This window comes from Vibrio neptunius (genome assembly GCA_019339365.1).
Classification (GTDB): Bacteria; Pseudomonadota; Gammaproteobacteria; order Enterobacterales; family Vibrionaceae; genus Vibrio; species Vibrio neptunius.
This window is the reverse complement of sequence record CP079859.1, coordinates 3,229,600-3,344,942: the sequence shown is the minus strand read 5'-3', so window position 1 is coordinate 3,344,942 and position 115,343 is coordinate 3,229,600. Positions and strand designations below refer to the sequence as shown.

General features: G+C 45.5%; 84 protein-coding genes, 4 tRNA genes, 3 rRNA genes and 11 pseudogenes (2 of these 102 only partly in view). 74 read left to right on the top strand and 28 right to left on the bottom strand.

Annotated elements, in window-relative coordinates; genetic code table 11:
- The 8 genes from clpB to KW548_15495 form a co-directional block, all read left to right on the top strand.
- Positions 1–1,655: the 3' portion of an ATP-dependent chaperone ClpB gene (gene clpB / locus KW548_15530; GenBank protein ID QXX06449.1), read on the top strand. It extends 919 nt beyond the left edge of the window; the window shows 1,655 of its 2,574 coding nt (coding positions 920–2,574); its start codon lies off the left edge, out of view; its stop codon occupies positions 1,653–1,655.
- 532 nt (positions 1,656–2,187) lie between these two features.
- A 16S ribosomal RNA gene (locus tag KW548_15525) occupies positions 2,188–3,738 on the top strand.
- 58 nt (positions 3,739–3,796) lie between these two features.
- A tRNA-Ala gene (locus KW548_15520) sits at positions 3,797–3,872 on the top strand.
- A gap of 25 nt (positions 3,873–3,897) precedes the next feature.
- Positions 3,898–3,973: transfer RNA gene (locus KW548_15515), tRNA-Glu, on the top strand.
- A 314-nt stretch (positions 3,974–4,287) separates the two neighbouring features.
- Positions 4,288–7,177: ribosomal RNA gene (locus KW548_15510) — 23S ribosomal RNA — on the top strand.
- Between the two features lie 105 nt (positions 7,178–7,282).
- Positions 7,283–7,398: ribosomal RNA gene (rrf, locus tag KW548_15505) — 5S ribosomal RNA — on the top strand.
- Together the 16S, 23S and 5S rRNA genes with 4 tRNA genes alongside form the textbook arrangement of a ribosomal RNA operon.
- Before the next feature lie 32 nt (positions 7,399–7,430).
- Positions 7,431–7,507, top strand: a tRNA-Asp gene (locus KW548_15500).
- Positions 7,508–7,542: 35 nt separating this feature from the next.
- Positions 7,543–7,619, top strand: a tRNA-Trp gene (locus KW548_15495).
- 555 nt (positions 7,620–8,174) lie between these two features.
- Here the strand turns inward: KW548_15495 and suhB are convergent.
- Positions 8,175–8,978 carry an inositol-1-monophosphatase gene (gene suhB / locus KW548_15490; protein ID QXX06448.1) on the bottom strand — a complete coding sequence of 268 codons (804 nt, stop codon included), beginning with the start codon at positions 8,976–8,978 and terminating at the stop codon, positions 8,175–8,177.
- A gap of 178 nt (positions 8,979–9,156) precedes the next feature.
- Here suhB and trmJ point away from each other — a divergent pair, with 178 nt between their 5' ends.
- From trmJ to fusA, 12 genes are all read left to right on the top strand, one after another.
- Entirely contained in the window at positions 9,157–9,882 is a 726-nt protein-coding gene (gene trmJ / locus KW548_15485; protein QXX06447.1) for a tRNA (cytosine(32)/uridine(32)-2'-O)-methyltransferase TrmJ, read from the top strand.
- A gap of 118 nt (positions 9,883–10,000) precedes the next feature.
- Positions 10,001–10,507, top strand: a complete 507-nt coding sequence (gene iscR / locus KW548_15480) for a Fe-S cluster assembly transcriptional regulator IscR (protein QXX06446.1) — start codon at positions 10,001–10,003, stop codon at positions 10,505–10,507.
- Between the two features lie 29 nt (positions 10,508–10,536).
- Positions 10,537–11,751 (top strand): IscS subfamily cysteine desulfurase, encoded by a 1,215-nt coding sequence (locus tag KW548_15475; GenBank protein ID QXX06445.1) that lies wholly within the window; start codon positions 10,537–10,539, stop codon positions 11,749–11,751.
- A gap of 50 nt (positions 11,752–11,801) precedes the next feature.
- Positions 11,802–12,185 (top strand): Fe-S cluster assembly scaffold IscU, encoded by a 384-nt coding sequence (gene iscU / locus KW548_15470; GenBank protein QXX06444.1) that lies wholly within the window; start codon positions 11,802–11,804, stop codon positions 12,183–12,185.
- A 68-nt stretch (positions 12,186–12,253) separates the two neighbouring features.
- Positions 12,254–12,577 carry an iron-sulfur cluster assembly protein IscA gene (gene iscA, locus KW548_15465; protein QXX06443.1) on the top strand — a complete coding sequence of 108 codons (324 nt, stop codon included), beginning with the start codon at positions 12,254–12,256 and terminating at the stop codon, positions 12,575–12,577.
- A gap of 55 nt (positions 12,578–12,632) precedes the next feature.
- Positions 12,633–13,148, top strand: coding sequence for a co-chaperone HscB (gene hscB, locus KW548_15460; protein QXX06442.1), 516 nt, complete (start codon positions 12,633–12,635; stop codon positions 13,146–13,148).
- A gap of 19 nt (positions 13,149–13,167) precedes the next feature.
- Positions 13,168–15,021, top strand: a complete 1,854-nt coding sequence (hscA, locus tag KW548_15455; GenBank protein QXX06441.1) for a Fe-S protein assembly chaperone HscA — start codon at positions 13,168–13,170, stop codon at positions 15,019–15,021.
- 12 nt (positions 15,022–15,033) lie between these two features.
- Positions 15,034–15,372 carry an ISC system 2Fe-2S type ferredoxin gene (gene fdx, locus KW548_15450; protein QXX06440.1) on the top strand — a complete coding sequence of 113 codons (339 nt, stop codon included), beginning with the start codon at positions 15,034–15,036 and terminating at the stop codon, positions 15,370–15,372.
- Between the two features lie 172 nt (positions 15,373–15,544).
- The gene (iscX, locus tag KW548_15445) at positions 15,545–15,739 is read left to right on the top strand and encodes a Fe-S cluster assembly protein IscX (protein QXX06439.1); all 195 of its coding nucleotides are present in this window, start codon (positions 15,545–15,547) and stop codon (positions 15,737–15,739) included.
- Between the two features lie 161 nt (positions 15,740–15,900).
- Positions 15,901–17,199: an aminopeptidase PepB gene (gene pepB, locus KW548_15440; protein ID QXX06438.1), complete on the top strand. Its 1,299-nt coding sequence runs from the start codon at positions 15,901–15,903 to the stop codon at positions 17,197–17,199.
- A gap of 52 nt (positions 17,200–17,251) precedes the next feature.
- Positions 17,252–17,680, top strand: a complete 429-nt coding sequence (gene ndk, locus KW548_15435; protein QXX06437.1) for a nucleoside-diphosphate kinase — start codon at positions 17,252–17,254, stop codon at positions 17,678–17,680.
- A gap of 227 nt (positions 17,681–17,907) precedes the next feature.
- Complete coding sequence (fusA, locus tag KW548_15430) at positions 17,908–19,995, top strand: elongation factor G (GenBank protein ID QXX06436.1); 2,088 nt, start codon at positions 17,908–17,910, stop codon at positions 19,993–19,995.
- Between the two features lie 348 nt (positions 19,996–20,343).
- On the opposite strand, the gene KW548_15425 is transcribed toward fusA, so the two are convergent.
- Positions 20,344–21,276: a LysR family transcriptional regulator gene (locus KW548_15425; protein QXX06435.1), complete on the bottom strand. Its 933-nt coding sequence runs from the start codon at positions 21,274–21,276 to the stop codon at positions 20,344–20,346.
- Between the two features lie 98 nt (positions 21,277–21,374).
- On the opposite strand from KW548_15425, the gene KW548_15420 reads away from it, so the two are divergent.
- On the top strand, positions 21,375–21,581 hold the full coding sequence (locus KW548_15420) for a DUF1127 domain-containing protein (GenBank protein ID QXX06434.1): 207 nt from the start codon (positions 21,375–21,377) through the stop codon (positions 21,579–21,581).
- Here the strand turns inward: KW548_15420 and KW548_15415 are convergent.
- The 3 genes from KW548_15415 to KW548_15405 all read right to left on the bottom strand — a co-directional run bounded on the left by KW548_15415 (position 21,578) and on the right by KW548_15405 (position 25,137).
- Positions 21,578–22,486 (bottom strand): LysR family transcriptional regulator, encoded by a 909-nt coding sequence (locus KW548_15415; protein QXX06433.1) that lies wholly within the window; start codon positions 22,484–22,486, stop codon positions 21,578–21,580. The genes KW548_15420 and KW548_15415 overlap by 4 nt on opposite strands.
- A gap of 94 nt (positions 22,487–22,580) precedes the next feature.
- On the bottom strand, positions 22,581–24,266 hold the full coding sequence (locus KW548_15410; protein ID QXX06432.1) for an AMP-binding protein: 1,686 nt from the start codon (positions 24,264–24,266) through the stop codon (positions 22,581–22,583).
- Between the two features lie 133 nt (positions 24,267–24,399).
- Positions 24,400–25,137: an AraC family transcriptional regulator gene (locus KW548_15405; GenBank protein QXX06431.1), complete on the bottom strand. Its 738-nt coding sequence runs from the start codon at positions 25,135–25,137 to the stop codon at positions 24,400–24,402.
- A gap of 94 nt (positions 25,138–25,231) precedes the next feature.
- Between KW548_15405 and KW548_15400 the strand changes: the two are divergent.
- Positions 25,232–25,438, top strand: a pseudogene (locus KW548_15400) (hypothetical protein).
- A gap of 46 nt (positions 25,439–25,484) precedes the next feature.
- On the opposite strand, the gene chrA reads toward KW548_15400, so the two are convergent.
- A complete protein-coding gene (gene chrA, locus KW548_15395; protein QXX06430.1) occupies positions 25,485–26,630 on the bottom strand; it encodes a chromate efflux transporter in 1,146 nt (381 codons plus the stop codon).
- 104 nt (positions 26,631–26,734) lie between these two features.
- On the opposite strand from chrA, the gene KW548_15390 reads away from it, so the two are divergent.
- Entirely contained in the window at positions 26,735–27,643 is a 909-nt protein-coding gene (locus KW548_15390) for a LysR family transcriptional regulator (protein QXX06429.1), read from the top strand.
- A gap of 311 nt (positions 27,644–27,954) precedes the next feature.
- Positions 27,955–28,557, top strand: coding sequence for a porin family protein (locus KW548_15385; GenBank protein ID QXX06428.1), 603 nt, complete (start codon positions 27,955–27,957; stop codon positions 28,555–28,557).
- 31 nt (positions 28,558–28,588) lie between these two features.
- On the opposite strand, the gene KW548_15380 is transcribed toward KW548_15385, so the two are convergent.
- Entirely contained in the window at positions 28,589–29,143 is a 555-nt protein-coding gene (locus tag KW548_15380) for a gamma-glutamylcyclotransferase (protein QXX06427.1), read from the bottom strand.
- A 121-nt stretch (positions 29,144–29,264) separates the two neighbouring features.
- Positions 29,265–31,160 (bottom strand): fructose-specific PTS transporter subunit EIIC, encoded by a 1,896-nt coding sequence (locus KW548_15375; GenBank protein QXX06426.1) that lies wholly within the window; start codon positions 31,158–31,160, stop codon positions 29,265–29,267.
- A gap of 342 nt (positions 31,161–31,502) precedes the next feature.
- Between KW548_15375 and KW548_15370 the strand changes: the two genes are divergently transcribed.
- The gene (locus KW548_15370; GenBank protein ID QXX06425.1) at positions 31,503–32,345 is read left to right on the top strand and encodes an AraC family transcriptional regulator; all 843 of its coding nucleotides are present in this window, start codon (positions 31,503–31,505) and stop codon (positions 32,343–32,345) included.
- Here the strand turns inward: KW548_15370 and KW548_15365 are convergent.
- Positions 32,342–33,118 carry a PTS sugar transporter subunit IIA gene (locus KW548_15365; protein QXX06424.1) on the bottom strand — a complete coding sequence of 259 codons (777 nt, stop codon included), beginning with the start codon at positions 33,116–33,118 and terminating at the stop codon, positions 32,342–32,344. The two genes, KW548_15370 and KW548_15365, sit on opposite strands and share 4 nt — an antisense overlap.
- Entirely contained in the window at positions 33,115–33,417 is a 303-nt protein-coding gene (locus KW548_15360) for a PTS fructose transporter subunit IIB (protein QXX06423.1), read from the bottom strand. The genes KW548_15365 and KW548_15360 overlap by 4 nt, the downstream gene beginning before the upstream one ends.
- Positions 33,418–33,642: 225 nt before the next feature.
- Between KW548_15360 and KW548_15355 the strand changes: the two genes are divergently transcribed.
- Complete coding sequence (locus tag KW548_15355) at positions 33,643–34,827, top strand: NnrS family protein (protein QXX06422.1); 1,185 nt, start codon at positions 33,643–33,645, stop codon at positions 34,825–34,827.
- Positions 34,828–34,927: 100 nt separating this feature from the next.
- Here the strand turns inward: KW548_15355 and dapD are convergent, their stop codons facing one another.
- Positions 34,928–35,959: a 2,3,4,5-tetrahydropyridine-2,6-dicarboxylate N-succinyltransferase gene (dapD, locus tag KW548_15350; GenBank protein QXX06421.1), complete on the bottom strand. Its 1,032-nt coding sequence runs from the start codon at positions 35,957–35,959 to the stop codon at positions 34,928–34,930.
- 342 nt (positions 35,960–36,301) lie between these two features.
- Positions 36,302–36,910: a peroxiredoxin C gene (locus tag KW548_15345; GenBank protein QXX06420.1), complete on the bottom strand. Its 609-nt coding sequence runs from the start codon at positions 36,908–36,910 to the stop codon at positions 36,302–36,304.
- A 198-nt stretch (positions 36,911–37,108) separates the two neighbouring features.
- On the opposite strand from KW548_15345, the gene KW548_15340 reads away from it, so the two are divergent.
- The 3 genes and pseudogenes from KW548_15340 to aceA all read left to right on the top strand — a co-directional run bounded on the left by KW548_15340 (position 37,109) and on the right by aceA (position 41,834).
- Positions 37,109–38,014 (top strand): hydrogen peroxide-inducible genes activator, encoded by a 906-nt coding sequence (locus KW548_15340; GenBank protein QXX06419.1) that lies wholly within the window; start codon positions 37,109–37,111, stop codon positions 38,012–38,014.
- Between the two features lie 641 nt (positions 38,015–38,655).
- A pseudogene (gene aceB / locus KW548_15335) lies at positions 38,656–40,301 on the top strand (malate synthase A).
- Between the two features lie 221 nt (positions 40,302–40,522).
- Positions 40,523–41,834, top strand: a pseudogene (gene aceA, locus KW548_15330) (isocitrate lyase).
- Between the two features lie 61 nt (positions 41,835–41,895).
- On the opposite strand, the gene KW548_15325 reads toward aceA, so the two are convergent.
- Entirely contained in the window at positions 41,896–43,890 is a 1,995-nt protein-coding gene (locus tag KW548_15325; protein ID QXX06418.1) for a methyl-accepting chemotaxis protein, read from the bottom strand.
- Between the two features lie 342 nt (positions 43,891–44,232).
- Between KW548_15325 and KW548_15320 the strand changes: the two are divergent.
- From KW548_15320 to KW548_15280, 9 genes and pseudogenes are all read left to right on the top strand, one after another.
- Positions 44,233–45,194: pseudogene (locus KW548_15320) on the top strand (ISAs1 family transposase).
- Positions 45,195–45,824: 630 nt separating this feature from the next.
- Positions 45,825–46,904 carry a phosphoribosyltransferase family protein gene (locus KW548_15315; GenBank protein QXX06417.1) on the top strand — a complete coding sequence of 360 codons (1,080 nt, stop codon included), beginning with the start codon at positions 45,825–45,827 and terminating at the stop codon, positions 46,902–46,904.
- Positions 46,905–46,943: 39 nt separating this feature from the next.
- Positions 46,944–47,654: a hypothetical protein gene (locus KW548_15310; GenBank protein ID QXX06416.1), complete on the top strand. Its 711-nt coding sequence runs from the start codon at positions 46,944–46,946 to the stop codon at positions 47,652–47,654.
- 5 nt (positions 47,655–47,659) lie between these two features.
- The gene (locus KW548_15305) at positions 47,660–48,760 is read left to right on the top strand and encodes a cysteine protease StiP family protein (GenBank protein QXX06415.1); all 1,101 of its coding nucleotides are present in this window, start codon (positions 47,660–47,662) and stop codon (positions 48,758–48,760) included.
- Complete coding sequence (locus tag KW548_15300) at positions 48,757–49,641, top strand: HpcH/HpaI aldolase/citrate lyase family protein (protein ID QXX06414.1); 885 nt, start codon at positions 48,757–48,759, stop codon at positions 49,639–49,641. Before KW548_15305 ends, KW548_15300 begins: the two co-directional genes overlap by 4 nt.
- A 120-nt stretch (positions 49,642–49,761) precedes the next feature.
- The gene (locus KW548_15295) at positions 49,762–50,907 is read left to right on the top strand and encodes a hypothetical protein (GenBank protein QXX06413.1); all 1,146 of its coding nucleotides are present in this window, start codon (positions 49,762–49,764) and stop codon (positions 50,905–50,907) included.
- Positions 50,908–52,107 carry a toxic anion resistance protein gene (locus KW548_15290; protein ID QXX06412.1) on the top strand — a complete coding sequence of 400 codons (1,200 nt, stop codon included), beginning with the start codon at positions 50,908–50,910 and terminating at the stop codon, positions 52,105–52,107.
- Positions 52,107–52,673 (top strand): TerD family protein, encoded by a 567-nt coding sequence (locus tag KW548_15285; GenBank protein QXX06411.1) that lies wholly within the window; start codon positions 52,107–52,109, stop codon positions 52,671–52,673. Before KW548_15290 ends, KW548_15285 begins: the two co-directional genes overlap by 1 nt.
- Before the next feature lie 11 nt (positions 52,674–52,684).
- A complete protein-coding gene (locus KW548_15280; protein QXX06410.1) occupies positions 52,685–53,260 on the top strand; it encodes a TerD family protein in 576 nt (191 codons plus the stop codon).
- 66 nt (positions 53,261–53,326) lie between these two features.
- On the opposite strand, the gene KW548_15275 is transcribed toward KW548_15280, so the two are convergent.
- Complete coding sequence (locus KW548_15275) at positions 53,327–53,770, bottom strand: CBS domain-containing protein (GenBank protein QXX06409.1); 444 nt, start codon at positions 53,768–53,770, stop codon at positions 53,327–53,329.
- 339 nt (positions 53,771–54,109) lie between these two features.
- Here KW548_15275 and queA point away from each other — a divergent pair, with 339 nt between their 5' ends.
- The 5 genes from queA to secF all read left to right on the top strand — a co-directional run bounded on the left by queA (position 54,110) and on the right by secF (position 59,936).
- On the top strand, positions 54,110–55,162 hold the full coding sequence (gene queA / locus KW548_15270) for a tRNA preQ1(34) S-adenosylmethionine ribosyltransferase-isomerase QueA (protein ID QXX06408.1): 1,053 nt from the start codon (positions 54,110–54,112) through the stop codon (positions 55,160–55,162).
- 294 nt (positions 55,163–55,456) lie between these two features.
- Positions 55,457–56,593, top strand: coding sequence for a tRNA guanosine(34) transglycosylase Tgt (tgt, locus tag KW548_15265; protein ID QXX06407.1), 1,137 nt, complete (start codon positions 55,457–55,459; stop codon positions 56,591–56,593).
- Positions 56,594–56,769: 176 nt separating this feature from the next.
- Complete coding sequence (gene yajC / locus KW548_15260; GenBank protein ID QXX06406.1) at positions 56,770–57,096, top strand: preprotein translocase subunit YajC; 327 nt, start codon at positions 56,770–56,772, stop codon at positions 57,094–57,096.
- 21 nt (positions 57,097–57,117) lie between these two features.
- Positions 57,118–58,974, top strand: a complete 1,857-nt coding sequence (gene secD, locus KW548_15255; protein ID QXX06405.1) for a protein translocase subunit SecD — start codon at positions 57,118–57,120, stop codon at positions 58,972–58,974.
- A gap of 14 nt (positions 58,975–58,988) precedes the next feature.
- Positions 58,989–59,936, top strand: a complete 948-nt coding sequence (gene secF, locus KW548_15250; protein QXX06404.1) for a protein translocase subunit SecF — start codon at positions 58,989–58,991, stop codon at positions 59,934–59,936.
- Positions 59,937–60,016: 80 nt separating this feature from the next.
- Here secF and KW548_15245 read toward each other — a convergent pair whose 3' ends face one another.
- Positions 60,017–60,946: a substrate-binding domain-containing protein gene (locus KW548_15245; GenBank protein QXX08091.1), complete on the bottom strand. Its 930-nt coding sequence runs from the start codon at positions 60,944–60,946 to the stop codon at positions 60,017–60,019.
- Positions 60,947–61,116: 170 nt separating this feature from the next.
- Between KW548_15245 and KW548_15240 the strand changes: the two are divergent.
- The 4 genes and pseudogenes from KW548_15240 (at position 61,117) to KW548_15225 (ending at position 64,954) form a co-directional block, all read left to right on the top strand.
- A pseudogene (locus tag KW548_15240) lies at positions 61,117–61,447 on the top strand (DUF1904 domain-containing protein).
- A gap of 37 nt (positions 61,448–61,484) precedes the next feature.
- A pseudogene (gene mepA, locus KW548_15235) lies at positions 61,485–62,346 on the top strand (penicillin-insensitive murein endopeptidase).
- A 281-nt stretch (positions 62,347–62,627) separates the two neighbouring features.
- A complete protein-coding gene (locus KW548_15230) occupies positions 62,628–63,962 on the top strand; it encodes a cytochrome ubiquinol oxidase subunit I (protein ID QXX06403.1) in 1,335 nt (444 codons plus the stop codon).
- Entirely contained in the window at positions 63,962–64,954 is a 993-nt protein-coding gene (locus KW548_15225; protein QXX08090.1) for a cytochrome d ubiquinol oxidase subunit II, read from the top strand. Before KW548_15230 ends, KW548_15225 begins: the two co-directional genes overlap by 1 nt.
- A 54-nt stretch (positions 64,955–65,008) precedes the next feature.
- On the opposite strand, the gene KW548_15220 is transcribed toward KW548_15225, so the two are convergent.
- From KW548_15220 to rdgC, 3 genes and pseudogenes are all read right to left on the bottom strand, one after another.
- Positions 65,009–65,263 carry a YfhL family 4Fe-4S dicluster ferredoxin gene (locus KW548_15220; GenBank protein QXX06402.1) on the bottom strand — a complete coding sequence of 85 codons (255 nt, stop codon included), beginning with the start codon at positions 65,261–65,263 and terminating at the stop codon, positions 65,009–65,011.
- 2 nt (positions 65,264–65,265) lie between these two features.
- The gene (gene yegQ, locus KW548_15215) at positions 65,266–66,666 is read right to left on the bottom strand and encodes a tRNA 5-hydroxyuridine modification protein YegQ (protein ID QXX06401.1); all 1,401 of its coding nucleotides are present in this window, start codon (positions 66,664–66,666) and stop codon (positions 65,266–65,268) included.
- A gap of 164 nt (positions 66,667–66,830) precedes the next feature.
- Positions 66,831–67,746, bottom strand: a pseudogene (gene rdgC, locus KW548_15210) (recombination-associated protein RdgC).
- 207 nt (positions 67,747–67,953) lie between these two features.
- Here rdgC and phoB point away from each other — a divergent pair.
- The 3 genes from phoB to KW548_15195 are packed head-to-tail and all read left to right on the top strand — an operon-like array spanning position 67,954 to position 70,926.
- Complete coding sequence (phoB, locus tag KW548_15205; protein ID QXX06400.1) at positions 67,954–68,643, top strand: phosphate regulon transcriptional regulator PhoB; 690 nt, start codon at positions 67,954–67,956, stop codon at positions 68,641–68,643.
- Positions 68,644–68,701: 58 nt separating this feature from the next.
- Positions 68,702–69,967 (top strand): phosphate regulon sensor histidine kinase PhoR, encoded by a 1,266-nt coding sequence (gene phoR, locus KW548_15200; protein QXX08089.1) that lies wholly within the window; start codon positions 68,702–68,704, stop codon positions 69,965–69,967.
- The gene (locus tag KW548_15195) at positions 69,967–70,926 is read left to right on the top strand and encodes a phosphate ABC transporter substrate-binding protein PstS family protein (GenBank protein ID QXX06399.1); all 960 of its coding nucleotides are present in this window, start codon (positions 69,967–69,969) and stop codon (positions 70,924–70,926) included. The genes phoR and KW548_15195 overlap by 1 nt, the downstream gene beginning before the upstream one ends.
- A gap of 97 nt (positions 70,927–71,023) precedes the next feature.
- Here KW548_15195 and ppx read toward each other — a convergent pair whose 3' ends face one another.
- Both ppx and ppk1 read right to left on the bottom strand, forming a co-directional pair.
- On the bottom strand, positions 71,024–72,523 hold the full coding sequence (gene ppx / locus KW548_15190; GenBank protein ID QXX06398.1) for an exopolyphosphatase: 1,500 nt from the start codon (positions 72,521–72,523) through the stop codon (positions 71,024–71,026).
- Positions 72,498–74,609, bottom strand: coding sequence for a polyphosphate kinase 1 (gene ppk1 / locus KW548_15185; GenBank protein QXX06397.1), 2,112 nt, complete (start codon positions 74,607–74,609; stop codon positions 72,498–72,500). The genes ppx and ppk1 overlap by 26 nt, the downstream gene beginning before the upstream one ends.
- Positions 74,610–74,804: 195 nt before the next feature.
- Here ppk1 and KW548_15180 point away from each other — a divergent pair, with 195 nt between their 5' ends.
- Genes KW548_15180 through phoU form a run of 4 tightly spaced genes read left to right on the top strand, consistent with a single transcriptional unit; the run spans position 74,805 to position 80,209 of the window.
- The gene (locus KW548_15180; GenBank protein QXX06396.1) at positions 74,805–76,994 is read left to right on the top strand and encodes an ABC transporter permease subunit; all 2,190 of its coding nucleotides are present in this window, start codon (positions 74,805–74,807) and stop codon (positions 76,992–76,994) included.
- A gap of 26 nt (positions 76,995–77,020) precedes the next feature.
- Positions 77,021–78,667, top strand: a complete 1,647-nt coding sequence (gene pstA / locus KW548_15175; protein QXX06395.1) for a phosphate ABC transporter permease PstA — start codon at positions 77,021–77,023, stop codon at positions 78,665–78,667.
- 3 nt (positions 78,668–78,670) lie between these two features.
- Positions 78,671–79,489: a phosphate ABC transporter ATP-binding protein PstB gene (gene pstB / locus KW548_15170; protein ID QXX06394.1), complete on the top strand. Its 819-nt coding sequence runs from the start codon at positions 78,671–78,673 to the stop codon at positions 79,487–79,489.
- A gap of 21 nt (positions 79,490–79,510) precedes the next feature.
- The gene (gene phoU / locus KW548_15165; protein QXX06393.1) at positions 79,511–80,209 is read left to right on the top strand and encodes a phosphate signaling complex protein PhoU; all 699 of its coding nucleotides are present in this window, start codon (positions 79,511–79,513) and stop codon (positions 80,207–80,209) included.
- Positions 80,210–80,251: 42 nt separating this feature from the next.
- Here the strand turns inward: phoU and ppk2 are convergent.
- From ppk2 to KW548_15145, 4 genes and pseudogenes are all read right to left on the bottom strand, one after another.
- Positions 80,252–81,033, bottom strand: a pseudogene (gene ppk2, locus KW548_15160) (polyphosphate kinase 2).
- A gap of 58 nt (positions 81,034–81,091) precedes the next feature.
- Positions 81,092–81,841 (bottom strand): copper homeostasis protein CutC, encoded by a 750-nt coding sequence (locus KW548_15155; protein QXX06392.1) that lies wholly within the window; start codon positions 81,839–81,841, stop codon positions 81,092–81,094.
- 144 nt (positions 81,842–81,985) lie between these two features.
- The gene (locus tag KW548_15150; protein ID QXX06391.1) at positions 81,986–82,291 is read right to left on the bottom strand and encodes a YebG family protein; all 306 of its coding nucleotides are present in this window, start codon (positions 82,289–82,291) and stop codon (positions 81,986–81,988) included.
- A gap of 194 nt (positions 82,292–82,485) precedes the next feature.
- Positions 82,486–83,100 carry a TetR/AcrR family transcriptional regulator gene (locus KW548_15145; protein QXX08088.1) on the bottom strand — a complete coding sequence of 205 codons (615 nt, stop codon included), beginning with the start codon at positions 83,098–83,100 and terminating at the stop codon, positions 82,486–82,488.
- Between the two features lie 161 nt (positions 83,101–83,261).
- On the opposite strand from KW548_15145, the gene KW548_15140 reads away from it, so the two are divergent.
- Together KW548_15140 and KW548_15135 are read left to right on the top strand one after the other, a co-directional pair.
- Positions 83,262–84,485, top strand: coding sequence for an efflux RND transporter periplasmic adaptor subunit (locus tag KW548_15140; protein ID QXX06390.1), 1,224 nt, complete (start codon positions 83,262–83,264; stop codon positions 84,483–84,485).
- Between the two features lie 15 nt (positions 84,486–84,500).
- Positions 84,501–87,683 carry an efflux RND transporter permease subunit gene (locus tag KW548_15135; protein ID QXX06389.1) on the top strand — a complete coding sequence of 1,061 codons (3,183 nt, stop codon included), beginning with the start codon at positions 84,501–84,503 and terminating at the stop codon, positions 87,681–87,683.
- Between the two features lie 56 nt (positions 87,684–87,739).
- Here KW548_15135 and KW548_15130 read toward each other — a convergent pair whose 3' ends face one another.
- Positions 87,740–88,627 (bottom strand): LysR family transcriptional regulator, encoded by an 888-nt coding sequence (locus tag KW548_15130; protein ID QXX06388.1) that lies wholly within the window; start codon positions 88,625–88,627, stop codon positions 87,740–87,742.
- 107 nt (positions 88,628–88,734) lie between these two features.
- Here KW548_15130 and KW548_15125 point away from each other — a divergent pair.
- The 4 genes and pseudogenes from KW548_15125 to recD all read left to right on the top strand — a co-directional run bounded on the left by KW548_15125 (position 88,735) and on the right by recD (position 99,237).
- Positions 88,735–89,702: pseudogene (locus KW548_15125) on the top strand (TDT family transporter).
- Between the two features lie 94 nt (positions 89,703–89,796).
- Positions 89,797–93,259 (top strand): annotated as a pseudogene (gene recC / locus KW548_15120) (exodeoxyribonuclease V subunit gamma).
- A gap of 255 nt (positions 93,260–93,514) precedes the next feature.
- The gene (recB, locus tag KW548_15115; protein QXX06387.1) at positions 93,515–97,135 is read left to right on the top strand and encodes an exodeoxyribonuclease V subunit beta; all 3,621 of its coding nucleotides are present in this window, start codon (positions 93,515–93,517) and stop codon (positions 97,133–97,135) included.
- 2 nt (positions 97,136–97,137) lie between these two features.
- The gene (recD, locus tag KW548_15110) at positions 97,138–99,237 is read left to right on the top strand and encodes an exodeoxyribonuclease V subunit alpha (protein ID QXX06386.1); all 2,100 of its coding nucleotides are present in this window, start codon (positions 97,138–97,140) and stop codon (positions 99,235–99,237) included.
- A gap of 29 nt (positions 99,238–99,266) precedes the next feature.
- Here recD and KW548_15105 read toward each other — a convergent pair whose 3' ends face one another.
- Both KW548_15105 and argA read right to left on the bottom strand, forming a co-directional pair.
- Entirely contained in the window at positions 99,267–99,446 is a 180-nt protein-coding gene (locus KW548_15105; protein ID QXX06385.1) for a hypothetical protein, read from the bottom strand.
- Positions 99,447–99,699: 253 nt separating this feature from the next.
- Entirely contained in the window at positions 99,700–101,037 is a 1,338-nt protein-coding gene (gene argA / locus KW548_15100) for an amino-acid N-acetyltransferase (GenBank protein ID QXX06384.1), read from the bottom strand.
- A 245-nt stretch (positions 101,038–101,282) separates the two neighbouring features.
- Between argA and KW548_15095 the strand changes: the two genes are divergently transcribed.
- The 14 genes and pseudogenes from KW548_15095 (at position 101,283) to KW548_15030 (ending at position 115,292) form a co-directional block, all read left to right on the top strand.
- Positions 101,283–101,663, top strand: coding sequence for a DUF2850 domain-containing protein (locus tag KW548_15095; GenBank protein QXX06383.1), 381 nt, complete (start codon positions 101,283–101,285; stop codon positions 101,661–101,663).
- A 78-nt stretch (positions 101,664–101,741) separates the two neighbouring features.
- Positions 101,742–102,844, top strand: a pseudogene (mltA, locus tag KW548_15090) (murein transglycosylase A).
- Positions 102,845–102,931: 87 nt separating this feature from the next.
- The gene (tcdA, locus tag KW548_15085) at positions 102,932–103,741 is read left to right on the top strand and encodes a tRNA cyclic N6-threonylcarbamoyladenosine(37) synthase TcdA (protein ID QXX06382.1); all 810 of its coding nucleotides are present in this window, start codon (positions 102,932–102,934) and stop codon (positions 103,739–103,741) included.
- Between the two features lie 17 nt (positions 103,742–103,758).
- Positions 103,759–104,187: a cysteine desulfurase sulfur acceptor subunit CsdE gene (gene csdE, locus KW548_15080; GenBank protein QXX06381.1), complete on the top strand. Its 429-nt coding sequence runs from the start codon at positions 103,759–103,761 to the stop codon at positions 104,185–104,187.
- A gap of 162 nt (positions 104,188–104,349) precedes the next feature.
- Positions 104,350–105,474, top strand: coding sequence for a bifunctional tRNA (adenosine(37)-C2)-methyltransferase TrmG/ribosomal RNA large subunit methyltransferase RlmN (locus KW548_15075; GenBank protein QXX06380.1), 1,125 nt, complete (start codon positions 104,350–104,352; stop codon positions 105,472–105,474).
- A 322-nt stretch (positions 105,475–105,796) separates the two neighbouring features.
- Positions 105,797–106,813, top strand: a complete 1,017-nt coding sequence (gene rodZ / locus KW548_15070) for a cytoskeleton protein RodZ (protein QXX06379.1) — start codon at positions 105,797–105,799, stop codon at positions 106,811–106,813.
- Between the two features lie 9 nt (positions 106,814–106,822).
- Positions 106,823–107,941, top strand: a complete 1,119-nt coding sequence (gene ispG / locus KW548_15065; protein QXX06378.1) for a flavodoxin-dependent (E)-4-hydroxy-3-methylbut-2-enyl-diphosphate synthase — start codon at positions 106,823–106,825, stop codon at positions 107,939–107,941.
- 48 nt (positions 107,942–107,989) lie between these two features.
- On the top strand, positions 107,990–109,258 hold the full coding sequence (gene hisS / locus KW548_15060; GenBank protein QXX06377.1) for a histidine--tRNA ligase: 1,269 nt from the start codon (positions 107,990–107,992) through the stop codon (positions 109,256–109,258).
- A 61-nt stretch (positions 109,259–109,319) separates the two neighbouring features.
- Positions 109,320–109,934 (top strand): YfgM family protein, encoded by a 615-nt coding sequence (locus KW548_15055; protein QXX06376.1) that lies wholly within the window; start codon positions 109,320–109,322, stop codon positions 109,932–109,934.
- An 11-nt stretch (positions 109,935–109,945) separates the two neighbouring features.
- Complete coding sequence (gene bamB / locus KW548_15050; protein ID QXX06375.1) at positions 109,946–111,106, top strand: outer membrane protein assembly factor BamB; 1,161 nt, start codon at positions 109,946–109,948, stop codon at positions 111,104–111,106.
- Between the two features lie 167 nt (positions 111,107–111,273).
- The gene (gene der / locus KW548_15045) at positions 111,274–112,761 is read left to right on the top strand and encodes a ribosome biogenesis GTPase Der (GenBank protein ID QXX06374.1); all 1,488 of its coding nucleotides are present in this window, start codon (positions 111,274–111,276) and stop codon (positions 112,759–112,761) included.
- A 59-nt stretch (positions 112,762–112,820) separates the two neighbouring features.
- A complete protein-coding gene (locus KW548_15040; protein ID QXX06373.1) occupies positions 112,821–113,687 on the top strand; it encodes an alanyl-tRNA editing protein in 867 nt (288 codons plus the stop codon).
- A gap of 319 nt (positions 113,688–114,006) precedes the next feature.
- A complete protein-coding gene (locus KW548_15035; protein QXX06372.1) occupies positions 114,007–115,002 on the top strand; it encodes a sensor domain-containing diguanylate cyclase in 996 nt (331 codons plus the stop codon).
- 71 nt (positions 115,003–115,073) lie between these two features.
- Positions 115,074–115,292: a zinc ribbon domain-containing protein gene (locus KW548_15030; protein QXX06371.1), complete on the top strand. Its 219-nt coding sequence runs from the start codon at positions 115,074–115,076 to the stop codon at positions 115,290–115,292.
- Here KW548_15030 and xseA read toward each other — a convergent pair.
- Positions 115,289–115,343: the 3' end of an exodeoxyribonuclease VII large subunit gene (gene xseA / locus KW548_15025; protein ID QXX06370.1), read on the bottom strand. 1,277 nt of this gene lie beyond the right edge of the window; the window shows 55 of its 1,332 coding nt (coding positions 1,278–1,332); the start codon falls outside the window, past its right edge — the gene reads right to left on this strand; it ends in the stop codon at positions 115,289–115,291. The genes KW548_15030 and xseA overlap by 4 nt on opposite strands.

Sequence of the window (115,343 nt, the reverse complement as noted above, 5' to 3'; positions counted from 1 at the left end):
AGCTTCACTGCGTTGGTGCCACTACATTAGACGAATACCGCCAATATATTGAAAAAGATCCGGCGTTAGAGCGCCGTTTTCAAAAAGTGCTGGTGGATGAGCCCTCGGTTGAAGACACGGTGGCGATTTTACGTGGATTGAAAGAGCGCTACGAGCTGCATCACCATGTAGAAATTACCGATCCTGCAATTGTCGCTGCGGCGAGTTTATCACATCGTTACGTCTCCGATCGTCAATTGCCCGATAAAGCGATTGACTTGATTGATGAGGCCGCATCAAGCATCCGCATGCAGATCGACTCTAAACCTGAGTCGCTCGATAAGCTGGAGCGGAAAATTATCCAGCTTAAAATTGAACAGCAAGCGTTGACCAATGAACACGATGAAGCGAGTGAGAAACGTCTAAGCAACCTTAATGAAGAGCTGGAAGATAAAGAGCGAGCATTTGCCGAGCTTGAAGAAGTGTGGAACGCAGAAAAAGCGTCCTTATCGGGTACGCAGCACATTAAGAGTGAGTTAGAGCAGGCTCGAATGGATATGGAGTTTGCTCGTCGAGCTGGTGACCTTAATCGAATGTCTGAACTTCAGTATGGTCGTATTCCTGAGTTGGAAAAGCAACTTGATTTGGCCACTCAAGCTGAGATGCAGGAAATGACCTTGTTGCGTAACAAAGTTACAGACAATGAGATAGCTGACGTATTGTCTAAGCAGACTGGTATCCCAGTTTCCAAAATGCTAGAAGCGGAAAAAGAAAAGCTTCTCCGTATGGAAGAGGTGCTACATGATCGTGTTATTGGTCAAACTGAAGCTGTAGAAGTGGTTTCAAATGCAATTCGTCGTAGCAGAGCAGGGCTTTCGGATCCTAATAAACCGATAGGCTCCTTCTTATTCTTGGGCCCAACAGGTGTTGGTAAAACGGAATTATGCAAAACGCTGGCAAGCTTTATGTTTGACAGTGAAGACGCCATGGTTCGAATTGATATGTCCGAGTTTATGGAAAAACATTCAGTCGCTCGACTGGTAGGGGCTCCTCCGGGATATGTTGGCTATGAAGAAGGCGGCTACCTGACGGAAGCTGTACGCAGAAAACCTTACTCCGTGATCTTGTTAGACGAAGTTGAAAAAGCGCATCCAGATGTGTTCAACATTCTGTTGCAAGTGCTTGATGATGGCCGTTTAACTGATGGCCAAGGTCGCACTGTCGATTTCCGCAATACGGTTGTTATCATGACATCCAATTTAGGTTCGGCGAGAATTCAGGAAAACTTTGGTTCTTTGGATTATCACGGAATGAAAGAACAGGTGATGGAAGTCGTCAATAAACATTTCCGTCCGGAGTTTCTAAACCGTGTCGATGAGAGTGTAGTTTTCCATCCACTTGGTCAGGAGCACATTAAGTCGATAGCATCTATTCAGTTACAAAGGCTGTCCAAGCGTATGGAAGAAAGAGGTTATGCGCTGGAAGTGTCAGATAAGGCGCTGGATCTGATTGCGCAAGTTGGCTTCGATCCGGTATATGGCGCTCGACCTCTGAAAAGGGCAATCCAGCAAAGTGTCGAAAATCCACTGGCTAAAGCAATACTGGCAGGGAAAATCGTGCCAGATAAACCCGTTAAGTTATTGGTCAGTAAAGATCAAATTATTGCACATCAATAATAATATGGATAAAAGGGCTCTTGAGAGCCCTTTTTGCTTTCATTTACATCGTTTTGATTAAATTACGAGCGAACAAAGTAAAAAGTACAGATTTTTTCCATTTACCCCTTGTACTGTCGAATGAACTCCCTATAATGCGCCCTCGTTGTCACGGGATGCTAAGCAAATCTCGTCGATAAAAAGACGGAGTAAAGTTAATCATTTAACTTTAAGAGAAATAACAAAAAAAGTGTTTGACACTATGAGTTATATCGCTAAAATGGCCGTCCGTTTCGAGTGAGGCTCGAAGCAAAGTTCTTTAACAATATAAACCTATCAATCTGTGTGGGCACTCGTTGATGATAATCCAATTAGAAGCTTCGGCTTCAAATTAGGTTTCAATGAAACGAAGTGACCTATCGAGATTAGCTTTCTTTGTAAAAGGAAACTTAGTCTTGGCACAGTCAATTCATTATCGTTCTGTTGGAACGATAATAGCTTTAAAATTACACAGTAGTTTTGAAGTCAGTATTCATTGAGCCGACAAAATCTTAAATTGAAGAGTTTGATCATGGCTCAGATTGAACGCTGGCGGCAGGCCTAACACATGCAAGTCGAGCGGAAACGAGTTATCAAAGCCTTCGGGTGGAGATAACGGCGTCGAGCGGCGGACGGGTGAGTAATGCCTGGGAAATTGCCCTGATGTGGGGGATAACCATTGGAAACGATGGCTAATACCGCATAATAGCTTCGGCTCAAAGAGGGGGACCTTCGGGCCTCTCGCGTCAGGATATGCCCAGGTGGGATTAGCTAGTTGGTGAGGTAATGGCTCACCAAGGCGACGATCCCTAGCTGGTCTGAGAGGATGATCAGCCACACTGGAACTGAGACACGGTCCAGACTCCTACGGGAGGCAGCAGTGGGGAATATTGCACAATGGGCGCAAGCCTGATGCAGCCATGCCGCGTGTATGAAGAAGGCCTTCGGGTTGTAAAGTACTTTCAGCAGTGAGGAAGGTGGTGTCGTTAATAGCGGCATCATTTGACGTTAGCTGCAGAAGAAGCACCGGCTAACTCCGTGCCAGCAGCCGCGGTAATACGGAGGGTGCGAGCGTTAATCGGAATTACTGGGCGTAAAGCGCATGCAGGTGGTTTGTTAAGTCAGATGTGAAAGCCCGGGGCTCAACCTCGGAATTGCATTTGAAACTGGCAGACTAGAGTACTGTAGAGGGGGTAGAATTTCAGGTGTAGCGGTGAAATGCGTAGAGATCTGAAGGAATACCGGTGGCGAAGGCGGCCCCCTGGACAGATACTGACACTCAGATGCGAAAGCGTGGGGAGCAAACAGGATTAGATACCCTGGTAGTCCACGCCGTAAACGATGTCTACTTGGAGGTTGTGGCCTTGAGCCGTGGCTTTCGGAGCTAACGCGTTAAGTAGACCGCCTGGGGAGTACGGTCGCAAGATTAAAACTCAAATGAATTGACGGGGGCCCGCACAAGCGGTGGAGCATGTGGTTTAATTCGATGCAACGCGAAGAACCTTACCTACTCTTGACATCCTCAGAAGAGACTGGAGACAGTCTTGTGCCTTCGGGAACTGAGAGACAGGTGCTGCATGGCTGTCGTCAGCTCGTGTTGTGAAATGTTGGGTTAAGTCCCGCAACGAGCGCAACCCTTATCCTTGTTTGCCAGCGAGTAATGTCGGGAACTCCAGGGAGACTGCCGGTGATAAACCGGAGGAAGGTGGGGACGACGTCAAGTCATCATGGCCCTTACGAGTAGGGCTACACACGTGCTACAATGGCGCATACAGAGGGCAGCCAACTTGCGAAAGTGAGCGAATCCCAAAAAGTGCGTCGTAGTCCGGATTGGAGTCTGCAACTCGACTCCATGAAGTCGGAATCGCTAGTAATCGTGGATCAGAATGCCACGGTGAATACGTTCCCGGGCCTTGTACACACCGCCCGTCACACCATGGGAGTGGGCTGCAAAAGAAGTGGGTAGTTTAACCTTCGGGGGACGCTCACCACTTTGTGGTTCATGACTGGGGTGAAGTCGTAACAAGGTAGCGCTAGGGGAACCTGGCGCTGGATCACCTCCTTATACGATGATTACTCATGATGAGTGTCCACACAGATTGATGGTTTATAAAAATTAAAGAGGGGCTATAGCTCAGCTGGGAGAGCGCTTCGCTGGCAGCGAAGAGGTCATCGGTTCGATCCCGATTAGCTCCACCAATATTTCTATTAAGAAATATTCAGTGTCCCGTTCGTCTAGAGGCCTAGGACACCGCCCTTTCACGGCGGTAACAGGGGTTCGACTCCCCTACGGGATACCATCTTTAAGTGCATTTATTTAAGTGCTTTTAAAAATGGTTACTTCATGAGAAGTGATTAGCTCTTTAACAATTTGGAAAGCTGACGAATAACAACAATCCCCATCTCTATGAGATGCGTTGTTATTCATTTAAAAGTTCTCAAATCCTAACTTTCGCTAAATAAAGAGAGATTTAGGTACCAACACACATTCAAGTGTTCTTGGAAACATCCTTGTGATGTTTATATTTGAGTCCGGCAAAATCGAGTCTGCATCATGTTTAAATAATTGCAGACAACTTTGGTTGTTTGACTGTAAGACCCTTTGGGGTTGTATGGTTAAGTGACTAAGCGTACACGGTGGATGCCTTGGCAGTCAGAGGCGATGAAGGACGTATTAACTTGCGATAAGCCCAGATTAGGCAGTAAAAGCCACTTGAGTCTGGGATTTCCGAATGGGGAAACCCACCTGCATAAGCAGGTATCATTATTTGAATACATAGGGTAATGAGGCGAACCGGGGGAACTGAAACATCTAAGTACCCCGAGGAAAAGAAATCAACCGAGATTCCGAAAGTAGCGGCGAGCGAAATTGGATTAGCCCTTAAGCCTTTAATGCGTCAGGTGAAAGTTCTGGAAAGGTCTGCGATACAGGGTGATAGCCCCGTAACCGGCAGCGCATTTTAGGTGAAATCGAGTAGGGCGGGACACGTGATATCCTGTCTGAATATGGGGGGACCATCCTCCAAGGCTAAATACTACTGACTGACCGATAGTGAACCAGTACCGTGAGGGAAAGGCGAAAAGAACCCCTGTGAGGGGAGTGAAATAGAACCTGAAACCGTGTACGTACAAGCAGTAGGAGCACCTTCGTGGTGTGACTGCGTACCTTTTGTATAATGGGTCAGCGACTTATATTCAGTAGCAAGGTTAACCATCTAGGGGAGCCGTAGAGAAATCGAGTCTTAACTGGGCGTCGAGTTGCTGGATATAGACCCGAAACCAGGTGATCCAGCCATGGGCAGGTTGAAGGTTGAGTAACATCAACTGGAGGACCGAACCGACTAATGTTGAAAAATTAGCGGATGACTTGTGGCTAGGGGTGAAAGGCCAATCAAACCTGGAGATAGCTGGTTCTCCCCGAAATCTATTTAGGTAGAGCCTCGGACGAATACTACTGGGGGTAGAGCACTGTTAAGGCTAGGGGGTCATCCCGACTTACCAACCCTTTGCAAACTCCGAATACCAGTAAGTACTATCCGGGAGACACACGGCGGGTGCTAACGTCCGTCGTGGAGAGGGAAACAACCCAGACCGCCAGCTAAGGTCCCAAATTACAGCTAAGTGGGAAACGATGTGGGAAGGCTTAGACAGCTAGGATGTTGGCTTAGAAGCAGCCATCATTTAAAGAAAGCGTAATAGCTCACTAGTCGAGTCGGCCTGCGCGGAAGATGTAACGGGGCTAAGCTGTAAACCGAAGCTGCGGCAATGCCATTTATGGTATTGGGTAGGGGAGCGTTCTGTAAGCCGTTGAAGGTGAGTTGTAAAGCTTGCTGGAGGTATCAGAAGTGCGAATGCTGACATGAGTAACGATAAAGGGGGTGAAAAACCTCCTCGCCGGAAGACCAAGGGTTCCTGTCCAACGTTAATCGGGGCAGGGTAAGTCGACCCCTAAGGCGAGGCCGAAAGGCGTAGTCGATGGGAAACGGGTTAATATTCCCGTACTTCTTACAATTGCGATGGGGGGACGGAGAAGGCTAGGTGGGCCTGGCGACGGTTGTCCAGGTTCAAGTGCGTAGGCTTGAGAGTTAGGTAAATCCGGCTCTCTCTAAGGCTGAGACACGATGTCGAGCATCTACGGATGTGAAGTCATTGATGCCATGCTTCCAGGAAAAGCCTCTAAGCTTCAGATTGTAAGGAATCGTACCCCAAACCGACACAGGTGGTCGGGTAGAGAATACCAAGGCGCTTGAGAGAACTCGGGTGAAGGAACTAGGCAAAATGGTACCGTAACTTCGGGAGAAGGTACGCTCTTGACGGTGAAGTCCCTCGCGGATGGAGCTATTGAGAGTCGCAGATACCAGGTGGCTGCAACTGTTTATTAAAAACACAGCACTGTGCAAAATCGTAAGATGACGTATACGGTGTGACGCCTGCCCGGTGCCGGAAGGTTAATTGATGGGGTTAGACGTAAGTCGAAGCTCTTGATCGAAGCCCCGGTAAACGGCGGCCGTAACTATAACGGTCCTAAGGTAGCGAAATTCCTTGTCGGGTAAGTTCCGACCTGCACGAATGGCGTAATGATGGCCACGCTGTCTCCACCCGAGACTCAGTGAAATTGAAATCGCTGTGAAGATGCAGTGTACCCGCGGCTAGACGGAAAGACCCCGTGAACCTTTACTACAGCTTGGCACTGAACATTGACCCTACATGTGTAGGATAGGTGGGAGGCTTTGAACCCGGTACGCCAGTATCGGTGGAGCCGTCCTTGAAATACCACCCTTGTAGTGTTGATGTTCTAACTTAGACCCGTTATCCGGGTTGAGGACAGTGCCTGGTGGGTAGTTTGACTGGGGCGGTCTCCTCCCAAAGAGTAACGGAGGAGCACGAAGGTGGGCTAATCACGGTTGGACATCGTGAGGTTAGTGCAATGGCATAAGCCCGCTTGACTGCGAGAATGACAATTCGAGCAGGTGCGAAAGCAGGTCATAGTGATCCGGTGGTTCTGAATGGAAGGGCCATCGCTCAACGGATAAAAGGTACTCCGGGGATAACAGGCTGATACCGCCCAAGAGTTCATATCGACGGCGGTGTTTGGCACCTCGATGTCGGCTCATCACATCCTGGGGCTGAAGTCGGTCCCAAGGGTATGGCTGTTCGCCATTTAAAGTGGTACGCGAGCTGGGTTTAGAACGTCGTGAGACAGTTCGGTCCCTATCTGCCGTGGGCGTTGGAAGATTGAAGGGGGCTGCTCCTAGTACGAGAGGACCGGAGTGGACGAACCTCTGGTGTTCGGGTTGTCATGCCAATGGCATTGCCCGGTAGCTAAGTTCGGAATCGATAACCGCTGAAAGCATCTAAGCGGGAAGCGAGCCCTGAGATGAGTCTTCCCTGACCCCTTGAGGGTCCTAAAGGGTTGTTCGAGACTAGAACGTTGATAGGCAGGGTGTGTAAGCGTTGTGAGGCGTTGAGCTAACCTGTACTAATTGCCCGTGAGGCTTAACCATACAACACCCAAAGGGTTTTGATGGACTCAAAGCAAGAACAGATTGAATGTGTAGAGAACACGCTTTTAGTATAAGAGAAAACAGCTTTCCGAATTAAAGAATTTGCTTGGCGACCATAGCGTTGTGGACCCACCTGATTCCATGCCGAACTCAGAAGTGAAACGCAATAGCGCCGATGGTAGTGTGGGGCTTCCCCATGTGAGAGTAGGACATCGCCAGGCTTTAAATTTAGACTCAAGAGTCTAACCAGTGCGGAGCGGTAGTTCAGTTGGTTAGAATACCGGCCTGTCACGCCGGGGGTCGCGGGTTCGAGTCCCGTCCGCTCCGCCATTTATTCGAGAGTCGTCTCTTTAAACACGAACCACAGGGGTGTAGCTCCAATTGGCAGAGCAGCGGATTCCAAATCCGCGTGTTGGGAGTTCGAATCTCTCCACCCCTGCCACATTCAAGGCTCTAGTCGAAAGACTAGAGCCTTTTTCTTTGTGGCAAGAAAAGATCAGCGGATTCCGCTAATACCAAAACATGCGCGTGTTGGGAGTTCGAATCTCTCCACCCCTGCCATCTTCAAGGCTCTAGTCGAAAGACTAGAGCCTTTTTCTTTGTGGCAAGAAAAGATCAGCGGATTCCGCTAATACCAAAACATGCGCGTGTGGGAGTTCGAATCTCTCCACCTCTTTCATATTCTAGAGGCTCTACTTGATGCTGTTGGATTGAATCACAATGTTCTATTTCAGAAAGTGGCACAATGTCTGCACCTGAGCCACAGCCAACTAAAAGTAGGGGAAGAGAGTAGAAAAGAGGTTTTATCTCCATGCGTTAGTATCGATACATCCGTAGTTTTTAAAAATAGGCATCACTTTCTTATCACATATTGCCTTAGTTATGTGTCTATAGCGACTTAATAGCAGAGTTAGCTCCCAATTATAGATACTGTAGATACAAAAAAGCCCACTCTAATGAGTGGGCTAAAAATTTCAGCTGTGACGGAGCTTTGAGATTATTTTAGTAGTGCTTCATTACCGTTTTCACGGATGTGCTTAAGCATGCCTTTAACGCCGCGAGCGCTTGAAGCTACAACATTACCTGATTTTACATAGTCAGTGCCGCCAGCAAAATCAGTAACAATAGCACCTGCTTCACGAGCAATAAGCTCACCAGCAGCGATATCCCACGGTTTAAGACCAAGCTCAAAGAAACCATCTACACGGTTTGCTGCAAGGTAACATAGGTCTAGAGCGGCCGAACCTGTGCGACGGAAATCAGAACAGTCAACGAATAGTGCTGACATAATCTTAAAGTAAGACTCTGAGTGCTGTTTCTGTTTGAATGGGAAGCCCGTTGCTAAAACAGTACCCTGAAGGTCTTTTACTTGCTTGACGCGGATACGAGCATTATTAAGTTGCGCGCCAGAACCTCGTTGAGCGGTGAAAAGCTCATTCAGCATTGGGTCGTAAACACAAGCGACTTCTGTTTTGCCTTTGATGCGTACAGCAATAGAAACAGAGAAGTGAGGTAAACCTTTTACAAAGTTTGTAGTGCCATCCAGTGGGTCGATGATCCATTGCACTTCGTCATCTTTACCTTGAAGAAGGCCTGACTCTTCACCAATTACAGTGTGATCAGGGTAAGAGGCTTTGATCGTATCGATAATGATAGCTTCTGCTTCTTTGTCTACGTTAGTGACGAAGTCATTGACGCCTTTTTGAGTCGATTCAATCTTCTCAGCATTTTCTAAAGATTTAGCAATATGGTTGCCTGCTTTTCGTGCAGCACGAATAGCAATATTAAGCATTGGATGCATACTAATTTCCCAACGGATGTTAAAGAACAGAAAAACGGGCGGCAGTATATCAGATAAACACCGAAATGGAAGTGGTTATTTTTTGAACTTTTGGTTTTATTACAGTAAAGGGTCTGACCATTTTACTCAGGTGTATGTTAATATCGCGCAGTTCAAAATTACGTCTTGGAAAACACTGATGCTAAACAATGTCAAAGTTGTACTTGTTGGAACCTCTCACTCTGGAAACATTGGCTCGGCTTCAAGAGCAATGAAAGTCATGGGGCTGAATAACTTAGTACTTGTTGATCCACAGTGTGAGATAGATGAGCAGGCAACAGCACTTGCTGCTGGCGCAGCAGATATCGTCCGATCGGCAGTGATAGTCAACACATTACATGAGGCTGTTGCTGATTGTAGCCTTGTTGTAGGTTCAAGTGCGCGTTCACGTACTTTAGAATGGCCAATGTTAGAGCCGCGTGAATGTGGTAAGAAATTTGTCGAACAAGGAGAAGCATCTCAGGTCGCATTAGTATTTGGTCGCGAGCGGACCGGATTAACAAACGAAGAGCTTCAGACGTGCCACTATCATGTTTGTATTCCTGCTAATCCTGAGTACAGCTCTCTGAATCTGGCAATGGCTGTTCAGACACTAAGCTACGAAGTTCGTATGGCTTATTTGGAAAAGCAACAGAGTCAATATGAGCCAAATCAAGTGGCGGAATATCCAAGACATAAAGAGTTAGAAATGTTCTTTTCGCATCTTGAAAAAGTGGCAACTATGACCCAATTTATTAGCGATGAGCAGCCTGGAAAAGTGATGAACAAGCTGCGTAGGCTATTTAATAGAGCCAGACCTGAAGCGCAAGAACTGAATATTCTGCGTGGTGTATTGACCTCAATTGAAAGAAAAATCAATAAGTAAATTAACCACAATAAAATCATAGTTAAATACCTGACTAAAACAGTCAAATATATACTTGACCAATTTAGTCAGGTATGTGAGAATCGCCATCACATAAACAGTGTGGATATGGTGTTATATGAGACTTACATCTAAAGGAAGATACGCAGTTACAGCCATGTTAGATGTGGCTCTGCATTCGCAACAAAACCCAGTGCCTTTGGCTGACATTTCAGAGCGACAAGGGATCTCGTTGTCTTACTTAGAGCAGCTATTTTCAAAGCTACGCAAAGCGGGCCTTGTGGCCAGTGTTCGTGGCCCAGGCGGTGGTTACCGTTTAGGTGAAGACGCTCACTCTATTGCTATTGGTACCGTGATTGCTGCCGTAGACGAGTCGGTTGATGCGACCAAATGCAACGGTAGAGCAGACTGTCAAGGTGGAACTCGTTGCCTTACTCACACTCTTTGGCGTGATTTAAGTTCACGCATCAGTGACTTCTTAAACAACATCACTCTTGGTGAGTTGATGACGGATAACGAAGTACTAGAAATTTCAGACCGACAAGATCTTGGTCTTACGGTTAACCATGGGTTTTCTAACAAGAATTCTAACACCGCGCCCATCGGTGTAAATGTCCGCTCTTAAGCGGTTTGCCTGTTACATTGGAGTAGAGAATGAAACTGCCTATTTACCTAGATTACTCAGCGACTTGTCCTGTAGACCCCCGTGTAGCTGAAAAAATGGTTCAGTACATGACAATGGATGGTACGTTTGGCAACCCTGCATCGCGTTCACATCGATATGGTTGGCAGGCAGAAGAAGCAGTAGATACTGCTCGTGAACAAATTGCTGATCTACTGAATGCCGACCCTCGCGAAATCGTCTTTACCTCTGGCGCGACAGAATCAGATAACCTAGCTATTAAAGGCGCAGCTCATTTCTATTCTAAGAAAGGTAAACACGTGATTACGTGTAAAACTGAGCACAAGGCGGTTCTTGACCCATGTCGCCAACTAGAGCGCGAAGGTTTTGAGGTAACTTACCTTGAACCTGAGTCTAACGGTTTGATTGATCTTAAGAAGCTTGAAGCCGCAATGCGTGAAGACACTGTATTGGTTTCAATCATGCATGTGAACAACGAAATTGGTGTGATTCAAGATATCTCTTCTATTGGTGAACTTTGTCGTGAACGTAAAGTGGTTTTCCACGTTGATGCAGCTCAGTCTGCGGGTAAGCTACCAATCGATGTCAAGGAAATGAAAGTAGACCTTATCTCATTGTCTGCTCATAAAGCTTATGGCCCTAAAGGTATCGGTGCACTATACGTTCGTCGTAAGCCACGTATTCGTCTTGAAGCACAAATGCACGGAGGTGGTCATGAGCGTGGTTTCCGTTCAGGCACACTGGCTACTCACCAAATTGTTGGTATGGGCGAAGCGTTCCGTATTGCTAAAGAAGATATGCAAAAAGATTTTGACCATGCACTTGCGCTTCGCAACCGACTATTTGACGGTGTTAAAGATTTAGAAGCTGTAACTGTTAACGGTGACTTTGAGCAACGTGTTCCTCACAACCTGAACGTTAGCTTTGCCTTTGTGGAAGGTGAATCTCTACTGATGTCACTTAAAGATCTAGCGGTCTCTTCAGGTAGTGCGTGTACATCGGCAAGTCTAGAGCCTTCATATGTGCTGCGTGCTCTTGGTCTAAACGATGAACTAGCACATAGCTCTGTACGTTTCTCTTTTGGTCGATTTACGACTGAAGAAGAAATTGATTATGCAATTGAACAAATTCGTACTGCAGTAACTAAACTGCGTGACATGTCTCCTCTATGGGATATGTACAAGGAAGGAATCGATCTAGATACAGTTGAGTGGGCTCACCACTAATTTCATCAGGTTGTTCCAAGTCAGTTAATAGAGGATTCGAGGTAAAAATCATGGCATATAGCGAAAAAGTAATTGATCACTACGAGAACCCACGCAACGTTGGTTCGTTTGATAAAGAAGACCCAGCAGTAGGCAGCGGCATGGTTGGTGCTCCAGCTTGTGGTGACGTAATGAAGCTTCAAATTAAGGTAACATCTGAGGGTATTATCGAAGATGCGAAGTTCAAAACATACGGTTGTGGTAGTGCAATCGCATCAAGCTCACTGGTTACCGAGTGGGTAAAAGGTAAGAGCATTGATGAAGCAGCAGCAATTAAGAATGCTGAGATTGCTGAAGAACTTGAGCTGCCACCAGTTAAAGTACACTGCTCTATTCTTGCTGAAGATGCAATCAAAGCAGCGGTTGCTGACTACAAGAAAAAACACCAAGAATAAGTAATCTGTATATAATGGGAGCCCAAAGCTCCCATTCCGTTCGCCAATCAATAAACTAAGGTGCAAGTATGGCCATCACAATGACAGAAACCGCGGCAAGTCGCGTTAGAACATTCCTAGAAAACCGAGGTAAAGGGATCGGTTTGCGTTTGGGTGTGAAAACGACAGGCTGTTCTGGAATGGCATATGTACTTGAATTCGTTGATGAGCTTAACGAAGAAGATTCAGTATTCGAGCATGAAGGCGTGAAAGTTATCATTGACCAAAAGAGCCTTGTATACTTAGACGGCACTGAATTGGATTATGTTAAAGAAGGCCTAAACGAAGGGTTTGAATTCAACAATCCGAATGCTAAAAGTGAATGTGGTTGCGGTGAAAGCTTCAACGTATAATTGATAGCGCTTGTAGGCATAGCTTGCAGGTAGATTACCAAGGACCGAATTCTCCATGAATTACTTTGAATTATTTGGGCTACCAAGTCAGTTTCAGCTGGATGGTAGCCTTCTTTCTTCACAATTCCGTGAACTTCAAAAACGCTTCCATCCAGATAACTTTGCCAGTGCTTCAGAGCGAGACCGTCTTATGGCGGTTCAGAAAGCATCGGAAATCAACGATGCCTATCAAGTATTAAAGAGCCCTCTGTCTCGTGCAGAGTATATGCTGGCAGAAAACGGTGTTGATATTCGTGGTGAGCAACAAACCATGAGTGATCCTATGTTCCTAATGGAACAGATGGAATTACGTGAAGAGCTTGAGGATATTCCATCTAGTTCAGAACCAGAAGAAGCACTATTCGATTTTGACAACAAGGTGAGCAAAATGTACAAGCAGCACCTGAAATCGGTAGAGCAGGAACTGAATGATGGCCTTTGGCAACAAGCCGCTGAGCGTGTACGTAAACTCAAATTTATCGCCAAATTAAAAAATGAAATCGAGCTAGTAGAAGAGAAACTCCTCGGCTAGTGAAAAACAAGGACCACTCATGGCACTACTTCAAATTGCAGAACCGGGTCAAAGCTCGGCACCTCATGAGCACAAACTTGCAGCAGGTATCGATTTAGGTACTACCAATTCATTGGTTGCGTCAGTGCGTAGTGGTGACGCTGCAACTCTTAAAGATGAACATGGTCATAGTATCTTACCTTCTGTAGTGAACTACTCTGGTGAAGAACTAACTGTTGGGGCCGAGGCAAAAGCCATGGCCGAGCAGGATCCTGCTAATACCATTATTTCAGTAAAGCGTTTACTGGGACGTTCTCTAGATGATATTCAACAGCGTTACCCAAGTCTGCCTTACCAATTTAAAGCGAGCGCTAACGGCTTACCTGTTCTTGAAACACAAGCGGGCGATAAGAATCCAATTGAGGTTTCAGCCGATATTTTAAGGACGCTAGGCCAGAGAGCGGAAGCAACATTAGGCGGAGAGTTAGCCGGTGTTGTCATTACCGTTCCTGCTTACTTTGATGACGCTCAGCGTGCAGGTACAAAAGACGCCGCTAAGTTAGCTGGTATGCACGTTTTACGTTTGCTAAATGAACCCACTGCAGCGGCTATTGCTTATGGCCTAGACTCCGGCCAAGAGGGCGTTATCGCCGTTTATGATCTGGGTGGTGGTACTTTTGATATTTCAATTCTGCGCCTCTCTAAAGGTGTGTTTGAAGTGTTAGCAACGGGTGGGGACTCTGCGTTAGGTGGTGATGATTTTGACCACTTACTTGCTGACTACTTAATGGAACAAGCAGGCTTAGAAACCCCATTATCACCGGAAAAAACACGAACGTTACTTAACATCGCGACTGAAACCAAAATTGCTTTCTCTGAAAAAGAGAGTGTTGATGTTGAAGTTTTCGGTTGGAAAGGCAGTGTTAGCCGTGAGCAATTTGAAGATCTTATTCGTCCTCTCGTTAAGAAAACGCTGATGTCATGCCGCCGCGCGCTAAAAGATGCAGAAGTTGATGCTGACGAAGTATTAGAAGTTGTGATGGTAGGTGGTTCAACTCGTACACATCTCGTCCGAGAAATGGTGGGAGACTTCTTTGGTCGTAAGCCGCTAACAAGTATTGACCCTGATGAGGTTGTTGCGATTGGTGCAGGTATTCAGGCTGATATTCTCGCGGGTAATAAGCCAGATTCTGAAATGTTGCTTCTTGATGTAATCCCACTATCTCTAGGTATTGAAACCATGGGTGGATTGGTGGAGAAAATTGTTCCACGTAATACCACGATTCCGGTTGCTCGTGCGCAAGAATTTACGACATTTAAAGATGGTCAGACTGCAATGAGTGTTCACATTGTACAAGGTGAGCGTGAACTGGTTGATGACTGCCGTTCGTTGGCACGTTTCTCATTAAAAGGCATTCCTCCAATGGCTGCTGGTGCTGCTCATATTCGTGTGACATACCAAGTTGATGCTGATGGTCTTCTTTCAGTTACTGCAATGGAAAAGAGCACTGGTGTTCAGTCCGAAATACAAGTTAAACCGTCTTATGGTTTGAGTGACGACGAAGTGGCAAACATGCTGCGTGACTCTATGACGTACGCGAAAGACGACATGATGGCACGTGCGCTGGCTGAACAGCGAGTAGAAGCTGATCGTGTCATTGAAGGGTTACTGGCTGCAATGCAAGCGGACGGTGATGACTTACTGTCCGAAGCGGAAAGAGAAGCACTGATTAAATCGATTGAATCATTGATTGAACTGCGTAATGGCGATAGTGCGGATGCTATTGAGCAGGGAATCAAAGATACTGATAAAGCGAGTCAGGATTTTGCTTCTCGCCGTATGGATAAATCGATTCGAGCTGCACTGTCAGGTCAATCAGTAGATGATATTTAAGAGATAAGAGTTATGCCTAAGATTATAGTATTACCACACGAAGATTTATGCCCGGAAGGTGCGGTACTAGAAGCAGATACTGGTGAAACTGTACTGGATGTGGCGTTGAAAAATGGTATCGGTATCGAGCATGCGTGTGAAAAGTCATGTGCGTGTACTACCTGTCACATTGTGGTTCGTGAAGGTTTTGACTCTTTGGAAGAGAGTGACGAGTTGGAAGACGACATGCTGGACAAAGCATGGGGCTTGGAGCCTGAATCACGATTGGGTTGTCAGGCTAAAGTTACGGACGAAGACTTGGTGGTTGAGATTCCTAAATACACTCTTAACCACGCTTCAGAAGATCACTAATACTCTTCATACTTGAAGTCGCAGCGTTGTTTACTAAGTGAGCTCATTCCAATTGCATAGAACACCTATGCTCATAGGGATGAGCTTACTTGTTGCCTAGCCGCAACTCCAATTATTTTGAGTATTCTGCATTTATAGATGTGAGCAAGAAGAATTACATAAGGAATTGGTTATGAAATGGACAGATTCACGCGATATCGCGATCGAATTGTGCGACAAGTTCCCTGAAATAGATCCTAAAACAGTACGTTTTACCGATCTTCATCAGTGGATTACTGAGTTGGATGAGTTTGATGATGAGCCTAACCGCTCTAACGAAAAGATTCTCGAAGCCGTGATTCTATGCTGGATGGATGAAATGGATTAGCGCTTGCTAAAAAGTCTTTCTAGTTAACAAATTTTACTAAAAGTAACGGGCCTTAGCGCCCGTTTTTTTATCGAATTGACATTTTAGCTCTACAAAATGCTAACATCCGAACGTAAAACAAGATGGCTTGGACAACGCCAATAAGAAGACAAGGAGAAACCATGTCTACACAGATGTCAGTATTTTTGAGTCAAGAGCCAGCGGCACCACATTGGGGAGAGAAAGCAATCCTTTCATTCACGGAAACGGATGCAACCATTCACCTTGGTGCGGGAGATGATCTTGGCACTGTACAACGCGCTGCACGTAAAATGGATTCGCAAGGTATCGCTTCTGTATCTCTTGAGGGAGCGGGCTGGGATCTTGAGAGTGTTTGGGCATTTCATCAAGGTTATCGAGGACCAAAGAAAAACAATGCATTAGCTCTACCTGAGTTAGTCGAAACGGCTCAAAGAGAGTTGGACGCACGAATCAAGGCAACCGAGTTCACTCGTGACATCATTAATAAACCAGCTGAAGAAGTAGCACCACGTCAGCTCGCAACTATGGCTGCTGAGTTTATTAAGTCGGTCGCTCCAGAAGGTACGGTTAAAGCTCGAATCGTAAAAGATAAAGACTTACTGGCCGAAGGCTGGGAAGGTATCTATGCGGTAGGACGCGGATCTGAGCGTACATCTGCCATGCTGCAACTCGATTACAACCCAACAGGCGATGAGAATGCACCCGTTTGGGCATGTCTTGTGGGTAAGGGCATCACTTTTGATTCTGGTGGTTATAGTATCAAACCTTCAGGCTTTATGGCGGCAATGAAAGCAGATATGGGCGGTTCGGGTACGATCACTGGTGGCTTAGGTCTGGCAATTATGCGTGGCCTGAACAAACGTGTAAAACTGATCCTTTGCTGTGCTGAAAACATGATCTCAGGCCGAGCGTTGAAGCTGGGTGATGTCATTACTTACAAGAATGGTAAAACGGTCGAGATCTTGAATACCGACGCGGAAGGTCGCCTAGTTCTCGCCGATGGCTTACTTTATGCGAGTGAGCAAAAACCGGCATTGATTGTAGATTGTGCCACGCTGACAGGTGCGGCTAAAAACGCGCTAGGTAATGATTACCATGCATTAATGAGTTTTGATGAAGAACTCTCTCAGCAGGCATTATCTGCAGCAAAAGAAGAGAAAGAAGGCCTATGGCCGTTGCCGTTAGCGGATTTCCACCGTGGTATGTTGCCATCGAATTTTGCTGATTTATCTAATATCAGCAGTGGTGATTATTCTCCAGGTGCCAGCACGGCTGCTGCTTTCTTGTCTTACTTTGTTGAGGACTACAAAAAGGGCTGGTTGCATTTCGACTGTTCTGCTACATATCGCAAATCAGCAACAGATAAATGGGCTGCTGGCGCAACCGGCGTTGGTGTGCGTACCCTAGCTGGTTTACTGATTCAGCAAGCAAACAAATAATTGTGAGAGGTCAATGACCTCCTGAAAAACAAAGAAAATAAAAGGATACCCTATGGCTCTAGAAAGAACTTTTTCTATCATCAAGCCTGATGCAGTAGAACGTAACCTGATTGGTGAGATTTATCATCGCATTGAAAAAGCGGGCCTTCAAATTATTGCAGCGAAAATGGTGCAGTTAACCGAAGAGCAAGCGAGTGGCTTCTATGCTGAACATGAAGGCAAACCTTTTTTCCCTGCTTTAAAAGAGTTCATGACCTCAGGCCCTATCATGGTCCAAGTTCTTGAAGGTGAAAATGCAATAGCTCGTTATCGCGAATTAATGGGCAAAACGAATCCAGAAGAAGCTGCATGTGGCACGATTCGTGCCGACTACGCGCTGAGTATGCGTCACAACTCTGTGCATGGTTCAGATAGTCCTGAATCGGCCGCTCGTGAGATTGAGTTCTTCTTCCCACAGGCAGAGATTTGCCCACGCACTTGATTGAAATCGAGTCCTAATCTGATGTGCTGTGCAACGTTACGTTAAGCAGCACTCTTGTTCTTAAGAAGGTTAGGGCTGCGGGTTGAATTGACCACGAAGGCTCACCATTTACTGCTAGTATTGGTGAGAAAAGTTTTTTTTATTCACATAGGCACGCAAAGCTATCAGTCTTGACAGATTGTGATATACTCTGCGCGCAATTTATACCTTATAAACAGAGTAAGACAATGGCAGATTTATCAAAGTACAGAAACATTGGTATTTTCGCGCACGTTGATGCGGGTAAAACTACCACCACTGAGCGTATACTAAAGCTTACTGGTAAAATCCACAAAACTGGTGAAGTACACGACGGTGAGTCTACAACTGACTTCATGGAGCAGGAAGCTGAGCGTGGTATCACAATCCAGTCTGCTGCCGTTACTTGTGAGTGGAATGGCCACCGCCTAAACGTTATCGATACTCCGGGACACGTTGACTTTACAGTAGAAGTATACCGTTCGCTTAAAGTTCTTGACGGTGGTATCGGTGTATTCTGTGGTTCTGGTGGTGTTGAGCCTCAGTCAGAAACGAACTGGCGCTACGCGAACGATTCAGAAGTTGCTCGTCTGATCTTCGTAAACAAACTAGACCGTATGGGTGCAGACTTCTTCAACGTTGTTGACCAGGTGAAAAACGTTCTTGGTGCAAACCCACTAGTAATGACTCTGCCAATCGGTCGTGAAGACGATTTCGTAGGTGTTGTAGACGTACTAAACCGTCAAGCTTACGTTTGGGACGAAACTGGCCTACCAGAGAACTACGAAATCAAAGACATCCCAGCTGACATGGTTGATGATGTAGAACAGTACCGTGAAGAGCTAGTTGAAACTGCTGTAGAGCAAGACGACGATCTAATGGAAGCTTACATGGAAGGCGAAGAGCCATCTATCGAGCAACTAAAAGCATGTATCCGTAAAGGTACTCGTGACCTAGCGTTCTTCCCAACGTTCTGTGGTTCTGCGTTCAAAAACAAAGGCATGCAACTTATCCTTGACGCTGTTGTCGATTACCTACCAGCGCCAGCAGAAGTTGACCCTCAGCCTCTAACCGATCCAGAAACAGGTGAGCCAACTGGCGAAGTAGCGACTGTATCTGCAGACGAGCCACTAAAAGCACTAGCATTCAAGATCATGGATGACCGCTTTGGTGCACTAACGTTCGTACGTATCTACTCTGGTCGTCTGAAGAAGGGTGATACTATCCTTAACTCAGCAACGGGTAAGACTGAGCGTATCGGTCGTATGTGTGAGATGCAAGCTGATGAGCGTAATGAACTTACTGAAGCGCAAGCAGGTGACATCATCGCTATCGTTGGTATGAAGAACGTTCAAACTGGTCACACTCTATGTGATCCTAAGCATGAATGTACTCTAGAAGCGATGATCTTCCCAGAACCAGTAATCTCGATCGCTGTTTCTCCGAAAGACAAAGGCTCTACAGAGAAAATGGGTATCGCGATCGGTAAGATGGTTGCAGAAGATCCATCATTCCAGGTTGAGACTGATGAAGACTCTGGCGAGACTATCCTGAAAGGTATGGGTGAACTTCACCTAGACATCAAGGTAGATATCCTTAAGCGTACTTACGGCGTAGAGCTAGAAGTAGGAGCTCCACAGGTAGCTTACCGTGAAACTATCACTCAAGCCGTTGAAGATAGCTACACGCACAAGAAGCAGTCTGGTGGTTCTGGTCAGTTCGGTAAGATCGACTACCGTATCCGCCCAGGTGAGCCAAACTCTGGTTTCACGTTCTCTTCAACTGTTGTTGGTGGTAACGTACCTAAAGAATTCTGGCCTGCAGTTGAGAAAGGTTTCGCATCTATGATGGAAACTGGTGTTCTAGCTGGCTTCCCTACTCTAGATGTAGAAGTTGAACTGTTCGACGGTGGCTTCCACGCAGTTGACTCTTCAGCAATCGCTTACGAAATCGCTGCTAAAGGCGCATTCCGTCAGTCTATGCCTAAAGCGGGTGCACAACTTCTTGAGCCAATCATGGCTGTTGACGTGTTCACTCCAGAAGACAATGTTGGTGACGTGATCGGTGACCTTAACCGTCGTCGTGGTATGATCAAAGACCAACAAGCTGGTACGACAGGCGTTCGTATTAAAGCAGACGTTCCTCTATCAGAAATGTTTGGCTACATCGGTCACCTACGTACTATCACTTCTGGTCGTGGTCAGTTCTCTATGGAGTTCGCACGCTACGCAGCTTGTCCAGCAAACGTTGCTGAGCAAGTGATTGCAGAAGTTAAAGAGCGTAACGAGAAGAAGTAATTCTTTACGTTAGTTAGATAGTTTTAAAGCCCCAGACGAAAGACTGGGGCTTTTTTTGGGAGGAGAACGGGAACGCGTTTAACGCTTGGCTACGAGAATCGAGATCAGGCTTCGCCCTTCGAGAATTATTCGGTCATTCCATAGAGTGACGAAGGAGCGAGTAGGGAATCTCATCAAGTCTCCAATTCGCTTCAAGAGATCCCCAACTCACTCGTTCCTCGCTATCGGGGATGAGAAAAACAAAGGGTTGACGCAAAAAAATTGTCAGCACCGAAAATCATCCTAATTCCTAATTCCTAATTCCTAATTCCTAATTCCTAATTCCTAATTCCTAATTGCCGCTCTAGCTCACCTAGGGCTGCGAGTATCAATGATCTCCATATCACTAGGATGCTCTTTCTGACATTCTTCGACTTGGCTGAAAATCCAATCACAGAACTGACGGATTTTCTCACGCTTAAAATAGGCGCTAGGGGCACAAAGGAAATAGTTATAGTCTGTTCTTTGAGCGAGACTGCCTATACGGACTAACTTACCTTCCTCAATGTATCTCTGAGCCAGGGTATGCTTGGCTAAAGCCACTCCTTGTACGGCCAGTGCTCCTTCCAGAACAAAATGCGAACCGTTGTATTTTAATGTTGGTTTCGAGGTACTATGACCTACGTTTTGTAGCCATATCCCCCAATCGAGATCTCGCCAATAATCTTCGATCAAATCAGCGCCCGTTAAGTCACTAAGATCATAAATGCCATGCCGCTCTTGGTAAATTGGATGGCATACAGGGTAGAGCAATTCCTCAAGCATGAGCTTTGACGTCAGATTCGGGTAGTTTCCTGGACCATAACGAATACACAGATCAAGGTTAGAGTGTTGAAAGTCCACTAGGTCGCTGGTGGGTTCGATCATCAGTTCTTGTTCAGGGTGCAACGCTCTGAAATGGCCAATTCTTGGCACCAGCCAATGTTGAGCAAAGGAAGGCAGTGTCGAAATAGACAATAAGTTTGGGTTAGGATCCGAATTGATTTGGCGAACGCCATCTTGAATGTGTTCAAAGCCTTTTCGAGCTTGCTTATAGAGGATATCCCCTTCCGCAGTAAGCTGCACTCTTCGGTGCTGGCGTACAAAGAGTTCTACCCCTAGAAAATCTTCTAGCTGGCGTATTTGTTGGCTGACTGCAGCGGCAGTGACAAACAGATGTTCAGCCGCTTTTTTAAAACTGCCTAACTGTGCCGCCGTGTAAAAGTAATACAGTCCTTGTAAAGGAGGGAGGCGATCTTTCACTTAAGTTTTCCTTAACTAAAGGTCAAATTCCATCGTTTGAGAGCGGTGCGATATTGTCCGATTATTAAGTCAAATCTTAATAAAGACAAGGTGAAGTTATGGAAACTACTGCGAAATCTCCAACGTGTTCGATTGATGGTCGTCTTTCTTTAAGCCAGAAGTTCTTAACTAAGTTCAAAAGGTGGCGACAAAATTACCGTACTCGACGCCAGCTGAATCAACTGTCTGAACACATGCTACGTGATATTGGTGTTGAGTATAAAGAAGCTGAACACGAATCCCGCCGAACATTTTGGGATGACTAGCTCTGTTGTTCATTGATTTCACTCTGGAGCCAGTTAACAAACGCTTGGATACGCTTTTTACGTGGAGAATCTTCACTATAGAAGAGGTTGAACTGGATGCCCGGTGTCATGCCAATATCAAAAGGTTTGACTAAAAGCCCGCGCTCAACGTAATCACTGGCGAGGGAATCAGAAGCAAGGCAGGCTCCATGACCAGACATCACGGCTTTCATTGCATGGTCAAAGGTGCTGACTTCCATCCAACGAACGGAGTTCTTGCTCATAGTGACACCCGCTTGGGCGAACCAAGACTCCCAAGGGTAGCCACCTGATTCATAATGAATCAACCAGCAAGCTTGGAGCTGAGCTGGTTTTTTTAAATTGATCGATTTAGCAAGATGAGGAGAACAAAATGGATAAATCGTTTCCTCAAATAAAAACTCTTTATGGAAGGATTTGTTACTCTCTATATCGAGTTGTTCACCTTGCCAGATAGCAAGATCAGCATCACCTTGTTTTAAATTTGGCGCATCACAGCTGGTCAGGATACGAATCGGAATGTTCGGATGCTGAGTGGAAAACTTCCACAGCCTAGGTAGTAACCATCTCGAAGCAAAAGAGGGCGTTGAGTTGACACAGAGTAGGCCTTCTATGGGTTCACTTTGGATCTGGTTTAACCCTGTGATGATGTTTTCAAAACCATGAGATACGTGCTTGAAGAGTATTTTACCTTGTTCAGTCAAGCGCATTTCTCGTCCATCTCGGACAAAAAGCTTACAGCCCAATCCGTCTTCAAGTTGACGTATCTTTTGGCTAACGGCCGCTTGGCTGATAAAGAGTTCTTCCGCTGCTCTGCTGTAACTGTTTAGTCTTGCGGCTATCTCAAAGTAACGTAGACCCGGCAGATGATGCAATCTTGCATCCATATTCATTCCTTTTTAATTTGCTCCCTTTTTGCTAAGCATCATAATGACAAATGATAAAAAAGCAAAAAAGGAGAGCTTTCGCTCTCCTTATGTTTTACTCTTCCCAGACAACGAGTTGTCCTTTGGGCCAGTTGTGACCTACATCATGATATTTCTGCTCTAGGACATGACGTTTGATCTTCAGTGTTGGCGTGAGAATACCATTCTCAATGCTCCAAGGATCTTTGATCATCAGAACCCCCTTGATCTGCTCGTGAGACTCCAATTCAGCATTCATCCTTTCGACGACTCTCTTCGTTGTTCTTTCGTAGCGAGCGCGATCAAAGTTAGGGAAATCGTGAGGTACCACTAAAAGGATAGGCGCGGGTAATCCAAGTCCGATGAGACACATCATCTCCACACGACTGTACTCAAAGAGTTTCTTCTCAATAGGTACAGGGGCAACAAACTTACCTTTGGCTGTTTTGAAGGTGTCCTTTTTACGCCCTTGGATGGTTAAGTAACCATCTGCGTCGATAAAGCCGATATCTCCAGTGTGTAGCCAGCCTTCTGAATCAAACGATTCTTGAGTTGCGATATCATTTTTGTAGTAACCAGAGAACAGACCCTTGCCGCGCACCATGATCTCTTCATCATCGGCGATCTTAAGCTCGATTCCTGGGCCTGCATTACCGACTGAGCCAATTTTGTCCGCTCTGAATGGATAATTGAGGGTACTGTAAGCAAAGGATTCGGTCATTCCCCAAGCTTCGGTGATATTGAGGCCTACGCTATGGTACCAACTCAGTAATGCTGGCGAGACGGGAGCTGAACCACAGCCCAAAACACGAGCCTGATCTAGACCAAGACCGTCTGCGAGTTTCTTTTTAATCAGTGAATTGACAAAAGGAATTTTGAGCAAAATATTGAGTTTTTTCTGCGGTAGTTTGTCCTGAATACGTTGCTGGAACAAAGTCCATAGACGCGGTACAGAGATAAACAGCGTTGGGCGCTGCATTTTTACGTCTTCGATGAAAGTATCAAGAGACTCTGGGAATGCAGTGGTAACCCCGCCCATAATAGAGGAACCAAAGATATATACTCGTTCAGTGATATGAGCAAGAGGTAAATAAGAGAACAGTCGGTCATTTTCCTGAATACCGATATGGTTTATCAATTGTTGTACTGACCAACTGAAAGCACCGTAGGTCAGCATGGCACCCTTAGGCAAGCCTGATGTACCTGATGTATAAACCAACGACATTAGCTTGTCATCATAATGTTCTGGTCGATCTTTACTCGGCTGAGATTGAGCGATTAAGTTATTAAAGTTGTGCTGACATTGAGGGGCAGTGTCATAAGGGAGTGAGATGCTGATAAGATTTGGCATTGCATCCAGCACTTGTTGAGTTGCGGTAGCATCATCAAGTTTACCGCCAATCAGTGCTTTACTTTCACTATGGGTGACGCAGTATTCAATGGTATCTGCACCGGCTGTTGGGAAGATGGGAACACTGACAAAGTCACCCAGCATCAACGCCAAATCACAAATAAACCATTCTGCGCAGTTTTTTGAGACTAAAGCAATCTTATCTCGTGGTTGCAGACCTAGCTCCTGCAATGCAGCAACCAATTTCAGTGCTTTGTCAGCGACTTCTGCATAGGTGAATTCGACAAATTGACGATCAATGATTTGTTTGAGATACACTTCATTCGGGCGTTCCTCTGCCCAGCGAAGGATCATTTCATTTGGTGGTGGGAGAGCACAAGTCGTTTTGCTTAACTCGTTAGGCTGAATCATTTTCTAACTCCATGTTATTGGCAAAGTTATGATATTTTTATTGTTAACAGCTTGTTAACTTTAGCATGCGGGAGTTAAGAGAGGGAAGCATTAGGCAAGAGTTGAACAGGAACTTGTGACCGTGGCGTTAAAACTAATGGAGCTGGCGGTAGATAGCTGGACTTAGACCTGTTTTTTTCTTGAAGATACGAGAGAAATACGACACGTCATTGTACCCACATTGGAAGGCAATAAAGGAGATTTTCTCTTTTCTTTTTTCACTAAGTAACTGTTTGGCAAGACTTATTCTTTTTATGGTGAGGTAATCTCTAAAGCTGACTCCTATCGATTTATGAAAAAATTTAGAGAAATAGGTAACAGAGTAATGACAGTATTCTGCAATATCTTCTTCACGAATAGTTCGTGAAAGGTTTTTGTCAATGTATCTAAGAATTTCGACTAGGTCTTTGCTGATATTCTTTTGCTCAGATATCGCCGGAAGTTTATGGATCTCTAAGATCTCTTTGTGTTGATTGAACTGGTAGTGGACTTGCTTGCTGAGCTCTTCTGCCCAAGGTTTTACCGATTTTCCATTAAGATCAAGCGTTGAAAACACGATTTCCAATTGCTCAACTTCTGGGTCCAGATGCTCTCTATAGAGCAAGACAAGATGCTTGTGTAAGTTCTGACAAAGCTTTGTAGTGGTTAGAAATAGAGAATCAAAATTTTCTTCGTAGAAAAAAAAACAGAAATCAATATCGGACTCACTCAATACGGAAACGTCATAGCCGTAGTCGAGGAGATGAAAATACCTCTCTAGATCCCTCACTGTATCTTTATCAACGTAACTTATTGATTGGCCCAGCCAATATCCTTTATGTAATACATCCACAGAAAGCGTATTCCCAAGTGATTGTTGCCGTGATCTACTAATAAGGTTAGGTGAGAGGTGGATAATCTCAACTCTCGTGAAGGGAATGTGTTCTAAGCATATGGATAAACCTGAAGCATTAAATAATGTCGGGTATTTTCTGATCTTGCAGGGTAAGCCCGATAAGGAGATTCCATACTTACAGCAAGCCATTGATAGCAAAACTTCTTATTACAAGGTAGCGAATGAAAACCTTGAAAAAGCATTGGCAATGGTAAGGGAAGAAAAAGCAGCAGAAGTTGCATCCGTGGCCGAGCAATAAAAGGAGAGCTAACGCTCTCCTTTTGGTTTATTGTATTTCCTCGTCTTTAAGTAAGATAGCCACCTGCAATGCCCGCTGCCATAAAGAAGATGACCATTGAGACAATGGGCAGTTTCAACTGTCTAAGCAGATAAAAGCCAACCAGAACCAATGAAATGTCGATTGAACTCATCACTGCGCTGCTGAAGACTGGTTGATAGAGAGCGGCAACCAATAGACCGACAACGGCTGCATTTACGCCGTTTACGGCGCCCGATACTTTGGGCATCTTGGCTAAGGATTGCCAGTTTTTTAGTACACCTAAAAGCAGTAAGAAGCCTGGTAAAAAGACACCCAGAGTGGCAATCAATGCGCCTGCAATAGGCGCTTGTGGTAACAACTCATAACCAATGTAAGTAGCAAAGGTGAACATTGGCCCCGGTACTGCTTGAGCCGCAGCATATCCTGTTAGGAAAGCATCCTGACTGAGCTGATCACCGACAATATTCTGTAGCAATGGTAGGACAACATGTCCCCCGCCGAATACCAAACTGCCTGCTTGGAAGAAATTGCTGAATAACTCCAGCGCAGGTAAGTTTTGAGAAACAAAAGGCAGGCCAATAATCAGTATGATAAATAGAACAAGAGGAAACACCGATGGTTCAAAATGTGCCTGAGGTTCTTGCTTTTGATTACTCAGGTACTTTATACCGACAGCTGCGGCGATAACCAGAACCAGTATTTGGGTAGCAATACTGGGGAAAACCAATAGTGATATGGCGGTCACTAAACAGAGAGTGACCGATAGCTTATCTTTACAGAAATTCTTGTACATTCCCCACGTGGCATCTGCTACAACGACAACCGCTAACAGCTTCAGACCATTAACAATATTCTGGAATATGGACATTTCCGTTAGCTCACTGCTGAGTACAGCGAGCGCTAGCATGATAAGGACTGATGGAAGGGTGAACCCTAAAAAAGCCATGCAGGCGCCGGGTAATCCGCCGCGTTTGTAACCGAGAGCAAAGCCAACCTGACTGGAGCCTGGTCCGGGCAGAAACTGACTCAGAGCGACAATTTGTGCGTACTCTTTATCGTCAAGCCATTTGAGCTTTTCAACAAAGGTATTACGAAAGTAGCCGATATGGGCTGCCGGACCGCCGAAGCTTATCCAGCCAAGCCAAAAAAAGGTTTTAAAAATAGACCACATTGTCTGGTTACTCATAGAACAAATACTGCACATACTGTAAGAAATGCACTAAAATGATTCAAATTAATAGTTTTAATACAGTATATGAACTATATGGGATTACTGTGAGAGAGTTTAGTTGGAAAGGTGTTGACCTCAATCTCTTGGTCGCTTTTCAGGCGTTATATGAGACAAAAAGCGTTAGTCTCGCCGCTCAGGAGTGCTATGTCAGCCAATCTGCGATGAGTCATACACTACAACGCATGCGTACTTTATTTGATGATCCTCTCTTTAAACGAGTGGGGGTGCGTATGGAACCGACGCAGCGCTCCCATGACATAGCTCCACTTGTGCATAATCTCTTGGCGAGCATTCAAAACGACTTATTGAGTAAGAAAGGCTTCGACCCTCAAAACTACAGTGGTGTGTGGAAAATTGGGTTGACCGATTATGCTGAGCAGCTCTTTGCTCCGATATTATTTGATGCCATTAAAAACGAATCGCCTCACTCACAAATTAGCTTTGTTAACGTTAACCGTAGCAACTACCAAGCGATAGCAGATAGTGAGCATATCGATGCAATCATTGGCAGTATTGATGGTCATAGTCGCCGTTTCACCTCGCAATATCTCTATTCTGAACAGCATTTGTGTTTGTTTGACCCTCTTACCGTTGAGCACCAGAATCCTATGACATTGGAACAATTTGTATCTGTCGAACATGCGTTGGTGAGCTCAGATGGTAGTTTAGAAACTCAGGTAGATAAAAAACTGGCTAAAATGGGCTTTGAGCGAAGAGTGGGGGTAGTGTCTCGAAATTTTTTGACCATTCGGAAGCTATTGATTGGTCGCAAGATGGTTTGCATCATCCCGAAAAGGTTTGCGCAACTGGAAATGTATAATCACAGCTTAACCGCGGTTGCAGCTCCCTTGGAAGTACCAGATTTCGACATTAAATTATTGTTTCTTAGTGCTAACCAGTATGAAGAAAAGAATATCTGGTTGCGCAATATTATTGCACGTGTTGTGAAATAGGGGGCTTGATAGATAGTGGGTTAGGGCGGTCCTCCGATAGCGGAATACAGTGCAACGTAGGCGGAGTTAAGCTGTATCGCTAACACATCGTATTCTATGTGGCGCGTAATTAGGTATATTGGCATTCTTGTCGGCATAATGTGTGCTTTTGTCCCCCCTTTCTACTGAGCTTGTACGACAATTGTTCGTATTTGTTTTATTAATGAGATTTTGATCAATATATTGTTTACTGATGGTTTTGTTTTTTATTGAGTTCCCTATAGTCGCGCGAGGAATTTTGTGATGTATATTCAAAATATATGGGAATAATAATGAAAAAGAAGTTACTCGCAGCTCTAGTCGCGGCAGTTTCATTTCAAGCAGTGGGTGCGGAAAACGTAGATGCACAGCAGGCAGAACGTAGTTACCTAAATGATGGCTGGTATCTAGGTGTAGACATCATTGATACAGATGTTAATGCGACAAACTGGGATGGAGCGAGCTCTGCAGGTGAGGTGTCATCTACCAGTGCAGCGCTAGCAATTGGCTATAACTTCCATATCGCTGACTCATTTGTGGTTGGTCTAGAAGCTGAGTACGCGCATTACGGGTCTTTTGATATTGCCCTGAAAGGTGATACTGCGGTGAATAACCTTGAGTTTTCAGCGTTCAACTTGAATGTGAAACCTCAGTACTACTTTGGCCATTCAGATTTCTATCTAGGTGGAATCTTTGGAATCGGTGGTGTTGGTGGTGAAAACAAGTCCAACGGTTCTGAGGCTTCTGGCTCTTCAGTGCTTTATGGTGTTGAAGCAGGCTACGCATTCAATAATAATTGGAGCATTAATGCTGGATATCGAACAACAACGGCTGAGTACGATAATGCAGACTTCGATATGGACACTTTGTTCCTAGGTATTGATTACAAGTTCTAACCGCTTGTATTACCGAACTGAAAAGGGAGCATTACGCTCCCTTTATTAGTTTATCAATCACCGGATAATGGTGTGCTTCTACACCCGCGAGGTTGCCATACTTAGGCGCATGTCGGTCATCTTCCCTCGGGAAATGCCAGCCGATGGTGTGCTCAATAAATTGTTTGGCAAACGGTTCGGAGATTTCCAGACACCCTGCTAATACAGTATCGACATAGGTTTGCATGATAGGGCTCAGGCTACATGGCGGCTCTGGGTTGTCTTTGATGTACACCCAAACCTGATCATTGGCACGAAACGGGTTACTACACTCAAGCTGTGAATGGGGCACTTCCACTCTATGGTAGCCTCGCTCGCGAACATCAAATTCACTCAGCTCATCTTCTCTGATTTCGAGTAGTACTCCATTGACTAATCCTTCGCCTTTGTTTACTACCAGTGGTGAAAGGATATAACTGTCATCCACTTTACCCCAGTAGCGTTTGAAACCATGAACAATGGCAGGCAACGCTTGCGCGGTTTTTCCTGTCAGTTGTCTCGATGCGGAGTTCATTAAACTGCCGTAGCCAAAGATGTAAATTGCCATGTATTCTCCCTCTGTGTTCAACAAACAACCTAAAGGTTTTTACCACAAAAGAAAAGACCCCGTAAAAGCGGGGTCTGAATAGCGCGCAAAATAGGGGAGCGCGCCTAAGGTGCTTAAATGATTAAGCGGTTGCTAGCTGTGCTTTCGCTTTACGCATCTTCTTAAGTGAAATACAGGTCAGGGCGGTCACGACTGTACCCGCAGCCATACAAGCGAGTGCCATCAGCGGTAGGTTCATTGCGCCAAGCAAGGCGACAACCGGACCACCGTGCGCGACGCTGTTGGTGACACCAAATGAGAAGGCCATTACCGCCGCCACCATAGAGCCAAGCACGTTAGCCGGAATCACAGACATTGGATCTTGCGCGGCAAATGGTATTGCGCCTTCTGAGATACCGACCAAGCCCATAGCACCGGCCGCTTTACCAGCTTCGATTTCTGATGCTTCAAATAGATTGAATTTACGACCAAGGAAAGTGGCGAGACCCATACCAAGAGGTGCTACAGGAATTGCACACGCCATAGCGCCCATAAATTGCGTCTGACCACTGGCTATCATGCCGACAGAGAACAAGAACGCGACTTTGTTAAACGGTCCGCCCATATCAAAACCAGCCATGCCACCTAAGACAATACCCAACAGAATCACACTGCCAGTACTCATGCTGACTAACATCGCATTTAGGCTATCCATCAAGCTTGCAATGGGTGCACCAATGACGAAGATAAACAGGCTAGAGATAAACAAAGAGCCGAGGATTGGTGCAATCATAATAGGCACCAATGGCTGAATAAATTTATGGTAGTTGATGCTCGTCAGCCATTTGACAAAATAGCCCACCAGCAGGCCAGCAACGATGGCGCCGATAAAACCTGTGCCAGCTTCCGCACCATAGAAAGAGCCATTGTTCGCAATCCAGCCCCCAATTAATCCCGGAGCAAGCCCCGGACGATCAGCAATTGCATAGGCTATGTAGCCCGCCAATATGGGGATCATCAAGGTAAACGACACCACACCGACATCCAGTACTTTTTGCCACATGCTGTCTTCAGGAATTGCCATTCCCGCAGACGTTGGCTCGCCACCAATGGCCAGCGCGAGTGCGATCAGCAGGCCACCTGTAACCACAAATGGAATCATGTGTGAAACGCCGTTCATCAGGTAGCGGTATAAATCGCTACGGGCATTCGAAGAAGCTGTTTCAGTCGTTTGGCTTTCTTCACTCGCTGTATAGAGTGGCGCTTGTAGCGCTTTTTCTATCAAACCTTTAGCATCGCTGATCGGTGCCTTGACACCTGTTGAGATGACCTTTTTTCCTGCGAAACGATTCATATCAACCTGTTTGTCACAGGCGACAATGATCGCGTCAGCTTTAGCTATCTCTTCTGAACTCGGCGTGTTTTTGACCCCGATAGAGCCATTGGTTTCGACTTTGATTTGATAGCCAAGTTCAGCGGCGCCTTTTTCTAAGGCTTCGGCGGCTAGGTAAGTGTGCGCAACGCCTGCTGGGCAACCAGTTACACCGATTAAAAAGCCTTGATCGGCTTCTGGGTTATCTTGCAGATCTTGTGGTTTGGCGAGCAGTAATTCTAATGCTTCTTCTGCGGAGCTGGCCTGCATAAAACGTTCGATAAAACCTTCTTCGATAAGTTTGGAAGAGAGCTCAGCCAGCACCTCGATATGGTGGTCGGCACCACCATCAGGAGAGGCAATCATAAAAAATAGTTTGCTCGGCTGACCGTCTTCTGCGCCGTATTCTATCCCTTGGCGGCTAATACCAATCGCGACAGCAGGCTGGGAAACCGCGGCACTTTTGGCATGAGGCAGCGCGACGCCATCTTCAAAGCCTGTGTTGCCAATCTCTTCGCGAGCCTGAATGTCATTGAGGAATTGTGCTTTGTCGCTGATGCGGTGGTTGTTGCTAAGCAGTTCGATCAGTTCTTCGAATACTTCTTGCTTGGTTGTTGCTTGGAGATCTAAGCAAATCAACTCTTGATTGATTAAGTCTGTGATCATCTCGTTTACCCCGATTGGTTCCTATTTATGCGGAACTTGTTTTTTTATCTGAGGGTAATTGTGGGTTATTCAGTCAAGGATTTTTAGTGTACCAGAAATGCATTTACTGGATTATTGTAACTATGGATTTGGAGTGTGATCGAAATCAATTATTGATTTAAGTGTAATTAGTTTGTTTAATTTTAAATTAACTATTAAATATCAAATGTTTATTGTTTTTTATTAAGTGTTTCTATCTTTGAAAGGAAAAATACAAATCGTAAAAACTAGAGTATAGTAACCTCGATTTTATGTGTTTTTTGTTGATGGAAGTCACGAAAAGTGATTACTTAAGAGGGGGCTATGAGTCATATATTCCATGATTTACTCGATAATGTTATTCATGAACGAGAGCATTTTAGTCGGATCTGGTTTGCTGCAGACAAACTCACACCCCCTGCTTTTAGCTATCAGGTGAACTTTCCGCGGCTTGAGCTCGTTTTAAGTGGCGAGTACCTCAATCAACTTGAAGATCCTGAACAAGGGATTGCGGACATTAGCGTATTGAGTGGAGACGCACTCTATATTCCTCCTAACTGTTGGAATAAACCGAACTGGGAAAACGAATGTTCGGTACTGAGTTTGCTGTTTGGTCGTCGCCAGTTAGGTTTCAGTTTGGTGAGCAAGCGTGCGGGGGAAAGCGGTTTCTATGACATCCAGAAATATTCTGTACCGACCCGAACTGGGCACGCGGTTGATCATATTTTGCAGGCATTGAACGCACTAGCTCAGGAACCTCAAAAAGCTCCGATGGATGAACATTTGCTGGTGGCTCTGCTCAGCTATTGCCAATCAATGTTACAAAAGCCTGATGGCCGTTCGAAAAGCCATAGTGAAGATCTTTACCAAGGAATTTGTATCTATATTCAAGAGAATTTTCATCGGGCAATTACCAGAGCGTCGATTGCTTCGCGGTTTAACATTTCCCCCAATCACTTGTCGCGCTTGTTTCGCCAACAAGGGCATATGACACTGGCCGACTACATCACCTGGGTTCGAATTGACCGCGCTAAGTTTATGCTCAAGCGCTATGACTTCCGTCTACAGGAAGTGGCGAACCGTTGTGGCTACGCTGATGCCAACTATTTTTTTCGGGTGTTTAAGAACAAAGTCGGTATGACGCCGAGCGAATATCGGGCGAGCTAGGCTTGTGCCAGTTTATGGGTAAGAAGTGCTTTTAACGCTTGTTGTTCGTGGCTGGTACGCAGCAACTGGCAATAGTCTGGATCCAGCAATGAACGAGTCAGGCGCGTAAAGGCTAGCAAGACATCACGTGACGCTTTATGTGGCAAAGCGATAGCGATGATCATACTGACACCACCCGGAACGGGAGAGTTCCAGTCTAACTCTTCTGTGAGCGATACAATGCTGACACTTGGGATATCAATCGCTTCACTCATGATGTGAGGAAGGGCGATCCCATGCCCAATAGCGGTTGAAGAGGTTTGCTCTCGCTGAGCAAACTGTTCACTTATTAGAGCTGGGTTTGAACTGGTAATGCATTTTGTCGCGAGGCTGAATGCCGCTGACTTATTTTCAACATCACTGTGGTGGTGTAAGTAGCTAAGTGGAAAATCGAGATGAAAAGTGGGCAGATTGCTGAGCAGTGCAATATTGGTTAATTGGTTACTCTTATGCGCAGTATTGACCAAGGTGAACTGATCGCTGATGAAATTAGTAAACACCATGCAGGCCAATTCTGCATCTGAGCCTTCAATGTGTATCTGACATAAATCGAACTCCTGACTGCCCAACGACATGATTTGCAAAGGGTGCTCGATATTGGCTCTTTCCCACTTGGTGACATTAAGTAACACGACCACCGAGCGAAACATCCCGCTCAAGGCCTTGAGTCGATTGATTTTCCAACTGGCAAATCCATCCTCGGGGAGAACGAACGTAATTCGACGTTCAATCACAGTGATTTGCACCTGTCGAGAACGGCATCAACATTGGTCAAGACTTCTTCAATGGTAACAACATGGATTTTACAACCAGTGAAGCGTGCACGCTGTTCTATCTCTATATCTGAAGCAATCAGAACCAAGTCTGCGCGCATAATATCTTGAGCGGAGAGAGGGTTTTCAATCCCCATTGCACCTTGGGTTTCGACCTTGATCTGCAAGCCTTTTTTAGGTGCAGCTTTACTCAGTGCATCGGCAGCCATGTAAGTATGAGCAATACCGGTAGGGCAGGCGGTTACAGCAACAATTTTCATCTAAACCTCACATTATCCAGATGGGTTATTGTCAACTTCTGACGACTTGGGTCAATGATTCAGACCTTCAAAATTTGTACTTTCATTACTCTTATGTGTCTTTATGACCTAATTTTATGGAGTCATAAAGACATGATTTCTTTTAACGTATTGAATTTTATTAGATTTAACACTGGAATAAATATTGCTGTTAGATAGTTAGATTCAATATTTGGAGTGACCATTGTGCTCAATATTACTGACAAAAAAGTCGAAGAAGCCATTCCGCCGATTTTACGTTTGGGGTTTCGGCCCTTCTTTTTGCTTGGGGCCGTTTACGCTGTTATTGCTGTCGCCTTGTGGGTATGGATGTTTCAAAACGGCCAACCTGCAGCGTTAAGAGTGCCTGCTTTGTGGTGGCATGTGCATGAGATGTTGTTTGGTTTCTCGATGGCGATTGTGGTGGGGTTTGTTTTGACCGCAGTCCAGAATTGGACGGAAATCAATGGCACCAGACACCATAGATTGGCGCTACTGGTTGGTTTGTGGCTACTTCCGCGTGTACTGTTTTGGACACCTGCACCTTTGTGGTTGATTTCATCGATAGAGGCTCTGTTTATCGCTTTTGCAGCGTATGAAGTTGGCAGTCGAGTGATCAAAGCTAAAGGGTGGAAAAATCTGTTCTTTGTGTCCTTGTTTGTTTTGGCGATTGCGGCGAACTTTGCCAGCTACGCGACCATTAAGGGGATGCCGCCGTTTCCTTCTTCAGCGGTCTGGCAGGCAATGTTGTGGTGGTTTACGATTTTACTGTCGGTAATGGGCGGGCGAGTGATTCCATTCTTCACTGCACGGCGATTTAATTTTGAGAAACCACAGCCGATGACTTGGTTAGAATGGACGGCAAACCTACCGCTGGTCAGTTTATTTATTCTGAGCTTTTTCCCTGTCACTTTTGCTCAGCTCGGGCCTTCTCTGATGGTCATTTCCGGTTTAGCACATTTAGTTCGTGTGATGAGATGGCAGCCGTGGCGCACCGTCAAAGAGCCGTTAGTGTGGTCACTGCACTTAGCTTACTTGTGTATTCCGGTCAGCCTATTATTGAGAGGGTTACTCGATAACCCATTTGCGGGCCACAATATGTTGCATCTGTTTGCGATCGGAGCGCTCGGCGGCTTGATACTGGCGATGATCGCTCGTGTAACCATGGGGCATACTGGGCGAGCAATTTATCAGGGCCCAAATATGGCGTTAGCATTCGCTATGCTGACGGCTGCTGCGTTAGTTCGTAGTGTTGGTGTGGTTCTGTGGCCAGCCCAAATGATGTTGATGATCGATATCAGCGGGCTGTTATGGATATTGGCTTTTACTCTGTATGTGATTAAGTTTGGCTCTATGTTGCTAAAAGCGAGAGTCGACGGTCATCCTGGTTAAGTAGCTAACGGCTGCCTTCGCGCGCTGATCGATTCACTTAGCAGAAAAATAAAAAGGGTTGATGCTTACACATCAACCCTTTTTCTGTTCGGCTACTAGCTTAGTTATTACTGTGTAGCTCAGAGTTCAGCTCTACTGCAGTTTTGTTCGCCAGACATTCAATCTGACCAGTCACTGAGTTGCGACGGAACAGTAAATCAGACACGCCAGCTAGGTCGCGTGCTTTCACCACTTCCACTTCGTTGCCTTCTGAATCCAGCATGCGAACTTTAGCACCCGCAGTGACATACAGACCAGACTCAACAGTACAACGATCGCCCAGTGGGAAACCAAGGCCTGCGTTTGCGCCTAGCAGTGAACTTTCACCGATAGAAACGACAACTGAACCACCACCAGACAGTGTACCCATGATTGAAGCACCGCCACCAATATCAGAGCCGTTACCAACCACAACGCCAGCAGAGATACGGCCTTCAACCATGCTCACACCCGTTGTACCCGCATTGAAGTTGATGAAACCTTCATGCATAACGGTTGTGCCTTCACCAACGTGAGCGCCAAGGCGAACGCGTGAAGTATCAGCGATACGAACACCAGCAGGCACCACGTAATCGACCATTTTAGGGAATTTGTCGACACAATCGACAGATAGGTTGCGGCCTGCTAGGCGTGCTTCAATTTGGCGATCAGCCAGTTCTGGCAGATCGATAGGGCCTTCGTTGGTCCACGCAATGTTATGCAGTAGGCCAAAGATACCGTCAAGCACAGTGCCGTGAGGTTGAACTAGACGGTTAGAGATCAGTTGAAGCTTCAGGAAGCCTTCAGCAACAGAAGCTGGCTTCTCATCTGCTGCAAGAACAACAAGTACTAGCGGTTGTGAAGACTCCGCTGCTTTAGCTGCGAATGAGGCGTTTGCAGCATCACCGTTTGCTTCGAATGCGCTAGCAAGTTCTGCACTTTGTGCCGCAGAGATTTCGATCGCTTGGTTGCCTTGCTCGTAACCTGCTACTTTTGCGACTGCGTCTACCAGTGCATCAGACGGGTTAAGAACTGGGTTCGGGAAAAATGCTTCAATGATTTTTCCATCGCGGTTTTTGGTTGCCGTACCGAAGGCTAGAGAAAAGTAAGCCATGTTGAATCTCCGTGTAGTAATCGTCAGTCTGGAAGAGTGATCTCTTCCTCCAAATCAGTTGAGTTCATCATAAAGAGAGCTTTTTCGACTTTAAAGAGCAGAAACAGATAAAGTCTGTAGGTCGATACGTTTTGTCTCTTTAGCGATATCTTGTCTTTTTATCTATATAGGGAAGTGGTGAGGGCGATAATGGTTATTGAGTGTGAAAGAAAAATAAAAAGAGCCCGAAACTGAGTTTCGGGCTCCTTAAATAAAGACTTTACTTTAAACTGATTGGCGTTTGCTTTTTAGCTTTATATTGTCCAACCAAGACACCCGTTGAGCTTGGGTGCGAAAGCAAAATTACTTGCTTAGGTCTTCTGCGTGCTCAGATAGGAACGCTGCAACACCTTTTGGAGATGCGTCCATACCTGCTTTACCTTCTTCCCACTGTGCAGGACATACTTCACCGTTCTTCTGGTGGAAGTTTAGCGCGTCAACCATGCGTAGCATTTCGTCGATGTTACGGCCTAGTGGTAGGTCGTTAACAACTTGGTGACGTACAACGCCTTCTTCGTCGATTAGGAAAGAACCACGGAAAGCAACGCCTGCTTCTGGGTGCTCAACGTCGTATGCTTTACAGATTTCGTGCTTAACGTCAGCAACTAGTGGGTACTTAACTTGACCGATACCGCCATCTTCGATAGCAGTGTTACGCCATGCGTTGTGAGAGAACTGAGAATCGATAGAAACACCGATTACTTCAACACCTTTAGCTTGGAAATCAGCTAGACGGTTGTCGAAAGCGATTAGCTCAGATGGGCAAACGAAAGTGAAATCTAGTGGGTAGAAGAAAACAACCGCTTTCTTACCTTTAGTGAACTCTGCAAAGTTGAAGTTATCAACGATCTCACCGTTACCTAGAACAGCTGCAGCAGTAAAATCTGGGGCTTGACGACCTACTAGTACCATTTTTTTGCTCCTAAAATATATGGTTAGTTCCAAACCAATTGATTCGTTTTTGGTTTGGTCCGTGTTTGTACGCGACAAACTATAGTACAGATTGTAGTATGGAAAAAAGCGAAATAAATAGATTGAGTTAATCGAAAAAAGCGATAATGCTAAACCATTATCTTGATCACTGGATGAGCAGTAGTTACATATAGAATTATGAATAAGTGGCCTAGCCTCAAGCAATTACATTATTTGGTAACCCTTCACGAAACACGCCACTTTAGTGAGGCGGCGGAACGGTGCTTCGTGAGTCAGTCAACGCTCAGTAAAGGTATTCAAAACCTTGAAGAGCTGATTGGTTGCCCTCTTTATGAGAAGAAAGATAAGAAAAGCCCGTTAGTGTTTACACTGGCAGGAGAGCAAGTTGTCCAACAAGGGCGTGAACTTCTGGCAAAAGGACAAGATCTGGTGGAGCTTGGTCGTCTTTGTCAGGGAGATGAAATGGAAGGGCAATTGCGTGTGGGTTGTATTCCAACCATTGCGCCTTTTTTACTCTGTGATTTGGTGCAGGAAGTGAACCAGCGCTTCCCTTTACTGAATTTACTGCTAAGAGAAGACACCACAACCAATTTACTGGCGGCGCTGCGCCACGGTGAATTAGATGTACTTATCTTAGCTTTGCCAGTTGATATAGATGGCATGGAAAGCAAAATCGTCGGTAATGATCCATTTCGGATGATCATCAGCCGTAATCAGGCCGATGCGATTCAGACCCCGATTAAGTACGATGACCTGCCTGATGAGTTTGTGTTCTTACTGGAAAAAGAACACTGCCTAACAGAACATGCCGTTTCTGCTTGCCAGCTGACTAAGAAAGAGAAGATTAACCCATTCTCGGCAACCAGTTTACATACCTTGGTTCAGATGGTTGCCAATGGGTTAGGAACCACCTTTATCCCCCAGATGGCAATCGATCACGGGTTGATTGATAACCAAAACTTAGTGGTTGTTGATGCTCCTGGGCAGCAAGCACACCGCCATATTGGGCTAGTTTGGCGCCCTAGTTCTTCAAGAGTGAATACTTTTAATCAACTGGCACAAGTCGTATCAGAGCTGCTTTAGCGATAAGTATTAGACCAAATCTCGATGATACCTTCCAAAAGCACACTAGTTTTAGTGTGCTTTTTAGCATTTTATTCTGTCGGTGAACTTTAACTTGTAAAATTTTACAAAGAAATCTTGATGAAGCTTTCATTAAATTGTGAAATTTCACAGTGTCAATTTTACAGCTCACTAAAAACACTCTGTTTGACCCGCCTCCGTAATAGCCACGAAATCCCCTGTCTGATAAAGCGATGCCTGATTTACTCGCAAGTTAAACACATGTTTGAAACGGTTTTACAGCTCTAATTTTACTGTAATTAAATTACGTAACTGGTTACATTTTGGTGATCAAAATCAACAACTTATAGGCAGCGGAATAAAACTTTGAATTTAGTCATTAGGCTACATTAGTCCTTTTGCTCTACCGTATGTTGGTGTAGTTTAAATGAAGGCTCTGTAAGACTTATGTCTAGATTGAAAAGGCAAACCAAGTTAGCCAAGTTAGAGCTCACAAGACAAAATAAACGAAGAAGATAGTGATCAATTAGGATGTTTGATTGTTGTTTTATAGTTACAAATGTAACTCTTCAAAAATTAGAGTAACCACTGATACAACCCATAACAGTTGTCGTTGTATCGGAGCGTTAAAGGAAGAGAATATGCTTGCCAACACACCAGATAGAGAAAAAACAACAGCCGAAGCCCAAGAAACCTTACACCAAGAAGGCATGCTTGAAGTGACTGGTACCCTTTCACCAGAACATCAGGCGATTTTCCCTGTTGAAGCCCAAACCTTTTTATCTCTTCTGTGTGCTCAGTTTGCCAGCGAGACCGATACACTGCTTGCTCAGCGTGAAGAAAAGCAAGCACGTATTGATGCTGGGGAACTGCCAGACTTTCTCGAAGATACACAAGATATCAGAGAAGGTAGCTGGAAAATTCTTGGTATCCCTCAAGATCTGCAAGACCGTCGCGTAGAAATCACGGGTCCTACTGACCGCAAAATGGTGATTAATGCGCTGAATGCGAACGTGAAAGTGTTTATGGCGGATTTTGAAGACTCGATGTCCCCCGCCTGGGATAAGGTGTTAGATGGTCAAATCAACCTGCGTGACGCAGTAGATGGCGAGATCAGCTACACCAACCCTGTTAATGGTAAGCAATATGAGTTGAAGGATGATCCAGCGGTTTTGATCTGCCGAGTACGTGGTTTACACCTAAAAGAAAAACACGTGACGTTTAATGGTGAGATCATTCCGGGAGCTTTATTCGACTTTGCGCTTTATTTTTACAATAACTACAAAGCGCTAATGAAAAAGGGCAGCGGCCCATACTTCTACCTACCAAAACTGCAATCGCATAAAGAAGCGCAGTGGTGGAGCAAAGTGTTCCATTTTACTGAGGATTACTTTGGCCTAGACACAGGTACTATCAAAGCCACCGTGCTGATTGAAACACTGCCAGCCGTGTTTGAAATGGATGAAATCCTATTTTCGCTTAAAGAACATATTGTTGGTCTTAATTGCGGTCGCTGGGATTACATCTTTAGCTACATCAAAACACTGAAAAAGCACCCAGATCGTGTCCTTCCGGATCGTCAGGTTGTGACCATGGATAAGCCGTTCCTAAATGCTTATTCGCGTTTACTTATCCGTACCTGTCATCGTCGTGGCGCTTTTGCAATGGGGGAATGGCAGCATTCATTCCAGCAAAAGATCCACAGGAGAATCAAAAGGTTCTCGACAAAATTCAAAACGATAAATCACTGGAAGCAAATAACGGCCATGACGGTACTTGGGTGGCTCACCCTGGTTTAGCCAACACGGCAATGGAAGTGTTTGGCAGTGTGCTGGGCGAGAGAACTAATCAACTTGATGTTTATCGTTCGGATGACGCGCCAATTACTGCCAATGATCTGCTCGCGCCTTGCCAAGGAGAACGAACAGAGCAGGGCATGCGTCACAACATTCGAGTGGCACTCCAATACATTGAAGCTTGGATTTCTGGTAATGGCTGTGTCCCTATCTACGGCTTGATGGAAGACGCCGCAACGGCAGAGATTTCTCGGGCTTCGATCTGGCAATGGATTCAGCATGGAAAAGCGCTCGACAATGGCCAGGTGGTAACCAAAGCCTTGTTCGAACAATACCTCAGTGAAGAAATTGACGTCGTGAAAACAGAAGTTGGAGATGAACGTTATCAGGCGGGGCGTTTTGAAGAAGCGGCTGAACTGATGGCCAGATTGACCACCAGCGACGAACTAACGAACTTTTTAACCATTCCAGGTTACGACTACTTGGATTAAAGAACTCTGTCATCCTCGAGAGGGAGGGACGACCGAGTTGGGGATCTCCAACAGTGTATAGAGATTTCCTACTCCGCTCGTACCTCATTATAGGGAATGACGAAATATTCAAACAATAACGTGAATCGTCTGCGGCAGAGCAGGAAGTACTGCCAAGGAACAAGGAAACATAGCGCCCGTTACATAACATAAGAAGCGCTCATCAAAAGAGGGATAGACCGATGACTAATTTAACTCGCCGCCAACAAATCGAAGCTCTTGAAAAAGACTGGGCAACTAACCCACGCTGGAAAAATGTAAAGCGTCCATATACAGCAGAAGAAGTCGTAGAACTGCGCGGTTCGATGGTGCCAGCCAACACAATTGCGCAGCGCGGTGCAGACAAACTGTGGTCTTTGGTCAACGGTGATGCTAAGAAAGGTTACGTAAACTGTTTGGGTGCATTGACAGGTGGTCAAGCAGTACAGCAAGCGAAAGCGGGTATTGAAGCGATTTACCTATCAGGTTGGCAAGTAGCGGCAGATAACAATACTGCATCGACTATGTACCCTGACCAATCGCTTTACCCGGTTGACTCAGTGCCTTCAGTGGTTAAGCGCATTAACAACTCATTCCGTCGTGCGGACCAAATCCAATGGTCTGGCGGTAAATCACCGGCGGATGAAGGCGGTATCGATTACTTTCTACCAATCGTTGCAGACGCAGAAGCCGGTTTTGGAGGCGTACTCAATGCTTATGAGCTAATGAAGTCGATGATTGACGCTGGCGCAGCAGGTGTTCACTTTGAAGATCAGCTTGCATCAGTGAAAAAGTGTGGTCACATGGGGGAAAGTTCTCGTACCTACTCAAGAAGCGGTTCAGAAGTTGGTAGCAGCTCGTCTCGCTGCTGACGTAGCAGGCACAACGACGCTGGTTATCGCTCGTACGGATGCAAACGCGGCAGACCTACTGACGTCGGATTGCGACCCATACGATAAAGACTTCATTCAAGGCGACCGTACTCAAGAAGGTTTCTACCGTGTACGTGCAGGCATTGATCAAGCGATTTCCCGCGGCCTAGCTTACGCACCATACGCTGACCTCATCTGGTGTGAAACGGCAACCCCGTGTTTAGAAGAAGCGCGTAAGTTTGCAGAAGCGATTCACGCTGAATACCCAGAGCAGCTGCTTGCGTACAACTGTTCTCCTTCGTTCAACTGGGAGAAGAACTTGGATGCAGAAACCATTGCCAAATTCCAGCAAGAGCTCTCTGACATGGGCTACAAGTACCAGTTCATCACACTAGCAGGTATTCACAATATGTGGTTCAACATGTTCGAACTTGCGCATGACTACGCACAAGGTGAGGGTATGCGCCACTACGTTGAAAAAGTACAGCGTCCAGAATTCCAAGCAGCAGAGAAAGGCTACACCTTCGTTGCGCATCAGCAAGAAGTGGGTACAGGTTACTTCGATAAGATGACCAACACCATCCAAGGTGGCAACTCATCAGTCACGGCTCTGACTGGTTCAACGGAAGAGGACCAGTTCTAAAGTATCCCTGTCATGATGACCAAGGCTCTCACTTGCTAGCCTTCGGTCATCGATATTCTGTTTAGGCACAAACTTTGACATGCTTTGAGCGGCTCAGGCCGTTCTTTTTTTGTCTTAAAGTTTGAAAAAGCGTAACAGGTCTTTTTTGTTTTACAGCCAAAGAAGCGAGCTCTTCACTGGCGCTCTTACTTTGCTGAATACCTGAGACGTTTTGGTTGACTAGGTCGAAGGTGAGGGAGACGCTTTGCGAAATGTCTTGTGTCACGCCAGACTGCTCTTCAGAGGCAGCGGCAACCTGAGTGTTCATATCCGAAATTAAGCCAACCGATTCAGTAATAGAGGCAAATGCTGAACTGAGCTCTTCACTGTATTTACGTGACTCTTCAGCCAGCGCTAAGTTAGATTGCATAAACTGATTGGCCTCTTGTGCTTGAATCTGTAAGCGCGAGATAATTTCTTGAATATATACGGTCGATTGCTGAGTTTTCGCTGCGAGAGAGCGTACTTCATCGGCAACAACAGCAAATCCGCGGCCTTGTTCCCCTGCGCGAGCTGCCTCGATCGCGGCGTTCAATGCAAGTAAGTTAGTTTGCTCTGAAATAGAGTTAATTACTTCCACCACCGTGCCAATCTCATCAGAGTTCTCTTGTAGTTGGTTAACGAGCTTCGAGGTTTCGCCAATCGAACTGTTAATTTTACTCGCGATTTGATCAGAGGAATCAAGAGAGTTACCGCCATTATGTACATTGGTGGACGCTTGAGATGCCGAATTTTCAGCGTTAGCTGCGTTTTGGCTAACTTCACTTGCGGTACTTGAAAGCTCATTGATCGCCGTTGCAATTTGCTCCATTTGGCTCAGTTCCTGACGAGCATTGTTTTCGGTTTCCTCCATTACAGCCGACAGCTCAACTGAAGCCGAAGACACGTTGTCTGAGATCTGATGAAAGCCATCAATGATTCGGCGAAGCTCAGTACGCATTTGCAAGATGTTGGCGTAAATCCCGGTTTCGTTGCCCGTTGTCTGGATATGCTTGGACAAGTTACCCTTAGATACGTCAGCGACCATTTTTTCAATATCGCTTGGTTCGCCACCAACTACTTTTAGTACGTTGCGATAAATTGCGCTGGCGATGCCCAATGCAATAATAATGACGAGTGCAGAAAGAACGAAAATAGTCCACTGAGCATTAGAAAAGCGCTCGACCATTTCAGGGCCAAGACTGTTCTGGCTTTCTTGCGTTGTCAATTTTATCTCTTCAATGTTTTTCGCCGCAGAGGCGCCTATGACATCCAGTGTGCCAGAGATGATTTGGTTGCGAGAGTTGATAGTTGTAACTACGTTTGCCAGTGCCTCGCGGTACTGTTTGAGTGATGCTTGAAACACACTGAGATGTGATATTTGCTCAGACGTTATCAACTGCGACTCAACTTGTGCTGTGATTTGCGCGACTTTGACTAATTCTTCGATAGCAATATCCGCATCGCTTTGCGCATTGCTAGTAAGGAACTTCAAAGCATAAAGGTTTGACAACAATACATATTGCTTAAGGGACCTCGTACTGACTGCCACATCTGAATCATCCTCAATCACAGCTTGATTCATGATATTTGTTAATGACGTTATCATATTGAGACTGGCAGGATCCAACTGCTCTTTTACCAACTGATTGCGTTGATTAACCAGTTGGATGACTTGATTAAAGCCTTGCTCATATTGTTCGAGCTGATTTTTGATAGAGACGAATTCGGACTTGTGGCTGTCATAAATATGAGAGTCGAGAACTTCCGCTATTAAAGTGATAGATGTGTTGAGACGCTCATTTAGCGTAGCGATGTTTGCTGGATTGTGGTTCTGAATGTACTTCAAGGCGGCTAGACGAGCCTCAAGAATGTTCGCTTGAATACGACCTGTATAGACACTGGTTAATGACAGTTCACGATATGTCTTGAACCCAACATTGGATTGATAGAATCGAAATGAAGCGAAAACGGAGATAACCAATATAAGGGCCAAAGTTACCCCAAACCCCCAGGTTAATAGTTTTTTAAGGCTCATGCTAATTTCCCTGTAAATATAAATTTTTAATTTCCTTGTTTATACTGACGCGGATATGTGTTTTATTTTTATAAATTATTAAATAATTTATGGTGGAAGTTTGGTGGTTTCTTAGACAAAGGTCGTAGGGGGGCTTTGAGTCAAAGATATTTTTAACTAATTTTTTTGTAAATTAAATAGAAATGATATGAGGGCTCTTGGGGAATGATATTCAGGGCATTTAGCAGCGCTTTACTGATCTAATTTTAGATTACCGATTTATTGGATACTAGGATAGGGCGGGATCGCACTTTGTGAGCAACGATGATCTAATAGGCTCAAACCCACAAATCGGTACCAACTTTGAGCCTCATAGAACACCTTTCGGTTGTCGAAGATACGCGGTTATCCATCAATCAAAAGCATGATTTAGTCGACATTATTTTCCTTGTCATTAGCGCCATAACTGCTGGTAGCGAGGGCTGGCAAGATATTGAAACCTATGGCGAACATAAACTGGAATGGCTTAGAAAATATCGACCATTTGCTCACGGTATCCCTCGTCGGCACACCATCGCAAGAATATTGCATTCCGTTGTCGCCGAATCTTTACTCGAAGCTCTCGCATTGTGGATTAATGAGCAAAGAGAAAATCAGAGTAAACCGGTTATCGCTTTCGATGGAAAAGTACTTTGCGGTTCTTCTCGCTCTCACCCCAAAACGGCACTACAACTGGTTACTGCCTACGATACAGAGCGTGGTCTTGTTCTCAGCTAGAAACCGACAGAAACAAAGAATGGCGAAATTAATGTTGTACGGCAGATGCTTGATATTATTAACGTTAAGGGCAGTATTATCACCGTTGATGCATTACATTGTCAGCGTAAGACATTAGAAAAATGGCGGCGAAAAACGCTCATGTTGTTGTCCAAGTAAAGAAGAGCGTACTGTGTTTCAACTGAAAGCAAAGCTATCTCAGGAACTCGCAGAAAAGTGGCCAATAATACGCAGTATTATTGCCGTAGAGCGTCACCGTACCATCAACGAGAAAGGTACTGTAGATCCCCCGTATTATGTCAGCTTTCATTCACCCACCCACCCACCCAACCACAAGCTACTTGGTCATTATATCCGTCAACACTGGTGCATCGAAAACAGTCAACACTATGTTTTAGATGTTGTTTTTAAAGAAGACAGTTCACGAATCTGTTTAGACGCTTTGTGATGAACATGCTCAAATAATGTGAGTGCGGCGCTCCGAGCCAAAGACAAAAACTAAAAAAGCGGGTTGGTGTGACGATAACAGAGCACAAGTATTCTTTGGTTTATACATTTGCTCGCGCTCTAGTCATAGAGTGGCTGATGATCGTCAGTCACTCTTTTATTTCTTACCGCCATTGCCTAAGAACATGCCAGTCGCTTTTTTTGCGACGGATAGATGTTTTTATGGCGTTACTCCTCTGTAAACAAAAAAAATGTTATAAGCCTTCCAATATTGAGTTGAATTTTTATTTCTTGTTTTCATCTGTTTGACTTTTAATCTCAATCTTATAGGTAAAGAGTAAGTGTATTTACTATGTTATTTGGTCATTTTGACTGAATTGATAGTTAAAATAACTATATTGCATTACTCGAATACCGTTCAGCTATTGACATCGCTAAAATTGCTCAGCAGGGTCAAAAACTATCACTTCTTATAAGTTTGAGACTTTTAAATATAAATCTATTAATAGTATCAAGATGGCAAGTAACCTAGACGTTGGATAGGGCTTCTTAGCGTCAGTGAGTAGAGAGCATGCTGACGTAAAAATTTAGTGTGAAAAGTGCGCTGACTCTGCATTTCATAGAATGACCATTATCAGAAACTGAATGTCTTTAACAATGGAAATTCGACGGTAATGACTTTTACCTTGCATCATCATAAACCTGTCAGAATTGAAATGTAGTGAATCGCGATGAAATTTAAAATAAGAAATGGGACGTTAAATGTATCAGTGAAACAGCAAACGGTTCCACTCGATGAACTTTTATCCTTTGCATCTAGAGAAAATCCCAAAAGAGGCTTCCTGTTTGTTTCCAAAGTCCTAGGAAAGCATTCACCCGTTAAGCCGAAAGACATGAGAGCCAGCTACGACATGCTGATTGAACCACTCGATGAAGATTGCCCAACATTTGTGGTTGGTATGGCTGAAACGGCGACAGGGCTAGGTGCAGGTGTTGCTGATAGTTTGTCTAAAAAGCAGTCAGCTTCTGTGTTTTACCAACACACGACAAGAACGGATACACCGGAGCCGATATGGTTTACGTTAGATGAAGCACATAGTCACGCAGTAGATCATATCTTTTATCAGCCGAAGGCGGAGTTGCTTCCTCAGATTATTTCTTGTCAGAGGTTGATACTCGTTGATGATGAAATTTCTACAGGTCGAACTCTCAAACTTTTGGGAGACAAATTACTTGATAAGCTTCCCAATCTTAAACAAGTCGTGATTGTCTCACTCGTTAATTGGCTTGATGAAACGAGTAAACAGCAATTCGAGGATTGGTTTACCTCTGTAAAATTCACATCACTTTTGGAGGGGAGTTTTGAATTTGATGCTGACTCAAACCTTGCACTTAAATTACCAGACAACGTCGATAAGGCGCTCTCGAAAGCCAATTCGAGAAAGGATTTAGGACGCTTCGCAATTGAGATGCCTTTTCAAGGTGACATACCTAGGATTGATATTTCTAAACCTATTACTGTGGTTGGTGATGGAGAACATTTGTATCTGCCATTTCTCATTGCAGAGCGGGCAGAACAACAAGGTGGAGATGTTGTGTTTCAGTCGACATCCCGTTCTCCAATAATGCTAGGGGATGCGATTGAAACTAAGCGCGCTTTTCGGATAGATGAACGTAGTGTTGAACATTACATTTACAATTTTGATGATCAAGATCGAGCGGCTGTGCATTTAATAGAAGATGAATCGCAGAGAGAAATCCATCAGTTTGCCAAGTTATATCCACTGAAAAATTTACTGGTTACACATTGATGAAAACGATACTGTTTACAGATATTGATGACTGTTTGATTGCCACGGAAAAAAAAACATCCTCCGGGTACCACACTTGCTGTTGCCGCATTGGATATTGATGGAAATCCGCGTTCATTTATATCGCCAAAGCAGAAGGCGCTACTAGATATTTTTTCCCGTTCAAACAGCAATATTATTCCTGTTACAGGGCGAAGCCTCGAAACTTTAAATAGAGTAAATCTAGCAGAGTTATTCAACTCCTGGAAAATTGTATCTCATGGTGCACTGATCGTTGATGCCGACGGAAATATTGATAAAGAATGGATGAAGTATCAGTGTGATGAATTTTCTCTATCTTGTTGGTCAACATCATTACATGATTTGAGTAGATGCATTAATGAATTGATCGAAAGCGCTGAATTTTCAGCGGCTAGTTATGTAGTATCTGAAGGTGAATTAGATTGTTATATCTGTATCAAATGTCAGGAAGGTACGGATTATGACTTAGTGTTTGATCAAGTTTCCAGCCTATTAGAGAGCATTGAACTACAACTCAAAATCCATGTTAATGGTCGCAATATGGCATTACTACCACCTTATACGAGAAAGACTCGCGCTGTTGAGTATTTAATTAAATCACATTCCCTAGACAATAATACTCTTTTGGTCAGTTTAGGTGATAGCTTGTCAGATTTGCCGTTTATGAAAAAAGCGGACTTCGCATTGATGCCGACCAATAGTCAGATCTCCAACAGTGTATCATGGTAATGAAAATGTATAACTTAAATGAACCCATTACCGGGAGCTATACCAGAGAAGATTGTGAATTTTTGCTGGATATCATCGATCCCGTTTACTGTGACATAGAAGATAAAGAAACGCTTATTCAATCAGGAAAGCGACATTACTCTGAAATGCTCAGTAAAGAAGTAAAGCCAACAGATAAATACAATGAACTTTTCTTTACTTTTACGAAAAAGTACAAGAGAAAGCTAGCCCAACATATCTTAACGCTGGCTAAAATTATTGATAGAAATAGGCCAGGAGAGATAGTTCTTGTATCTTTGGCTAGAGCTGGCACGCCAATTGGAGTATTGCTTAAAAAGGCATTGGAATTGCACTTTAACCGTGAGGTTCGTCATTACAGTATCAGTATTATTCGAGATCGAGGTATTGATACCAACGCCTTAGATTACTTGATTAAAGAGAAAAATATTGCATCACATTCGATCACCTTTATTGACGGTTGGACGGCGAAAGGGGTGATAACTCGAGAGTTAAAGTCATCCATTGAGCGATATAATTTAGACAACAATACCATGATTCCAGACGATTTGTATGTTATTTCAGACAGTGGTGGTTGTGCTGACTTTTGTGCTACTGATGAAGATTACCCCATTCCTTCATCCATGCTCAATTCCACCGTCTCAGGGTTGATATCGCGAAGCGTTTGGCAATCTAAAAACACTGGTAGATTTCATGGCTGTGTAGTTAATCATCATCTAGCTGATGATGATCACTCTCAATGGTTTATTGACCAGATTGTCTTTGAATTTAATAAAGAATCAGAGCATAGCGCTGATGTATTAGAAAACAATACTGTGCGTCAAGAGAAAATGAAGGCCTTTATAGACAATATGAAGCGAATTCATGCTATATCAGATATTAACTATATGAAACCAGGGATTGCGGAGTCAACTCGAGTAATGCTCCGACGAGTCCCTTCACTATTAATATTACGCTCTCTAGATAGCCCTAAGGTACAACACTTGATTCTATTAGCCAAAGAAAAAAATGTTACAGTTGTTGAACAGAAAAAACTTTTATTTGAAGCCTGCGCAATCATTAAAACCATGAATAAAGGTGCTGCATGATGCAAGAACATATGTACTTTTCACTCGGAGCTACTTTATATACACCTTGTACTCATGACAAGTTAAGTCAGATAATGTCAAACGGTTTAGGCTCTAAGAGTATGGTGTTTTGTACTGAAGATGCAGTATCGGATGATCAACTAAAGCTGAGTTTAGATAACCTAAAAAATGCACTATTAGTGTTAGAAGATAACTCTAAGTTTAAGCGTTTTATTCGGCCAAGAAATGCTGTGGTACTAAAAGAAATATTAGGTTTCGATGGAATTGAAAAGATTGATGGCTTTGTATTACCCAAGTATGATTTAACAACCTTAAATGAATATCATGATGTCTTAATCTCCTCTTCTCATCCATTTAAAGTCATGCCGACACTTGAATCTTCTGAAGTGATGTGTCCGAAAAATTTGGTACTAATTCGAGAGCAACTCAACTCAATCAAAGACCGTATTATATGCCTAAGAATAGGTGGGAACGACTTATTCAATATTCTTGGGATTAAACGAATGCCTGGACAGACTATCTATGACACGCCTTTGCGAATCATCATAGAGCAATTGATTATTACGTTTAGACCTCATGGATATGAACTTTCTGCGCCTGTCTTTGATTTTTTAGAAGATAGAGTGACACTTGAAAAGGAGCTTCGCATGGATCTGAATTTTGGTTTTTTTGGTAAGACGGCAATACATCCAGAACAAGTCACTGTGATTGAGAATTTTTTTCATGACTACTCGAGTGGTTACATAAAACAAGCTGAGTCAATCTTAGATCAAAGCTCTCCAGCAATTTATCAAATGAGTGGACAAATGATGGAAACGGCCTGCCACCGAAACTGGGCCCAAAGAACGAAACATTTAGCGAATTCTTTTAATTATTACTGAAGCAGCTTTTAGGAGCCAATGATTAAATTCAGTTACAATATAAAATTTAATCATTATTTATAAATAATAAACAATCAATTGAACTATTTTGTTGATTGTTACTGAAGAAGAATATTTTATATGATAAAGACTTTTCATCACAAAGTGGCAAGTAAATCGGATAAAAGCCAGAACCTTGAAGATGACGCCTCCTCGTCACTTCAATCTTCTTCGGGTAGCCCAAAGGTAAAGCAGTTTTTTGGCGTTGCCTCTTCGAGAAATAAACACGATGAGTCTCCTGCAAGCGAAGAGTCATTGAAAGAATCGATCAAATCAGAAAACGGTTCCTCTAACCAAGGTGTTGATAGAAAACCATCAGTCTTGTTTAGTAATAAAATTAAATCGATTCAGAGTGATGTTGTCGATATTGATGAATCTCTGATACAAAGAATTGAGTTACTCTGTGAAAAAGAGTTTAACGGATTAGTGCTTTCTAAAGGAGAGCATTTGATCATAAGTAATATTAAGTCTGCAATAAATTTCGATGACCCTTCGTGTCAAATTGAGTTTGGTAGCCAGCTTTCAAAACGATTCCAAGATGTACAAGGATTTTTGTCCGATTACGCAAAGATAGGTAAAGTTGACCGAATCCTTGAATTGGGTAAGGTTATCATTGAATTAGCGAAAAGCATTGATATAAACATATTTAATCCAAATAAAATATCAACAAAAATATCTAGTTTTTTAGGCAGTAAGAAACAAAAGATACGTAAGCTTAAGTTTGAATTCGATAGTGTTAGTGACCGTATTGACCTTAGGATAAATAGAATATTTGATAATTTAAATGAAACGCATACAACTTTGGATGAATTTAGAAAATGGTCTCAGGAACTATCGAAATTACAGAGTGAAGTAAGGCTAAATATTATTGCGCTCACATTAATTATCGAAAGCCGCTCCGGAATAGATAGCCAAATAAACAGGGATTTACCTGAGCTATTTAGGGATGGAAATAAAGAAGCGTTGAAGCGTTGGGATAGAAAGTTAAATAACCTTAAAGCGCTTGGTCAGTCTATAGAATTAACATTCCCACAAATGGAATTATATACCAGTAATCTAGTGACTAGTTTCGAAAGACTTGAAGAGATTAAAGTGAATATTATTCAAGTATGGAAACAACAGTTTCTGAGCGTTATTGCTGTAGATGAATCTAATGATGCTACTATGTATTACGAACTCAATGATATTCAGCAAACCCTAATTAAAAATATAGAGGATCTTCAATAAATGACTTTTAAACCTGCGAGCTTTAGTCCAAGTAGAGCTATGTCAAATACAGTGGTTGAAACCACACCAATAACAGGTGAGTTATTACCTCAAATTGATCTTAATAAACTTGATTCACAACTCAATGTTGCCATTGAAATGTATCAGAAGGAACTAACAGAAGCCGGATTGGACTCCCGAGAGGTTTATTCACAAGTTTATACGCAGTTAAAAGATAGCGATATATTTTCTTCTCATGGAATATCAACACTCGGTCAATCTTCTGCCGAGAGAATTGGAGAATATTCTGATTCTATGTTGAAGCATGTGCGTACTAAAGATCTTGAGGAAATGGGCGATAACTTAAATTCAGTTATTGGACTCGCGAAAGGAGTGGATATTTCCAGCCTCGTTGGTAAGGAAAGCTTTTTTGGAAAGATTGTTCAGAAATTCCGTAACACTAAAGAAGCTATCCTCGCTCAATTTAATTCAGTTAGTACACAGTTAGATCGTGTAGTTAAAGAAGTCGATTCACAACAAAATCGTTTACAAGAAAGATCAGTACAACTTGATGTTGTATTTAACCAGAACATTCTTCAATATAAATCGTTATCTCAATCAATAGTATATGGTGAAGCTAGAGGATTATTGGTTAAAGATAAAATTGATGAACTGTCAGCTGATCCTGAAATGCACAGCTCTCCTCTTAAAGCTCAAATGGTGAGCGATTTGAAATCCAATTATGATCGTATTCAAAAGCGTACACATGATTTAAAGAGTTTGCAGCTATTAGCGTTGCAGACAGCGCCTATGATTCGAATGGTTCAAACTAATAATATTACTTTAATTGAAAAATTTAATAATATAAAAACACTAACCATTCCATCATGGAAAAAGCAATTTACGTTGGCTATTTCCATGCTCGAACAGAAAAAGTCACTGGAGCTTGCTTCAAAAATTGATGATGCCACCAATGACTTAATTCGCAAAAATGCAGATCTCTTAAGACAAAATACTTTGCAAACAGCCCAAGCAAATCAGCGTTCAGCAATAGATATTGAAACGCTCGAGCATGTTCAACAAACACTTATCTCTACACTTGAAGATGTCGTCGCTATCGAACAAGAAGGTGCGCGTAACCGCAAGGTAGCTGATGAGAAAATGGTTAGCATGAGACAAGAGCTTTCAAACTTGATGACAAATAAAAAAGGAAATGAATAATGGCTATTAATTTGGAAAAAGGCAGCTCAATTAACCTTAATAAAGTGGAACCGGCACTAACTAAATTGAAGTTGGGTCTAGGTTGGGATCTATTGGCAAACGAGCCGCCATTGGATCTCGATTGCAGTATATTTATTTGCAGCAATGATGCCCAACAACAACCTAAGCTCATTTCCGACAGTCACTTTGTTTTCTATAACAACCTTAAGTGCCCTCAAAATGCGGTAGTTCATGAGGGTGACAATCGAACTGGTGAGGGTGATGGCGATGACGAAGTCATCCATATCGATCTTCCGAATGTTGATCCAAAAGCGACTGAGTTATCGATATTTGTGACTATTCATAATGACCAAGGCAGTTTTTCAAAGGTAAATACGAGTTACATTCGTCTTTATAACGAACTCAGCGGCAATTTAATCGCTGAATACCGCTTGGGCCAAGAGTTTGCCAATGAATCTGCAGTTCAATTCGGTTCTTTGGTAAGAAACGGTAGTGAATGGTCGTTCCATGCTGTTGGAGCAGGCTATCAATTGGGGCTAGGCGACATTGTTGCTGGCTATCAATAAGGAAGACCATAATGGCGATTAATTTATCAAAAAATTCTTCTATCTCTTTGACAAAAGAGGTTGAAAAACTCTCCAAAGTCACGGTTGGGCTTGGATGGGATGTGGCAAAATCCAAAGGTTTCTTTTCGTCTCTATTTACTCCTGCTTCGATTGACCTCGATGCGTCGTGTATTTTGTTTGACGAAGACCTGAAAGAAGTAGATACCGTTTGGTTTGGGCAACTTAAGTCAAATTGCGGTGCAATCAAGCATAAAGGCGATAATCGTACCGGTGATGGTGATGGCGACGACGAACAGATTAGTATTACGTTGCCGAAACTTCCAAAGTCGGTGAAGCACCTTGCAATTACAGTCAACAGCTTTACTGGTCAGTCTTTCCAGAAAGTGGATAATGCATTTTGTCGTGTAATGGATCGCTCTGCCAAGGAAATATGCCGTTTTACTCTGTCAGAACAAGGCCCGCATACAGGTGTGTTTATTGGTTTGCTTAGCCTTAAGCAGGGAGAATGGACATTCAGCTCTAAGGGTATCCCAATGTCTGGTCGAACAGTAGATGATGTGAAAACACAGGTTGCAGCCCACATCTAACTCAGACTGAACGATAAACCAGCGTTTCTTTCTCCAGAACGCTGGTTATCCTCTGCACACAACTTATCAGAACTCTTGTTCTTGCGGTTCATTCTCTATCTGTAGTTCAAGCAAGTTGATCGCGATCGCGACAAAGTCACTGTCGGTGATAATTCCAACTAACTGGCCTTTTTCAACGACAGGTAGACAGCCTACTTTGTGTTTCTGCATGTAGATGGCACTTTCTTTTAATCCAGCCTGAGGAGAAACTGTCATGACACCTGTCTTCATGACTTCATATAATGGAGTATTCAAGGTGTAGGACTGATTTTCTGGAATTTGCTGTAAGCTTGATTCTTGTGCGGCCAGCACGTCACGTTGGGAAACTACGCCGAGTAGCTGCTTATTTGCATCAACGATTGGAACGTGGCGAATATCCAGTGCTTCCATGGTATGTTTTGCATCTGCAAGCAGGTGCGAACGCAGCAAGGTATGGGGGGTGCGCGTCATCATATCTTCGACTTTTATCATGGCTGCCTCCTGAGTGATAGAGTTATTGTTGTGGTCTCTTTTAATATAGTAATTTTTGACTCGCGAGTATGAGAGCTGGGTGGGTTTTCACCCCGATAACCTTGGAAAAGGTGTGGCGAATTATGTACAAAGTATCCATTCAACTTTACAGCCTTCCTCATTGCCTTTCTCAATACCCTTGTTAATTCCACATTGATTACAATATTTCACACCTCAATCCTTGCTATTGCGTTTGTGCGGCATATACTAGTCGGCTGCGAAAAACTCGTCGTCTGCTTGTGACAGAATCAGTTCGACTTCCATCACGACAAGATAAACCACGACAAAAGATTTAGTAACATGCAAGTATCTGATTTCCACTTTGACTTACCTGATGAGCTGATTGCTCGTTATCCTCAGCCTGAACGTACTGCTAGCCGTTTACTTCAACTGGATGGCAACAGTGGTGAACTAAGCGATGGCACGTTCATTGATGTACTTGAGCAAGTGCAGCCGGGCGATCTCGTGGTTTTCAATAATACTCGTGTGATTCCTGCGCGTATGTTTGGCCGTAAAGAATCAGGCGGTAAGTTGGAAGTATTGGTTGAACGTGTGTTGGATGAAAAAAGCATTCTGGCTCATGTGCGCTGTTCTAAATCGCCTAAACCAGGTTCAACCATCTTCATTGGTGAGAACGACGAGTATTCTGCACAAATGGTTGCCCGCCATGACGCCTTGTTTGAATTGAAATTCAATGCTGAGAAGAACGTGTTGGCGGTTTTGGAAGAGATCGGCCACATGCCACTTCCACCTTATATTGACCGCCCTGACGAAGATTCAGACAAAGAGCGTTACCAAACGGTTTACAATGAAAAACCGGGTGCTGTTGCGGCGCCAACCGCTGGTCTGCATTTTGATGAAGCGCTGCTTGAGAAGATCAAAGCGAAAGGTGCTGAGTTCGCTTATGTGACGCTTCACGTAGGCGCTGGTACATTCCAACCGGTTAAGGTCGAGAATATCAACGACCATCACATGCACGCAGAGTATGTGGAAGTACCGCAAGACGTGGTGGATGCGATTAACGCTGCCAAAGCGCGTAATGGTCGAATCATCGCAGTGGGTACAACTTCGGTACGCTCACTAGAAAGTGCAGCGCAGGATGCATTGAAGAAAGGCACAGCGCTTGCGCCATTCTTTGGTGATACTGAAATCTTTATCTACCCAGGTTACGAATATCAGTTAGTGGATTGTTTAATCACTAACTTCCACCTGCCAGAATCGACACTGATCATGTTGGTCAGTGCATTTGCAGGTTATGAAAATACGATGAACGCATACAAGCATGCAGTCGAAAACAAGTACCGTTTCTTCTCGTATGGCGACTCAATGTTCATTAAAAAGAAAACGGTATAGATTACTTTGAGAGATTCCTGATATCTCGTGCCTCGATTCAGGAATGACGGTTTTGTCATTCCATAGAGTGAGGAACGAGCGAGTAGGGAATCTCTTATGTTCAGCATTGAACTGAACGCAAACAATTTACGAGTGCTAGCAGTAGGCTAGGACGCAAATCAGAAGTTTGATTTGTCTCTCGCATGGAAGGCGACCGCTCCTCATATACCCTAACTAGTTAGGGTAGACAGCAAGATGATTACTATTTTGCTCTGAACTTAATGTCAGACTGTTTCTCTGACAATTGGAGGCTTCGTGAAGTTAAAATTTGATCTTAAGAAGAAAGATGGTGTTGCACGTCGTGGTCAACTGACCTTTGAGCGTGGTACGGTTCAGACACCTGCGTTTATGCCAGTTGGTACTTACGGTACTGTTAAAGGTATGACGCCTGAAGAAGTAAAAGGCACAGGTGCAGAGATTCTGCTTGGCAACACTTTCCACCTTTGGTTACGCCCAGGTCAGGAAATTATGAAAATGCATGGCGACTTGCACGATTTCATGAACTGGCACGGTCCTATCCTGACAGACTCAGGTGGTTTTCAGGTATTTAGTCTAGGTGACATCCGCAAAATCACTGAAGAGGGCGTACACTTCCGTAACCCTGTAAACGGCGACAAGATTTTCATGGACGCAGAAAAGTCGATGGAAATCCAAAAAGATCTCGGGTCTGACATTGTGATGATCTTTGACGAATGTACGCCATACCCAGCGACACACGCAGAAGCGAAAAAGTCAATGGAAATGTCGCTGCGTTGGGCACAGCGCTCACGTGATCATTTCGACAAGCTTGAAAACGAGAACAACCTATTTGGTATTGTTCAGGGTGGCGTTTACGAAGACCTACGTGATGTATCGGTGAAAGGCTTGACAGAAATTGGCTTCGACGGCTACGCAGTCGGTGGTTTGGCCGTTGGTGAACCAAAAGAAGACATGCACCGTATTCTTGAGCACACCTGCCCACAGCTTCCGGAAGACAAACCTCGTTACTTAATGGGTGTTGGCAAACCAGAAGATTTAGTAGAAGGTGTACGTCGCGGTATTGATATGTTTGACTGTGTAATGCCAACACGTAATGCTCGTAATGGTCACCTATTTGTGACTGGTGGTGTGATCAAGATCCGTAATGCGAAACATAAAACGGATACAACACCATTGGATCCTGAATGTGACTGTTACACTTGTCAAAATTACTCTAAGTCATACCTCCATCACTTAGATCGCTGTAATGAAATTTTAGGTGCTCGCCTGAATACCATTCACAACTTGCGCTACTACCAACGTGTGATGGAAAGTATCCGTAAGGCGATTGATGAAGATCGTTTTGATGAGTTCGTCAAAGAGTTCTATGAGCGTCGTGGCCGTGAAGTGCCGCCACTGGCGAAGGAACAGTAATTGACCAGATAAAAGAATTAAAGCCTTTGGCATTTTGCCAAAGGCTTTTGCTAATAAAGTAGGCAAACGCAGTGAATTTTTGAGAGAGTGATCGCTAATAGTCATTCTTTCTCTTGAAACTCAAAAGCGTAGGCCCAACTTGGAATATTAATAAAAAATAATAGAGGATTGTTTTAATGATTAATCAAGCTCACGCAGCAGCAGAAGGCGCACCAGCAGGTGGTGGTTTCGAAATGCTAATCATGCTTGGCATGTTCGCGGTCATTTTCTACTTTATGATTTACCGTCCACAAGCTAAGCGCGTGAAAGAACACAAGAGCCTAATGTCTTCCATGAGTAAAGGTGATGAAGTTCTAACTAGCGGTGGCCTAGTAGGTAAAATCACTAAGATTGCAGAAGACAACGACTACATCTCAATCGAGCTAAACACGAATAACGAAGTTGTTATCAAGAAAGATTTCGTTACTGCAGTGCTACCAAAGGGTACGCTGAAGTCTCTATAAAACAGCTAAAGGATCCTCGCTGTGCTTAACCGCTATCCGTTATGGAAGTATTTGATGGTGGTGTTTACCATCGCTATCGCAGCATTGTATGCACTTCCAAATATCTACGGTGAAGATCCGGCAATTCAAGTTACAGGGGCGCGTGGCGCCTCTGTAGATATGTCAACGCTGGATTCTGTCACTGAAGCTCTTGATGAAAAGGGCTTATCTCATAAATCCATTGCTCTCGAAAATGGATCCATTCTTGTACGCTTCAACGATACCGACACTCAGATAAGTGCTCGCGATGTGATCAATGAAGCACTAGGTAAAGACAAAATTGTTGCTCTTAATCTAGCCCCTGCAACACCTGACTGGTTAGAAGCGGTTGGCGCAGCGCCAATGAAGCTCGGCCTTGACCTTCGCGGTGGTGTTCACTTCCTGATGGAAGTGGATATGGACGCAGCGATGGAAAAGCTGGTCAGCCAGCAGGAAGAAGCGTTCCGTAGTGAACTGCGTGAAGAAAAGATTCGCTATCGTGCGATTCGTCCTTCAGGTCAAGAATCTGTTGAAGTCTTACTGCGTAATGAAGAGCAGCTTGCGGATGCCAAACGCTTACTGCAGCAAAACCATCCTGATATGATATTTGTCGATGCAGAGACTGATGGTCGTTTTACTCTGACGGCTACCTTTACTGAGCAACGCCTGACCGAAATTCGCAACTACGCTGTGGAGCAGAACATTACCATTCTGCGCAACCGTGTAAACGAACTGGGTGTGGCTGAACCACTTGTACAGCGTCAGGGCGCAAGCCGAATTGTTGTTGAACTGCCAGGTGTTCAGGACACCGCTCGTGCGAAGGAAATTCTGGGTGCGACGGCAACGCTTGAATTCCGCGAAGTCGACGACAAAGCGGATCTCGCTGCAGCAGCTAGTGGTCGCGCGCCAGCGGGTAGTGAAATCAAGCAAGATCGAGATGGTCGTCCAGTTGTGCTTAAAAAGCGTGTAATCCTAGGCGGTTCGAGCATCACTGATGCGAGCTCAAGTGTGGATGAATATGGTCGCCCTCAAGTTAACATCTCACTAGATAGCGAAGGTGGTAACAAGATGTCAGCGTTCTCTAAGAAGAACATTGGCAAGCTGATGGCAACCGTGTTTGCTGAATATAAAGACAGCGGACGCAAGACGGCAGATGGTCGCGTTATCCTGACTAAGCATGAAGAAGTGATTAACCAAGCAACGATTCAATCAGCGCTTGGCCGTAACTTCCGCATCACAGGTATCGATTCGGCGGCTGAAGCGCACAACCTGGCACTATTGCTTCGTGCAGGTGCTCTGATTGCGCCGATTTCTATTGTTGAAGAACGGACAATTGGTCCATCTATGGGTCAACAGAACATCGACATGGGTATCATGGCGTGTATCTGGGGTATGGCGGCAGTTATGCTATTCACGCTGCTTTACTACCGTAAGTTTGGTCTGATTGCCAATACCGCGCTGATGGTAAACCTTGTACTGATTATTGGTGTGATGTCGATGATTCCGGGCGCAACAATGACCTTGCCTGGTATCGCCGGTATTGTTCTGACAGTCGGCATGGCGGTCGATGCTAACGTCTTGATTTTCGAACGGATACGTGAAGAGTTACGTGACGGGCGAAACCCTCAGCAGGCGATTCATCAAGGTTATGCGAACGCATTCAGCACCATTGCCGATGCCAACATCACCACCTTGATTACCGCAATTATCCTGTTTGCTGTAGGTACAGGCGCAATCAAAGGCTTCGCGGTGACACTGTCTATCGGTATCTTAACGTCTATGTTTACTGCCATCATTGGTACACGTTGTATCGTGAACCTAATGTACGGTGGTAAGCGCATCAACAAACTGTCGATCTAAGGCTAGGAATTATTATGTTTCAGATTCTAAAAGCAGACAAATTGATCGACTTTATGCGTTGGTCGAAATTCGCCTTCGTGCTGTCGATCCTGATGATTGGTGCGTCGATTTTTACTCTTTCTACCAAGTGGTTGAACTGGGGCCTAGACTTCACTGGCGGTACGCTGATTGAAGTTGGCTTTGAGCAGCCAGCCGATTTGGAAGAGATTCGTACTGCGCTGGAAGCAAAAGGTTTTGGTGACGCAACGGTTCAAAACTTTGGTAGTGCTCGTGATGTGATGGTGCGTTTGCGCCCTCGTGATGGTGTTGCTGGTGAAGCGTTGGGCAACCAGATTCTTTCTGCTATCAAAGACGGCACAGGTGAAAGCGTTGAAATGCGCCGTATTGAGTTTGTCGGACCAAACGTAGGTGATGAGCTAACCGAAGCTGGTGGCTTGGCGATCATCGTTTCTCTTATCTGTATCCTGATTTACGTTTCGGTACGATTTGAATGGCGTTTAGCGGCTGGTGCGGTACTTGCTCTGGCACACGACGTTATCATTACGCTTGGCGTGTTCTCCTTGATGCAAATCGAGGTTGACCTGACAATTGTGGCTGCCTTGCTGACGGTAGTGGGGTACTCGCTCAACGATACCATTGTTGTATTTGACCGTATTCGTGAAAACTTCCGCAAGATGCGTAAAGGCGAACCAGCTGAAATCATGAACAGCTCAATCACACAAACATTGAGCCGTACCTTGATTACATCCGGTACTACATTGTTCGTAGTGATTGCTCTGTTCACCCAAGGCGGCGCTATGATTCATGGCTTCGCCACCGCACTTCTACTGGGTATCACTGTGGGTACATACTCTTCAATCTATGTGGCTTCGGCACTGGCATTGAAACTGGGTATTACAAAAGAACATTTGATGCCGCCTCAAGTTGAGAAAGAAGGCGCAGAGTTTGACGAAATGCCATAAGGCACAAAGCTTTGTATGAGCAAGGCCGCTGACAAGTCAGCGGCCTTTTTGTTTTTATCAGGGGTAATTAACCGTCTGAATCAATCGTATTTCATTAACAATGCCTGATTGACGCTAGGCAGAAGCATGTTTTCCTTGGTGACAAAAATGGTCTCAGTAGCGATGTTTTTGGAGTATTCTTGACCGAGGAAGGCTTGATACACGGTATAGACGCTTTTGTAGCCCATTTCGAAAGGTTGCTGGATGATCAGTCCATAAATAGAACCGTTTTCTAGTGCATTCACCAGAGAGTCATTGGAGTCGAAGCCGATATGAACCAATTCTTGTGTAGATGGAGTAGTATCGAGTGCCATGAGAACAGCTAACGTTGTCGATTCATTCGGTGTAAATATGCCGTCTAGTTTGCCAGTTTTCTGTGCAAGAATTTGCTCTGCGTTTTTGCGCGCCTCGCCAATTTTAGTACCTAGGTAGTTATCGATAGTGATACTAAGCCCTGATGCTGTAGCGCCGTCGGTAAAGCCCTTTTCACGAGCATCGGTGGATATCACGCCCTTTTTCATTCTAAGCAATGCCACCTTACCTTTATTCCCTAACTTTTTGGCCATCTCCTGGCCAGCTATTACGCCTGCTTGGTAGTTGTTGGTTGCAATAACACTAACCACATCAGGGGAGCCAGTATCGCGATCAAAGTAGACTGTGGGTACCCCCGCTTCTTTCAAACGGGCGACATCATAGGCCCTATCTTGGGTATTTGGTGCTAAGACTAAGCCAATACAGGCATTCTCCATGACTTGATCTATGATGAAGCGCTGAGCACTGACATCGGACTCATCGTGGGGGCCACGAAAGTAAATTTTAAGGCCTAACTCTTGGCCTGCTTTTTCACTTCCTGCTTTGACTGATTTCCAGAAGTCATGCACGGAGCCCGCTGGGACCACACCAATACAATCTTTGGCAAACGAAAAAGAGCTGAAAATCAGAGCAAGTAAGTAAATCATTCGTCGTGCCATATTGTCGATCCCTCCTCTTTCGTCTGGTGTATAGGAGATCCAGCCAGTCGATTTAATTGCGTACATTATTAACCCTAGTTCACTTGAGTTAAGATCATCAAGAAACGCAGTCACAAGACATAATGTTTTGCTTGATATGATGGAGGAACTGGCAATAAAGGGTGCTATCCATGCCACATTTATATTTTCGCGCATTAGAACCGCAAAGGTTCAAGCCTTATCGAAATCTTTGATTGATAAACTCCAGCTAACGATGAGTTGCCCGAATGCGGGTATGATATTCGAGCATGTTTACACTGCGTTTTATCCTCAAGGTGAAGGAAGCAGGCGTATCGGTTTATTGAGGTGTTATGAGTTTAGCCATGGGCAGCAAACGCAGGAGAGGGTGGCTGCTATTGTTATTCAACGGGTACCGAGTAAATAGGAGAAGGTATCGACGTAAGAGTGATTTATACAGCGATAGAGGTGACCACGTTTTACGACAACGGTGAGCATTGCTGAGCTAAACTAGTGACAAGTGAAAATGAAAAAGCGAAGTATGAACGGGTCAAAGCTTACTGGGTTAGTGCTGTTTGCCCTCATGGTACCTACTGTGTTGGCAAGTCCATGGGAGAAGATTAGATCGCCTTCGACACAGCCTCCTGAATCGATTGGTAGTTATGCTAATGGTTGCCTTTCAGGTGCTGTAGATCTGCCTCTTCAAGGGGAGGGGTATCAAGTATTGCGCAGCCATAAACAACGCTATTATGCTCATCCACAAGCGGTTAGTTTTATTCAGCGCCTCGCCAATATGGTTTCACAACGATTAAACACTCGTATTCTGATTGGTGATATCTCATTACCTCAAGGGGGGCGTTTCTCCTCTGGGCATTCGAGCCATCAGACCGGCTTGGATATCGATATATGGCTAAAATTGGCTGATGGTGAACTTTCTTCGCAACAGCTTAATGATCCTGAACCAATGAGTGTGGTTAACCTCGAACAGTATCAATTGGTTAAACAAAACTGGGATGAACGCCATTTTGAGCTGATAAAAATGGCAGCGAGTGATGAAAAGGTAGCCCGCATTTTTGTTCACCCTGTAATCAAAGACAAACTGTGCACACAGGAAGTATCGTCTGAGCGGGGCTGGTTGAGAAAAGTGCGACCGTGGTGGGGGCATCATTATCATATGCACGTCAGACTCAAGTGCCCAGAGGATAACAGTCAGTGTCAATCACAGACCGCCCCCCTAAAGGTGATGGATGTGGGGCTGAACTGTCTAGCTGGAAACCTCAGCCTAAACCCGCAGCAGCTAAGGCTGCCATTACCAAGCAAAAAGTAAAAAGCGGAAAATAATGCCAACTCAGTGTATCGAGCTATTGGATAGGTCTATGGCTGAGCGTACTAATGATTTGTAACTTTATTTCACGTATTTCGAATTAAAAACTCGAAAATTCCGAACGGTCATTTATTTGCTGCTCTAGATTACATTTCTTATCTTTTTGTTTAAATTGGCTACTTATTTTCGTTATTTGTGACAATTTTTATTACTATTTTGCTGTTCTTAATTGATATAAATCATGCCGAGAGAAAATTTTCCCTTCATTTTTCTCTGATTTTTAATCCAAACGGTCGTCTTTTTCGTAATTAAATTACAGTTTAAGACATTTAAAGAATGACACGTTGTTTAGGAACCCAAATGTTAGATACCCTCATGCTGTCGCGGATACAGTTCGCCGCCAATATCAGCTTTCACATTCTTTTCCCGACCATCACAATAGCGTTAGCTTGGATGCTGGTCTTTTTTAAATGGCGCTACAATCGCTCACAATCACCAATCTGGTTGGATGTATACTATTTTTGGGTAAAAGTTTTTGCTTTAACCTTTGCTCTCGGCGTGGTGTCAGGCATCACCATGAGTTTCCAATTTGGCACCAATTGGCCCGGTTTTATGGAACGAGTCGGAAATGTTGCTGGCCCCTTGCTCGGTTATGAAGTCATGACTGCTTTTTTCATGGAAGCGACATTTCTTGGCGTTATGCTATTTGGACGTGGACGGGTTGCGGAGTGGTTTCATACCTTGGCGACGGTACTGGTTGCTGTCGGTACCACGATGTCTGCATTTTGGATTTTAGTCCTCAACAGTTGGATGCATACCCCAAATGGCTATGAAGTGATTGACGGCATCGTTCACGTAACGAGCTGGAAAGAGGTTATTCTTAATCCTTCTCTACCATATCGTTTTGGTCATACTTTACTAGCCTCTGCTTTGACGGCGAGCTTTCTGATCGCGGGTATCTCGGCTTACCAAGTGCTGAAACAACCCGATCATCGTGCCGCGCAATTGGGTCTGAGAGTATCACTATTCGCGGCGGCAGGTTTTATTCCTCTACAGATATTTGTTGGTGACTTGCATGGTTTAAACACGCTGGAACATCAACCCGCAAAAATCGCGGCGATGGAAGGGGTATGGGAAACCGAAAAAGGTGCACCATTGCTGCTCTTCGCTATACCAAATGAGGAACAGCGTAGTAATGACTTCGAGATAGGCATTCCCAACCTGGCAAGTTTGATATTGACTCACGACATTGATGGCGAAATAAAGGGCCTTAATGAGTTTACTCCCAATCATCCACCAGTAAAGCCGTTATTTTTTGGTTTTAGAATCATGGTCGGTGTTGGAGTGTTGATGCTGTTTGTCAGTTGGTATGGTGCAGTGAAGCTTGCGCGCGGCTCTGGCCTACCCAAACCTTATTTGATGATCGTTGTAGCAATGACATTTTCCGGTTGGGTGGCAACTTTAGCTGGCTGGTACGTTACGGAAATTGGACGACAGCCTTGGTTGGTGAGTGGTGTGCTACGCACTTCTGAAGCAGTAACGTCAGTAGCTTCAAGTAGTGTGATGATTTCTCTAATGATGTATTTAGCTACCTACGCGTTGTTACTGGTGGCTTACATTCACACCCTGTTTTATTTGGCACGTAAAGATGTTACTGCCCATCAAGTACCACTGATCCAACAGGAGGCGCAATGATGCTCGACTATTTGCCGGAAATTTATCTGCTGCTGCTTGGTTTCTCAGTCTTTATGTACGCTGTGCTAGACGGTTATGATTTGGGTGTAGGTATGTTGCTACCGAGCGACAATGAAAAGCAGCGTGATCGAATGATTGCTTCCATAGGGCCGTTTTGGGATGCGAATGAAACTTGGTTGGTGTTGGCGATCGGTATTTTACTGATTGCCTTTCCTACGGCACACAGTTTGATCCTGACTGAACTTTACTTACCGACAGCCGTTATGTTGATTGCGCTTATCATGCGTGGTGTCGCGTTTGACTTTCGAGCGAAGGCCAATGCAGACCATAAACCACATTGGGATTGGTGCTTCAGAGTCGGTTCATTGATCGCTGCGTTGACGCAAGGTTATATGGTCGGTCGTTACATTATGGGGTTTGAGCAAAGTAGTGAAGCTCTGGGTTTTGCTTGGTTGAGTGCTTTGTGTGTCGCTGCGGCTTATGTCTATATCGGTGGCGCTTGGTTGGTATTGAAAACCGCAGGCGATCTGCAGATCCGTTCCGCACGATGGTCCCGAAGAGCGGGGTGGGTTGCCGCCACTGGCATCTTGGTTGTCAGTGTTGTGAATCCGATAGTCAATGAACAGGTTGCATTGCGCTGGTTTAGTTTCCCTGAAATGTTACTACTGGCCCCCGTGCCGATCATCGTGTTGATGACGATATTCCTTGTTGATCGCTATCTTCGTCAGGTTCCTATGGTCAATGACCTTGGTGCTCGCTGGCCGTTCTTTGGGGTTACGGTGATCTTTGCTTTGAGTTTCCTTGGACTTGCTTATAGCTTTTTTCCTGAGGTAGTGCCGGGAATGATGACAGCCAAGCAGGCGGCTTCTTCCCCTGCGACTTTGATGATTGTCGGTTATGGTGTGATGGTCGTAATGCCGATGATCTTACTTTATACCTTCGCGGTTTATCGAATCTTCAAAGGTAAGGCGACGGAGCTAAGCTACAAATAGCAAAAGACAGCACACAATAACCAAAATGCCGCTCAGTGGAGCGGCATTTTCTGTTTAGGCTAACCCTTGGATGATGACGAACTTTTCTAACAACTCTTCTTCAGTCTCGACATGATTTGGGTCGGTGATGATGCACTTAGTGATTGGGCACACCGACTGGCAGGTCGGCTTCTCATAGTGGCCTTTACATTCAGTGCAAAGATCGGGGTCGATCTCAAAGATAGTGTCACCCATGGTAATTGCGCCGTTTGGGCACTCGGGGTCACACATATCACAGTTAATGCACTTATCCGTGATCAACAACGCCATGGTTATTTACCTGTTGGGTTACGGGTATCCTGACCATTATTAAGATTGCGCATTAACAGGCCGTATTCTAAGTCCATGTCCTGAGGTACAGGAATGAAAACAAAGTGGCCGTTTCCTTTTGCGTCATCAACGGGTTGTGATTTACGGTTTTCCATCGCTTCGAGAGTAAAGACAACGTTGCCTTTTGGTGTCATAAGCTCAAGGCTGTCACCAACCAAGAATTTGTTTTTTACTTCAACTTCAGCTAAATCACCACGGCGCTTCCCCGTGAATTCACCGACAAATTGCTGTGCATCAGATACGGAATAACCGTAGTCGTAATTTTGGTAAGTATCGTGCGTATGACGACGCAGGAAGCCCTCTGTATAGCCACGGTGAGCTAGGCTCTCAAGCGTGGTCATCAGGCTTTCATCGAATGGCTTGCCCGCGACAGCATCGTCGATCGCTTTACGATAAACCTGTGCAGTACGTGCACAGTAGTAGAATGACTTAGTACGACCTTCAATCTTGAGTGAGTGGACACCCATTTTAGTCAGACGCTCAACGTGCTGAATGGCACGCAGGTCTTTTGAGTTCATGATGTAAGTGCCGTGCTCATCTTCAAACGCCGCCATCTTTTCTTCTGGGCGGTGGCTTTCAGAAAGCAGTACCACTTCGTCGGTTGGCTTACCTAGACCAAGTGTTGCCTCAGGGCGCTCATCTTGCACTTCAACCGCTTGTGCTTCATTGGGGTCGAAGGCTTCAACGATATCGCCAGAGTCGTTCTCTTTGCCTTTTTCGACGTTGTATTCCCAACGACATGCATTGGTGCATGTACCTTGGTTAGGATCACGCTTGTTGATGTAACCAGATAGGAGACAACGACCAGAGTAAGCCATACAAAGCGCACCATGAACGAACACTTCAAGTTCAGTTTCAGGGCAGTGCTGACGAATTTCTTCGATCTCTTCCAGAGAAAGCTCGCGAGAAACAATCACACGTTCAACGCCATTAGCTGCCCAGAATTTAACCGTTGCCCAGTTGACGGCGTTGGCTTGAACGGACAGGTGAATTGGCATTTCTGGGAATGCTTCACGAACCATCATAATCAGACCAGGATCTGACATGATGAGCGCATCAGGGCCCATTTCAACCACCGGTTTCAGGTCACGGATGAAGGTCTTTAGCTTGGAGTTGTGCGGCTGGATGTTACATACCACGTAAAGCTTTTTGCCTTGGGCGTGCGCTTCGTCGATACCAATTTTTAGGTTTTCGTGGTTGAACTCGTTGTTACGTACGCGAAGGCTGTAACGAGGCTGGCCTGCGTATACCGCGTCTGCACCATAGGCAAAGGCGTAACGCATATTTTTCAGGCTACCCGCTGGTGACAGTAGCTCAGGTACGAATGCTTTCTCAGTTGTCATTTCATAATTCTCTTAGTCTGATCTCAAGTCAGGTCCATTCCACCTTATGGAATTGGGGCGCAAATTTTACGCCAAAACGTGACCTGTGACTAGAAAAAAGTCCATAACTTAGGTAAGGAGATTATAGGTAGGCGCTCGAACATGCCGAGCACCTAGAGAAGGGATTAAGCGTTAGGGTGAGGCAAACCGCCTAAACACTCGTATAAGTTTGGCAGGAATGCGCTTAACTCACCGCACATGAGTGAGAAGTCGGCGTCAAATCGTGCGGCTTGATCTTCACGAGGAATATCATCATTCTGATCTTTCAGGTCATCAGAGAATTTAAGGCGCTTGATGCTGCCATCTTCGGCCAGAATGAACTCAATACGCTCTTGCCACCAGAGGGCTAATTTAGTCACTACCTTATCGGCATCAATGTGGCTGCGAATTTCGTCTGCCGTCAGTTCTTGTTTCTTACAGCGGATCACGCCGCCTTCTTCGAGAACCGACTTAAGCTCAGCTTCATCCAGCATCTGCATCCCAACCGGAGTGTCGCCGGTTTTCACCCACTCAGTTAACGTGGTTTCAACGGCTTTCTCTGGAATGGCTGGCACAACAGGTAGGCTGCCCATGGTTTTACGTAGAAGGGCGAGCACATCTTCCGCTTTCTTATAGCTGCTGGCATCGACCAGAATAAAGCCTTCTTTAGGCAGGATAAGTACAAAGGTATGGTTGCTGCGGCTGAATGCACGCGGTAGCAAATCCATGACAATGTCATCTTTGAGGTTGTCTTTCTCTTTTTTTCTTCAGAGGTCGGCCCTCTTGTGCTTCCATCGCCTCAACTTTTGCATTGAGTGATTCTTTGATCACCGACGCTGGCAGCATTTTTTCTTCTTTCTTCGCGCAGATCAGAATGCGGTTTTCAGACACGTGAGTCATCATGTCGCCATGTTTACCCATTGCAGTGACCCAGCCAAACTTTTGCTTGTCTTGGCTGCCACAAGGCGTAAAACGAAACTCTTCAAGCTGCTTTTCCAGCTCGTCTGCTTTGAATTCAATATCTCGGTTAAAACGGTAAACCAGACAGTTTTTAAACCACATACACTTTCTCTATACCTGAAGTTTGGCCGCTCATCATAAAGACTTTTATCCTGCTTGTCCTAATGGAAGCACGCAATAGTGGGATGAAAGTTATATGAAAATTTGTTTTCAAAGGTCACAAAAGTGTCATAATTGATGGTAATAATGCCTATCGTTGCAAAGGGTAAATGCCCGATTAAATTCAACTAACTCAAAGGTTACTCAATTATGTCTAGAAGGATTCTGGTTGTTGAAGACGAAGCACCAATTCGTGAAATGCTTTGCTTTGTTCTTGAGCAAAAAGGTTACCAAGCCGTCGAAGCTGAAGACTACGATAGTGCGGTGACTAAGCTAGCTGAACCCTTCCCAGATCTAGTATTGCTAGACTGGATGCTACCTGGTGGCAGCGGCATCAACTTCATCAAACACATGAAACGTGAAGAGCTGACGCGCAACATTCCAGTTGTGATGTTAACAGCACGTGGTGAAGAAGAAGACAAGGTTCGTGGTCTAGAAGTCGGCGCAGATGACTACATTACTAAGCCATTCTCGCCAAAAGAGCTGGTGGCGCGTCTTAAAGCGGTGATTCGCCGTGTGACACCAACGGCACTAGAAGATGTGATTGATGTGCAGGGCTTGAAACTGGATCCTGTTTCGCACCGTGTAACTGCGAACGATCAGCCTCTGGATATGGGCCCAACTGAGTTCAAGATGCTGCACTTCTTTATGACACACCAAGAGCGAGTTTATAGCCGAGAGCAACTGCTGAACAACGTATGGGGAACCAACGTGTATGTTGAAGACCGTACTGTTGATGTGCACATTCGTCGTCTGCGTAAGGCGTTAGAAGCGGCAGGCCATGACAAATTGATTCAAACGGTACGTGGTGCAGGCTACCGTTTCTCAACAAAGGCATAATGTAAATTTACCATCTGGAGAGGTAAGTGGTAGAGCGGTTAACTTGGAAAAAGCTAGCCTGGGAGCTGGCTTTTTTTACACCCCTTGGGTGATTGTCGGATGGATTTTCGGTCATATGCCGTGGTTGCTTCTAGCGGCCACGGTTTTGCAGCTTGTATGGCATCTGCATAATCAGATGCGCCTTTCTGCGTGGTTGTGGGATGAAAAGCGCCTGACACCACCTTCGGGAAGCGGTAACTGGGAATCGTTATTCAACGGTATCTACCGCTTGCAGCAGCGCCAGCGCAAAAAGCGCAAAGAGCTGACCAATCTTATTCGCCGATTCCGCAATGGTGCTGAATCCTTACCGGATGCAGTTGTTGTGTTTCGTAGTGAAGGCAACATTGTTTGGTGCAACAAGCTCGCCCAACACCTATTAGGCTTCCGTTGGCCGGACGATTCAGGTCAGCCGATTTCCAACCTTATCCGCACGCCAGATTTCATTAAGTATCTTAATAAACAAGATTTCTCTGAGCCTCTAGAGATGCGCTCGCCACTCAATGTCGAGCGTATGCTTGAGCTGCGTATTGTGCCGTACACTGAAGGTGAGCACCTGATGGTGGTGCGTGATGTGTCCCAGCTCAAACAGTTGGAAGGCATGCGTCGCAACTTCTTTGCCAATGTTTCTCATGAGCTGCGCACGCCAATGACGGTGTTGCAAGGCTATCTGGAAATGACCGAAGACCCAGATATGGTGGTTGGCCCGATGTGGAGTAAAGCCCATGGTGTCATGACCGAGCAGCTCAATCGCATGAACAGCTTGGTTAATCAACTGCTCACATTATCCAAGATTGAAGCGGCACCCATGCATGAACTGGAAGATGTAGTGAATGTCCCAGCCATGCTTGATGTATTGGAGAAAGAAGCGGCGAGCCTGAGTGGCGATCAGCAGCATAAGCTGAACTTTGATATTGATAACAGCCTGCGTGTACTTGGTGATGAAGACCAATTACGCAGTGCCATTTCGAACTTGGTTTATAACGCGGTGAAATACACACCAGCAGGCGCGGATGTCAGGGTTCGCTGGTATCAGACAGCGCAAGGTGCATGTTTAGAAGTGGAAGATGGTGGTGAAGGCATTGAGCCTCAACACCTACACCGACTCACTGAGCGTTTCTATCGAGTGGATAAAGCACGATCTAGGGATACCGGAGGAAGCGGCCTTGGTCTGGCGATCGTGAAGCACGCTTTGACGCATCACGACTCGCATCTAGAAATACAGTCTGAAGTGGGTGTCGGCAGTAAATTCTCATTCGTTCTACCACCGCGCTTGGTGGTGAATTAATGAAGTTGGCGCTCACGACTCTAATTGTTTCTGCCAGCTTTTCCTTTGCTGTCCAAGCGGCTTTGGCGAACCTATCTGAATATCAAAAAGTCCCCGGTGTTACCGGGAGTTTAACCAGTGTTGGTTCTGACACATTAGCCGGCATGACAACCTTGTGGGTAGAAGAGTTTAAGCAACTTTACCCGAGCGTGAATGGTCAGGTACAAGCCTCTGGTTCTTCAACGGCTCCGCCAGCATTAACCGAAGGTACCGCTCAATTCGGTCCAATGAGCAGACCGATGCGAAATCGGGAAATTGAAGCCTTTGAGCGTGAACACGGCTACAAGCCAACAGAACTTAGAATCGCCATTGATGCGATTGGAATCTTCGTTCACCGAGACAACCCGCTGAAAGGGCTCAACTTTACGCAGCTAGACAATATTTTTTCTGCAACGCTGCGTTGTGGTGGAACTCAGTCTATCTCTACTTGGGCTGAGCTAGGGCTCGATTATCATTGGGCTAGACGCAGTATGCAGCTGTTCGGTCGTAACTCGGTCTCCGGTACTTATGGATACTTTAAGAATAATGCGCTGTGTGGCGGGGACTTTAAAAGTAATGTCAATGAGCAGCCGGGCTCAGCGTCTGTTGTTCAGTCTGTTGCTTCTGCGATCAATACTATTGGCTACTCAGGGGTAGGCTACAAGGTCTCCGGAGTGAAACTGCTTCCCATTGCCAAGCAGGGAGAGGATTACATTGAGGCGAGTCAGGAAAATATTCTGACAGGTAAGTACCCACTCTCACGCTATCTCTATGTTTACGTAAACAAGAACCCGTTTAAACCATTACCGCCGATTGAGCGGGAATTCGTTCGCTTTATGTACTCACAGCAAGGGCAAAAACTGGTTGAAAAAGATGGTTATGTGCCGATCTCCGCAGAGATTGCACGTAGTGAGCTGGCAAAAGTAGGCATTGTCGATTAACTGTCTGATTTGAAGCTCGTCACTGTGCGTGTATCAAACTTGCTTGAGGTGGCCTGATAACACTACCGACATCTATCATCCACCTCAGGTTACATACTTAAAAATTCAGCGCCCAACCGGCGTTGTTCCAGTATTCTTGTTCCGTCATCAAATCGGCATGCAGCAGTTTGTTGTGTTCTAGCCACTCATCATCCTCTGAACTCAATGTCCATCTATCGCCGTCTATGCTCAACATCAGTTTTGGCAAAGCGTCTTCGTTACGTTGGCCGTTGAGCAAGATAGCGAGGCGTAAGATACGAATCACACCAATGATGTGTTTTTTCTTAAATAGTGTGAATTCTTCCATTTCATGTAGTTTAAGTGCTTTACGCTGGAAGCGGACTAGCATGGCCAGCACCCTTTGTTGTTCACGGTTGAAACCGGGCATGTAGGTGTGACGAAGAATATAAGCGGAATGGCGATGGAAGGCTTGTAAACTGATGCTGAGACCGACTTCATGCAGCAGTGCGCTCCAGTCGAGTAAATCAAACAGCTCTGAGCTCTTTTTGATGCCGAGATCCTGATGCACCTGTTGCAGGAAAGATTGCGCCTGATGTTTAATTTTTGCCGCATGGTCAAGATCAACTAAATGCTTGCTGGCTAGGTTTTCCGTGGTTCTCATCCGGATATCTGAACGTTTGAAGCCATCTTCCATTTCGAATAGCAAACCTTCACGTAATGCACCTTCTGAAAAGTGCATTTCGTCTATTTTGAGGTCTTTAAAGATCGCCATCAGAATGGCCACGCCGGCGGCAAAAACAGGCTTTCTGTCTGGTGTTAACCCACTGAGAACAATATCCTCAATCGTGGGCCATTCACACAGCTTTTCGACTAACTTGTCGAGGCGCTTAGCGGTGATAATGCCATCTTCATAGCTCATGCCAACTAAGACTTCCCGAATCGCTTTAATTGTACCTGACGAGCCAAACGCAATCTCCCAACCTTTCTTACAGTAACGATGGGCAATGGATTCCAACCTTTGTTCAGCTGCGAGTATTGCTTTAGAAAAGTTTTTACGCGAGAGCTTACCGTTGGCAAAATAAAGCTTGGTATAGCTGACGCAACCCATTTGTTTACTGTTGATCAGCTCCGGGTCAAACCCCTTGCCAATGATCATCTCAGTACTGCCGCCACCAATATCAACCACAAGTTTTGAGTCTGATTCTGGTTGGGTATGCGCCACCCCAAGGTAAATTAAACGTGCTTCTTCGACGCCGGGGATGATTTCAATAGGAAATGGCAGTACTTCTCTCGCACGTTGGAGGAATATATGGGCATTGTTGGCTTGGCGAAGAGTATGCGTAGCCGCAATACGTACATTGCACTCTTCGAAGCCCTGTAGGCGTTCGGCAAACATTGCAAGGCATTCAAGGCCTCGTTCAATCGAAGCATTATCTAGGTTTTTTTGAGCATCTAAGCCAGCAGCGAGACGAACTCGCTGCTTATGTCGGCTGACCAGTTGCAGATCTTGGTCTACGACACGAGCCACCACCATATGGAAGCTGTTAGAGCCAAGGTCAATCGCGGCAACATCACGAATTTCCAGAGATTGAGTCATCAGTAAGGGACTGTTCTTTTCGTTTCTTTGTTTGTTTTTCTACATTTTTAAGATAGTCATAAATGGCAATTTGCGAGCGAACTTTCTTACGGTTACCTCTCGGAACATAGGTATTGCTCATTTCTTTGTCTATCCAGCGGGCTTTTACTGTATCTGTAAAGTGGATGTTAATGATATCAATAATTCGCTGTTTAAGACGTTGGTCACGTACTGGAGCAGCAACTTCGATGCGGTAGTCGATATTGCGCGTCATCCAGTCAGCAGAGGAAATGTAAACTTGTGGATCGCCGTCATTGTGGGTGATGATGACCCGCGGGTGCTCAAGAAAACGATCAACGATGCTGATGATCTTGATATTTTCACTCACTCCTTCGACTCCAGGGACCAATGAACACATCCCGCGGATGATCATCTTGATATCTACTCCAGAAGCGCTGGCACCGTAGAGCTTATTAATTAGCCCTTTGTCGACTATGTTATTCACTTTCAGGGTAATGGCGGCCTTTCTACCAGCTTTAGCATTGGCGATTTCACTGTCGATCAAACGATACAGTTGTTGGCGTGAGTTACGTGGTGAAACAATCAGGTGTTCAAACTTCACTGGGCGGTATGGGTTTTCGATATATCCGAAGACATTACGTACTTCATTGGTGATTTCCGGATCGGCAGTCAGTAGAGAAAAATCGGTATAAATGCGGGCCGTTTTTTCATGAAAGTTACCAGTTCCGATATGGGCGTAGCGTACGATCTCATCGTTTTCTCGACGGCTAATGAGTAGCAGCTTAGCATGGATTTTCAGACCCGGTGCGCCAAAAATGACTTGCACGCCTGCTTCGGTCAGGACCTTTGACCATTCGATATTGGTTTCTTCGTCGAATCGAGCTTGCAGTTCTACAACAACCGTGACCTGCTTGCCATTGTGTACTGCATCGATCAATGAGTTCATTAAACGAGAGTCTTTGGCAACTCGGTAAATATTGATCTTAACGCTGAGCACCCTAGGGTCGAACGAAGCTTGGCGGACTAACTCAGAAATATGCTCAAAGCTGTGGTACGGGTAGTAAAGTAGAATGTCCTGATTCTTGATCGCATCAAATTTGTTGGCATAGCCGTCGAAATCTGCACATTTCATCGGTGGCAATGGCTTGTTTTCTAAATACTCGCGTCCGACATTGGGAAAGCCGATGAAGTCTTTGAAATTGTGGTAACGCCCACCGGGGATCAAACTGTCGTAGTTGGATATTTGCAGTTTATGGCACAGAAACTCCAACATTTCTTCCGGCATATCACGTTCATAAACGAAGCGGACTGGCATTGCCGTCAGACGCTGACTTACCCCTTCTGACATTTGTTCGAGCAGACTATGTTCCACCTCATGGCTAAGATCATATTCTGCGTCGCGAGTCATTTTCATTGCGTAACCGTTCAGCTCTTCATAATCAAAAAAGCCGCTAAACAGCTCATCAAGGCAATAACGAATTATGTTGTCGAGCAAGATAATGGTTTTGCGTCGTTTGCCTTTCTGCTCGGGTACCATCACAAAGCGGGGCAGGTGATCAGTTGGGATCTCGATCAACGCATACTGATTTTGTTCTTCTTTACGTAGTTCAACCGCGATGTAAGCGTACTCATCTTTAAGAAACTGCAGGACATCAATATCGTCTCGCATTAGAAGAGGGGTGATATGCGGGAGTACCTGATTACGGAAGTATTTTTTGATCCACTTTTCTTGCGACTCGTTGAGTTGAGTTTCATTGACTAGGAAGATGCGTCGGCGTGCCATGTCGCGGATTAGCTCAGCGTACAACTCATCGAAGCGTTCGTTGAGTTTGAGAGCCTTAGTCTGCATTTTAGTCAGCAAGTGTTTGGAGTTGTCGTTACCACCGCGCTCCTGATTGATTAGGATTCGCCGTTTGACATCAGCAAATCGGACTTTGTAAAACTCATCTAAATTATTGGAAAATATACCTAAAAAACGAATTCTCTCGATGAGTGGCACCGTTTTATCTGCGGCTTCTTGGAGCACACGTTCATTGAAAGACAACCAACTCAATTCTTTTTCAATGTAAAGCTTTTCTGCACTCATAACCTGACCTTTACTGACGAGTCTAACCAAATTTAGGTGGTAAAAATAAAACTGGATTAGAAATTAAGGGGTTTATATGACACTTTTATTGCACGATCTTATTGCATTATTTTCAGTTGTTTATTGCGATCTGTAATATAATTGTCACCTAATCGACATATTATACCCATGGGCAAATGCAGGTAAGTGAGAGAAATGGCCAAAGCCGAATTTTCATTGCGAGAACGTGATCGAAAGCGACTAATCAAAGATCGTTTAGTTCGGCTAGCGGTATCGACAGGCGGTGTCGGTGTTTTGGCTGCGCTGGTTTTGATCTTCGTTTATCTGGCAATGATGGTCCTGCCTCTTTTTTCTGACGCAAAATTCACTCCAAATGTTGCTATCCAATCGATTACCACTAAAGCGCCAGTGGCGGCTGGAATTGATGATTATGGCCAGCATGCCTATGTGGTATCTAAGGCCGGCTATGTTGACTTTTGGTCGCTGACGAGCTGGTCACAACAGCCTAGTTTATCGGTTGAACTAGGTACTGAGTACTCACTGTACAGCTCGGCTAACCCTGCTCAGGGCTGGTTAGGTGCGGCAACCGCTAACGGACAAGTGTTATTATATCGGCCTGAGATGACCAGTCTTCTGCAGGGCGAGCAGCGTATATTTTCTCCCGAAGTGGATAACTTTCCTTTAGATTTTGATTTGCAGACAGAGTCAGGCTCAGCACTAAGGTCGTTTGCTTTTGCTGTGGATAGCAACGTCACCTTAGCTGGTTTTTACCAAGATAACCGTGTTCGAATTCGTTGGCGTGATGCTAATCAGCACATTCAGAATTTCGAGTTTCCTAAGCCATTTGTTGACCTCGACCAGTTGCTTCTCACGCCTGACGGCAACACGCTTTACCTAAGAACCGGCTCTGAAGTCGTGATTGCCAAAAAAGGTATTGAAAGCTTCGTAGTACGTGAAGTGGTCGATTTGAGTCAGGGCGAGAGCAAACACGCGGTGACGGATATTAAGCTGTTGTCTGGCGCATATTCTTTGTTGGTCAGTCATCAGGATGGGCTGGTCTCTCAATGGTTTGATGTGCTGAGTGACGGGCAAAGGCACCTCACTCAGATTCGTGATTTTAAACTGGCGTCGCAGCTGCAATTCTTGCTGCCTGATACGTACCGCAAGGGTTTTTACAGCTTCTACATTAATGGCACGGTGCAGAGCCATTATACCACCAGTGAAAAACTGGTGATTTTTAAACGAGCTTACGATAAAGCGCCGCAACTGGCGGCAATGTCTAACAATGAAAAGCACCTGCTAACCCTATCCGACTCGCAGCTCAATGTGGCTTACGTTGATAATCCATTCCCTGAAATCTCATTATCTTCACTATGGCAGAAAGTCTGGTATGAAAGTTATCCAGAGCCGGAATTTGTTTGGCAAACTACATCGGCTAACGATGAGTTTGAAGCCAAATTCAGCCTTGTACCCATCGCATTTGGTACGTTAAAAGCGGCGGCATTTGCCATGATGTTTGCTGTGCCGATTGCCGTATTAGGCGCCATCTACACGGCCTACTTTATGACGCCATCTATGCGCCGCGTGGTAAAACCTTCGATTGAACTGATGGAAGCGCTGCCAACCGTGATCATTGGTTTTTTAGCCGGGCTATGGTTTGCGCCGATTGTAGAGAGCCACCTGGCGGCTGTGGTGTCGTTGATGCTGTTCTTACCCATTTCGACCGTTGCCATCGGGGCGATTTGGCACAAGCTACCACGTACCTGGATCAGTCGATTCCCCAATGGTTTGCATGCGCTGATTCTGATGCCTGCGATGGTGCTGTTTACTGTCGTGATTTTGGGTCAGAGTGGCAATATTGAACAGTGGTTGTTTAATGGCGATGTCCGTGCGTATCTTGCCGAGCAGGGAATTGGCTTTGATCAGCGTAACGCGCTGGTGGTCGGTTTTGCGATGGGCTTTGCTGTTATCCCTACCATTTTCACCATCGCAGAAGATGCGATTTTCTCGGTGCCGAAACATCTATCAGATGGCTCTCTCGCCTTAGGTGCTACGCCGTGGCAAACCCTGATCCATGTTGTGCTACTCACCGCAAGCCCAGGTATCTTTTCTGCCATCATGATGGGGCTGGGGCGTGCCGTTGGCGAGACAATGATTGTGCTGATGGCTACAGGTAATACGCCAATCATGGATTGGAATATTCTAGAAGGTATGCGCACCCTGTCTGCCACTATTGCCGTTGAAATGCCTGAGTCGGAAGTGGGCAGTTCTCACTATCGCATTCTGTTTTTGGCGGCGCTGATTTTGCTGGTGTTTACTTTCGCGGTTAACTCGCTCGCGGAATGGGTTCGTCAAAGGTTAAGGGATAAATATCGTGCGCTGTAATCGAAGTTATCCGAGAGTCATTGTTCGTGTTTAAGTGGCTAAAGTCCGGTTCACCTTGGGTCTGGCTAACAGGCGGAGCAGTCAGCATTAGTTTGCTGTCAGTGCTTGGTTTGCTGCTGCTTATCGGTTGGAAAGGTTTGTCCTATTTCTGGCCTGCTCCCCTTTACCAGTGGAAAACCGAACAGGGTGACGTCTTGATTGGTCAGCTTTATGCTGAAGAATATGTGCCGATCAGCCACTTACGTGAAATGGACATTGCGCTCACTCCTGAAGTCGAAGAGAAAGGCTTAGTTCAAAGACTGAGTATTAAGATTGCCAATCGGGATATTTACCCTGCTGATTTTGTTTCTATTCTGGAAGTCGATTTACTTGAACGTTCAAAGCCTGGAGGTTGGGCGGTGATTGAACGGACTCGAGGTGGGGACTTTTACGGTCAACCGAAAGGATATTTTACTGCTGATGGCAAGGTAAGCGAGCAGGCTAAAACCGATGTTGAACGCGCGCTGGTATTTGCCGATAAGCAACGGACCAAAATTGACCGCTTGGTAGAGAAGCAGATCAAAGTGATCAGTGCTCAGTCTGACAGGTTGCGTTTAGAGAAGAAAAGGCGTGAACTGAATGGTCGCTTAGATACAGAATTCATCAAACGTTATGACGCTCAATCGAGCATGTTTAGCCAGCAACTTGCGGAAATGGAATCTCAGCTGGATGCACTGAGATTAGCATTGGCTCAGCAAGGCCTGATTGTCGAAGATATGAAGGGCAATCAGTACCGAATCCCGCTTAGTCGGATCTTGGATGTGTGGTATCCGAATCAAATGACGGTCGTTGAAAAAGTGGCTCAGTGGGCACATCAGGCATGGAAATTCTTATCCGATGATCCTAGAGAGTCGAACTCTGAAGGTGGCGTTTTTCCTGCCATGTTCGGTACGGTTCTGCTGGTGCTGATCATGTCGATTATCGTTATGCCATTGGGCGTGATTGCTGCAATTTATCTCCACGAATACGCGAAAAATAATGCTTTTACTCGTTTGATTCGTGTCGCGGTTATAAACCTCGCGGGTGTCCCATCAATTGTTTATGGGGTATTTGGACTCGGCTTCTTTGTCTATACCTTAGGTGGTTCAATCGATTCTCTGTTTTATGCTGAGAAGTTGCCAACGCCGACATTTGGTACGCCGGGTCTCCTTTGGTCAGCGTTAACATTGGCGGTACTGACGCTCCCTGTTGTGATCGTGGCTACCGAAGAAGGTTTGACCCGCATCCCAAGTTCCGTCCGTCATGGTTCTTTGGCGCTCGGAGCAACTCAGTTTGAGACGATGTGGCGAATTGTATTACCAATGGCAAGCCCCGCGATCATTACTGGACTAGTTCTAGCAGTTGCCCGTGCAGCTGGCGAGGTAGCGCCTTTGATGCTGGTGGGGGCGGTAAAATTGGCGTCTAGCTTGCCGGTTGATAGCCAATTCCCATTTTTGCATCTGGATAGAAAATTCATGCATTTAGGTTTCCACATCTATGATGTTGGTTTCCAAACCACTAATATTGAAAGTGCAAGGCCGTTGGTTTACGCCACGTCGTTCTTGCTGGTGAGTGTCATCGTCGGACTGAACCTGACGGCGATCAGTATTCGCAATAACCTACGCGAGAAATATCGAACTCTGGGGCAAGATTAAGAGATGTTTTCAGTTAATCAGACATTGGGCTATCAAGCGCCATTAGACGTCAACAACCTGAGTGAAGAACAGACTGCGATTGCAATCGAAGAGCTGAATCTGTTTTACCAGAATACCCAGGCACTGAGCGATATTTCTATGCGAATTCCTAAAGGTCAGGTGACCGCATTTATCGGTCCTTCGGGTTGTGGCAAGTCGACACTTTTACGTTGTATCAACCGAATGAACGATCTGGTTGAAGGGTGCCGCGTGGAAGGGAAAGTGAAACTGCATAGCAAAAACATTTACCACCCACAGGTTGATGTGGCGACACTACGCCGCCGTGTTGGGATGGTGTTTCAGCGCCCGAATCCATTTCCAAAATCGATATACGAAAATGTGGTGTATGGCTTACGCTTGCAGGGGATTCGTAACAGTCGAGTTCTCGATGACGCTGTTGAACGCTCTCTGCGTTCCGCAGCGTTATGGGAAGAGGTGAAAGACAGGCTGCATGAAAATGCGTTTGGTTTGTCTGGTGGTCAGCAGCAGCGTTTGGTGATTGCTCGTGCCATTGCGATTGAACCTGAAGTATTACTTCTTGATGAACCGACCTCTGCGCTGGACCCAATTTCCACTCTGACGATAGAAGAACTGATCAATGATCTTAAAACCAAATATACTGTAGTTATTGTCACTCATAACATGCAGCAGGCAGCGCGTGTTAGCGATCATACGGCGTTTATTCATATGGGTAAGTTGATCGAGTATTCAGATACAGATTCAATTTTCACTTCACCATTGAAAAAACAAACGGAAGATTACATCACAGGTAGATACGGATAATAAGGGAGATACCGATATTTCATGAACTTTGGACGTCACATATCAGGACAGTTTAATGTCGAATTAGAATCCATCCGAACCCACGTACTGACGATGGGAGGGCTGGTTGAGCAGCAGTTATCTTTTGCTATGCAGGCACTGCACAAAGAGGATATTGAGCTAGCGCGTAAAGTCGTACGTGACGATCATAAAGTAAATGCGATGGAAGTCTCTATCGATGAAGCTTGCACGCGAATCATCGCCAAACGTCAGCCAACGGCTAAAGACTTACGCTTGATCATGGCGATCATCAAGACGATCACCGATCTTGAGCGAATTGGGGACGTGGCAACCAAAATGGCTTATGTGGCGATTGAAAGTCCGTCATCAAAAGAGCAGATGTTCCAGGTTTCCCTTGAACCACTCTGTCGTCAAGCAATCGGTATGTTGCATCAGGTTTTGGATGCGTTTGCGCGAATGGATGTCGATTCAGCTGCAGAAGTGTACAAGCTGGATGATAAAATTGATGCGGAGTATGAAGCCGTTATTCGTCAATTGATGACTTATATGATGGAAGACCCGAAGAATATTCCTCATATTCTTCAAGTTATGTGGTCTGCACGCGCAATTGAGCGAGTAGGGGATCGCTGCCAAAACATCTGCGAATACATCATCTACTTTGTTAAAGGCAAAGATGTGCGCCATCTGGGTGAACAAAGTATTGATGATGCGCTGCGCTAAACACGCAGCGATATACTGTTTCTTCTAGTGGCTTGACGAGCTTCAGTATTTTTCAGGAACAAAAGTTTGCTCTTCAATGGGAGCTCGAATATAACCTTCTTTGTTGAGCTCTGGTAGCTCGATCTCTGGATAGGTAATATCCTGATAGTCAATTTGTTCAAGTAGATGGCTAATACAGTTTAACCGAGCGCGCTTTTTGTCATCAGAGGGTACGACCCACCATGGACACTGCTTGGTGTCGGTGTAGGCAAACATTTTGTCTTTGGCTGCAGAATATTCTGCCCAACGATTGCGAGATTCTAAGTCCATTGGGCTGAACTTCCAGCGCTTCACCGGTGTGTTAATCCGTTCAAGGAAGCGCTTCTCCTGCTCTTCATCTGAAACTGAAAACCAATATTTGAGTAAGATAATCCCAGAACGCTGCAACATACGTTCAAATTCTGGGCATGATCGCAGAAATTCGTCATACTGTTCTTGGGTACAGAAGTTCATGACTTTTTCGACGCCTGCACGGTTGTACCAGCTACGGTCAAATAAAACCATTTCACCAGCAGCGGGAAGATGCGCTACGTAGCGCTGGAAATACCATTGGGTTTTTCTTTTTCGGTTGGGGTCGGTAGGGCTGCAATGCGACAGATACGAGGGTTGAGCTTCTCAGTGATACGTTTGATGACGCCGCCTTTACCCGCTGCATCCCGCCCTTCAAAGAGCACAACGACTTTGAGGCCCTCTTGCTTGACCCATTCTTGCAGCTTAACCAATTCAACTTGAAGTCGAGCCAGTTCCTTTTCGTAAAACTTTTTATCCAGTTTGCCTTTACTCATAAGACTCTCCTTTTGCTATCAAAAGGTTAGCATTTCAAAGTCAGACGGGAGAGAATAATCACGAAGAAGTGAGAGCTTTTACTACCTTTTCAATCGCTTGTGGATCAGTAACCGGAACAACAAAATCATCAATATTCTGATTACCCATTTTGGCTTGCTCCGCGATGAGCTTCATTTTGCTTGGCCGTGTGGATTTACCCGATAAATGCACTTCCTGAACCGCAGATTCAGAAACGATCTTGCAGACATTTTCCGCGTTTAGGCCAGCACCTGCCATAATTGAGAAGCGATCGTCAGCAAGCTCCACCATGTGACGAAGAATATCAAGGCCTTGATCGACACTAGTAGCAAGCCCCGATGTAAGAACACGTTCGCAGCCAAGTTCGGCAATATCTTCAACAGATCTCTGATAATCGGCGCATTGGTCAATCGCGCGATGGAAAGTGACGCCTAGTTTGAGGGATTTGGCTTGGTTGACCAGACGTTTAGCGGCGTTCATATCAATATGACCATCCGCATTCAAGGTGCCAAGAACCACACCTTGTAAACCAGCATCGGCAGCCGCCTCGATATCAATCAGCATGCTTTCAATCTCTTGCTCGGTGTAGAGAAAATCGCCCTGACGAGGTCGAATCATGGCATACACAGGCACAGATGAGAGCTTGCCTGCTTGTTTCATCAAACCAAAGCTTGGGGTGAGACCACCTAGTGCCAGTGATGAACAAAGTTCAATCCGGCCTGCACCACCTTCAATAGCAAGGTGAAGGGATTCAATGTTATCGATACATACTTCGACAATATAACTCATCTCAATTTTCTCATGAAGGCTAGATAGTAGAAATAGTAACTCAGAGAGGAGTAAGGAATTAGGGTAAACGTGAGGTGATTTGTTTCCCCTAAAACAAAAAACCTCAGCCATTGCTGAGGTTTTATACATCTGTTGAGCGTGTTGTTACGCTGCGTTTTCCTGAGCTGAATCTTCTTCAGCGTCTTCAACCGCCTCAATGGTCTTTTTCTTTGGCGCAGGCTTGCGTTTAGCACCAAGAGCAAAAAGTACTTCTTCTTTGTTTTGTGCCAGAAACATAGCCAAGTCTTCTTGCTTGCCTTCATCTTCCAGCAACTCACTTTTACCTAGTAGCTCAAAAAGCTCATCAGCCATATCAAGCATTTTGTCATAGGCGTCAGCTTCCGCTTTAGAGGTAAAAGTCATTTTCTCTTCTCCGTTGCGTTCTACCACGTACTTGACGATTACAGCCATGGTTGGTCCTCTAACTCAAAATTAATGGAATTCATTACTGTCTGTTTATACAGTTTTTAACCAATTAAGTCCAGATAGCGAGCTCAACTCTGAGAGCTGGGCAATGCGTTTGCTGATAGTATGAGCAATTGGTTGATTATCTAAACAAGTGAAGGGCAGAAGAGGCGTAATCTCCTCTGCGATTGGGAGAGTGATCAGTCTGTCTGAATGCAGCATGAAAGCAAATTGTTCATTGCCATGTTCGCAACGGCATGGATCATTTCTTCTGAAACATCATCCATCGAGTGAACAGATAAGCCATTAAGCACAGTCGCGAGGTAGTGGCTCATTACTCTCGGGTTAGCGTCCTGGAGTAACTGACCCTCTTGTTGGGCTTTTTCAAACCTTTGGTGGAGAGTTTCTCCCATCTCATTGCGACGAGCCATTAGGGTTTGCTTGATGGAGCTGGCTTCTGAGCTACAAGCCAGTGCGCCTTGTATCATCAGGCAGCCTTTGGGTTTTTCATTGCAGCAGTGAGCTTGAGCTGAGCCAGACAGAATTCCAGTGATGACGTCGCGGATGTTTTGCTGTTCAAGCGCCTGATAGAAGAACTCGCTTTCGCGTCGCTTATACATATCAACGGCCTGTAGGAAGAGCTGTTCTTTGTTGCCGAAAGTCGCATACATGCTGGGTTTATTAATCCCCATAGCCTTCGTTAGGTCTGTGAGTGAAGCCCCCTCATACCCTTGATTCCAAAAAACTTTTAATGCCTCTTCCAACGCTGTTTCTTGGTCAAAACAGCGTGGCCGGCCAGAAGTTCCGCCTGTCATAAATCTATCTGTCACTTATTCCTGAATTCCTTTAAATGGTAATGCGGCTGTCATACGTTGTCTATATGCCGTAATCATTCATTTTATAAATTTATCTTGATCTAACTCAAATTCTGAGATTATTATACCGATCGGTACAAAACAATGGTAAGGATAGCGAGATGGTAGGTAAACACCTTAGAAATCCTCTTCTACTAATCTCAATTGCAGCACCTTTGGTGCTGTCGGGATGTCAGGATTCGCACGCAGAATCAGCGGCGACAGCGCCACCACCACCTGGGGTTGAAGTGGCTCAGGTATTAATTGAAAAAGTCACCGAGTTAGATGAATACTCAGGTCGTCTTGAGTCACCTCAGACAGTTACTGTGATGCCTCGCGTTTCGGGTTATGTCGATAAAGTTCACTTCCAAGAAGGCAGTGTGGTTGAAGCGGGTGATGTACTGTTCTCTATTGATAATCGTTTGTTCGCGGCTGAAGTGACACGCCTTAAAGCGGAGCTCAGCAGTGCTCAAACTAGCCTTAATCAGGCGATTAAAGATTACGAGCGTGCTCAACGCCTTAGCAAAACCAAAGCAATTTCTCAGGAAACTGTGGATGCCCGATTTGCAGATAAACAGCGCAGTATTGCCAGTGTTTCCGCATTAAAAGCCGCGTTAGCTCAAGCCGAGTTGGATCTGGAGTTCACTCTGGTTCGCGCCCCTATCGACGGTAAAGTGTCTAATGCTGAAATCACCAAAGGTAACTATGTGACAACCGGTCAAACTGTGCTGACCTCTTTAGTTTCGACTTCTCATATGTACGCCTATTTTGATGTTGATGAACGTAGCTACCTGAAATATCAACAGCTTAATAATCTTCTACCTGCAAACGGCGAAGCGGAAAATGTGGTGCAGATGGCGCTAGCGAATGACAGCGGTTATCCGCACCTTGGTTACATCGACTTTGTTGATAATGCGATTGACGAAACGACGGGTACGATTCGAGTCCGCGCCGTGTTTAATAACGAAAAGCAAAACTTACTTCCGGGGATGTTTGCCAAGTTACGTATTGCTGGCTCAGCGAGCTATCAGGGCGTTCTGATCGATAACAAAGCGATTGGTACTGATCTGAATAACAAGTATGTATTGGTGCTTGGCGATGACAACGTAGTTCAGTATCGCGCTATCTCACTTGGTGAAGGTGTTAACGGCTTGCGTATTATCGCTTCTGGTCTGAACGCGGGCGATAAGATTGTCGTCAATGGCCTGCAGCGTGTACGTGCCAATATGCCAGTGACGCCGAATGAAGTCTCTATGGTGGATGAAAATACTCTTGCGAGCATTCGCCAGCAACAGGCGCTACTTGATCAGCAGCGCAATGAGCTTCTGACTTTGCAAATGAACTAAGAAGGAATCATTGCAATGTTTTCTCAGTTTTTTATACGTCGGCCGATCTTCGCTTCCGTATTATCGATATTGATTTTTATCGGCGGTGCGATCTCAGTGTGGCAGTTACCTATCACTGAGTATCCGGAAGTGGTGCCGCCGACCGTTGTCGTGACGGCGACCTACCCGGGAGCAAACCCTAAGGTTATTGCCGATACCGTTGCCTCTCCACTCGAAGAAGAGATTAATGGTGTGGAAGACATGCTGTATATGTCTTCGCAGGCGACATCAGATGGTGTAATGACTTTAACTGTGACCTTTGCCATCGGTACCGATGTAGATAAGGCACAAACACTGGTTCAAAGCCGAGTGGATCGTGCTTTACCTCGCTTGCCAGAAACTGTGCAGCGCTTAGGTGTGGTGACCGAAAAGTCCTCACCGGATCTGACGATGGTGGTTCACCTGATTTCACCTGATGAGCGTTATGACCTGCTATACCTAGCGAACTATGCGGCACTGAATGTCAAAGATGAGTTGGCTCGTATCGAAGGTGTCGGTGCGGTTCGACTGTTTGGTGGCGGTGAATACAGCATGCGTATCTGGCTTGATCCAAACAAAGTTGCCGCTCTGGACATGAATCCAAGCGAAGTGATTGCCGCGATTCAGGAACAGAACCAACAAGCTGCGGCGGGTAGTTTGGGCGCGCAGCCGAGTGGTGACTCTGACTTTCAGCTATTGATCAATGTGAAAGGTCGTCTAAGCGAAGTTGAAGAGTTTGAAAACATCATCATCAAAGTGGGTGAAGATGGTCAGGTTAACCGACTCCGAGACGTGGCGCGTATTGAGTTAGGCGCAGAGACATATTCTCTTCGCTCAATGCTGGATAATCAGGATGCGGTCGCTATCCCTATTTTTCAAGCTTCTGGTTCTAACGCGATTCAGATTTCTGATGATGTACGAGCGAAGATGGAGGAGTTGTCGCAAACTTTCCCACAAGGTGTGAGCTACGAGATTGTTTATGACCCAACAGTGTTCGTGCGTGGTTCAATTGAAGCCGTCGTTCAGACATTGCTCGAAGCTGTCTTGCTGGTGGTATTGGTTGTCGTTCTATTCTTGCAGACTTGGCGCGCTTCGATCATCCCATTGGTAGCAGTGCCTGTATCACTGGTTGGTACGTTTGCCTTTATGTATCTGATGGGGTTCTCGCTCAATGCTTTGTCCCTGTTTGGTCTGGTATTGGCGATTGGTATTGTCGTCGATGATGCCATTGTTGTGGTCGAAAACGTTGAACGGAACATTGAAGAAGGTTTAGCACCGATTGCCGCCACTGAAAAAGCGATGCGAGAAGTAACGGGGCCAATTGTTGCAACGACTTTAGTCTTGGCGGCGGTATTTATCCCGACGGCGTTTATGTCTGGCCTAACCGGGCAATTCTATAAACAGTTCGCGTTGACGATTACTATCTCAACCTTTATTTCAGCGATTAACTCGCTGACCTTAAGTCCTGCCTTATCAGCGCTATTGCTACGTGGTCACGATCAGCCGAAAGACTGGTTAACCCGCGCGATGGATAGATTGTTTGGCCGCTTTATCTTTGCACCGTTCAATAAGCTATTTAATCGTGGTGCTGTGGTATACGGCTACGCGGTGACCAAGACCATCCGCTTAGGTGCCTTGATTGGTTTGATGTATGTTGGCTTGCTTGGCTTGACAGCTTATCAGTTTGATCAGACTCCTACGGGCTACGTACCGGGGCAGGATAAGCAATATCTGGTGGCGTTTGCACAATTACCAGATGCAGCATCACTGGATCGAACTGAAGCGGTGATTCGCGAAATGTCGGAAATTGCACTGGCGCAACCGGGTGTTGAACATTCTGTGGCTTTCCCTGGGCTGAGCATCAATGGTTTCACCAATAGCCCGAATAGCGGCATTGTGTTTACACCATTGGCCGACTTCGATGAACGCCAAGACCCAAGCTTAAGTGCCAACGCGATTGCGATGCAGTTGAACCAGAAGTTCGCTTCGATTCCAGATGCCTTTATCGCTATTTTCCCACCGCCGCCTGTACAGGGGCTGGGAACCATTGGTGGCTTCCGTCTCCAAATTCAAGACAGAGCAAACCATGGTTATGAAGCCTTGTATGGTGTCACTCAACAAGTGATCATGAAAGCTTGGGCGCATCCAGCATTGACGGGCGTATTCTCAAGCTATCAAGTCAATGTGCCTCAGCTTGATCTGGATGTCGATCGTACTAAGGCGTTGAAGCAGGATCTGTCTCTAAACGATGTGTTCTCAACACTTCAATCCTACATGGGTAGTACCTATGTCAATGACATCAACCGTTTTGGCCGAACTTATCAGGTCAATGTTCAGGCTGATGAAGAGTTCCGTCAGACACCAGAGCAAATCCGTCAGCTTAAGGTTCGCAATGCCGATGGCGATATGATTCCACTGGGTGCCTTTGTTGACGTTAACTACAGCGCAGGTCCAGATCGTGTGATGCATTACAACGCGTATACGACGGCGGAAGTGAATGGTAGCCCAATGCCTGGCTTTAGCTCAGGTGAAGCACAGGCTGCGATTGAGCAGATCCTTGCTGAGACCTTACCTATCGGCATGACGTATGAGTGGACAGAGCTGACCTACCAGCAGAAGTTGGCTGGTGATACAGCCACGCTGATTTACCCTCTGGTGATCTTGTTGGTGTTCCTAGTGCTGGCGGCTCAATATGAAAGTGTTCGTTTACCGATGGCGATCATATTGATTATCCCGATGACGCTATTGTCGGCGATCAGTGGTGTAATCATGTGGGGCAGCGATAACAACATCTTTACCCAGATTGGTCTGATTGTATTGGTTGGTCTGGCAACCAAGAACGCTATCCTGATCGTTGAATTTGCCAAGGAGCTGCAGGACAAAGGTCGTACTGTCATGGAGGCGGTTCTAGAGGCATCGCGTCTGCGTTTACGCCCGATTCTGATGACATCGATCGCTTTCATTATGGGGGTCGTACCTATGGTGTTCTCTACTGGTGCGGGTGCTGAAATGCGACAAGCCATGGGGATTGCAGTGTTCTCTGGCATGATTGGTGTCACGGTATTTGGCCTGCTACTCACGCCACTGTTCTATTACGTACTGGCAAAACGTAGCCCAGCGAAGCAGAACCAAGAGGAACAAAAACTGGTGCTTGAACCAGCAAGTGAATCCACGGTCTGATCTCTCTAGTTTGAGTGATTAGAAGGGCAGCCCTAGTGATTGGGGCTGCCCTTTTTTTATTGCCAGTTGTGACAGAAATCGATGAAGGATTTGAGTAGCGGGCTTTGATACTTTTCTTTGTGCACCAGTAACCAGAAGCGCCTTTTCATATCCAGCGGTAACGTCAGTTCGACCACTCGACCACTACGAATCGCGGGTGCCGCTGACAAGCGCGACAAACAGCCAAGACCGAGGCCAGCAGAAACGCTATTAATCAGTGCTTCAGTGGTGTTGAGCTGAAACGCTTCTTGCCAGTGTTCAAGGCGTGGTGCAATCACACGTAAGAAGAATTCCCGTGAACCAGAACCGGGCTCACGCAGAATCCATTCGCTGTTTTCCAGCTCACCGATTGGAAGTTGAGGAGATTTAGCAAAGGGAGAATCTGGCGCGCAAATGACACACATTTCATCTTGACCAAACTGAGTGGAAATGAGTTGAGGATGTAAGGTTTTGCCTTCAATTAATGCCAGATCCAGCTCATAGTCGATAAGTTTCTCGCAGATCAAAGCTGAGTTTGAAATAAATAAGCTCTGCGATTTGTGGCCTGTCTGTTGGCGAAATTGGCTGAGCATATAAGGGGCGACTTGATTACCTATCGTATCACTGGCGCCAATTCTGAGCAGCCCGCTTAGGGTTTGGTCACCGTCAAACAGCTGGTCGATATCCTGAGCGCGATGCAATAATTCATCGGCCAGTGGCAGCAGCTTTTGTCCCTCCTGATTGAGAACAAGGCGATTATTGACGCGATCAAACAATGAATGACCGAGCTGTTTCTCAAGTTCTGATAACGCCATACTGACGGCAGCTTTGGATAAAAACAGCGCTTCCGAGGCGGCAGTCAATGTATCGTGCTGAGTAATGGCAATGAACACTTTCAACTGTTTAAGGGAGATATTGGCAGCCATGATAATAACGTTAAACTATTCTGAACGATTGTTTTAAATAATTAGATATATCCGAACGTTTAGCAAGCGTAATATTGTCTCTGGAGAAGAAAGAATGTGAGGCAATGATGATTCAAGCGACAAAAGCAAAAGTGATGGGTGCACCGACACCGATGGCAGGATTAGCGCTAGGGATTGCCAGTTTAGGTTGGTGCTGGGAAAACTTTGCGCCTTTAAATGGTTATGGCCAGTTGGGCGGGGCAGCGATAGCAAGTGTGTTGCTCGTGGTTCTGGCGGTCAAATTTCTGTTTCATAGACATCTGCTGAATCAGGACTTGGCGCATCCTGTTGTTGGTAGTGTCGTCCCTACATTCGCTATGGGCACTATGGTGGTGTCTCATTCATTGGGTCAGTTTTCCCTGTGGCGGGAGATGTATTGTGGTTAGGTGCGGTCGGCCTGCATATTGTTTTCCTCGTCAGCTTTATTTATCACCGTGCTCAGGAGTTTGAACTTCATCATATGGTGCCAAGCTGGTTTGTCCCTCCTGTGGGCATTATCGTCGCAGACGTTTCGTTTTCTGGTAATCCTGACTTGGCCGTGATTGCACATGCAGCATTGATTTTCGGCATGTTGGCGTATGCTGTGATGCTACCAATGATGATTTATCGCTTTATGTTTACCCATCAGGTGCCTGATGCAGCCAAGCCAACCTTAGCCATTATGGCTGCACCCGCGAGCTTATCATTGGCAGGCTATTTAACGGTGTCAGCACAGCCATCGCCTGTGATTGTTGGCCTGCTGTTTGGTATTGGTGTATTGATGACCACGATCATCTACCTTGCATTCTTTAGACTAATGAGACTACCGTTTAGTCCGGGCTATGCTGCGTTTACCTTCCCAATGGTAATAGGTTCAACGGCGCTGTTTAAGCTAGCAGGGTGGATGCAACAGGCAGGTATTGACGCTCGTTACGTTGAGCAGGTGCAGATGCTCGCGGGTCTTGAGCTGATAGTGGCGACTGGCGTTGTCGGGTATGTTGCATGGCGTTACTTCAGCTTCTATCAGCCTCACAAGGTCATAGTGCGTAATGCGTAACCTTTTGACGCACTGACAGGCGTATAATTCTCAAGAAAGCTATGCACTTATGCTAATCTCAACCCAATTGCGGCAAGAATAGTGTGAGTGCATTTTGTTTACTGTCTACCATTCCAACCAAGTTGACGTTTTAAAATCCTTACTCGTCGAGTTGGTTCGGCTCAATCCATTAGAAAACCCATTCGAACAAGAGCAAATTCTGGTTCAGAGCCCGGGTATGTCGCAATGGTTGAAAATGGAGTTAGCTAAAGAGTTTGGTGTTGCTGCAAACATTGAATTCCCACTGCCTGCCACTTTCATCTGGAATATGTTCACTCAGGTGCTGCCCGATGTGCCACAGCGAAGCTCCTTCAACAAAGAAGCCATGACTTGGAAGTTAATGTTTATTCTGCCCAGTCTTCTTGAGCGAGTAGAGTTTGAGGCACTTAAGCGCTACCTACTCGATGACGAGGATCAGAGTAAGCTCTATCAGCTTGCCGAAAAAATTGCTGATATTTTCGATGGTTATCTGGTTTATCGACCCGAATGGATCGCCGCTTGGGAAGCGGGCCAAGTTGTGGCAGAGCTTGGTGAGGAGCATAGTTGGCAGCCTATTTTGTGGCAGGCACTATACGATCATACTATTGAACTAGGGCAGTCGCCCTATCATCGCGCCAACCTATACGAACACTTCATCGATACGCTGGAAAACTACAGCGGTAAGTTTGAACATTTGCCGAAACGACTGTTTGTGTTTGGCATCACTTCACTACCGCCTCGCTATATGGATGCGTTGAAAGTTATCGGTGAGCATATTGATGTTCATCTGATGTTTACTAACCCCTGTCGTTACTATTGGGGCGAGGTACGCGATCGTAAATACCTCGCGCGTTTGGCTGCTCGGCATCGACAACACTTGGTGTGGAAACAAGACCATTCAGAGCTAGATGGTGAAACCCAGCAGCTCAAAGGTAATATTGAGCAAAACCTCGATGACGAACTGCATACCAATGTGGTGGGTAATAGCTTACTCGCTTCAATGGGCAAGTTAGGTAGAGACAACATGTATTTACTGTCTCAACTGGAGTCTCATGAAATTGAAGCCTTCGTTGATATTGACCGTGACTCTTTGCTGCACCATTTGCAGGCTGATATCCTCAATCTTGAAGAGCATCAGGATGATAGTACCCTCGAAGATAGTTATCACAAGCAAGTGATTGATGAGCGGGATCGCTCGGTCACGTTGCATGCTTGCCACAGTCCAATGCGCGAAGTGGAAGTGCTGCATGATCAGTTGCTGACGATGTTTGATGCCGATCCAAGCCTTAAACCACGCGATATCATTGTTATGGTAGCGGATATCAATGCCTACAGCCCGGCCATTCAGGCGGTGTTTGGTAATGCGCCGGGTGAGCGATTTATTCCTTATTCTATCTCTGACCGAACGGCTGATCAGGAAAGCCCTATCTTGCATGCGTTTATGCAGGTGGTGAACTTACCGAATACTCGTTGTCTTGCTTCTGAATTACTTGAGTTGCTAGAAACACCCGCTATTCTGACCCGATTTGGTTTGAATGAAGATGAATTCATTCAAGCGAAACAATGGGTCGAAGAGTCGGGCATTCGCTGGGGACTTAATCACCACACTGGCGAAGAATTTGATTTGCCTGAAACGTCGCAAAATACTTGGCAATTTGGCATTCAGAGAATGTTGCTGGGTTACGCTATGCCAGAATCAGCAGGGTTACTCGAAACCGAAGATGGTCTGTTGTCACCTTACAATCAGGTTCAAGGTATCGGCGCTGAATTGGCGGGTAAATTGTCTCACTTTATCGAAACTGTCAGCGATTACCGCGGTCAATTGGCCAAGACTCAGTCCATTGAATACTGGCGTAAAACCTTGACGTATGCCTTGGATGATTTTTTTAGCGTTGATCTAGAAGGTGAAGTGGCGCTTAAAGCGATTCGGGACACGCTGACATCTTTAAAAGATCAACTTCAAGAAGCGTCTTATGAGCAGGATCTGACACCAGATATTGTCTCTCAATATTTGCACAACAAACTCTCCGGAACCCGAGTCAGTCAGCGTTTCTTAGCAGGCCAAGTGAACTTCTGTACCTTGATGCCAATGCGATCGATTCCATTTCGTACTGTCTGTCTGCTTGGAATGAACGACGGGATTTATCCGCGAACCGTGCCGCCAGAAGGGTTTGATTTGATGAATGGGCGTGCGAAACCCGGTGACCGCTCTCGTCGGGATGATGATCGATATCTATTTTTGGAAGCCTTGTTGTCAGCGCAGCATACGCTCTATATCAGCTACGTGGGGCGCTCGATTCAGGACAATACTGAGCGCGTACCGTCAGTATTGGTGTCCGAGTTGATGGAATATTGCCAACAAAACTATTGTCTGGCAGGAGACGAAGCGTTAGCGGTGGACGAATCCGGTCAACGTCTGCTCAATAGTATTAGTGCCATTCACTCTATGGTGCCGTTTAGCCCGAGTGCTTTTGTTGAACATAATGCCAGTTACGCCAAAGAGTGGTTGCCTGCGGCGAATCGACAAGGACAAGTCGGTGGCCAATTCAATCGTCAGTTAAGTGATTACCTGTTAGATGCAGTCTATCCGCTTGAACTGGATTTGGTGGAGTTACAACGCTTCTGGCGTTTGCCTGTGCAGTATTTTTTTTAATCGCCGTCTTAAGGTTGTGTTTGAGCCCCCGTTACCTGTAATGGAAGATGATGAGCCATTCGTTCTCAATGGCTTAGAAAGCTACCAAATGCGCGATAGCCTGTTGGAATTGTTGCTTGAACACCAGCTCAGTGGAGCAGGGGATCAGCAAGCCATTATTGACGACTTCATCGCCCATCAACGTGCTCAAGGTAAGCTACCAGTAGGCGCATTTGGTGATATAGAATTTGAAACCAATCGAGTGCAGGCTGAAGAGCTGGTAGAAAAGCTCACTTGGTTATGTGTCTCACCGAGCGATGATATTGAAGTGAAACTGACCTTTGATGTGCTGGGAGAAGGAAAGCCTGTTCAGCTGACAGGTTGGTTAACTCAAAGTTATCAATCGGGCTTAGTTCGTTTCCGCAGTGGGCGAATTCGTGCTCAGGATTACCTTGCTGTCTGGATCGATCATTTGGCTCTGAATGCGATGGGACATCAGCACTGTTCGCATATGGTCGGTTATGACCGCAAAGAAGGGGCCGTGCACCTCACGTTTCCGCCACTTGAGACTGCGGCTGTTGCTCACTCGACGTTGGCAGAGTTGGTTCGCTTGTTCTATCAGGGAATGACGACACCTTTAACCTATTTCCCGAATACCGCTTTAGCTTGTGTAGAAGCGGGTTTTAGCCGTGGTAATTGGGTTGATGATGAAGAAAAGTCACTCAAGAAAATGGCAGACACATTTAACGATGGTTATCTTAGCCATGGAGAAGGTGCGAACGCTTACATTGCTCGTATCTGGCCTGAATGGAGCGATGAGTTGGCGATGCAAGTCAGGACGTTGGCGGCATTAGTGTTACAAGCGCCGAGACTGGCAGTGAAAGATAATCAAGACATAGAGAAGTAGGTGGCCGCCAGGAAATCATTATTGGTGTAGGGCGTTTTCTGTACGGCCACAGGTCAGAGGGACCATGATTCGGTTGCTTAGCGTCAGGCATTGCCTGCGTAAGTCGTGCAGCGAATACTATCGGTAAGACTCGCCGCTTGCCGTGAGAGAGGTCTCATAAAATCCTATCTTGAATGGGATTTTTATTGATAAATATCGTTTTAAAGTCTGGATCACATTTGGATCTGGAATAAATGCATCAAGGGCACGAATTTTATGACATCCACGTCAATGGTAACGTCACTGGATACCATGACTTTTCCGCTTCATGGCGCGCGTTTAATTGAAGCGTCAGCCGGAACCGGAAAAACCTTCACTATTGCTGGCCTGTACCTCAGGTTGCTGCTTGGTCATGGCAGTGCGGAGAGCAAACACCAGCAGCCGCTAACGGTGGACCAAATTCTGGTGGTGACCTTTACCGAGGCCGCGACCGCTGAATTGAGAGACCGGATTCGAGCCCGAATTCATGATGCGCGGCTGGCTTTTTCTCGTGGTCAAAGCGGTGATCCCGTGATTCAACCTTTGCTTGAAGCCATTGACGATCATTCTCAAGCGGCTGAAATTCTCCTTCAAGCGGAAAGGCAGATGGACGAAGCGGCGGTCTATACGATTCACGGCTTTTGTCAGCGCATGTTGACTCAAAATGCGTTTGAGTCTGGTAGCCGCTTTAATAACGAATTCATTACTGATGAAAGTCACCTTAAAGCTCAGGTTGTGGCGGATTACTGGCGACGTAATTTCTACCCACTACCGCTTAATCTTGCCGGAGAAGTGCGCCGAATTTGGGGAGCGCCTGCTGAATTGCTGAAAAAGATCAGCCCTTATTTAACTGGGGCGCCTTTGCAGCTCTCAGTGCCAGCAATGCAAGGCAGTATGGCTGAGCTGCATAGCCAAAATCTCAAACAGATTGATGAACTCAAAACAATTTGGCGCGAAGGGCAACAAGACTACCTTGCTCTTATCAGTGACTCGGATATCAACAAGCGTAGCTATACCAAGAAATCATTGCCTGCTTGGCTTGAAACGGTGGACGTGTGGGCGGCGAGTGAAACCACTGGCTATGAATACCCGGATAAACTGGAAAAGTTTGCGCAGAATATCCTGCAAGAGAAGACCCCTAAAGGGCAGGCGCCGAGCCATCCTGCTTTTGTGGCTATCGAGCAGTTTCTCGCCCAGCCTATTAGTCTTGAAGCACCACTGCTGGCACACGCCATAGAACAGTGCCGCGAGATGTTGGCGAAGGCCAAGCAGCAGAAACAGTGGTTGTCGTTTGATGATCTGCTGACTCAGCTGTCCGCAGCGATTGATGAAGATGACAGTGAGCTGCTTACGCAGCGAATCCGGTCTCTCTATCCGGTCGCCATGATCGATGAATTTCAGGATACCGACCCGTTGCAATACAGCATATTCAGCCGTATCTATCTTGATCACCCTCAGTGCGGTTTGTTCATGATTGGTGATCCCAAACAGGCGATTTACGGTTTTCGTGGCGCGGATATATTTACCTACATCAAGGCACGTAATCAGGTCTCCTCCCACTTCACTCTTGGTACTAACTGGCGGTCTAGCTCAGACATGGTCGCAGCGGTGAACCAGGTGTTCGAAACGCCGAGCAGCCCGTTTGTTTATGACGATGACATTCCGTTTCTTCCGGTTAAATCGAGCCCGAATGCAGACAAACGCCAGTGGATGATAGATGGACAGCGTCAACCAGCAATGACTTACTGGTTACAAGAAGCCGAAGAGAAGCCGTTAGCAAAAGGTGAATATCACCAAGCCATGGCGCAGGCCTGTGCCGATGAAATCCATCGTATTCTGTCGGCGGCTCAGAGCGAGCGTGCGTTTTTTGATGACGGGAAGTATCAACACGCGATTCAGGCCGGAGACATTGCGGTATTGGTGCGAACGGGCAGTGAAGGTCGAATGATCAAACAGGCTTTGGCAGAGCAGGGGATTGCCAGCGTGTATCTGTCCAACCGAGATAGCGTATTTGTCTCACAGGTGGCAGAAGACCTACAGCGATTACTCCAAGCCGTGCTCACACCGGAAAATGATCGCGCTTTAAGAGCCAGCCTCGCCTCTGAACTGTTTGCTCTTGATGCCGGAACTCTCGACAAACTCAATAACGATGAAAATGAGTGGGAAAATGCCATCAATGAGTTTAAGGAGTATCGCCGCTTATGGAGTCAACGTGGCGTTTTGCCGATGCTGCGTAGTGTGATGAGCAAAAGGCACATCGCAGAACGATTGCTTGAAGAAGATAATGGCGAGCGATCTCTGACGGATTTTATGCACATAGGAGAGCTGCTTCAGCAAGCCAGCCAAGAGCTCGACAGTGACCACGGTTTGCTGCGCTGGTTGGCTCAGGCCATTAGTGATGCCCGCAATGGCCTCGGGGGCAGTGAGGAGCAGATCCAGCGTTTGGAATCGGAGCGCAATTTGGTGCAGATTGTCACCATCCACAAATCAAAAGGGTTGGAATACGATCTGGTGTTTTTGCCGTTTGTATTCAGCTATCGAGAGGCGAGTGAAGCCAAGTATTACGATAGTGCTTCAGACAAAACCATTCTTGATATCACCAAACAGGACGCCTCATTACAGCAAGCTGACAAGGAGCGGCTGGCGGAAGATCTGCGTTTGATCTACGTGGCGCTCACCCGCGCGGTTTATGGCTGCTTTGTCGGTGCGGCGCCGCTACGTAATGGTCGCTCGACGAAAGAGCCGACTGGCGTGCACCACAGTGCGATGGGGTACTTATTACAAAATGGTGAGCCAGGTGGCATCGCCGATTTAACCGCTGCGTTGCAACAGCACGCTCAGCAGCTGAGTTGTGTCCGGTTGGCGGATTTACCTGAGAGTGTGAATGAAAAGCTCGTTGTTCGAGAAGCAGAGAAGCAAGCGCTGCGTGCCAATGAATTGCAAAATGAAATCGACCGTAATTGGCGGATTACTAGTTATTCTGGTTTGATTAAGCAGGGATCAAGCCACCATTTTGACGATGCTGTGACGGACATTTTGTTGTTGGATGTTGACTCTTCTGATGAGCAGCAGGAGGAAGAGCAGCTTGAGCCTGAGAAAAGTATTTTTACGTTCCCGAAAGGCGCCAGACCAGGAACTTTCCTTCACACCTTATTTGAAGAGGTTGAGTTTACCGAGTCTGCCACCTCAGACAGCAATAGCGAAATCATTGTTAACTTGATGGAGAGTGAGCAGCTTGACCCAGCTTGGTTGCCGATACTGCAACAACTCGTCGATACTGTATTGGCAACGCCGTTAGATGGTAAGCAACTGAAACTCAATCAAAAGCAGCCTGCCCAACGTTTAGTTGAAATGGAGTTCTTATTGCCGATTGAAATACTGACTGCGCCCGCATTGAATCGCGTCATTCAGCGTCATGACCCTCTGTCTGCCAAAGCAGGCGATCTGGGCTTTCATTCCACGCAGGGTATGCTGAAAGGTTTTATTGACTTGGTGTTTGAACATCAGGGCAAGTATTACGTACTTGACTGGAAATCTAATTATCTTGGAGATAATGTCGCTGACTATCATGGCGAGGCCCTGAAAGCGGCAATGGCTGATCACCGCTATGATCTGCAATATCAAATCTATGCGCTGGCTTTACACCGATTCCTGCGATCTCGCGTACCAAATTACGATTACCAGGCTCACTTCGGCGGAGTCTATTACCTGTTTTTACGCGGTATGGATGGAGCAAGTGAACACGGCATTTTCTCTGCACGCCCGACACTTGAGTTTCTCGAAGACATGGACAGCCTGATTGATGGGCGTCCTATTGAACCGAAACAGTCCAGCTCTGGTCAGATGGAGTTACTCTAATCATGCATGATCTCTTTTCGCGTCTTCAGCCTCTGGCGAGCAAAGGTTCAATCCGACAGATTGATTATCAGTTTGCTCGTTTTATTCTTGCTCAAAGTAAAAATGAATACGTTGCTTTTATTGCCGCAATCCTCAGCTGCGAGTTAGGTAAGGGGCATATTTGCTTGCCTCTGTTTGACAGTTACGGACAGCCTGTGGACTTGGCAGCTAAATTGGGGGTGTTTGGTGATGCGGCTTTCGAGCTTAATCAAATGCTACAAAAGGCAGATTGGCTATCACTACTTCAGGCTTCATCTTTGGTCGGAGAGCAAGGGCAGACATCGCCAATGATTTTTGACGGTGAACGACTTTACCTGCATCGTTATTGGCAGTACGAAGTGGTATTGGCAAATCGCTTGAACAGCTTTGGGTCACCCATGATCCTAAAGCCTACTGATGCTCAAAAACTGGCAGACTGGCTGAATCATCTGTTTGCCCGAAACTATCGCTATCTCTTTACCGCTCTGGCCTCCGCGCAATCTGATGGGAGCTCGACACAGGTACTTAGACAGCAGTTAGTCTGCGATCATCTTGATGTAGTGAGCAGCGAACAACTCGATTGGCCTACCATAGACCAAAAGCTCCTTAGTGCGACCAAAATAGAGCATTTGAAAGTACTGGATCAACTGGTACCCGTGTCGGTCTGTGTTAACTGGCAAAAGGTAGCGGCCGCTGTGGCATTGACACGGCGCTTTGCGGTGATTTCTGGTGGTCCGGGTACTGGAAAAACCACCACAGTGACGAAATTGCTTGCCGCCCTGATCACTCAGGCTCAGCAAGCAGGCGATGCTCCGGCGATTAAACTCGTCGCTCCGACAGGTAAAGCGGCGGCGCGGTTGACGGAATCCATCGGTAAGGCGGTAGCAGAATTACCCGTTGAACCTGCGCTTAAAGAGCAAATACCAACCGACGCGAGTACTTTGCATCGCTTGCTAGGCGCTGTGCCAAACAGCGTTGAATTTCGTCACAACCAGCACAATCCACTGCACCTCGATATTTTAGTGGTGGATGAAGCCTCTATGGTGGATCTGCCTATGATGTACAAACTGGTCGATGCACTGCCTAAACATGCCCGTTTGATATTGCTCGGTGATAAAGATCAACTCGCGTCGGTGGAAGCTGGGGCAGTGCTGGGGGACATTTGTTCCTTTTACCAACAAGGCTACAGTGCGACTCATGCTGGTGTGATTGCTCAGCTTACTGGCTACCAGACACTGTCCCACTCCTCCAATACCACCGCGACTATTGCTGATAGCCTGTGCATGTTGCAAAAGAGCTATCGATTTGATGCTCGCTCAGGTATTGGACAATTAGCGAAAGCGATCAACGCCGGCTCAATGCAAAAGGTTGATTGGGTCTGGCAGCGAGGTTTCGAAGACATAGCGAGATTTCCTATTGATGGTCAGCACTACAGTCAGATGATTCAAACATTGGCACAGGAATACAGTCATTACTTAAAGCGAATCGGAAAAGTGGTTGTGGATCCCGACACCGAACAGCCTGAGACCACTCATCAGCGTGCAAAAGATGCGCTGCAGCTGTTCGCAAAATGTCGTTTACTGTGTGCCGTTAGAGAAGGGGACTTTGGTATCTCTGGGCTTAATCAACGCATAGAGCGAGCATTAAACGCACGTAAAATGATTCAGGTTCAGGACGAGATTTGGTATCACGGAAGGCCCGTTATGGTAGTACGTAACGATCACGCATTGGGTTTGTACAATGGTGATATTGGTCTTTGCTTACGTGATAACTCGGAGGGAGTTGAGCGACTGAAGGTGTTTTTCGAACTTCCCGATGGGTCAGTCAAAGCCGTGCTTCCCAGCCGAGTACCAGAGCATGAAACCGCTTACGCGATGACGATTCATAAATCACAAGGTAGTGAATTTGAGCATACCTTGATGATATTGCCACCAGAATTTACGCCAATTCTAACTCGCGAGCTTATCTATACGGGCATTACGCGTGCAAAACAAAAATTGAGTTTATATGTGGATGAAAGAGTGATGGCGCGAGGGGTAAAGATCAGAACCGAGAGAGCGAGTGGCTTAGTAAACCGTTTATAACAATGACCGTCCATGGCTATTGAGAAAAGTTATTGAATTGCCTTGCTAAAAGAGATACTGCGGATGCCGTACTTCTGCTGGTAGTTCAATATAAATGCTTTTAACCCCTTACTGACTGGGAAGACGCAATGGACGTCTAGCCCTTCCAGAAGTTCGTTATCAGCCATATCCCAGAAACTCTGGATCGAGTTACAGATGATGGTTTTCATCGGTCATTTGCTCTTAGTGACGTTGTTATCTACCTCAAGCAATCCGTGCGACTTATCAGGCTCAGGCGCCTGTAAGTTGAAGACGAGTCCAATCGGGCTCCCCTTTTTCCGTAGCGGGTTATTGGGGAGCTCGAATTTTAACCAGTTAATGCAACAAAATAAAGCGAAAAAATGGGCCTCAATGGATACAGCAGGGTTTCAGTAGTTATGTCGGATAAAGACATTCTCTAACTCATTGTCTCGACAATATGCATTACAGTTCAATCGCCAAAATTTTTGATCTTCTCTGATAGTTGTAAAGGTTCTGCTTTTGCGAAGGGAGAAAATCAACCGACATTTCATAAAAACCCTGTTCGCGGAACCAATGCAGACTGCGAGTCGTCAGGACGAAAATATGCTTAATCCCCTGAGCCTTCGATTGTAATTTGATGTGGTTGAGCAGCAAGACGCCACGATTACCATCACGATATTCTGGATGAATGGCGACACACGCCATTTCTGCCATTCTTTCCTGAGTGTATGGGTAAAGGGCTGCACAGCCAATGATCAGGCCATCTTTTTCGATGATGGTGAACTGATGAATCTCTTGTTCAAGCTGCTCGCGAGAGCGCCTTACCAGCACGCGTTGTTCTTCTAAAGGACGGATTAAATCTAGTATTCCGCCAATATCGTCAATGTTAGCCTGACGAACTTGTTCAGCACTCGCTCTTACGATTTGAGTACCAATACCATCTAAGGAGAACAGTTCTTGAATCAAGGCACCATCGACTTTATAACTCACCAAATGGCTGCGTGGGACGCCTGCTCGACAGGCTTTGGTGGCTGCACGAAGAAAGCGGACAGTGCCAGAGCCACTGTCTTCGTTATTGTCGCTGTCATGTTCAAGCTTGCTGAGAAACTGTTCTGCTTCTCGCGGGAAGAGTTCAGCAACGGCATTACCATGTTCATCAATGACCCCTTGCTCCGAACAAAAACCAATTAATTTATCGGCATGCAATTTGAGGGCAACTTGCGTGGCGACTTCTTCGGATAAAAGGTTGAAGGATTCACCAGTTACTGAGCTGGCAATAGGGCCAAGTAGCACTATGGAGCCTTGGTCGAGTGCACGGTTGATGCCTTCGACATCTATTCGACGAATTCGACCACTGTGACAGTAATCAACGCCATCATCGATACCAAGTGGCTGCGCGATGACAAAGTTACCACTGACGACATTAAGTTGAGTACCAGCCATAGGGGTATTCCCTAGACTCATCGATAGCTGAGCGGTGATGGACAACTGAAGTTGCCCAGCGGCTTGCATGACGATATCTAGACTAGTCTCGTCGGTAATACGAATGCCTTTGTGATAGGGCGTCTCATGTTGGCATCGGTCCAAAATTCGATTAATTTGCGGCCGCGCACCATGAACGAGGACGACCTTGACTCCCAAACTATGAAGCAGGGCTAAATCGCTGATAATATTGGCAAAATTGTTGTCAGCAACCGCTTCGCCACCCAGCATGATGACCATGGTTTTGCCGCGGTGGGCATTTACGTATGGGGCCGATTGACGGAAGCCTTTGACTAAAGCGGTATTACGAATCTTCACTATTTATCCAATAGGTGTGAATTTATATGTGAATATATTGCAATTTTATTCCGATGCTAACAAGCGCTTTTTGAGATAGGGCGCTAAAAAACGTATTAACTCAATAGCTGGAGCTATTGACAAGTGTTATAGGTGGGGTGAGATTTATTATTATTTCTAGCTAAGTTAGGCAATTAGGTTAACACTTAACATAATAGTTAAACCTATCATTAGATGGTAAATGAAGTTCATAGTGGGCGTTGAATTTGAAAAAGAAAAAATCGTTGGAGCGTGGATTATTAGCTGTTGCTATTGTGTTGTCTATCGCTTTCATCTTTGCATCCAAAGCGCTTTACGATCGATATCAAATCATCAAGCACCCTAATTCTATGGTCTATGGAACATGGATTGAACAGGGCGTCGCACCTTACTCTGCAGATAGCTTTGTACTGAATGAAACTGGAGTCGTGATTGATGGTGGTGTGGTCAATACCCGATACCGCTTTAATGGAAGTTATGTGGAGTTTCAGGTAGGAGAGAAAAAGCGTCGTTACCAAATGCTTAATCCGAGTTTCAGTCAGATGAGATTGATTTCTGAACCGCATTATCAGCCTATTTATCAATTGTCAGAAAAGTCCAAAAAATAACATTCGTTAACGTCTATCTGATTGCGCTAACCGTTTGAGTTTGTCATCCTTTATAGCAGGCTTGTAAGGAATAAACCTGTGTTCAAAAAATATCTTCCAATTGTGGCTGCCAGTGTTTTGTTTGGCTGTGCACAACCGCACGATCGTGCTCAACAATATCTTGATGGTGAATTTAACTCGATTCTGAATAAAACCGCAGTTGTAGAATCGGACAAACCACGAGATTTCACTGAATTTACCAAACAATCTCAACAAGTCGTTGAAAACTCACCGTCGATGGCTAGGGTATACCAACCTTTGTATGAAAAACTTAATGAGTGGGTGTTACAGAGTGGTGATCCAGCGCAGCTAGCGGACTTTGGTATTCAAACTGCCCAGCTGGGTGGTGGTGATAAGCAAGGTAACGTACTGTTCACTGGGTATTTCTCACCAGTGATGGAATTACGCCACGAACCGAATGAAACCTACAAATACCCTGTCTATGGCAAACCAGACTGTGACGCTGACTGCCCAACGCGCGCTCAAATTTATGATGGCGCTTTAGAAGGGCAAGAGCTGGAATTAGGTTATGCGGCGAATATGATCGAGCCGTTTCTGATGGAAGTGCAGGGCAGCGGTTTTGTACATTTTGAAGATGACGACACGCTGGAGTATTTTGCCTACGGTGGGAAAAACAACAAAGCGTACGTCAGTATTGGTAAGGTGCTGATTGAACGAGACCAAGTCCCGCGCGAAAAAATGTCGCTGAAAGCCATCAAAGAATGGGTGTTGGCAAATGATGAAGCGACTGTTCGTGAGTTGCTTGAACAGAATCCATCGTATGTGTTCTTTGAGCCTAGAGCGGATGCTCCGGTAACAGGTACAGCTGGGATCCCATTACTGCCAATGGCATCTGTGGCGGGTGACCGTTCAATTTTCCCTATGGGAACGCCTATTCTTGCTGAAGTGCCATTGCTCAATGCCGATGGCAGTTGGAGTGGTGCGCATCAGTTACGCTTGCTGATTGTTCTTGATACTGGGGGGCGGTGAAGCAGAATCACCTCGATCTATACCATGGTATGGGGCCGAGAGCAGGCACTGAGGCGGGGCACTATAAGCACTTTGGTCGAGTCTGGAAGCTGGGGCTGGAAAACTCATCTACTCAGGCTCCTTGGGCATTGCCTCCCGAGAAGTTACAATAGCCTTTTCTCATCTAGACTTTTTTATAAAGAGTGCGTATAAATCGCACTCTTTATTTTTGTACCATCACTCGGCGGAAGAACAGCACCATGCGCGAACTTGATACTCCGGCTTCAGACAACTACAACCAACGCTTCGGCGGCACCCGTCGTCTTTATGGCAATAGCGAAGTGGAGATCCTTCGTGCCGCGCACGTTTGTGTGATCGGTATTGGTGGAGTAGGCTCTTGGGCGGTTGAAGCATTGGCCCGTACAGGGGTCGGTGAGTTGACCTTGATTGATATGGATGATGTCTGTGTGACCAACATCAACCGTCAGATCCATGCCATGAGCGGTACGGTGGGACAGAGTAAGATTGAAGTGATGGCCGAACGCGTCAAGCTTATCAATCCGGAGTGTAAAGTAAACCTGATTGATGACTTTATTACGCCAGATAACCAGCAAGAATATCTGTCAAAAGAGTTTGATTACGTGCTTGATGCGATCGACAGCGTGAAAGCGAAAGCTTCATTGCTGGCGTATTGTCGTAGCAATAAGATTAAAGTGATCACTACTGGCGGTGCGGGTGGGCAAGTCGACCCAACCCAGATCCAAGTTGCGGACCTGACGAAAACCATTCAAGACCCATTGGCGAAAAAAATCAAAGATACTTTGCGTCGTCACCACAATTTCCCCAAGAATCCGCAGCGTAAATTTGGTATTGAGTGTGTATTTTCAACTGAACAACTAAAGTACCCTCAGCCAGACGGCAGTGTGTGCGGTGTTAAATCTACAGCGGAAGGGCCAAAACGTATGGACTGTGCCAGTGGATTTGGAGCGGCGACGGTTGTCACCGCAACGTTCGGCTTTGTGGCAGTTTCGCGAATTGTCGAGAAGCTGATTCAGAAATACCGTAAATAGTTCGTTTGGAGATTATTATGCCCTCATTCCCACAGTCACCTTTTGGCACTGATATTCAAGCAGAAGACATCGTTACGACTATGCAAGGCTTTAAAGGCTGGGAAGAACGTTATCGTCAGGTCATTCAGTGGGGAAAGAAACTTCCTATGATGCCCGATGAGCTGAAGTCTGAGCAAGTCACGGTTTCAGGCTGTGAAAGCCAGGTTTGGCTAGTGAGTGAAAATCTTGATGGTGTGTGGCATTTTTGCGCAGACTCCGACGCACGTATTGTGCGAGGCCTTATTGCGCTCGTTGTGGCGGCTTATGATGGCAAAACCAGCGCAGAAATTCAGGCATTCAATATTGATGAGTACTTTGAAAAATTGGGTCTCATTGCTCATCTCAGTCCATCGCGAGGCAATGGTTTAAAAGCGATTGTTGAGCAGATAAAACAAGTCTCCCGTTAACCGCAACCCGCCGATTTGGCGGGTTGATTGTTTCTGTATAAAATTTAATCATTGAGATATTAATGCCTTAAAAAATACAGGGTGTTAGAACTCTTGTTGTCGCTGAATAAAGGCTGTACAATTCGCGCCCTTAATTAATGTTACGTCGTTTCGTGAGGCCACATGACCACTGAAAAAATCAATCTACTCGACTTTGATCGCCAAGGAATGCGCAAGTTTTTTGCTGAAGAGCTTGGTGAGAAAGCATTTCGTGCCGAGCAGGTGATGAAGTGGATCTACCATTTTGGTGTCGATGACTTCGAGAAAATGACCAACATTAACAAGAAGCTGCGTGAGAAGCTGATCCATCGCTGTGAGATTAAAGCCCCTGTGGTGGCGGAAGCTCAACACTCTTCAGACGGCACAATTAAGTGGGCGATGAAGGTTGGCGATCAGGACGTAGAAACGGTTTATATTCCTGAAGATGATCGTGCGACTTTGTGTGTGTCGTCTCAGGTAGGTTGTGCATTGGAATGTAAGTTCTGTTCCACCGCTCAGCAGGGCTTTAACCGTAACCTGAAAGTCTCTGAGATTATTGGTCAGGTGTGGCGTGCAGCACGTGAAATCGGTTTGGAAAAAGAGACTGGCCGTCGCCCTATCACTAACGTTGTGATGATGGGTATGGGTGAGCCACTGCTAAACATGAAAAACCTGATCCCTGCATTGGAATTAATGCTGGACGATTTAGGTTTTGGTTTATCTAAACGTCGTGTCACAGTATCGACTTCTGGTGTGGTATCGGGTCTGGATCAAATGACAGGTCAAATTGATGTCGCGCTGGCAATTTCTCTTCACGCACCAAACGATAAGCTGCGTAGTGAAATTATGCCCATCAACGACCGTTGGGATATTCAAGATTTCTTAGCATCAGTACGTCGTTACATTGCTTCTTCCAATGCGAACCGCGGTAAAGTGACCGTGGAATACGTGCTACTGGACCATGTGAACGATGATATGGACCATGCACGTGAATTGGCGGAGCTGATGAAAGATACACCATGTAAGATCAACCTGATCCCGTTTAACCCTTACCCAGGGTCCCCTTACAAAAAGCCAAGCAACTCACGCATTGACCGTTTCCAGAAAACGTTGATGCAGTACGACCATACTGTCACTGTGCGCAAGACGCGAGGTGACGATATTGATGCTGCGTGTGGTCAGTTGGTTGGGGATGTTATCGATCGTACTAAACGGACTGCAATGCTTCGAGCGGCAAAAGGTGAAACCATTGACGTTAAAGCAGTCTAATCGAGTGTTTTGACAAAAAAGCCAGAGCTCTGCTCTGGCTTTTTTGTAAATTGGTATTGCTAAATAATGTCAAAATCAGGAAAAACCTTGAGCTGCTTGTAATTTATGCGCCTTTTCTATGTTGTTTCATCTCTGATATCTATTAGAATTAAACTTTAGTGCTTTAGGGTTAATGCCTCTTAGATTTGAGCGAAGCACTTTTGCATAATATGGTGAGGTATCATCCTCAAGGATTTTGGATTCTGAACAAAACCAGCACCACTAACGAAAAACAACAAATGTGCGATTGGTTTGGTATCCCTTTAAAAGAGACAGTATAAAAATGAGTGCTGAACAGCAAACAAAGACACCGGTTGAAGAAGATAACAATATCGAAAGAATCGAAGCGGGTACGCTTTTAAAACAAAAACGAGAAGAGCTTGGGCTTACACAGCAGCAAGTGGCTGATCGATTACGTCTTCGTCGCTCTATTATCGAAAACATCGAATCCAATCAGTTTGAGAGTGAGCAGGTGGCGACCTTCACTCGTGGTTATCTGCGTTCTTATGCTCGCGTTGTTGGTATCAAAGAATCTGTGGTGTTATGCGCGCTAGACGATTGCGGTGAGGCACAGTATGAAGAGCATGAGATGCAAAGCTTTTCTCAAAAGACCAACAAAGAAAAGCATGATAGCCGCATTATGACCCTCACATGGGGTATTTTTGCCATTATCGTAGGTATCTCTTCTGTTTGGTGGTGGCAAAATCAAGAGAACAGTGTTGTTGAACTGACCGCTGTGACTGAACAAGAAAAGAAGATAGAGCAAGAACTGGCTGAAAATAGTGAGTTGGATTTTACAGCGGTTGAGCCAAGTCTAATTAATGATTCGGTAGAGACAAAGCCAGTTGTTGAACAACCGCTTGAAGAGGTAACAACTCCAGTACAAGTCGGGGTGTCAGAGCCTGACTCAGAAGTTGTTGAACCGTCAATTGAAACAGTGCAGCAGGTGAATGAGCCAGTGAAAGCCGAAACAGTGAGCAGAGAAGCTGCTGACCCGGTTGCCGCTGTGGAGCCGAATCAACAAGAGAATAACCTTGTTGAGACTTCTCCACCTGTCATCGTGGCTAATTTGCTTGAAATGTCATTCATTGATGACTGCTGGATTCAGGTAAAAGATGCAACAGGTAAAACGCTAGCGACAGGTATTAAGAAAGCCGGTCAAGATTTACAAGTGAGCGGTGAAAGGCCTTATAAAGTGATTTTGGGTGCTCCTGAAAACGTTTCAATGACATTAGCGAGTGAACCTGTCGACCTTTCTGGGTATACTTCAGGCAAAGTAGCAAGATTCAACTTACCTTAAAAAATTACTATGCAATACGAATCTCCTATCAAACGTCGCCCATCGACTCGTATCTATGTGGGCGACGTACCTATTGGTGACGGTGCACCGATTGCTGTGCAGTCGATGACTAACACTAGAACAACAGACGTTGAAGCGACTGTTGCTCAAATTAAATCACTGGAAAATGTCGGTGCTGATATCGTTCGCGTATCTGTGCCAACGATGGATGCTGCGGAAGCGTTCAAGCAAATTAAACAGCAAGTGAATATCCCACTCGTGGCGGATATTCATTTTGACTACCGTATCGCGCTAAAAGTAGCGGAGTACGGCGTAGACTGTTTACGTATCAACCCGGGCAATATCGGTAACGAAGACCGTATCCGCTCAGTAGTTGACTGCGCGCGCGACAAAAACATTCCGATTCGTATCGGTGTGAATGGTGGCTCGCTAGAAAAAGACATTCAGATGAAGTACGGCGAACCAACTCCAGAGGCGTTGGTAGAGTCTGCGATGCGTCATGTCGATATTCTTGATCGTCTTAACTTCGACCAGTTTAAAGTCAGTGTGAAAGCCTCAGATGTTTTCCTTGCTGTCGATTCCTATCGTTTACTAGCGAAGAAGATCGATCAGCCGCTTCACTTAGGTATTACTGAAGCAGGCGGCGCACGTGCTGGCGCGGTGAAATCTTCAGTTGGCCTTGGGATGCTGCTGGCAGAAGGGATTGGCGATACTCTGCGTATCTCTCTTGCGGCGGACCCAGTAGAAGAGATAAAAGTCGGTTTCGATATTCTAAAATCGCTACGTATTCGCTCTCGCGGTATTAACTTTATTGCTTGCCCAAGCTGTTCGCGCCAAGAATTTGATGTGATTGGTACAGTGAATGCACTGGAGCAGCGTTTAGAAGATGTGATTACGCCGATGGATGTATCCATTATCGGCTGTGTAGTCAATGGTCCGGGTGAAGCAGAAGTGTCTCATTTAGGCTTGGCGGGAAGTAACAAGAAGAGCGCATTCTACGAAGACGGTAAACGTCAGAAAGAGCGTTTTGACAATAACGACCTTGTTGACCAGCTAGAAGCTAAAATTCGTGCAAAAGCTTCAACATTAGACGAAGCAAACCGCATCGACGTCAAAGTACAAGATTAATCTCAACGTAACCCAAATTACGGTAACTATTTTTTACGGTAGATAACTGTGGCAAAGAAAATCCAAGCAATTCGAGGCATGAACGACTGCCTTCCAACTCAATCACCACTGTGGCAGAAACTTGAGAACACAGTGAAGAACGTAATCAGCGCCTACGGTTACAACGAAGTGCGCATGCCAATCGTTGAGATGACTCATCTATTCAGTCGCGCTATCGGTGAAGTGACCGACGTGGTTGAAAAAGAGATGTACACATTTGAAGACCGTAACGGCGACAGCTTAACCCTTCGCCCAGAAGGCACGGCTGGCTGTGTACGTTCTTGTATTGAAAACAGCCTGATCAATCGTGATGAGCAGCGCCTATGGTACATGGGTCCAATGTTCCGTCACGAGCGTCCACAGAAAGGCCGCTATCGTCAATTCCACCAATGTGGTGTGGAGGTATTTGGTCTAGACGGCCCAGATGTTGATGCAGAACTTATCATGATGACGGCTCGTCTATGGCGTGAGCTTGGTATTGATAAGCACGTTCGTCTAGAGCTGAACTCAATTGGTTCACTAGAAGATCGCGCGAACTACCGCACTGCACTGATTGCCTTCCTAGAGCAGCACATTGATATTCTGGATGACGATTGTAAACGTCGTATGCACACTAACCCGCTGCGTGTACTGGATACTAAGAACCCAGATGTACAAGCGATTCTAGGTGATGCACCACGTTTATCTGATTACCTTGGCGAAGAGTCAAAACAACATTTTGCAGGTCTTTGTGAACTTCTTGACGCGGCAGGTATCGAATACACAGTTAACGAGCGTCTGGTTCGCGGTCTTGATTACTACAATCGTACGGTATTTGAGTGGATTACAGAAAGCTTGGGTGCGCAGGGTACCGTATGTGGTGGTGGTCGTTACGATGGTCTAGTCGAACAGTTAGGCGGTAAAGCAACACCTGCAGTTGGCTTTGCAATGGGCCTGGAGCGTTTGGTTCTCATGCTAGAAACGTTAGAGCTCACAGAAGTTCGTCGTAGCGTTGATGTTTACGTGGTAACGGCAGGTGAAGGTACAATGCTCGCGGGTATGAAGCTAGCCGAATCACTACGTGAACAAGTCACTGGATTACGTGTTATGAACCACTTTGGTGGTGGTAACTTTAAGAAACAATTTAAGCGTGCTGACAAGGTTGGTGCAGCAGTGGCACTGGTTCTTGGTGAGAACGAAGTGGCAGATAACACTGTGGTACTGAAAGACCTGATTGGCGGCACTCAAGAAACTTACGGCCAAGCAGACGTCGCAGCTAAGCTGGCAGAGTTGGTTTAAACGCATTCAAATTTGAAGTGGTGATTATAGTCACCACTTTTTAGATTTAAGAGGACAGGAAGTGGAACTCTACGATACTGAAGAACAACAAGTAGAAGCGATCAAAGATTGGTGGAAAGAGAACGGTAAAGCCGTGATCTTTGGTGCGGTTATCGGCTTAGGTGGTCTATTTGGTTGGCGCTATTATCAAGATACGATGACCAAGGCGCAAGAAGCTGCATCTGAAAGTTACACCCAAGCGGTTCAGGAATTGGCGGCCAAAGGTACTGAGGGTGAAGGTGCTCTTCAAAGCTTCATTGATGCTAATAAAGAGACTCAGTATGCGGTATTGGCGGCATTACAATTGGCGAAGGTTCAGGTTGAAGCGGGGAACTTAGATGAAGCACTTGCACAACTAGAGTGGGCAAAAACAGCGACGGATGATCAAGCTCTAACTTCAGTTATTTCTTTCCGCCTAGCGCGCTTGAAAGCGGAGCAAGGTCAATTTGATGCGGCGATTTCTGACTTGTTAGCCATCACTGATGAAGGCTGGGTTGGCCGAGTAGCTGAGCTTAAAGGTGATATTCTTCAGCGTAAAGGCGATACAGAAGGGGCTTATGCTGCATATACTGAAGCGCAACAAGCAGATGATGGCAGCCAAACGTTACAAATGAAACTGGATGATCTGGCTAAGTAATGGTGCTGTGCATGAATAAAATGCTGAAAAAAGCACTCACTACTGCTGCGATACTGGGCCTGTTAGCGGGTTGTGCCAGTGAAGAAGACACCATCGTGATGGCGCCCGTGCCACAGGTTAACAGCGAATTCACCCCGAAAAGCGAATGGGTGGTAAGTGTCGGAGATGGTGTAGCCAATTATTTCTCTAAACTGTCTCCAGAATACGCTTATAAAAAAGTCTTTGTTGCAAGCCGTGACGGTATTGTAAAAGCACTGAATCCTGAAAATGGCAGCACTTTGTGGCAACAAAACCTCGAGCAGAATGTTCCAGCTCGACTATCTGGTGGCATTGCGGCGGGTTACAACCAAATTTTTATTGGTAGTGAAAATGGTCAGGTCATTGCGCTGAACGAAGAAAATGGTGAAGTGAACTGGCGTGTTGATGTTGATGGTGAAGTGTTAGCGTCACCTGCAACGGAAAGTAACTTAGTCATTGTTCACACGGCCACTGGTATGTTGATTGCTCTGGATCAGGCAACAGGTGACACCAAATGGACGATTAGTACCGAAGTACCGAGCCTTACTTTGCGAGGTAACAGTGCTCCCGTGACGGTTTCTGGTGGTGTGTTCTGGGGAACAGCAAGCGGTCGTTTAGCGGCTGCGATTGCAGAACGTGGCCAGTTGATTTGGCAACAGCCAATCGGTACACCGCAAGGTGCTACTGAAATTGATCGCTTAGTTGATGTGGATGCTTCTCCACTTGTTCTTGGTAGCACGCTGTATATTGTGGGTTACAATGGTCAGCTAACCGCTATTGATCTGCGCTCTGGTAACTCTGTCTGGAAGCGTAAATACTCTTCGTCCACAGATCTTGCGAGTGACGGTAGTCGTTTATATATGGTGACAGACAAAGATTATCTAGTTGCTGTTGATGCACGCAGTGGCACGGAACTTTGGAGCAATGAGTTGCTTGAACATCGTCTCCTAACTGCCCCTGTACTGATTGATGGATATCTCGTTGTCGGTGATGGCGAAGGTTACTTACATTGGCTAGATCGAGATACTGGTGAGTTTGTTGCCCAGCAGCAAGTGAATAGCAGTGGATTTGCTGTCTCGCCAATTGTGGTCCCAGATGGTTATATCACGGTGACTCGTAATGGCGATGTAAAGAAACTGACGATTAGTAAGTAATCGTGTGATATAATTCACATTCGGCTCCTAGCTGGTAACAGTTGGGAGCCGTTTGTTTGTTTTAGATACCCATAGTTAATGTGGTTATAGGTAAAGCGCTCAAAGTGTGGACTCTGCTGAGTTGTTACCTATAACTACATAAAGAAAAGAATATTGTAGAGGTTGTTATGGTACCTGTTGTTGCTCTAGTAGGGCGTCCAAACGTTGGTAAATCAACGTTGTTTAACCGATTGACTCGTACTCGCGACGCATTGGTTGCGGATTTCCCTGGCTTAACTCGTGACCGTAAATATGGCCAAGCGAAGCTTGGTGAGCATGAATTTATAGTGATTGATACTGGTGGTATTGATGGCACGGAAGAAGGTGTTGAAACCAAAATGGCTGAGCAGTCATTAGCGGCGATTGACGAAGCTGATGTTGTGCTGTTTATGGTCGATGGTCGTGCTGGCCTGACCCCTGCTGATATTGCAATTTCTAACCACCTGCGCAAGATTGAAAAACCTTCGATGCTTGTTGTGAACAAGGTTGATGGTATTGATGCTGATGCAGCATCTGCTGACTTCTGGCAGTTAGGTGTTGAAAACATGTACCAGATTGCTGCTGCTCATGGCCGTGGTGTTGGTGCACTAATCGATCGAGCTCTGAATCCATTTGCTGAAAAAATGGCGCAAGAAGCACAAGGTGAAATCGAAGACTTAGCTGAATTCGTAGATGAAGAAGAAGAGAAACTAGACTACACCGAAGAAGAAGCGGAAGAAGAGTTCAAACGTCTACAAGATCAGCCGATCAAATTGGCGATTATTGGTCGCCCTAACGTAGGTAAATCTACCCTGACTAACCGTATTCTCGGTGAAGAGCGCGTGGTGGTTTACGATATGCCAGGCACGACTCGTGACTCTATCTACATTCCTATGGAGCGTGATGGTCGTGAATACGTTCTTATCGATACTGCGGGTGTACGTCGTCGTAAGCGTATCAACGAAACGGTTGAAAAGTTCTCTGTAGTTAAAACGTTGAAGGCAGTGGAAGACGCTAACGTTGTTTTGTTGGTTATCGATGCTCGTGAGAACATCTCAGACCAAGATCTAAGCCTGCTTGGTTTTGCGCTTAATGCAGGTCGCTCAATTGTACTTGCAGTAAACAAGTGGGATGGTCTGGATATGGATGTGAAGGAGCATGTGAAGAAAGAGTTAGATCGTCGCCTTGGCTTCGTTGATTTTGCTCGAATTCACTTTATTTCTGCGCTTCACGGTACTGGTGTTGGCCACTTGTTCGAGTCTGTTCAGGAAGCGTATAAGTCAGCGACTACTCGCGTGGGTACTTCGGTTCTGACTCGGATAATGAAGATGGCGACCGAAGATCACCAGCCACCATTGGTTCGTGGCCGTCGCGTGAAGCTGAAATATGCACACGCAGGTGGTTATAATCCACCAATCGTGGTGATTCACGGTAACCAAGTAAATGAACTACCAGATTCGTACAAACGCTATCTGATGAACTACTACCGTAAGTCATTGGAAATCATGGGGACGCCGATTCGTATCCAGTTCCAAAACAGCGACAACCCATTTGAGGGTAAATCGAATAAGATGACCCTGTCTCAAGAGCGTAAACGTAAACGCCTAATGAGCATGATGAAAAATCGAAAAAAATAATGCAGAGCAACGAAAAGCGCCTTTAAATAAGGGCGCTTTTTTTTATCTAGGATAGTGAGATGTCTGTTACCCCTACAATTACACGCTTTTGTCACGATATGTGGCAGCTTACTTCTCAGATTCAACGTATTGAATTGGGACAAGATTACCTTTATCTCATCACCGAAATGACCCCATTTCATCCTGTCAGCCATATCTGGCCTGATCATCCCGCGGACAAAGGCACCATTGATGGTCACGTGGTGGTTGATTGTGTGGTTGGAGCCGTCGAACTCAACAGCAATGAACTCTACGTTGGTAGTGCAATCCCAGTCAAACGTGATGAAGAGGGATGGGCATTTATTGTCGTTCATTGTCTAGAAAAATCGCTCACAGACTTTGAGGTCCGGCAGGAGGTCACACTAGTAGTAGACAAACCGTATCAGCAAGCGCTGAGTCGAGGACATAGTGCAGGGCATATCGCCTATTTAGCGCTTAACAAAGTGTTAGTGGAAAACGGTTACTGGCGTAAAGAGGCAGATCGTAAAGATCCACACGGGTACGACGACTTTAACAGCTATGCCCAAGAGACAAGCTTGGTGAGTGAAGATAAGTGTATCGATACATATCGGCTGGGAAAAACACTGCGTAAGAGAGGGTTAAACAGTGCTGACATGCTGGCTGATTTAGAAAAGATACAATCCTGGGTTAATGAGCAGATAGCACAATGGTTAACTGTCGCAGCTGATATCGAGATAAAATGCTGTGGCGATGCGTTAACAGACTCACGTTATTGGCGATGTGATCTTGGTGAAGGAGAGATAGCTGAAATACCATGTGGTGGTACTCATGCTAAAAACCTTAGTGAATACAGAGCAATTATCACTTGTTTTCATCAGATTGATGCTCAAAACATCCAAATGCGCACCGATGTAATTAAGGCGTAGTTTTAATAAGATCCTTTTATTAAGTTCTGTTTTTGTCGTTTTTGATTTTTTATTTAAATTTTTATTCTAAATTAAATTCAAATACAGCACATGTAACTTATGCTTTCGGTGTGTGGTGATATAAATATTCTTTTAAGGGGTGATCGCTGATCAAAATGGATTTAGCCGATGATCTCATTAAGATCTTTAGCCCATAGTATGGATGTAAACTCGATAATCAATTATTTGCTATGGTAGTGTGGTTTGGGTCTGATTATAAAATCGCCTGATATGTTACCTTGTCCTGTTATTAATTAATTATTAATAATGAGTCAGCCTTATGAGTTATCACCGACTTCTGCACGCTCATAGAGAAGTCAATAAATTGCTCGCCAAGCTTGCATTGGGTATGGGGAAAGCAGAACTCAATCGTCGAGTGGTTGATCTGTCCGAGCATTGGTTTGGTGAACGTCGTGCTTCTATCTTACGTCTGGATGAATCGACACAACGATTATATTTAGAATATGCGCCCAGTTTACCTGATTTCTATAATCAGGCGATAGAAGGTATTGAAATTGGCGCAGGGGTGGGGTCTTGTGGCGCAGCGGCTTATCTTAAACGAACCGTTGTGGTGAATGACATCAATGTTCATCCGAACTGGGCGCCTTTCCTCTCTATAACAAAAAAGGCTGATTTCCGTGCTTGTTGGTCTGTACCTATATTAGCCAATGATCAGACTGTGATGGGGACATTTGCGATATACAGCTCGCAACCCTCTAAGCCAAGCGAAGAGGAGCTAGAAGTACTCGAAATGTTGGCTTCTCTCTATGCGGTAGCATGGGAAAAATATCAACTTGAACATCAACTGCATTATCACGCGAGTTACGATTGTTTAACGGGCTGCTTGAATCGACGTGCTTTGTTGCAACGTGCATCAGATTGTCTGAACACTAACTTGACGTATATGGCATGTTTTTTTGCTGATATTGATAAGTTCAAGCAGATCAATGACAAGTATGGGCATGAAGCAGGGGATGTCGTGTTAACAGCAGTGGGTCACACCTTCAAACACTGTTTTTCACAGTCAGGTATGAGTGGGCGCTATGGTGGCGATGAATTTGTCGCGTTTGCGTTTTCAGATAATGAAGAATCTCTTCGGGCTCTGTATACCGAACTAAGAGAAAGTTTGGCGGAGCTTACTCCTCTGCATACAATTGAAGTCAATGTGAGTGTTGGACTGTCGATTGTGAAGATTGAACGACTAGATTCTATCGAGTGTTTGATTAAACAAGCGGACAAGCAGATGTATCAGGTTAAGCACCATCATGGAGAATGACCTAGATCATAGTGCCAGGATTCCCACAGAATATAAGCTATCAGCAGAAACATCGACTGAGAGAGTTTACTATGAGCCCGTGTCCAGTATGTCAAAAAGAGCTTGAGTGGCAAGGTCACTACCACTGTAATGAATGTGCGAGTGATTACATCAAGGTTGGTTACTGCCCTGAGTGTGAATGCAAGCTGGAAAAACTACAGGCTTGTGGTTCCGCCAGCTATTTTTGTCACACTTGTAACGAACTTAAGTCGAAGTCCAGAGTTGCCTTCCAGTTCATTAAACAGGCTTAAACGACGGTAGAGCGTATCTCGCCATCAGATAAACGGGTGACCAGAGTATCA

Coding starts and splice junctions, on each gene's coding strand:
- hscA (QXX06441.1), top strand. CDS start 13,168: ATGGCACTACTTCAAATTGCAGAACCGGGTCAAAGCTCGGCACCTCAT.
- KW548_15305 (QXX06415.1), top strand. CDS start 47,660: ATGTATAACTTAAATGAACCCATTACCGGGAGCTATACCAGAGAAGAT.
- ppk1 (QXX06397.1), bottom strand. CDS start 74,609: ATGAGTGCAGAAAAGCTTTACATTGAAAAAGAATTGAGTTGGTTGTCT.
- KW548_15285 (QXX06411.1), top strand. CDS start 52,107: ATGGCTATTAATTTGGAAAAAGGCAGCTCAATTAACCTTAATAAAGTG.
- trmJ (QXX06447.1), top strand. CDS start 9,157: ATGCTAAACAATGTCAAAGTTGTACTTGTTGGAACCTCTCACTCTGGA.
- yegQ (QXX06401.1), bottom strand. CDS start 66,666: ATGACAACTGAGAAAGCATTCGTACCTGAGCTACTGTCACCAGCGGGT.
- fusA (QXX06436.1), top strand. CDS start 17,908: ATGGCAGATTTATCAAAGTACAGAAACATTGGTATTTTCGCGCACGTT.
- KW548_15230 (QXX06403.1), top strand. CDS start 62,628: ATGTTAGATACCCTCATGCTGTCGCGGATACAGTTCGCCGCCAATATC.
- iscX (QXX06439.1), top strand. CDS start 15,545: ATGAAATGGACAGATTCACGCGATATCGCGATCGAATTGTGCGACAAG.
- KW548_15150 (QXX06391.1), bottom strand. CDS start 82,291: ATGGCTGTAATCGTCAAGTACGTGGTAGAACGCAACGGAGAAGAGAAA.
- KW548_15325 (QXX06418.1), bottom strand. CDS start 43,890: ATGAGCCTTAAAAAACTATTAACCTGGGGGTTTGGGGTAACTTTGGCC.
- KW548_15385 (QXX06428.1), top strand. CDS start 27,955: ATGAAAAAGAAGTTACTCGCAGCTCTAGTCGCGGCAGTTTCATTTCAA.
- rodZ (QXX06379.1), top strand. CDS start 105,797: ATGAGTGCTGAACAGCAAACAAAGACACCGGTTGAAGAAGATAACAAT.
- KW548_15345 (QXX06420.1), bottom strand. CDS start 36,910: ATGGTACTAGTAGGTCGTCAAGCCCCAGATTTTACTGCTGCAGCTGTT.
- suhB (QXX06448.1), bottom strand. CDS start 8,978: ATGCATCCAATGCTTAATATTGCTATTCGTGCTGCACGAAAAGCAGGC.
- KW548_15280 (QXX06410.1), top strand. CDS start 52,685: ATGGCGATTAATTTATCAAAAAATTCTTCTATCTCTTTGACAAAAGAG.
- KW548_15415 (QXX06433.1), bottom strand. CDS start 22,486: ATGGATGCAAGATTGCATCATCTGCCGGGTCTACGTTACTTTGAGATA.
- pstB (QXX06394.1), top strand. CDS start 78,671: ATGTTTTCAGTTAATCAGACATTGGGCTATCAAGCGCCATTAGACGTC.
- chrA (QXX06430.1), bottom strand. CDS start 26,630: ATGTGGTCTATTTTTAAAACCTTTTTTTGGCTTGGCTGGATAAGCTTC.
- KW548_15340 (QXX06419.1), top strand. CDS start 37,109: ATGAATAAGTGGCCTAGCCTCAAGCAATTACATTATTTGGTAACCCTT.
- KW548_15180 (QXX06396.1), top strand. CDS start 74,805: ATGGCCAAAGCCGAATTTTCATTGCGAGAACGTGATCGAAAGCGACTA.
- KW548_15375 (QXX06426.1), bottom strand. CDS start 31,160: ATGATCACAGACTTAATCAATCAAGAGTTGATTTGCTTAGATCTCCAA.
- KW548_15410 (QXX06432.1), bottom strand. CDS start 24,266: ATGATTCAGCCTAACGAGTTAAGCAAAACGACTTGTGCTCTCCCACCA.
- KW548_15475 (QXX06445.1), top strand. CDS start 10,537: ATGAAACTGCCTATTTACCTAGATTACTCAGCGACTTGTCCTGTAGAC.
- KW548_15030 (QXX06371.1), top strand. CDS start 115,074: ATGAGCCCGTGTCCAGTATGTCAAAAAGAGCTTGAGTGGCAAGGTCAC.
- KW548_15075 (QXX06380.1), top strand. CDS start 104,350: ATGACCACTGAAAAAATCAATCTACTCGACTTTGATCGCCAAGGAATG.
- bamB (QXX06375.1), top strand. CDS start 109,946: ATGAATAAAATGCTGAAAAAAGCACTCACTACTGCTGCGATACTGGGC.
- KW548_15225 (QXX08090.1), top strand. CDS start 63,962: ATGCTCGACTATTTGCCGGAAATTTATCTGCTGCTGCTTGGTTTCTCA.
- KW548_15295 (QXX06413.1), top strand. CDS start 49,762: ATGATAAAGACTTTTCATCACAAAGTGGCAAGTAAATCGGATAAAAGC.
- KW548_15420 (QXX06434.1), top strand. CDS start 21,375: ATGGAAACTACTGCGAAATCTCCAACGTGTTCGATTGATGGTCGTCTT.
- iscA (QXX06443.1), top strand. CDS start 12,254: ATGGCCATCACAATGACAGAAACCGCGGCAAGTCGCGTTAGAACATTC.
- ndk (QXX06437.1), top strand. CDS start 17,252: ATGGCTCTAGAAAGAACTTTTTCTATCATCAAGCCTGATGCAGTAGAA.
- pepB (QXX06438.1), top strand. CDS start 15,901: ATGTCTACACAGATGTCAGTATTTTTGAGTCAAGAGCCAGCGGCACCA.
- recB (QXX06387.1), top strand. CDS start 93,515: ATGACATCCACGTCAATGGTAACGTCACTGGATACCATGACTTTTCCG.
- fdx (QXX06440.1), top strand. CDS start 15,034: ATGCCTAAGATTATAGTATTACCACACGAAGATTTATGCCCGGAAGGT.
- KW548_15195 (QXX06399.1), top strand. CDS start 69,967: ATGAAGTTGGCGCTCACGACTCTAATTGTTTCTGCCAGCTTTTCCTTT.
- KW548_15370 (QXX06425.1), top strand. CDS start 31,503: ATGAGTCATATATTCCATGATTTACTCGATAATGTTATTCATGAACGA.
- iscU (QXX06444.1), top strand. CDS start 11,802: ATGGCATATAGCGAAAAAGTAATTGATCACTACGAGAACCCACGCAAC.
- ispG (QXX06378.1), top strand. CDS start 106,823: ATGCAATACGAATCTCCTATCAAACGTCGCCCATCGACTCGTATCTAT.
- iscR (QXX06446.1), top strand. CDS start 10,001: ATGAGACTTACATCTAAAGGAAGATACGCAGTTACAGCCATGTTAGAT.
- hscB (QXX06442.1), top strand. CDS start 12,633: ATGAATTACTTTGAATTATTTGGGCTACCAAGTCAGTTTCAGCTGGAT.
- yajC (QXX06406.1), top strand. CDS start 56,770: ATGATTAATCAAGCTCACGCAGCAGCAGAAGGCGCACCAGCAGGTGGT.
- KW548_15380 (QXX06427.1), bottom strand. CDS start 29,143: ATGGCAATTTACATCTTTGGCTACGGCAGTTTAATGAACTCCGCATCG.
- dapD (QXX06421.1), bottom strand. CDS start 35,959: ATGGCTTACTTTTCTCTAGCCTTCGGTACGGCAACCAAAAACCGCGAT.
- KW548_15040 (QXX06373.1), top strand. CDS start 112,821: ATGTCTGTTACCCCTACAATTACACGCTTTTGTCACGATATGTGGCAG.
- secF (QXX06404.1), top strand. CDS start 58,989: ATGTTTCAGATTCTAAAAGCAGACAAATTGATCGACTTTATGCGTTGG.
- KW548_15275 (QXX06409.1), bottom strand. CDS start 53,770: ATGATAAAAGTCGAAGATATGATGACGCGCACCCCCCATACCTTGCTG.
- KW548_15135 (QXX06389.1), top strand. CDS start 84,501: ATGTTTTCTCAGTTTTTTATACGTCGGCCGATCTTCGCTTCCGTATTA.
- KW548_15145 (QXX08088.1), bottom strand. CDS start 83,100: ATGACAGGCGGAACTTCTGGCCGGCCACGCTGTTTTGACCAAGAAACA.
- KW548_15315 (QXX06417.1), top strand. CDS start 45,825: ATGAAATTTAAAATAAGAAATGGGACGTTAAATGTATCAGTGAAACAG.
- phoB (QXX06400.1), top strand. CDS start 67,954: ATGTCTAGAAGGATTCTGGTTGTTGAAGACGAAGCACCAATTCGTGAA.
- csdE (QXX06381.1), top strand. CDS start 103,759: ATGCCCTCATTCCCACAGTCACCTTTTGGCACTGATATTCAAGCAGAA.
- KW548_15035 (QXX06372.1), top strand. CDS start 114,007: ATGAGTTATCACCGACTTCTGCACGCTCATAGAGAAGTCAATAAATTG.
- KW548_15300 (QXX06414.1), top strand. CDS start 48,757: ATGATGCAAGAACATATGTACTTTTCACTCGGAGCTACTTTATATACA.
- ppx (QXX06398.1), bottom strand. CDS start 72,523: ATGACTCAATCTCTGGAAATTCGTGATGTTGCCGCGATTGACCTTGGC.
- KW548_15220 (QXX06402.1), bottom strand. CDS start 65,263: ATGGCGTTGTTGATCACGGATAAGTGCATTAACTGTGATATGTGTGAC.
- KW548_15245 (QXX08091.1), bottom strand. CDS start 60,946: ATGGCACGACGAATGATTTACTTACTTGCTCTGATTTTCAGCTCTTTT.
- KW548_15105 (QXX06385.1), bottom strand. CDS start 99,446: ATGAAAACCATCATCTGTAACTCGATCCAGAGTTTCTGGGATATGGCT.
- KW548_15360 (QXX06423.1), bottom strand. CDS start 33,417: ATGAAAATTGTTGCTGTAACCGCCTGCCCTACCGGTATTGCTCATACT.
- KW548_15155 (QXX06392.1), bottom strand. CDS start 81,841: ATGAGTTATATTGTCGAAGTATGTATCGATAACATTGAATCCCTTCAC.
- KW548_15140 (QXX06390.1), top strand. CDS start 83,262: ATGGTAGGTAAACACCTTAGAAATCCTCTTCTACTAATCTCAATTGCA.
- recD (QXX06386.1), top strand. CDS start 97,138: ATGCATGATCTCTTTTCGCGTCTTCAGCCTCTGGCGAGCAAAGGTTCA.
- phoU (QXX06393.1), top strand. CDS start 79,511: ATGAACTTTGGACGTCACATATCAGGACAGTTTAATGTCGAATTAGAA.
- queA (QXX06408.1), top strand. CDS start 54,110: ATGCAAGTATCTGATTTCCACTTTGACTTACCTGATGAGCTGATTGCT.
- tcdA (QXX06382.1), top strand. CDS start 102,932: ATGCGCGAACTTGATACTCCGGCTTCAGACAACTACAACCAACGCTTC.
- KW548_15290 (QXX06412.1), top strand. CDS start 50,908: ATGACTTTTAAACCTGCGAGCTTTAGTCCAAGTAGAGCTATGTCAAAT.
- der (QXX06374.1), top strand. CDS start 111,274: ATGGTACCTGTTGTTGCTCTAGTAGGGCGTCCAAACGTTGGTAAATCA.
- KW548_15130 (QXX06388.1), bottom strand. CDS start 88,627: ATGGCTGCCAATATCTCCCTTAAACAGTTGAAAGTGTTCATTGCCATT.